Genomic DNA, 115,343 nt, shown 5'->3' with positions numbered 1-115,343 from the left:
GGTATTATTGCTACTTTACCACAGGCATTTTTACAAAATGCAGCTACAAGATTAGAAGGTGGTGGAAACGGTGGTTTAATGATGGTATTAATTGAATTTGTTATATGGTTTGTTATTATTTTGGCGTCTATTCTTTTAGTAATGGGGGTTAGAAAGATAGCAGTGCAATACGCAAGAAGAACCGCTACTGGTGGTTATGAAAAAAGCGCTATGGCAGGTTCAAGACAATACATTCCTTTGAAGCTTAATGCTTCAGGTGTAATGCCAATTATTTTCGCGCAAGCTATAATGTTTGTACCTAGTTTAATTGGAGGATCATCGTTCTTAAAGGAAACTACAGCAGGAGCTTGGATGCAAACAAACTATTCGGATATGTTTGGTTTTTGGTATAACCTTACCTTTGCTTTATTAATTATAGTATTTACTTATTTTTATACTGCAATTACGGTTCCAACTAACAAAATGGCAGACGACCTAAAACGTAGTGGTGGTTTTATTCCTGGTATTCGTCCAGGATCTGAAACTTCTGAATATTTAGATAAAATAATGTCTCAAATTACCTTACCAGGTTCTATATTTTTAGCACTTATAGCTGTGTTCCCAGCGTTTATTGTTAAACTTATGGGGGTTCAACAAGGATGGGCTTTATTTTTTGGAGGTACATCATTATTAATTATGGTTGGAGTTGCAATTGACACTATGCAACAAATAAATTCTTATTTGTTAAATAGACACTATGATGGTTTGATGAAAACTGGTAAAAATAGAAAAGCAGTAGCTTAATTTTATACTATGGCAAAACAAGCAGCAATAGAACAGGACGGAACAATTATAGAAGCATTATCTAATGCTATGTTTCGTGTTGAATTAGAAAATGGTCACATTGTGACGGCACATATCTCAGGTAAAATGCGTATGCATTATATTAAATTATTACCGGGAGATAAAGTAAAATTAGAAATGAGTCCTTATGATTTAACAAAGGCTCGAATAACTTATAGATACTAATACGATGAAAGTAAGAGCATCAGTTAAAAAAAGAAGCGCAGATTGTAAAATCGTGCGTAGAAAAGGAAGACTTTACGTAATTAACAAAAAGAATCCTAGATTTAAACAAAGACAAGGGTAATTATGGCAAGAATTGCAGGTGTAGACATACCAAAAAACAAAAGAGGAGTTATCTCTTTAACTTATATCTATGGAATAGGTAGAAGTAGAGCAAAAGAAATTTTAGCAGAAGCTAAAGTTGATGAAAGTACAAAAGTTCAAGATTGGACCGACGACCAAATTTCTGGTATTCGTGATGCTGTTGGTACTTTTACTATCGAAGGTGAATTGCGTTCTGAAACTCAATTAAACATTAAGCGATTAATGGATATTGGATGTTACAGAGGTATTCGTCATAGATCTGGTCTTCCTTTAAGAGGGCAACGTACTAAGAACAACTCGAGAACCAGAAAAGGTAGAAGAAAAACTGTTGCTAACAAGAAGAAAGCAACTAAATAATAATTAGTCTTTAGTATTTAGACGTTGGAAGGAATCTGTTTGAAATTATAATAGTTTAGGATTCTAGCGACTATCACTAAAACTAAAAGCTAAAAATAAAATGGCAAAAACAAGCACAAAAAAACGTAAAGTTATTGTTGATGCGGTTGGTGAAGCTCACGTAACAGCTTCATTCAATAACATCATTATTTCACTTACCAACAAAAAAGGAGACGTTATTTCATGGTCTTCTGCTGGTAAAATGGGATTTAGAGGTTCTAAGAAAAACACACCTTATGCTGCTCAATTAGCTGCTGAAGATGCTGCAGGCGTAGCAACAGAAGCAGGATTGAAAAAGGTAAAGGTTTATGTTAAAGGACCGGGAAATGGTAGAGAATCTGCTATTCGTTCTATTCATAATGCAGGAATTGAAGTAACAGAAATCATTGATGTTACACCATTACCTCATAATGGATGTCGTCCTCCTAAAAGAAGAAGAGTTTAATCTAGTTTTAATTAACTAAGATTAAATCAAGCAAATAGAAAAATTAATATCATCTGTATTTCAGATGGTATTAATTTTTTGTGTAAATTTGCAAACTGAAAAAAATAATTAACAAGTATTAACGAGAGATCAACGATTTTCGAAGGATAAGATTAAGACCTTAATTCATAATCACTCTCAAAACAAATTTTAAAATGGCAAGATATACTGGTCCTAAAACTAAAATAGCTCGTAAATTTGGCGAAGCTATATTCGGAGATGATAAATCATTCGAAAAAAGAAATTACCCTCCAGGTCAACATGGGAACAACAGAAGACGTGGAAAAAAATCTGAATATGCTATTCAACTTCAAGAAAAGCAAAAAGCAAAATATACTTATGGTATATTAGAGCGTCAATTTAGAGGTTTATTCAAAAAGGCTAGAGCTGCTCAAGGTATTACTGGTGAGGTTCTTTTGCAACTTTGTGAATCTAGATTAGACAACGTGGTATTCAGAATGGGTGTTGCTCCAACAAGAAGTGGTGCTAGACAATTAGTTTCTCACAGACATATTACAGTTAATGGCGAGTTGGTAAATATTCCTTCTTACCAATTAAAAGCTGGTGATGTTGTTGCAGTAAGAGAAAAATCAAAATCACTTGAAACTATTGAAAGATCTCTTTCAAATTCAAGTAACGTTTATGAATGGATAACTTGGAATTCTGATACAAAACAAGGAACTTATGTTTCTGTTCCTGCAAGAATTCAAATTCCTGAGAACATAAACGAGCAATTCATAGTAGAATTATACTCTAAATAATAAATTAACAATATTGGTATTTGGCCAAAGGGTTTGTAAGTACTTCTTCAAACTTTTAAACCGCGCAACTAAATAACAATTAAAACGAAGAAAAAAATGGCAGTATTTAATTTTCAAAAACCAGATAAGGTAATCATGATTGATTCTACTGATTTCGAAGGTAAATTCGAATTCAGACCTTTAGAACCTGGGTATGGTTTAACAGTAGGTAATGCATTAAGAAGAGTATTATTATCTTCTTTAGAAGGTTTTGCTATCACATCGGTAAGAATAGAAGGTGTTGATCACGAATTTTCTGCAATTGCTGGGGTAGTAGAAGATGTAACAGAAATCATCTTAAACTTAAAGCAAGTTCGTTTTAAAAGACAAATTGAAGATATTGATAATGAATCAATTTCTATTTCAATTTCTGGACAAGACAGAATTATAGCTGGTGATTTTCAAAAGTTTATTTCAGGATTTCAAGTGTTAAATACAGAATTAGTAATCTGTAACCTGGACCCAAAGGTGAACTTTAATATGGAAATTACAATTGAAAAAGGTAGAGGTTATGTGCCTGCAGAAGAAAACAAAAAAGCTTCGGCACCAATAGGTACCATCTTTACAGATTCAATTTATACGCCAATTAAAAATGTAAAGTATAGTATTGAAAACTATCGTGTAGAGCAAAAAACTGATTATGAAAAATTAGTTTTTGAAATTATTACAGATGGTTCTATTACACCACAAGATGCTTTAACAGAAGGAGCTAAAACTTTAATTCACCACTTTATGTTATTCTCAGATGAGCGTATCACTTTAGAGGCTGATGAAATTGCTCAAACTGAAACTTATGATGAAGAATCACTTCACATGCGTCAGTTACTTAAAACTAAGTTAATCGATATGGATTTATCTGTACGTGCACTTAACTGTTTAAAAGCAGCAGAAGTAGATACTTTAGGAGATTTAGTATCATTCAATAAAAATGATTTAATGAAATTCAGAAACTTTGGTAAGAAGTCTTTAACCGAGCTTGAAGAGCTTGTAAATGTTAAAGGATTAAATTTCGGAATGGATTTAAGTAAATATAAATTAGATAAAGATTAATTAATCATATTTTGCTCCTCGAATGACGAGTTTGGTAGCAAGATGATAACACAAAGGTCATGAGACACGGAAAAAAAGTAAACCACTTAGGAAGACAAACTGCACATAGAAAAGCTATGTTAGCTAATATGGCTTGTTCTTTAATTGAGCATAAACGTATTAACACTACTGTAGCTAAAGCAAAAGCATTAAAGCAATTTGTTGAGCCAATGATTACTAAATCAAAGGTTGATACAACACATAACAGACGTATTGTTATGGCTAATCTTAGACAAAAAGAGGCGGTAGCTGAATTGTTTAGAGATGTTGCTGCTAAAATAGGTGATAGACCAGGAGGTTATACTAGAATTATTAAACTAGGAAATCGTTTAGGTGATAATGCTGATATGGCAATGATAGAGCTTGTTGATTACAACGAAATCTATAATGCTGGAAAAGAGAAAAAGAAAACAACTAGAAGAAGTAGAAGAGGTGGTTCTAAACCAGCTGCTGCTCCAGTTGATACTAAAGCATCTAACGAAGAAGAATAGATTAAATGCTATTTCAAGTTAAATATCAGAAAAAGGATAAACTATTAGAGTTTATCCTTTTTTTTTGTTTTTTTTGTAATAAGTATTAGATTACAAATCAAAAAAAAACAGGAATGAAAGGATTATTTTTTATAGTGAGTATATTGTTGTCCATAAGCGCTTTTTCTCAAAGTAGCGAAATTGTATCAGGTGGCACATCAGCCAGCAATATGTATGGAGGTACGCAAGTTAATGCTGGAGCAAATAGTGGGTTTTGGATCAAGTCTGGTTCTGGAAATACCAAGTTAGAAGGGTCTTATTATTTATTTAATACTTGGGCAAATAATGCAGCTTTTTATTTATTAGCTAATGAAGGCTATAAAGTACCAAAGGTTAATTTTAATGTTAGGTTTAACAGGTTTGAAGCTAACATGAGCAATAATGGTTCTAATGATTCTATTTTTGCGTTTGATTCTAAAACTATTAAACAGGTAACTTTAGGCAGCAAACTATTTGTTAAGAAACAAGTGGCGGGAAAAGGAAATAATTATTTCTTAGAAATGATTGAAGAAGGAGAGGGGTTAACCTTGCTAAAATCTTACAATACTTCTATTATTCCTGGTACAGTAAATCCCATGACTCAGCAAAAATTAAAGGCCGATAAAATTGAAATTAACTCTAGTTATTATGTTGAAAGAGATGGTAATCTAGAAGAGGTTAAATTAAAAAAATCGACTGTTCTAAAGTTGATGGCCAATAAAAAAGAGGAAATAAAGGAATTTTTAAAAGATAGTAGTATATCCTTTAAAAAAGATTCTGATATAAAGAAAATATTTAATTATTATAATTCAATAATATAAATGTTAATAATCATTTAAAATATTAAGGATAAACTATTTTAGTTTATCCTTTTTTTTGTGCAATTTTGCAAAACTTTTCAAAAGAATTATGAAATATCAAAAAAGACAAAAAGCCATCGTTCTTCTAGCAGATGGAACTATTTTTTACGGTAAGGCAGTTGGTAATAAACAAGGGACTTCATTTGGAGAAGTATGTTTTAACACAGGTATGACCGGTTATCAAGAAATTTTTACAGACCCTTCTTATTTTGGTCAATTAATGGTGGCTACCAATGCTCATATTGGTAACTATGGTGTTAATGATGAAGAAGTGGAATCTGATTCAATTAAAATTGCGGGACTTATTGTTAAAAATTTCAGTTATGATTACTCTCGTGATGCGGCAGATGGATCATTGGAAGCATTCTTGGAGAAAAACAACTTATTAGCAATCTCGGATGTTGATACTCGTGCTCTGGTTAGCTATATTAGAGATCATGGTGCTATGAATGCTGTAATTTCAACCGAGGTAGATAATATTGAAGGTTTAAAAAAGCAATTAGCGGAAGTACCTAACATGGAAGGCTTAGAGTTAGCCTCTAAGGTGTCTACTAAAGAGCCATATTATTTTGGTGATGAAAATGCAACTTATAAAGTAGCGGCTTTAGATATAGGTATTAAAAAGAACATATTAAGAAATATTGCGAGTAGAGATGCTTACATAAAAGTATTTCCTTATAATGCTAAGTTTGAAGATTTAGAAGCTTTTAATCCAGATGGATATTTTTTATCTAATGGACCAGGTGATCCTGAGCCATTAGTAGAAGCACAACAAGTAGCTAAAGAAATTATTAAGAGAGATTTACCATTATTTGGAATTTGCTTGGGGCACCAAGTAATAGCTCGAGCTAATGGTATTTCAACATATAAAATGCATAATGGACATAGAGGTATTAACCATCCTGTAAAAAACTTAATTTCGGGAAAAGGAGAAATTACTTCCCAAAATCATGGTTTTGCTGTAAATAGGGAGGATGCTGAAGCGAATTCAGATTTAGAGATTACCCACGTACATTTAAATGATGATACTGTGGCAGGTTTAGCCATGAAAAACAAGAAAGTGTTTTCGGTACAGTACCATCCAGAAGCTAGTCCTGGACCGCATGATTCGTCTTATCTTTTCGATCAATTTATCGAGAATTTAAAGAAATAATAAAATTTAAATAACCTCAAAAATGGATTTCTGTTTTTGAGGTTTGTTTTTACTAAAACGTTGTAGATGTTATTTTATTAAATTATTTAAAAACATGTTAAAATAAACAGGATTATAACGTAAATTTGAAGTAATTAAAAGATTTTAAATAAAGCAATTATGAGTATAATAATTAATGTCCACGCAAGACAAATACTAGATTCAAGAGGTAATCCAACTGTTGAAGTAGATGTAGTAACTGAAAATCATATATTAGGAAGAGCTGCTGTACCGTCGGGTGCATCAACTGGAGAACATGAAGCTGTTGAGTTACGTGACGGCGGAAATACGTATATGGGTAAAGGTGTTTTAAAAGCAGTTGATAACGTAAACTCAATTATTGCAGAAGAGTTATTAGGTGTTTCAGTTTTTGAACAAAACCTTATCGATAAAATAATGATTGATTTAGATGGTACGCCAAATAAATCTAAATTAGGAGCTAACGCTATTTTAGGGGTGTCTTTAGCAGTAGCAAAAGCTGCAGCTAATGAGTTAAATATGCCATTATACCGCTACGTAGGTGGTGTTTCAGCTAATACACTTCCTTTACCAATGATGAACATCATTAATGGAGGGTCGCATAGTGATGCGCCAATTGCATTTCAAGAGTTTATGATTATGCCTGTTAAGGCTAAAAATTTCACGCATGCCATGCAAATGGGAACGGAAATTTTCCATAATCTTAAAAAAGTATTGCACGACAGAAACTTAAGTACAGCTGTTGGTGATGAAGGTGGTTTTGCTCCAAATTTAGAAGGAGGAACTGAAGATGCATTAGATACTATTGCAAAAGCGGTTGCTAATGCTGGTTACAAATTTGGTGATGAAGTTAAAATTGCTTTAGATTGTGCTTCTGCTGAATTTTTTGTTGATGGTAAATATGATTACAAGAAGTTTGAAGGCGATTCAGGTGTTGTAAGAACAAGTAAAGAACAAGCTGAATATTTGGCTGAATTGGCATCTAAATATCCTATTGTATCTATTGAAGATGGAATGGATGAAAACGATTGGGAAGGTTGGAAATATTTAACTGAGTTAATTGGTGATAAAGTACAATTAGTTGGTGATGATTTATTTGTAACTAACGTAGAGCGTTTATCAAGAGGTATTAAAGAAGGTATTGCAAATTCTATATTAATTAAAGTAAACCAAATAGGAACTTTAACCGAAACTATTGCGGCTGTAAATATGGCACATAATGCTGGGTATACATCTGTAATGTCTCACCGTTCTGGTGAAACTGAAGATAATACTATTGCAGATTTAGCAGTAGCATTAAATACAGGTCAAATTAAGACAGGTTCTGCATCTCGTAGTGATAGAATGGCTAAGTATAACCAATTACTTCGTATTGAAGAAGAGTTAGGTGAAGTTGCTTATTTTCCACAAGAAAATGCATTTAAAATAAAATAAAAAGAATTTATTTTTTTTAGTAGAAAAGCGATTATTTTTTAATAATCGCTTTTTTTATTCCATCAATTTTAAATATTCTTAAAATGGCGAAATCGTTTTAGATTAATTAAAAAAATAAATAGATATTTCGTAGATTAGCGTTCCGCATAACTAAACATAAAATTATTTAGAAAAAAGATGTCAGATAAAGCTATTCTAGAAATAAAAGGTGAAAAACATGAATTTCCATTAATCACAGGAACAGAAAACGAAGTTGCCATAGATATTACAAAACTTAGAGCGAGCTCTGGAGGAGTAATAACAATTGATCCAGGATATAAAAATACCGGATCTTGCGAAAGTGCAATAACTTTTTTAAATGGTGAAAAAGGAGTTTTAAGATATTGCGGATATTCTATTGAAGAATTAGCAGAAAAGGCTGATTTTTTAGAAGTTGCTTACCTTTTAATTTTTGGTGAACTTCCAACTAAAGAACAAAACGAAAAATTTCATGACGACATAAAAGCTGAAGCTGTTGTGGATGAAGACGTGAAAAAAATTATCGATGCTTTTCCTAAAGCTGCACATCCTATGGGTGTTATCTCTTCTTTAACAAGTGCGTTAACGGCATTTAACCCTTCAACTGTTGATGTGGATTCTGAGGAAGATATGTATAACTCTGTAGTTCGTTTATTAGGTAAATTCCCTGTTTTAGTTGCATGGACATTCAGAAAAAAATCAGGATTACCACTTAACTATGGAGATAATACTATTGGCTATGTTGAAAACATCTTAAAAATGATGTTTAAAAAACCAAATGGTGAGTATGAGCAAAATAAAATTTTAGTTGATGCCTTAGATAAATTGTTAATCCTTCATGCAGATCACGAACAAAACTGTTCTACATCTACAGTAAGAATTGCTGGTTCTTCTCATGTAGGCTTATTTGCTTCTATTTCTGCTGGTATTTCAGCACTTTGGGGACCACTTCACGGTGGTGCTAATCAAGCTGTATTAGAAATGCTTGAAGCGATTAAAGCGGATGATGGAGATACTAAAAAGTACATGGCAAAAGCTAAAGATAAAGCCGATCCGTTCCGTTTAATGGGCTTTGGACACCGTGTTTATAAAAACTTCGATCCTCGTGCAAAAATCATTAAAGTTGCTGCTGATGATGTTTTAGCAGATTTAGGTGTTAAAGATCCTATTCTTGATATTGCAAAAGGTTTAGAAAAAGAAGCTTTAGAAGATCCTTACTTTGTAGATCGTAAATTGTACCCTAATGTCGATTTTTATTCTGGTATTATTTACAGAGCTATGGGTATTCCTACAGATATGTTTACCGTTATGTTTGCCCTAGGTCGTTTACCAGGTTGGATTGCACAATGGAGAGAAATGCGTTTACGTAAAGAGCCTATTGGAAGACCAAGACAGATTTATATTGGAGAAACAGAACGAAAATTTGTTCCTATTGATGAACGATAGGATTTAAAATATTTTATATTATTATTAGGCTTCATGATTTTTTCATGAAGCTTTTTTCTTTTTAAAGGCTTTATTTTAAGAATAATTTAATTTGTCTTTTATTATTCTTAGGTTTAGTATAAATTTGATAATATAAAATTATTGTAAGGCATGATTAAATTAAATATTCAAAATGAGACTTCAAGATTGCGTGCCGTTGTTTTAGGGGTAGCAAATAGTAATGGCCCAATACCTAAAGTAGAGGATTGTTACGACCCAAAAAGTATTGAACATATATTAGCAGGAACCTATCCTACCGAAGCAACTATGATTAAGGAGCTTGATGCCGTGGCCAAAGTATTTGAAAAATATAATGTTAAGGTTTATAGACCTGAAGTAATTAAGGATTGTAATCAAATTTTTGCTAGAGATATTGCTTTTGTTATTGATGATATTTTAATAGAAGCTAATATCCTTCCTCATAGAGAAAAAGAAGTACAAGCAATAGATTATATTTGGAATAAAGTTGCCAACGATAAACGTATTATTTTACCGGAAGAATGCCATGTAGAAGGTGGTGATGTTATGCCTTGGAATGATTATATTTTTATTGGTACTTATTCTGGTGAAGATTATCCCGAGTTAATTACGGCTCGTACCAACACAGATGCTGTTATTGCTATCCAAGAATTATTTCCTGATAAAACTGTTAAATCCTTCGAACTTAGAAAATCTAACACCAATGCCAAAGAAAATGCCTTGCATTTAGATTGCTGTTTTAATCCCTTAGGAAAAGGAAAAGCTATCATTCATAAAAATGGCTTTTTAATTGAAAGGGAGTACGAATGGTTGGTCGATTTTTTTGGTAAAGAAAATGTTTTCGAGATTACTAAAGATGAAATGTACCAAATGTGCAGTAATGTGTTTTCCATTTCTGAAAATGTTATTATATCAGAACAAAACTTCACCAGACTAAACAATTGGTTGAAAGAACAGGGTTTTACTGTTGAGGAGGTTCCCTATGCCGAAATTGGTAAACAAGAAGGGTTATTAAGATGTACAACTATGCCTTTAATTAGGGATTAAACTTATAGAAATGGAACAAACTACAAATACTATTTTAATGATTCGGCCCGTAAATTTTAGAATGAACGAGCAAACTGCGGTTAATAATTATTACCAAGAATCTATTGATGGTGTATTGCCGGAAACGATTAATACTAAAGCTACTAAGGAATTTGATGCTTATGTAGAGAAGTTGAGAGCCATAGGCGTTAATGTTATTGTGGTTAGCGATAATTTAGAGAACGATACCCCAGATTCTATTTTTCCAAATAATTGGGTGTCTTTTCATGAAAATGGCGATGTGGGTTTGTATCCTATGTTTGCCAAAAATAGACGCTTAGAACGTCGTGAAGATATTCTTGAAGCATTAGAAGGCGAAGGATTTGTCATTAATAATGTTGTAGATTATACCAGTGCTGAAGAAGAACAGGTATATTTAGAAGGAACTGGTAGTCTTATATTAGATCGTGTTAACAGAAAGGCATATTGCGCTTTATCTCCGAGAGCCGATGAGGATTTGTTTATTGAGTTTTGTGAAGATTTTGAGTTTTCTCCAGTAGTTTTTACGGCATTCCAAACGGTTAACGGACAACGTAAACCTATCTATCATACCAATGTAATGATGTGTATTGGTGAAACTTTTGCTGTAATTTGTCTAGGTAGTATTGATGATAAAAAAGAACGTAAACAGGTGGTTAAACACCTTAAAGAAGATGGAAAAACTATAATTGATATTTCTGAAAAACAGGTTAGCCAATTTGCTGGAAATATGCTTCAAGTAAAGGCTGCTAATAATGAGTCATATTTAATTATGAGTCAATCGGCTTTTGAGAGTCTTAAGGAAGCTCAAATTAAAACCTTAAAGGAACACACAAAAATATTATTTAGTTCGTTAGAGACTATTGAAACTTGCGGTGGGGGTAGTGCACGATGTATGATGGCCGAAGTATTTTTACCTAAGCACTAGTTTTTTTGAAGGTTTACGAGAAGTGCTTAGCTTTAGGCAATTGCACATAGAACGTACTACCTTCTCCAATAGCGCTTTCAACCCATATTTTGCCATGGTTCAATTCAACAAGTTCTTTACAAATGGAAAGACCTAAACCAGTACCCTTTTCGTTTGCTGTGCCGTTGGTTGTAAAGGTATTGCTCTTAAATAATTTAGTTTGATCTTCTTTTGAAATCCCTATTCCTGTATCGGCAACACTAATTATACAACTTCCGCTACTTATATGATTAGATACGGTTATTGTATCTCCTGCTTTACAAAACTTAATAGCATTCGCTAATAAGTTTTGAATAATAATTTCGAACATACTTCTGTCGGCATAAGCAAAATCTCGTAAAGAAAGATTTATTAATTCTATGCCTTTACCTTCAACACGTTGTTCAACTAATTTTAATTTAGCCTCAAATACCTCTTGAATATCAAACAAAATAGGTTTTGGTTCTAATGATTGCATTTGAGATTTCGACCAGTTTAATAAATTAAACAATAATAAAGATGCATTATTAGCGTTTTCACTTAGTTCTGGAATTAAACTATCAAATTCGTTTTTTGATAGTGTACCTTCTTGTAATAAGTTTATAAAACCATTTATGGAAGAAAGTGAATCTTTTAAATCATGAGAAACAATCGAGAAGAGGCGATCTTTAACGTTATTAATGCTTTCTAGATGTTTTGTTTTCTCAAAAAACTCATCATTTTTAAGATCTAGCTTAATATTTCTTTCTTCTAAATCTTGTATGTATTTAACATGGTTGTTTTGTTTTAAATAAACTAAAACTAACAATACAGAAACAACTAAAATAGCAGCTATTAAACCATAAACGATTAGTTTGTATTTCTTTAAAGTTTTTTCAGTATTTAATATGGTAGTTGTTGCTGCTTGATTATAAACAAAGGTGTCTGCTTCAGGTTCAAACTCGCTTGCGTCTTCCGCTTCGGAAGAATCTTGAGTTCGCGTAAGGATATTGGTGTTAAATTGCTTTTTTAGTAACTTATTGTTTAACTTATAATATTCACTCTGCCATTTAAAAGCTGTATTAAAACGTTTTCTTGTAGAATCTAAAGCGGTCATTAACCTATAATAGTTTAATAGTCCCTCCTTGTTATTTAGGCTTTTTGCAATGGTACCTGCTTGGCTAAGTTGTTTTTCTGCAGTTTTTAAATTTCCTTCTTTTAAATTTAAATCTCCTAAATTATTAAAGGCACATAATAACCCGCTATTATTATTTGTATGGCTATTAATTTCAAGACTTTTTGTTAAATGCATTCTTGCACTATCCAATTCATTTAGCTTAAGATACTCTCGACCAAGTTTAGGAAGTATTTTTCCCAAAACCGAATCATTTGCCGAATTCTCATGATTAAGTATGTCTTTATAATATTTAATAGCTTTATTATGTCTGTTTTTAATAGCGTATAAATCGGCTAATTCGTTTTGGGTACTTATAATATCTTTGTTTTCTTTTAATTTTAGTTGAATTTCTAATGCTTTTTCATAATATTCTATGGCTTTATCGGCTAATTCAATACCCTTATAGGCTTGTGCTAAACTTGTATAAGTTAGGTTTAAATCACTTTCAAGGTGTCTTCTTTCAAGCTCCTTTATTGCGGTTAATGAAAGCTGTAGGCCTTTTTTAAAGTGGCCTCTTTTAATTTCTAACAATCCAATGCTATTGTTTACTTTGGCAACGCTTAGCGTGTCTTGTAAATAACTGAATAGATTTTTAGACTTATTATAACCGCTTATGGCGTTTAAATAATCGTTTTTTTGTGCATAAATCAAAGATTTATAATATATAATTACGGCAATAGCTTTTTGGTAATTTATTTTGTTAGAAAGTTTTTCGCTTTTTAAAATGTATTCGATAGCACGATTATAGTCTTTTTTGTCGTAAAGGGCTTTAATAAGTTTTAATGAAGTTTCAATTTTTAAGGAGTCTTTACTTTGAAAAGCTAAATCCAAAGTAAGACTATCTATATCATTAGTTTGTGAAAAACTAGTGGATACAGATAACATAATAAAAAATGTAATTATTCTCCTCATTTTAACATTGATTACAACGCATATTAAAGCAGTGAAAAATATTCTTAAATTGAGGGAGATAAGAGTGCTTTAACTTGTTGTAATTAGTTGTTTTATTAATAATAATATCCAAATAAATTTGGATTAATAGCATTACTCAACAAAAATTGAAAAAAGGAGATTTAAAATCTAATTTCTGCGTTTTAATACCAATAAATTAGACGAAATGAGGCATGAAAAACAGTGGAAATATCGACGAATAGATGAACGGTATATATTGCGGATAATATTTTAATTTGTCAACTAAATACTATAAAAACAGGGGTGTTTTGATTAGTTTTTTGTAAATAAATCTTGCTTTGTTATTTGTAGTTTAATAAGCAAAAAGCTCTTGTTTTTGCAAAATGAATAAGTAGCGTTTTTCTAAAGGAAATTCTAAATTAAATTAGCTATTAAACTTGATTAAAAATTCTATCTTTGCAGCCTTAAAAACGAGCAGTATGAGCCTTCAGGATACCTTATCAAATTATGTAAAACAAGCTGTTAAAGCAGATTTTAACATCAATTTAGAAACCGTTGAATTTCAAGCTACAAGAAAAGAGTTTGCGGGAGATATTACCGTAGTTATTTTTCCTATGTTACGTTTTATTAAAGGGAACCCGGTGCAAATAGGGGAAACTATAGGTAATTATTTAGTTAATAATGTTACCGAGGTTAAAGGTTTCAATGTGGTAAAAGGGTTTTTAAATGTTGAAATTAGCGATGCTTATTACCTTAATTTTTTCAATGGCATTAAAAACGATAGTGCATTTGGTTTTGTTGCACCTAAGGCTAATGAAAAAGCTGTTATGGTGGAGTACTCGTCGCCAAACACCAACAAACCATTACATTTAGGTCATGTTCGTAATAATTTGTTAGGTTATAGTGTCGCCGAAATTTTAAAAGCTTCGGGTAAAAAAGTATACAAAACTCAAATTATAAACGATAGAGGTATTCATATTTGTAAAAGTATGTTGGCTTGGGAAAAATTTGGAAACGCTGAAACCCCAGAATCAACAGGATTAAAGGGCGATAAATTGGTAGGTAACTATTATGTTAAATTCGATCAGGAATACAAAAAGGAAATTCAAGGTTTAATAGCTAGTGGTAGTACAGAGGAAGAAGCCAAGAAAAATGCTCCTTTATTATTAGAAGCTCAAAACATGCTTTTAAAATGGGAAGCAGGCGATAAGGATACCGTTGCGCTTTGGACAAAAATGAATGGTTGGGTGTACAATGGTTTTGCCGAAAGCTACAAGAATTTAGGAGTAGATTTTGATACACTATATTACGAAAGTAATACCTATTTGTTAGGAAAAGAGTTTGTTGCCGAAGGTTTAAAATCTGGTGTTTTTGTAAAAGAAGAAGACGGATCTGTTTGGTGCGATTTAACCGAAGACGGATTGGATAAAAAAATAGTGCTTCGTGCGGATGGCACAGCGGTTTATATGACCCAAGATATTGGTACAGCCATACAACGTATAAAAGATTTTCCAGATGTTGGTGGTATGGTTTATACGGTTGGTAACGAACAGGATTATCACTTTCAGGTTCTGTTTTTAATTTTGAAAAAACTAGGTTTCGAATGGGCCAAAAATTTATACCATTTAAGTTATGGTATGGTCGATTTACCTAGCGGGAAAATGAAAAGTAGAGAGGGTACTGTTGTTGATGCTGATGATTTAATTGATGATATGGCTTCAACTGCCGAGGAGATTTCAGAAGAACTGGGTAAACTTGATGGCTATTCAAATGAAGAGAAAAAGGACCTTTACAAAACCATTGGTTTAGGTGCTTTAAAATACTACATCTTAAAAGTAGACCCTAAAAAGCGAATTCTGTTTGATCCTAAAGAATCTATCGATTTTCAAGGAAATACAGGGCCTTTTATACAATACACTTACGCACGTATTCAATCTATATTACGAAAAGGTAATCTGGATTCAGGCGTAACCATTAGTGCCACAGATATAGAGCTTCATCCAAAAGAAAAGGAGTTAATTAAGCAAATCCAGTTATTTCCTGAGGTTATTCAAAATGCGGCAAACAATCACAGTCCTGCATTAATTGCCAATTATACTTACGATTTGGTTAAAGAATTTAATTCTTTTTATCAAAACGTATCAATTTTAGGTGCAGATAACGATACTGAAAAAACGCTAAGAGTGCAACTTTCTCAAGTAGTTGCCAACACTATTAAAAACAGTTTTAGCCTATTGGGAGTTCAAGTTCCAGAGCGTATGTAACCTAATTAAAACTGAACTCTAAAACTTACATTAGGGGTAATGCCTAGTGATATGTTTTTAATAGTGTCAATATTTTTATTTTTGTTTAAAGTGTAATACGTGTTTATTATGTTTTTTTTATTAAAAAGATTCCAAACGGAAGCTCCTAGTATAGCATTTGCAGAATCAGAAATATTAAAGGCATAAGTTGCAGAGCAATCTACTCTTAAATAATCATCTAGTCTACTACTATTGGGAGGTTCATACGTGATTCTATTATCCTCTGAATTATCAGTATGAGAAGGTCTTGTGTCCGGCAATCCGGAATGCCAATTTAATCCTGCGGCAAATTTTAAAGTGCTGTTTGTATAAGTGCCCGCAAAAGTAACTGCATGTTTTATGTCTGCATTATTTGGGAATTTTTTACCATCATTTAAATCATCAAAAGTGCAATTGTTACTGCTATATGAATAAGAAATCCAACCGCTTAGTACATTACTAAATTGCTTGTTTAAAAGGACATCAATACCTTTAATTTCATAACTACCAATGCTATTTACAAATTGAAATTGGTTTTGAAACCCTTGGCTTCTAGTTGTAATACCATTAACTTTTTTTATGTAGGTTTCAGCACTTATCAATAATTTATTTTTATTGTAATGTAAGCCTGAGGAAAGCTGTTTGCTTTTTAAAATAGGAATAGGGTAGATAGTTTGATTATCATGAATAACAATATTTTTATTATTGTTTGAAAGTACCCAACGGCGTTTTTCTATCCCTAAAAAATCGTTTTGTAAATCGATGATTTGTGAGGTGGTTTGGCTTTTAAATTCGCCTAAAACTTCAAAACGAAAATGGTTTAAAAAGCGTTGCGAAAAACTTAATCTCGGTTCAGCAAAAACCAAATCAAATTTTTCAATATAATTTAATCGTCCGCCAAAAGATATTTTGGTTTTAACATCATTGGAGAGGAATCTAGTTTCGGCATAAACAGAATGACTTCGTATAACTTCTTTAATAAAGCTTCTAAAGTTGGGGTTATTAACGTCTTCTAAATTACTAATGCCAACCTCTGTAAATTGATAGCCACTATTAACTTTTAATTGGCTATTTGCCTTGTAATTTATGTCTAGTTTAGCTGAACTATCAAACACTTCATTTTTTTGAATTAAACGTTGATTATTAATAACATCAAAATTGGTAGCATCCAAATCATAATTAGATATATAAACTTGGGCGGATGTTTCAAGTTTATCATTCCAATCTCTTGTGTAGGTAATTCCTAAAGCTAAGTGTTGTTGAGATAATTTACTTTTTAAAGCTTCATTTTTAGTTTTGTTAGTAGATTGTTCATCATAATTTAAGTTGTTATTTATATTTAAAAAGTGAAATCTTACTTTATCTTTTTTAGTAAAATCATAAAGAAATTTAGCTGAGATATCATAAAAATAAAAAGATTCATTTTGTGATATAGAATTGCTGTTGTTTTTAGATTTTTCAAAATCTGAATCTTGGAAAATACGCTTGAAATATTGGTTGTAAGTTGCTGTGTTTATTAGGTCTGTTACAGAACGTCGTGTGGATAATTGTAACTCCGTTTTTTTAGATAAAGGTACTTTTATATATCCGTCTGTATTTATCAAATTGAAACCCAAGCCTGCTTCAAATTTGTTATCAATAACATCTGGTAAATGCATGTCGATGATACTTGAAATTCCATCACCGTATTTAGCGCCTGTTCCATTTTTATATATGTTAATGCGCTTTGTTGTATGAGGGTTAAAGGCAGAAATTAACCCGAAAAAGTGACCAGATTGATACATTTTTATGCCATCCCAAAGGAGTAAGTTTTGGTCGTGAGTGCCACCTCGAACGTTTATATTTGATACTGTTTCATCAGTGCTTAGTACACCAGGAATTGCCTGTATGGTTTGTAAAACATCAGGTTCTATTAGTCCTGGTAGAATGCCGAAAGTTTTTGGCTTAATAGTTAATGAGCCATCATTCAGTTGTGTAATACCTGTTGTTAAATAGTTGGTTACAACAACTTCTTCAAGGCTTTGCATCCTAAAACTGCTTCTTTTCTTTAGTTTAATTACCACAATAAGATTATCTAATAATTCAAAATCTAATTCTGTTTCAGATTGGAGAAACTCTATAGTGTCTTCTAGTGATAGGTATTTGCTTGGAGGTGTAATCTCTATGTTTTTAACCGAATTATCAGCATAAGAAAAACTAATGTTATGTGTTGCAGATATAGCTTTTAAAACCGGAATAAGCGGTTGCTTTTCTTTTTGAATAGTTTGGGCTTTTACCACCGCAACATTCAAAAAAAATACAGATAACACAATAGAAAATAGAGTTCTATTCACCTTTTATTGTAATCGTATTATTCAATTTGTTATACGTTGCACGCAAAGGAAGGGTAATTGACTTTAAAGCCAAATCCATATTGTCGTGAGCAAAACTACCTGTAAATAGCTGTTCGGTATCAATACCAATTAAGGTAATTTCAACATTATATTGTCTTTCAAATTCGGCAATAACAGTTTTGTAAGGCAAGCTTCTAAACATGCTAGTGTTATTTAACCACGAAGGCATGTTGCGGTTTTCTTTTTCTTTAGCAATTGTTATCCCATCAATAATTAAAAAACGGTCTCCAGGTTTTAATTTTGTTTCGATAGTGTTGTGGGTAACTCCAACAAGTCCTTCGTAGCAAATAACTTCAAAATAATTATCTCGTTGTTTTATATTAAATTGTGTTCCATAAACCGTAACGGTTCCAGATGTTGTTTTTACTTTAAATGAAGAGCCTTTGGCCACCTTAAAAAAGGCTTCTCCAATTAGTTTTACTTCGCGTTGCTGTTTCCAATCCTTTTTATTGAAAGCTATAAAAGACTTGGCGTTGAGGGAAACGCTAGAAGCATCCGGTAATTCTATAGTTGTTTTTTGTGCATATTCCGTAGAAATTTTAGTGTCTAAAGTGGTTGTGTAATAGTATAAACCAAAACAAATAGCAAGTATAGCTGCAACACGCATAAATGGTTTTATCCATTGCGTTTTAGGTTGAGCTTTTTTATTTTTAATTGTTGTTAATACGTTTTCTAGTTGTTTGGACGTATTGTAGTCTTCAGCTTTAAAAGCCTGCAAGCTGTCATTTAACTTTACTAAATCATTATAGTCTTCAAGGTTTTTAAAAGCCTTAAGTTCTTGGTTATTTAGATTGTTATCCAACCATTTTGATATGAGTTCTTCTCGTTTCATTTGTTCACATTATTGTTTTTTAACTGTCAAATGCGATATGTATATTATGTTTAGAAATTCATATTAAAAATTTTAGAAATACTCATTTCATAATCTTAGACACCTATATAACAGCTAACTTTACTTTTTTCCTACCCTTCCTTAAAAAAACTTGTTTTTAATAGCTAATCTAAAGTTCCTTAATATCCTTCCGTAATTTTGTTAAAGCGCCATAAATTCGTTTTTCAACTGCTTTGGTCGAAATATCTAAAATCTCAGCAATTTCTTTAAAACGTTTTCCTTCAACCCGATTCATCATAAAAGCTTCACGTTGTGCTTCGGTTAAATTAGAAAGTGCTTTTTGTAGTTTAACCTTATACTCGGCTTCCTGCATTAAAAACTGAGGGGTCTCATTGGTGTGCGTTTTAGGTTTTGTCTGATGATGTTTTAAAACTACTTTTTGGTGAGCCACCTCATTCAGCATTAAATTATTGGCAGTAGTAAACACAAAACTCTTTGCTTTCTCTGGCGAAACCTTTGCGCAGTTTTCCCATAATTTAATAAAAGCTTCTTGTACTTTATCTTTTGGGTTCAATAAATCTCCAAACTTATAATATAGAAAGTTGTGTAAATCTTTAGCATGTTTATTAAAAATGGAAGAAAATAAGTGTTCTTCACAAATATTATTATGTAGCTGTTTCCCCATTTATAGTATTAGTTAATAGCTCTAAAATAAGGCTTTTTGATAATTTTGGATTTTTATTTTTTATTTTTTTTTAAAGTGGGGTAGGAATTTTTAAAGTTAACTTGTTTTATAATCAAAATGCTATGTTTAACCCAAAATCATTTATTATGAAAACAACTATAAAGACATTGTTACTGCTTTCTTTTTTTGCCCTTCTTATGTTCACCTCTTGTCAAGATGAAGTCACAGAGATTTCTCAACCAGAAGATACAGAAGCTCTAACTGCCGAATCTGAGCTCACTGCATTAATGTTTTCCACATCTATTATGGACGGATCTGCCGATAATATTATTGATAATGCCAGTTGCACATCTGTCAAGTTGCCCATAACGGTTGAGGTTAAAGGGCTGCAAATTATTATTGATTCCAAAGATAATTTCAAAATTATCGAAGCACTTTTTAATGAGTTTGATGATGATGAAGATGAGCTTGATATTATATTTCCAATTACTATTATACTTTCAAACCATGAAGAAATAGTCATTGAAAACCATGATGCACTAGAAGATATTATTGAGGATTGCCAAGGCGAAAATGAAGATGATGAGGATATTGAGTGTATCGATTTTAATTATCCCATATCATTTTCAGTATTCAATACAGACTTTCAAATTATTAATGTTGTAAGAATTGAAAACGACAGGGAGTTGTATTATTTTTTAAAGCGAGTAAAAAATGCTGAAGTTATTGCGAGTCTTAATTTCCCAATAACACTTGAGTATGCCGATGGCACTACCGTTGATGTTAATAACAACCTACAATTAGCAACAACAATTAAAGATGCAAAAGATGCATGTGATGAAGATGATGATAACGATTATGGTGATGACGATTTTACTAAAGAACGCTTAGATGAGTACTTAAAAATTTGCCCATGGGTGGTTTATGAGTTCGAACGGAATAATCTAAATAGCACTTCAGAATATAAAGAGTACGCTTTAAACTTTAAAGAAGATGGGGTTGTTATAATGCGGGCTAGAAATGGTGATTTATTAACAGGAACCTGGAGTACACGTGTTACAGATAGAGGAGCGCTTTTAAAATTAGAATTTGAAACTTTAGCAGATTTCACCTTAGAATGGATTGTTTATGATGTTGAATACGGTAAAATAAAACTATTCGAAACCGGTGGAAACAGAATTATCATGAAGAAAAACTGCGATGTAGTTATAGATATTACTAAAGAGCGTATAGAAAACTTTTTGCAAGCTTGCCTATGGAGAGTTGCTCGTTTACAAGTAGATGGTACCAATAATGAAAATGACTATATAGGAACACCACTAAAATTCTACGAAGACAATGTTGTAAAACTTAGAGTTAACGGAGAGTTAGTACAAGGAACTTACCAAGTTGGATTTAGAAATACAGGTTTCACGTTACAAATCACTTTAGAGGGCAGACCAAATTTAAAACTAGAATGGTTAATTACATTTTTGGAAGAAGATTTAATTAAGCTTGAAAACATAAACAATCAAATGATTTTAATGAGGCATTGTCCTGATGAAGATGACGATTTAAACTATATTGAGGCTGTAATGATTAATGGCGAATGGGAAGTAGCTTCATATATAGATGGCGATGTAGACAAGACAGAAAATTATTATTTGTACACTATCGATTTCTTAGAAACTGGAAGAGTAAAAATAACAGATCCAAATAACGGCCTAACTGCAGGATCTTGGTTGGCATACAGAAATGATGGCTTAAACCTTGGAATGTATTTTGGAAACAACCAGCCATTTGGCGCATTAAATCACAGATGGAAAATCAAAGAAATTACACCTAACAAAATAGAGTTAGTAGATTTAAGTGCTAATGGAGGTATAGAGCGTATTCTAGTTCTAGAAAAGAAATAAATTAACTTGTTTGCTTAAAAGAGAAACTTACATTTTCAGTTGGTTTGGTAAATTAACAAAGTTTCCTTTTCAAAGGCTGTCATCCCCAAATGACAGCCTTTTTTTATTTATTTGTTTTTGGGGCGTTACCACAAGGGTCGGGCTTTACGTTATAAGTCCTCGCTCGTGCCTCGCTGTGGGCTTTCCACTGCAATCCCTAACGCGGGGCAGTTTGCAGTGGGTAGTTTTCAGTCAGCCATCAACTAGGGTATTTGTAATGCATTAAAAAAAATCCTTTTAGGACAAACTTGTTTAAGTAAAACCGTAATTCAAGTCAATAAAAACGAAATATTTCGTTATTTTTGCAACTTAAATTTTAATTATGGCCTAGTCTGCTTATTGGAGACTACCAACTGAAGACCTAAAAACTATGTTTAATAATTTAAGCGATAAATTAGATAAAGCCTTACACGTATTAAAAGGGCACGGAAGTATCACAGAAGTTAATGTAGCCGAAACTTTAAAAGAAGTTAGACGCGCATTATTAGATGCCGATGTTAACTTTAAAATAGCTAAACAGTTTACTCAAACCGTTAAGGAAAAGGCATTAGGGCAAAACGTATTAACAACGTTGCAGCCAGGGCAATTAATGGTTAAAATTGTTAAGGATGAGTTAACCCAACTTATGGGTGGCGATGCCGAAGGGATAAACCTATCAGGGAAACCAAGCATTATCTTAATGTCGGGTTTACAAGGTTCTGGTAAAACCACGTTTTCTGGTAAGTTAGCTAATTACTTAAAAACTAAAAAAACTAAAAAACCTTTATTAGTAGCTTGTGATGTGTATCGTCCAGCGGCAATCGACCAATTGCATGTGGTAGGAGAGCAAATAGGCGTAGAGGTTTTTAGTGATAAAGGAAATAACGATCCTGTTGCTATTTCGCAAGCGGCAATTGCCCATGCAAAGGCAAACGGACATAATGTGGTTATTATAGATACCGCAGGTCGTTTAGCTGTCGATGAAGCGATGATGACCGAAATATCTAACATTCATAAAGCCATAGAGCCTCAAGAAACTTTGTTTGTTGTAGATTCTATGACGGGGCAAGATGCGGTAAATACAGCAAAAGCCTTCAACGATGTTTTAAATTTCGATGGGGTTATCCTTACCAAATTAGATGGTGATACTCGAGGTGGTGCAGCTATTTCAATTAAATCTGTAGTTAATAAACCCATTAAATTTATTGGTACAGGTGAGAAAATGGAGGCTATCGATGTGTTCTATCCATCGCGTATGGCAGATCGTATCTTGGGCATGGGTGATGTGGTATCTTTAGTAGAAAGAGCACAAGAACAATTTGACGAAGAAGAAGCTAGAAAACTTCAAAAGAAAATAGCAAAAAACCAATTCGGGTTTGATGATTTCTTAAAACAAATTCAGCAAATTAAGAAAATGGGAAACATGAAAGACCTTATGGGTATGATTCCTGGTGCTGGTAAAATGTTAAAAGATGTTGATATTGACGATGATGCTTTTAAAGGTATCGAAGCCATTATTCACTCTATGACACCAAAAGAACGAACAAACCCTTCTGTGCTAAATGCGAGTAGAAAAAAACGTGTAGCAAAAGGTTCTGGTACGTCGGTACAAGAAGTTAATCAACTTTTAAAGCAGTTTAACCAAATGAGCAAAATGATGAAGATGATGCAAGGTGGCGGCGGTAAAAAGATGATGCAGATGATGAAGAATATGAGGTAATTGAATAAAAAATTAAAAAATAAAAGTTTGTTGCCAACGGCTAATAGCCAATAGCTAATTCCATTGAATATGACAATTTTAGACGGTAAAAAAGTAAGTAACGACATTAAAGACGAAATCGCTGAACATGTTCAGTCCATGATTTCTAAAGGAGAAAAAGTGCCACACCTTGCTGCAATTCTTGTAGGATCGGATGGCGCAAGTATGACCTATGTAAATGCTAAGGTTAAAGCGTGCGAGCGTATTGGTTTTAATTCAACGCTTATTGAGTTGCCAGATTACACCTCGGAAGCCGAGTTACTTGAAAAAATTAGCGACTTAAATACCAATAAAGATATTGATGGGTTTATTGTGCAACTGCCTTTACCAGATCAAATCGATGAGCAAAAAGTACTAATGGCTATCGACCCGGATAAGGATGTCGATGGATTTCATCCCACAAACGTAGGGAGAATGGCTTTAGATTTGCCAACCTTTTTACCTGCAACACCGTATGGTATTATGGAGTTGCTTGAGCGTTATCAAATTGAAACTTCTGGAAAAAATGTAGTGGTGTTAGGGAGAAGTCATATAGTTGGCCGACCTATGAGTATACTAATGAGCCAAAAACGTAAGGCGGGTGATGCTACAGTGACCGTGGTTCATAGTCGTTCAAAAAATTTAGAAGAAATTACTAAAGAAGCTGATATTATTGTTGCTGCTATCGGGATTTCGGAGTTTTTAACAGGCGATATGGTTAAGGAAGATGTTGTTATTATCGATGTAGGAATAACACGTGTTCCAGATGCTACCAAAAAGAATGGTTACCGACTTGCAGGCGATGTACACTTTGAAAGTGTAAGTCAAAAAGCAAGTTTTATAACCCCTGTTCCTGGTGGTGTAGGCCCAATGACGATTGCTATGTTATTAAAAAACACCTTATTGGCTAGAGAAAGACATATTAAATAAAATAATTAATATTTAATTAAATTGCATTATGAGTTTTATAATTTATAATGCAATTTTTTTGTTTAAAAGGGTTGCTATTGGTAGCTTTCAGCATATTGTCCCGATAGTTTTAGCCATTTTATTTGCCATTGTTTTTATACGTTTTGCAAAGCATAGATTATGTGAAACGCAACAAAAAAAAGCACTACATATATTGGCATGTTTTATAAGCTTTATAGTTATTTTATTTCATGTACATAAAATGAGTTTGGGGAACTATAATTTTTCAACCGATTTGCCTTTATATTTATGTAGTTTAATGGGGCTTCTAATTCCTGTGTTTTCCTATTACCGAAGATTTTTAATGTACGAAATTTTGTTGTTTTGGATTATTGGCGGCACATTACAGGCCGTTTTTACTCCCGATATAGCCATAGGGTTTCCTAGTTTTGATTATTTTAGGTATTGGGTTGTACACCTAGGCCTTTTAGTTGTTATTTTTTATGCCACTTTCGTATTTAATATGCGCCCAAAATTTAAAAGTATATTTAAATCGGTAGGCGGTCTATTGGTCTATGTGTTAATTATGGTAATTATAAATAAACTTTTAGATGCCAACTATTTTTATCTGAATAAAAAGCCACAATCGGCTTCCTTGCTAGATTATTTTGGCGAGTGGCCTTGGTACATTATTGTGGTGCAATTAATAGTAATACCTCTCTTTTTATTAATTTATTTGCCTTTTTATTTAGAAGAAAAGAGGAAGGTAAATAAGTAATTAAAAATAGAATTAAAAGGTTGCAAAGTATTAATCGGACTTATCGTTTAAAGTTTCTTTTCGCTTTAGTACTATTATTTTGTTTAAAGGTTTTTGTGCTTTCTTCTAAAAGTAAATTTAAGTTTTTAAACTCCTCTTTGGTTAATTCACGATATTCTCCAAGGGGTGTGTCTAACTTAATATTCATAATTCTAACACGTTTTAATGTTTGTACCTCATAGTTTAAATAATCGCACATACGTCGAATTTGCCTATTTAATCCTTGTGTTAAAATAATTCTGAATTTATAAGTACTAAGTTTTTCAACTTTACATTTATTGGTTGTTTTATTTAATTCTGCTAAAGGAATGCCTCCAGACATGCGTTCAATAAATGTTTGCGAAATAGGTTTATCAACCGTAACAATATATTCCTTTTCATGGTTGTTACTGGCGCGCAGAATTTTGTTTACTATATCCCCATCATCAGTTAATAGAATTAAACCTTCACTTGGCTTATCTAAACGGCCTATAGGAAAAATCCGTTTTGGGTAGTTTAAATAATCAATGATGTTATCTTTTTCCACGCTGGTATCTGTTGTACACACAATGCCCACGGGTTTATTAAAAGCTAAATAAACAAAAGACTTTTTGGTGTTAATAATTTCTTTGCCATCAACAGCAACCACATCTTCTGTAGCAATTTTAGTACCCATTTCTGGAACAACGCCATTTATGGTTACACGACCAGCGTCAATGAGTTTGTCGGCTTCTCTTCTAGAACAGTAACCAACTTCACTTAAAAATTTATTTATACGTTTTAATGTAACTTCTGCCATGGTTCAAAAATACAACAAACTTAGTCGTTTAAAAAGTCTAAAATGTTTTGATATACCGGTTTAGATTTTAAACCATGTCCAAAACCTGTTGTAGCTAGAAAATTAGCGTTAACATAGTTTTCTTTAAATTTTAATCCATCGTTAAATGGAATAATTCTATCCTTTTCATCGTGAATGATAAGGCCTTTAACCGAAATCTCTTTAGAGAAAACGGAAGGAGCAAAATATTCAGGGAGATTGTTATAGTGTTTTAAAATATAATCGTCTAATGCTTTTATGACACGGTTGCTATATCCCATCATGTCTGCGTAACGATTTAAAACACCAGTGAAGTTAGCAGGAGCGCCCAATAAAACAAGTTTTTCTATCGATTTTATTTGGTACTTGTACTGAAAAAATACCGTTGCCATTCCACCAACAGAATGTCCAATAATGGTTTGAATATTAAATTTTTTTACTACAACATTTATGCAATCGGCATACATAATGGCGTTAAATGTTTTTCCTGTTGAAGCCCCGTGTCCTGGTGCATCCATAGCTATAATGTTATAGTTTAAAACTTTTAATTCCTCAATTAAATCTTTCCACCTAAAGGTATTACTTTCCCAACCATGTGCGAGTAAGATGGTGTCTTTATCGCCTTTCCAATGGTAGGTGTTTATTGAAATGTTTTGGAAGAAAATTTGTTCCTGGTTTGCAGCCTTTAGGTATGCTGATTCCTTAGGGGTTATTTTTCCTTTTTTAGGGGTAGAAAACAATAATATAGCTAATTTAGCGGCAATCTTAGGGGTAAAAACACCAATAAGATTTATAAAAAAACCTATTATTTTAGGAATGAAGTTTTTCATTTAAGTGTCTTCTCGGTTTACTAAATCAATAGAAAAAGCAGGGGTGCAAATAGCAATGTATTCACAAACTTCAGTAAAAGGGTTTGAATATTGTACTCGTGTGTTTCTTTCAATTTTAATGGATTGCCCCGCTTCTAAAATTATTTGTTCGTCTTCTATTATGAATTGTTTCTTTCCGCGAATTATAATTGTGAATTCATCAAATTCAGGTGTTTGAAAAGGTTCAGACCAACCTGCTGGAGCGATCATATGTGCAATACTGATTTCAGAATTTCCGTCGGTAGTTTTTCCAAAATGTTCTTTTATAATTTTACCATCTGTTGTAGGAACAACAAATGGACTCGTTTGAATGGTATAGCGTTTTTTAGACATGTTGCTTATTTTTGACGTTTTTAATTGAAAAATAATAATAGAAAGCTTTAGTAAATTAAGCTTAATGTTGCTTCTGTAAAGGCTTTTTCTTTATCATTCCGCCTTTTAAATCTTTTACAACACCCATAATAACAAATGCGTTTTTATCAATTTTTTCGATTTCGGTTTGAAGTCTTGCAAGTTCTAAACGGGTTACAACGGTATAAATAATATCCTTATCAAAACTTTCTCCTTTTTTACCATAACCACCTTTTCCGGCGTAAATAGTGCAAGCTCTTCGTAGGTTTTGGGTTAGCATAATTCTTAATTTTTCGTGATCATCAGATATTATGGTAACACCAACATATTCTTCAACACCATCAACAACAAAATCTACTGTTTTGGCAGCCGATAAATAGGTTAAAATAGCATAAAGCGCTATTTCCATAGATAATATATAGGCTCCTACCGAAAAAATAACAATATTAATAAGTAATAATACATCGCCTATTGTAAGTGATAATTTTCTTCCTAAATATATGGCTAAAACTTCGGTGCCGTCTATAACGCTGCCACCTCTCATGGATAAACCTATGCCTAAGCCCAAAAAGAAACCACCAAAGACTGCAATAAGCAATTTGTCTTCAGTAATTGTTGGGTAATCAACAAAATGAACAACAATAGCCAGTAAGGCAATGGCAGCAATACTTTTTATAGCAAATTTGTTACCTATAGTTTTTGAAGCCAAAAAGATAAAAGGTAGGTTTACTATAATTAATAAAATGCCCAATTGCAGTGAGGTAACATTTTTAAGCAATAGGGAGATACCTGTAGCACCGCCATCAATAAAATTGTTAGGAAGTAAAAAACCTTTTAAACCAAAACCAGCTGAAAAAACACCGACAATAATAAAAATGAATTCTTTAACGGCATGTGAGATTTCTACCTCGAAAGTTTTTACTAAAGGGTCAATTTGCTTTTTAGTTACTGCTACGCCAGCGTTCTTTTTTTCAAGTCGTTTACGGGCAACATCAACTAGGATTTTTGATATAAGTGGATTCATTTATTTTAATGGTTCCAGTTTATAAAAAAGTATTTTACTTTGGCATTATCTGGAATATGGGTTGGTTCGAATTTTAAATTCATATCAAATCTAAGATTGGAAGGTAGTTCTTTTTTATCGATAGTAAAACTAGCGTTAATTTGGTCTACACCCACGACAATAGAATTAATTAAATTACTGATTCTTGAAATTTTATAATTGTCTTTTATTGCTTTAAAAGTACTTAAGCTGGTAATGTTTTTATCTGTTTTAAAGCGCTCATCTAAAATACGAATGCTACCAATTGTAGATGTAGAATCTAAGGCTTGTTTTGGAGTAAGGGTTAATAGCTTTTTCCCGCCTTTTTCAAAAATCTCAATGTTATTTATGTTTCCTGTGAATTCGTCACCACTTATAAACTTAACAATGGAGTCGTTGGTGTAAATAGTTTTTAAATCTTTAACTTGAGTAGAGTCGGTTAGTAAGCCAACATGTTGTTTGCTAATTTCAAAAGGGTTTTGTGTTTTTTTACAACTTGATAAAAGAGCAGTGATACATAATACTGTTAAAAACGATTTGTACATAAAATAAATAGGGTTTTGTTTTAAGGAAAAGGTTGTGTTTTTGCTAGGTTTAATTTCTAAATTTAAAAGACAGTTTGCTATCTTATTTTTTCATTACTTTGGTTAAAATACCAAATACGCTTCTTATAAAAGTAGCACTAGTTAATACTTTAACAATAGGATTCATAGCGGTGCTTTTGCGGCGCGAGCTTGTGGTTTTCTTTTTAGATTCCGCTTTTTTAAGCGCTTCTTTTTCTTCCCTAGCCTTTTCTTTGATTTCTTCGGCTTCCGCTTTTTCTATTTTTTTATTCAGCATTTCATAAGCACTTTCCCTATCTATGGTTTCATTGTATTTTTTAACCATTTTAGATTTTGATAGTAGGCTGCTTAATTCTATATCGGTTAACACATCCATTCTGCTCATTGGTGCGCGCATCATGGTAGCTGCTAGTGGTGTAGGGCGTCCTTTTTCGTCTAGAGCAGATACTAAAGCTTCTCCAATTCCTAAAGATGTTAAAACCTCTGTGGTATCATAATATTCAGAATCTGGATAGTTTTGTGCAGTAAGTTTTATCGCCTTCCTATCCTTAGCCGTAAAGGCTCTTAAGGCATGTTGAATTTTTAAACCCAATTGTCCTAGTACAGCTTCTGGAACATCGGTAGGGTTTTGAGTTACAAAATATAAACCAACGCCTTTACTTCGTATTAATTTTACGATACTTTCAATTTGATTTAAAAGCGCTTTTGAAGCTTCGTTGAATATTAAATGTGCCTCGTCAATAAACAAAATAAGTTCTGGCCTGTCGCTATCCCCTTGTTCTGGGAAGGTAGAATAAATTTCGGCTAATAAACTTAACATAAAGGTTGAGAATAATTTGGGCCTATCTTGTATGTCTGTTAGTCTTAAAATATTAATATAACCACGACCATTTTCATCAACACGTAATAAATCTTCAACTTCAAAAGAGGTTTCGCCAAAAAACTTGTCTGCTCCCTGTTGTTCTAACTCAATAATTTTTCTTAAAATGGCACCGGTTGATGATGTTGAAATCCGACCATAAGATTCTGTGAATTCTTCTTTACCTTCTTGTGTAGCGTATTGTAATATTTTTTTAAAATCTTTTAAATCTAAAAGGGGTAATTTATTGTTATCACAGTATTGAAAAATTACTGCAACAATACCTGATTGTGTTTCAGATAAATCTAAAATTCTTGATAGTAAAACGGGTCCAAATTCGCTAACCGTAGCTCTTAATCGTACACCATCTTGTTCCGAAAGAGTTAATATTTCAACAGGAAATGCTTTGGCTTCAAATGGTAATCCTATTTTTTCATGGCGTTCATCAATTTTTGGATGTCCGGGACTAGGTTGTGCCAAACCACTTAAATCACCTTTAATATCCATTAGTAAAACAGGAATACCTTTATCACTTAAATTTTCTGCTAATACTTGTAAAGATTTCGTTTTTCCAGTTCCGGTAGCCCCAGCAATTAAGCCATGGCGATTCATGGTTTTTAAAGGTATTTTTACATGGGCTCCGGTTACAGTTTCACCATCTAACATAGCAGCGCCAACAGGTATAAAGTCACCTTTAGTGGTATTGCCTTCAGTAATATATTTGAAAAATGCTTCCTTTTTACCCATGCCGTTTATTTTTGATAAAAATACAGGAAATATAAGGAAGAAAAAAATAGGTTTTTTAGCGTTTTTTTTTGCTAAAGGGAAATTGAATTGAGGCGTGTTACTCCAATTATTTATGAATACAGTATTTAGAGCGCTCCTTCATTATTCTTTTCTTTAAATATATGTACATTTGCACACTAAATTTATTGGGATGAATGAAGTTGTAAAGCAATTGGTGGAGAAAGGGGAGATGCTTCCTTTAATGGAAGAGTTTTATACCATACAAGGCGAAGGGTTTCATAAAGGAACAGCAGCGTATTTTGTTCGTATTGGTGGTTGCGATGTTGGTTGCCATTGGTGCGATGTTAAAGAAAGTTGGAATGCTAATTTACATCCACCTACCGAAACAACTAAAATAGTGGCAGCTGCTAAATCGTATAGTAACACTATTGTCGTTACAGGAGGAGAGCCCTTAACTTGGGATATGACCGCTTTAACTACTCAATTAAAGGCAGAAGGTTTACAAACGCATATCGAAACCTCTGGAGCTTATAAACTAACTGGTATTTGGGATTGGATTTGTTTATCGCCTAAAAAAATGAAACTTCCTACCCAGGAAGTCTATGAGCATGCCCACGAGTTAAAAATGATTATTTATAATAAAGACGATTTTCGTTTTGCTGAAGAACAAGCGGCAAAAGTGAATGATGATTGTATTTTATATTTGCAACCCGAATGGAGTAAACGCGATAAAGTGGTTCCGGAAATTGTTGATTATGTTATGAAACATCCAAAATGGAAAGTGTCTTTACAAACGCATAAATATTTAAATATTCCTTAAGAAAGAGAGTCTTTAAATAAAAAAGTTCCGATAACTACATGTAGTTATCGGAACTTTTTTTTAGAATAAGATTTATTTAATTTGAAAAAGGCACTGCTACTCTAGTGGTTCCCCAACCTAGGTACATATCTGCACCAGCATCATTGTTTTTAAATGAAATAGAAAAGTTTTCTAAAGCCGTGTCATCTTTACTAACAGGAGCTTGAACTCTTAACACATCATTAGCTTCTTTATACGAGTAAGAACCCCAAACATTAACATCTTTATTTAAAATAATGGTCCATTCTTTTTCTCCAGGAATAGTAAATAACGAGTATGTTCCGGCAGCAATACTTTTACCACCAATTTTCATGTTGTTATATATGGTAATATCTGCAGCTTCATTAGCACCAGTTCTCCATACCTCACCGTTAGGCGCTAATTTGCTTAATTCACGGCCTTTTAAAAAAGGTCTGCTATAAACTACTTTTACAAAAGCAGGCGCGTTTCTGTCCGTTCTGTAAAATGTTACATCAAGCGGACTTTTGTCCAATTTTGAAAATTTTTGTGCATTAACACTTGTAGTTAATAACATTACAAATGCAAAAGCAATAGTTGATAATAAAGTTGTTTTTTTCATAATCTATTATTTTTTTAATTAAAAGTTTAAAATTAAACCAAAAAGGTCTTAATGTTTTTATAAAAGTCGTTAGCTAATGTTAAAGTTTACAATTAGAGGGTATTCATTTTAAAATGATTAAGTAGGGATATGCATGTTGCTTTAAAAAAATGTATTTTTATAAGGAATTGAAATTTATAAAAAATGAAACTTTTAAAATTTGGACGCGATTTTAAACCAGACGAAAAAGTAATTTTAAGAGATTATTTAGCCATAGAGCGCACCCGATTAGCAAATGAACGGACCTTACTATCCTACATAAGGTCATCGCTCTATTTACTATTAGGAAGTATTGGTTTCTTTCAATTAAAAGGTTTCCCTAATTTTAAATATTTAGCCTTTTTATCTTTAGCCTTTAGCGCCATCTTCTTTGTAATAGGTGTGTTTAGGTTTAGGTTGCTTAAAAAGAGCTTAAAACAATTGTATTACATGTCTGAAACCAATGAAGATAAATAACTAGGTTTTTTTCTATACTTTTAATTGGGGTGCTACTACTAAATCGGGTTTGGAGCCTGTCTTGAGCGCAGTAGAAAGGTTACAAGTTCGCGCACGTCCTTCGTCAGGCTGTGGGCTATCCGTTACTATCCCTAGCGCGCTTACTGTTGTGCTATAGTACTTCTACTTAATTATTTTATCAGCACCAAATTCAGTATCTGAATTATTTTGTTGATTTATCATTTTTTTTATTTCAATTCTCCCGTCGATGTAGTTCAATATATTAAGTATTCTTTCCTGCATATTTTCCGCATTGAATTCTGTCAGTCGTCTTTCATAATGCGAAAAATCATTACCAATTTGAAAAGTGTTATTGATAATATTTGCTAAAGCTTTTAAAGCTTCTAATTCTTGTTGAATTATAGAAAATTTTTCTTTATTTCTAACAATTAACTCTGTGTTTTTTATGTCGTAAAAATGAAAAATTATGCTTCCAATAGTTTTACTATTTATAACATCTTCAAATGTTTTCGGAAAATAATCCTTAAGAAAGTCCTTAACTAAAATTTCAAGTGATTTTCGAAAAATCATTCCAGAACTTTCTTCAAATCCAAGTGCGTTAATGATAGTAGCTTCTCTAAAAATTTTATAAAATTTAGGACTTAAATCACTAATGTTCTTTTTTTGGATTGGCTCAAATGGATTATCTCTCTTTAATGCAGAAATCCATTTACCAACATAATATTTAAAACTTTTCCATTCTTTGGTTTCGTAATATTTTCCATCTCCATTCGATGTTGTGTAATCAAATCGATAGCCTTCGTTATGTTTTACCAAAACTGATTGAATACATACTGTTCCGTTGAAGTCCAAATCTATTGCATTCGATTCTGTATCAACCACGAAAGATATAGGTATGTTCAGACTGGAAATCATCTGTTTCAACTCTAACTGTTCCCTTTGATTAAATATTCTTCCTCTTTGTCGCAATTTTTTCTTTTATTAAGCACAACTCGTTATATAATTACATCTATGTTTCATATCCCGTAAATTAGTCAGGATAAAGTAAGTTTTTTGTCGTTGTTATCTCGTAAATATAAATAAATTTTCTTACAAAAATAAAAGAGCCTAGTCGTTTAAAACTAGGCTCTTTGTATTAGGAGTTAAACCAACAGCGATTAAAAATAAACTGCTTACAGTTTAATAAACTTTTTAGCGGTACGACCTGTATTACTATGAAAATCTAAAATGTAATATCCAGAAGCTAAATCGTTCACGCTAAACGAATAGGTTTTAGTGCTTTTTTGCTTTACCGAGTCTCTTGTTAATTGCTTTATAAAGGCGCCTGTACTACTATATAATTCAATAAGTATATTATCGACAACATTATAATTTATGGTAAATTCCAACTGCTTATCTACAGGGTTTTGAGATAAGGTAATATCAAGGTCTTTCCTGTAAATTTCTGAATTGTTAGTATTTAATGATTGGGTTGTGTATTTGTAAACCGAAGCTCCTGCGGCATAGGCCAAGGTGCTATTTATTACAAAAATACGGTTTAAGTTACCGCCAATACTTAAGTCTGTCCAAGTTACTCCACCATCATTAGTTTCATGAAACCCTGTGGTATGGCCTCCCATCCAACCTTTAGTTTCAGAAATAAAACCTACCGCTTCAACACCGCTTTCTGGCGCATCATGACTTGTCCAGGTAATACCACCGTCTAATGATTTTATAAGTTTCCCTGGGTTTGCTTGGCTGGTGTAAATGGCTCCAAACATTACATTAGGGTTACCATCTAGAATTTGAAGTTTCCATACGTATTCTCCCGAAATAGTGGCTTGGTAGATATTAGACCATGTAACACCACCATCGGTTGTTTTTAATACGATAGCGCCTGTATTGTTTCTTCCTGCTGCAAAACCGTTTAATTCATCTAAAAATTTAACTTCTACTAAGGCGTTTGCATAGGCAGACATATCGGTGTACGTCCAAGTGTCACCACTATCGGTCGATTTTATAAGATGTGCCGGTTGAAAATAAGCACCACAGCCATAAACTGTCGATGTACCTACAGCATTAATTCCGCAAATAGCGTTGGGATTAGGGCTTATGGTAACCTCTGTCCAGTTATCGCCACCATCAACTGTTTTGTAAAAGGCACCGTTTAAAGTCCCTACAAAGCCAATGTTTTCGTTTAGGAATTCAACATTTCTAAAGTAATAGTTATTGCCTGGTAACTCCGAGTGGTTTAGTTGCTCGGTCCAGTTTAAACCACCATCGGTAGTTTTGAAAATGGCCCCATGTTGCCCGTTGGCTGCCCAACCTAAATTGTCATTTAAAAAAAACACATCGTCAAAACGAGTTCCATCAGTGTTGGTAACAATGTTGGGAGTGACTTGCCATGTTTGTGCAAATGCGCTAAAGCCTATAAGTACTAAAAGGAATGTGAATTTCATATGCACAAATTACAGTTTATTTTTTTAGAATTCTTACATTCATTTCTTCTACCTTTTTATCAGATAATTGAGAAGGCGCTCCAAATAGTAAATCTTCGCTAGTTCCTGTTTTAGGGAAAGCCATAACTTCTCTAATGGATGCTTTTTTCTCTAAAATCATCATCAATCTATCAACGCCCCAAGCAATACCGCCGTGTGGTGGTGCGCCATAATGGAATGCTTTATACATAGTGCCTACACTCTTCATCATTTCGGCTTTATTATAGCCCATGTTTTTATAGGTAGCTTCTAATATTTCAGGTTTATGAGCACGCACAGAACCGCCACCAATTTCATAACCATTTAAGATTAAGTCGTATTGCTGTGCAATTATGCTCCCAATTTCTTCTTCCTTGCCGTTCATGTGTTTTTCAATATCATAAATAGCAGGCATTGAGAATGGGTTGTGTGTAAATGTCCAACGGCCTTCGTCTGTTTTTTCAAACATCGGGAAATCAATAACCCAAGCCGGTCTTAATTCCTTAGGGTTTATTAAACGTAGCATTTTACCTAATTCTTGACGTACAGCATCTAAAGCCTTGTTGGCTGTTGCATAGTCTGCAGCCGAAAAGAATACAATGTCTCCAACTTGTGCCTTGGTTGTTTTAATGATTCCTGCAGCAATATCTTCGCCTAAAAACTTAATAATTGGCGATTGTAAATCATTTTCATTTACAATAATGTATGCTAAACCACCAAGACCATGACTTTGTGCCAAAGTGGTTAGTTTTTCAATCTGCCCTTTCGATAAGCGTTTGTTTCCTTGCTCTTCAGCCGAAACTTTAATACATTTTACAATACCGCCTTCTTCAATAGGTTTGCTAAATACTTGGAAGGTAGTATCTTTTACAAACTCCGTAATGTCCTGTAGTTTTAAACCGAAACGTAAATCTGGTCTATCGCAACCATAACTGTCCATGGCTTCTTTATAGGTAATGACTTCAAACGGACGTAATATCCATTTTTTACCATATATTTTTTCAACAATAGCATTAAACATATTCGTGTTTAAATCGATAATTTGTTGCATGCTAGCGTAAGCCATTTCAATATCTAACTGTGTAAATTCTGGTTGGCGATCGCCACGAGAATCTTCATCTCTAAAACAACGTGCTATCTGGAAATATTTTTCATAACCACTTACCATTAGCATTTGTTTAAATTGCTGAGGTGCTTGTGGAAGTGTGTAAAACGAACCGGCTTGCTTACGTGTTGGAACAATAAATTCACGCGCACCTTCATCGGTCCCTGCACTTAAAATTGGCGTTTCAATTTCAAGGAATTCTTGGTCGTCCAAAATATCACGCATCATTTTAATCACCTTATGGCGATTTACAATAGCTCTGCGAACATCGTCATTTCTGTGATCTAGATATTTATATTGAAAACGAACTGTTTCGTTAGTTTTAGTCGCTCTTTTTATTTCAAAAGGCAAGGTTTTAGAAAGGTTTAATATTTCTAAATCTTTGGCTTCTAATTCAATCTTACCGGTTCTTAAAGCGGCGTTATAATCGTCCTCTTTACGTTGCATGATGGTTCCTGAAACAGTTATAACCGATTCTGGTTTCAGTTTTACTAACTCATCTAAATTAGCAAACGATTCTCTACTTAATCGTACTTGAAATACTTGTGTGCTTGAATCGCGTAAATCGATAAACATTAATTCGCCATGGTCACGTACACTAGAAACCCAACCGGAAAGGGTTACGTTTTCAGAAATACTGGCATCCGAAATATCCGAAATTACATGTGTTCTGTATTCATCCTTTATAACAATAGGAATTTCCGGAAGAACTTCTTCTTGTTTTGTGGTTATTTGTTGTTGGTTGTTGGTTGTTGGTTGCTGTTTGCTTGCGCCTTCGGTTTTCTGCGCTCCAGATTCATTTCCAGCAAGTGCACTTAAAATGCCCTCGCGAATGACTTTTCCTGAGGCACCTTTACCAATAATACCAATTACTTTTCCAACAAGAATACCTGATTTTCCTTGGTTTCCTGCTTTAATATCGTTTGCTACGGCTTGGTTTTCTGAAATCACTTTTGCTATAGCATCTTCAATTTTAGATTCTGAAATGGTATTATTTTCAAAATATGTTTTGTAGTCGAAACTAGGGTTTTCTAATAACGATTTAATAGCGTTTTGCGCTAAAACAGAAGTGACTTTATCATTTTTAAACAAGCTGAATATGTCGATAAAATCTGAAACATTTTCTATTTTAATATAGTCTTCTGCTTTTATATTGTTGGTTAACGTCTTTGCTACAAAGGACGGTTCTTTTAACTCATTGTTTATAGCCACAAAGGTTTCAGAACGCAATGAATCTGCGGTGAAAAACTTAGCATCTTGAGGTAATACACCGCCTTTTATTAAAATAGACTCCACCGCAAACGGTAAGGTGCTTAAATCGACATCAATAGATTCAACCACTTCTTTTATGCTTACAAAAGGTAAATCGGGCTCCGAAATAAAACGGTAATCGGCCTCGAATTCCTTTTTACGCATGGTTTTGGTTTGCTTTAATTCAGCATCCCATAACACGGTAGTTTGGTCTGGTCTAAATTCTTTATGCTCTAAGAAATAGTTGAGTTGTTTTTCAACTTCTTCTTTTAAAGCATCCACCATAAACTTAAACGAGTTTAGGTTTTTTATTTCGGTACGTGGGTTTAAATTGTAATCGTGTTTTTTACGAAGAGAAACAGATACATCCGATTTAAACTCTCCTTTTTCAAGGTTAGCTTCAGAAATGCCTAGGTTTTGAACAATACGTTGAATGTATTGTGCGTAGGTTGAAGCATCTTCAATATGACGAACACAAGGTTCTGTTACAATTTCAATTAATGGTACACCTGCTTTATTAAAATCAACTAACGATATTTTTTTCTCGTGCATTAATTTAGCAGCATCTTCCTCGATATGAACTTGCGTTAGGTTAACTGTAAATTGCGAACCATCATTACGGAAACACGATACTTGTCCGTCAGGAATCACCGGGTTATGAAACTGTGTAATTTGTATGTTTTTTGGGTTGTCTGGATACTCGTAATGTTTCCTGTCCCAAGAAATAACATCGTTATTGAAAGTCGATTTTACAGCCTTTCCAAAATAAATAGCCTTTGTTATAGCTTCTTTATTAATAGCAGGTAAAACTCCCATTTGCCCAGTACAAACCGAACAAATATTCTGATTAGGTTGTTCTATTTCCTGATTGGCACAAGAACAAAATAATTTGGTTTTAGTATTTAATCGAACGTGGGTTTCCAGACCGATAACTAACTCTAGTTCGTGCTTTTTAAGTGTGTCGTTTAATTGCTCTAAATCCATTATATCGTGTCTTTTAAGAAGTTAGCAAACTTCAAAACAAGTTCGTCATTATTTTTTGCCGCTGTAATTTGTAAGCCAGTTGCTGTACCTTGTGGTACCGTTAATGTTGGTAATTGTCCAAGGCTAAACCCAACCGTGTATGCATCGCTTAAATACATAGCGTGTGGGTCTTTTAAACTATCGCCAATTTTAGGAGGCGTGTTTGGGGTTACCGGAGAAATAATAATATCTACCGCAGCAAAATCATTTTGGAAGTTTTCAGCAATACCATCTCTTAAAGCTAATCCTTTTAAATAAATAGCATCTGAAAAACCTTGAGATAATACTTGGTTTCCACCAACAATTCTGCGTTTTGTTTCTTCCGAAAAATTTTCAGAACGTGTTATCGCATACGTGTCTTTTAAGTTATCGCCTTCAATACGGTTACCATAGTTTGTACCGTCTAATCTTGATAAGTTTGAAGCGGTTTCGGCCATAGCCAAAGTATAGTAGGTTGATACTAAAGTTTCAGAATCAAAGAAGTCTAAAGCTTTAACGGCAATACCTTTTGCTTTTATTTTTTCTATGGTTGCTAAAAAGTCAGCTTTTATAGTAGCATCAATAGAATCGTTTTCAATAAAATTCTTGAAATAGCCTACTGTTTTTATGGTTTCGGAATTTGAAATGCTATCTGGCGTAATTTCCGTGGAAGCGTAAGTTGTTTGATCTTTAGTGTCTTTCCCGCTCATTACGTTTAGCACAATGCGAATATCTTCAATAGATTTTGCAATAGGTCCAACACAATCTGTAGACGATGCATAAGCCATTAAACCGTATCGGGAAATACGCCCGTAAGTAGGTTTTAAACCATACACGTGATTATAACCAGCAGGCTGGCGTACAGAACCACCAGTGTCTCCACCAATAGAAAATACCGTGTAATCTTTAGCAACGTTTACTGCAGAACCTCCACTAGAACCACCACCCACTAAATCGGGATTTATAGCGTTTTTTACAGCACCAAAAATGGTGTTTTCGGATGATGAACCATGACCAAAGCTATCGCAGTTTTCTTTTACCAACGGAATAGCCCCAGCATCCAATAATTTTTGAATGGCTGTAGCGGTATATGCCGATTTGTAATTTTTAAGTAAATCTGAACTTGCTGTTGTGTAGGTGCCTTGTACCATGTACACATCTTTAATGCCAAAAGGAATACCTTCCAGTAAACCAATGGTTTCGCCGTTTGCAATTTTAGCATCTACTTTTGCGGCTAAATCTAAAGCTAAAGTATCTAGCAATGCATTTACCGTATTATTTGTATTTTGTTTTAAAAGATCTAATTTTTCTTGAACCAGAGCGGTACAAGTTATTTCTTTTTTCACCAATTGCTGATGAATACTTTGTATTTGAGAACTCATAATTATTCTTCTATAACTTTAGAAACTACTAAATAGCCGTTTTTTTCTTTTGGAAAGTTTTCAATGATAATTTGCTTTTCGATAGCCGAACTATGCATAACTTCATCATCTCTTAAATCGTTTAAAGACACTGCGTTATTATGATTATTGGTAGCATTATTATTTGATGTATTAGCGTTTTTAATTACTTCAAATAATTTGTTAACCGCTTCCGATGGTTGCGCTCCTTTAATACTCGACAATACGTCGACTGTCATAATTTTACTCATGTCTTTTAATTTTAAGTTGAGATACACGATAATTGGTACCTATAAAAAAAGCCTCCCAAAATCAGGAAGGCTTTATATATTTTTAAACAATAACCTTCCGGACCCTATAAATTAGGATTATTGAAATTATTATTATTGTTGTTATTTGTCATTGTTATTTTAATGCGCCCAAATATATGCAGAATAAATAGACTACGCACTATTTTTAGTGTTATCCTAAATTATATTGTGAAATTATTAAAAAAGGTAAATTTAATTTGTAGGGTTTATAACGTAAATCGAGATTGCTTATTTATAATCAATTCCAGTTTTTGGTTTTCCTACGTCGATTTTAAAATTAATTAGGTTTTTTTAATAAAATTGATGTTTTTCGTTATTAAAGTAGTATCCGAATAAGCTATAAAAATGAGTTTTAAGACGTTTTATTGTTTCGTTGATTTGAAATCTTGATTTAAAATAACGAAATCGATTTTAAGGTGCTTTTTAAGCGATTTAAGACGTTTTTTAAATAGTTAACAATTGTTGATAATTATCGTATTGAGTCGATGAATTGCTTTTGAAAAGGCTTTTAATTGCGTATATTTGTTTGTATTCAAAAGGATGCTATTTAGCGTCTTTTTTTATGATATAGAACGAAATTAAAATTCAAGATAAATTAAAGAATATGAGCGAAGAGAAAGAAGCTTTTAACGAGCATAATTATTCGGCCGATAGTATTCAGGCATTAGAAGGTATGGAGCACGTTCGTATGCGTCCTTCCATGTATATTGGAGACGTTGGAGTTCGTGGTTTGCACCATTTAGTTTACGAGGTTGTAGATAACTCGATTGATGAAGCTTTAGCAGGTCATTGTAATAATATTACAGTAATAATAAATGAAGATAACTCGATTACTACCGAAGATGATGGTCGTGGTATTCCTGTAGATTTACATAAAAAAGAAGGCGTTTCTGCACTTGAGGTTGTAATGACTAAAATTGGAGCAGGTGGTAAGTTTGATAAAGATTCTTATAAAGTTTCTGGTGGACTGCACGGGGTTGGTGTAAGTTGTGTAAATGCATTATCTGTAAGTTTAAAAGCAACGGTTTACAGAAAAGGTGAAATTTGGGAGCAAGAATATGAGCGTGGTAAAGCCTTATATCCTGTAAAACAAATTGGAGAGACCGAAAAAAGAGGAACAACGGTTACGTTTAAGCCAGATCCAACCATTTTTACGCAAACTTTAGAGTATAGTTATGATACACTTGCTAGTCGTTTACGTGAATTAGCATTTTTAAATAAAGGGATTACAGTTCATTTAATTGATAAAAGGTCCAAAAAGGAAGATGGTGAGTTTGAAGGTGAAACATTTCATTCCGATGAAGGTTTAAAAGAATTTATCAAGTATTTAGATGCTACTCGTGAGCCTTTAATGAAAGATGTTATTGCTTTTGAAGGTGAGAAAAATGGTGTTCCAGTTGAGGTCGCTATGATTTACAACACATCTTACGCTGAAAATTTACACTCTTACGTAAATAATATTAACACCCATGAAGGGGGTACACACCTTTCTGGTTTTCGTCGTGGATTAACACATACTTTAAAAAAGTACGCTGAAGATTCTGGTTTACTTGATAAATTAAAATTTGATATTGCCGGCGATGATTTTCGTGAAGGATTAACAGCTATTGTGTCTGTAAAAGTTCAAGAACCACAGTTTGAAGGACAAACAAAAACCAAATTAGGTAACCGTGAGGTCTCTGCTTCTGTTAGTCAGGCGGTTTCAGAAATGTTAACCGATTATTTGGAGGAGCACCCAGACGATGCTAAAATTATTGTTCAAAAAGTAATATTAGCAGCTCAAGCTCGTCATGCAGCACAAAAAGCGCGTGATATGGTACAGCGTAAAACGGTTATGAGTATCGGTGGTTTACCTGGTAAATTATCTGATTGTTCAGAGCAAGACCCTACAAAATGTGAAGTATTCCTTGTAGAGGGAGATTCGGCGGGTGGAACTGCAAAACAAGGTCGTGATAGAGCGTTTCAAGCTATTTTGCCATTACGTGGTAAGATTTTGAATGTTGAGAAAGCGATGACTCATAAGGTTTTTGAAAATGAAGAGATTAAAAATATCTTTACAGCTCTTGGTGTTACTATAGGTACTGAAGAAGATAGTAAAGCCTTAAATCTTTCTAAATTAAGATATCATAAAGTAGTGATTATGTGTGATGCCGATATTGATGGTAGTCACATTGCAACGTTAATTTTAACGTTCTTCTTTAGGTATATGAAGGAATTAATAGAAAACGGTCATATCTATATTGCAACGCCACCATTATACTTAGTAAAGCGTGGTGCTAAAAAGCAATATGCTTGGTCTGATGCTGAACGCGATGAAATTGTAGCTGAATTTGGAGATGGATCTAAAATACAACGTTATAAAGGTCTAGGAGAAATGAACGCAGAGCAACTTTGGGATACAACCATGAATCCTGAGTTTAGAACCATGCGTTTAGTACAAATAGACAATGGTACTGAAGCTGATAGAATTTTCTCTATGTTAATGGGTGATGAGGTGCCACCTCGTAGAGAGTTTATTGAAAAGAACGCTATTTATGCAAATATTGATGCGTAAGTAATAAATGTATTTAATTAAAAATGCCGCTTATTTTAAGCGGCATTTTTTTTGGTAGATATTGGGTTGTTTTTGACTAATTTTATAATCCTAAGCCTAGACTAACTCTTGGTGTGCTAACACTAACCCGAGTGTTTACAGAACTTCTTCTTTGTGGATACCTGTCATAATAATACCCATCATATCTGTAGTAATAAAATGATGCATGCGTGTAATAATGATCACTATGGTGACAATGGTTATCACAATGTGCATAATGTTCAGCATAGGCATCTTTTTTTCCTTTTATGTAAGCTTTATAGGCTTTTTTATCTTCCTTTTTTAGGTTTTTCTCATAAGCTTTTTGATCTTCCCAAAACGCTTCCTCTTGCTCCTTATTTTTTGCAATAAATTGCTGTTCGTATTCAGCGTCTTCTGCTGCTCTTTTTTCGTAATACGATTTTTTATCCAACGTTTTATTAATAGCAGTGTCAGATTCTTGTGCTAGCATTGGGAAAGCTAAGCTAAAGGATAAAATGAATATAACTGTTTTAAATAATTTCATAACGTTTAATTTTTAATGTTATTAATAGACTCATTGAGAGCTTTCATTAATAAGACAATTGAAACGTGTTTTACCCTACTTTTAAATTAATTTTTTTAAAAATCGAATCCTAAAGAGAATTGCCATACTCTATTTTGTGGAGAACCTTCATCGTAAACATCGCCTAAACCTAAATGGTATCTAACACCAAGGCTTACACCAGAGTCTGTTTTAAAACCACCTCCAAAATTTACACCCCAATCAAAATTTTGAGGGTCGAAATCGCTTGAAGTATCAAATAAGTTGAAATTACTATCAAATTCTTCTTTGTGGTTAATGGCAAAACCAACTTGCGGTCCAGCTTCTAAAAAGAAGGTTTCACTTGGGTATATTTTTAGCATTACCGGTAAGTTGATATAGTCTAACTTTTGCGTAAATGTTCCGCTATCATCTTTTATTTCGTAACCTTGTTGTGAGTACATAAATTCAATTTGAATTGCTGCCGCTTCAGCAAAAAAAGATTCTCCATAAAATCCTGCATGAAACGCATGTCTTTGTCCTGTTTCTGTATCGCCATCAAAACTTACAGCTGCTAGATTATAGCCTAGTTTTATACCAGCATTAGAGGTTTTGCCATCTTGAGCATTCATATTATAAATGCTACTAAATACAATTACAAGTGTTAAAAATGTAGTTTTCATTTTAGTGTTATTTTGGGTTATAAATTAAAATTTTTATTTTCCGCCATTGGCTTTTAAATCGGCAATACATTGCGCATCTAGTTGGGGTGCAGAGCTCATATTTACCATATTTGAGATGTTTGCGCCAGATTCTGCAGCCCAATACATTAAGCAGCTTTCATCGTTACAGTGTTTAGGGTGTTCTTCATCTTCATGTTCATTTTGCATAGAGCTTCCTAAATTGGTGAGCCCTAATATATGACCAAATTCATGGTTAATTACTGTTGTTTCTAATAAACTTTGGTCTGGTTCAAAAGGGCTATTGGTTAGGTTTTTAATAGTTTCTTCGTAGATAACAAAGGAGGTGTTCCAGTAAGCAGAGCCTAAGGTTACACTGCTTCCATTGTCATTTTCAGATTTACCATCAATAAATAATGCCCAAACAGCAATTTTATTATTAAGATTGTAAATTGTACGTTCTTCTCGTTCTATATCTGCAATGTCTTCGATGGAAAAAGTGTCTTGTCCAGGTGATGGGATGGCGCGTTTTTCAACAGTTATTCCGTTAGGTTTAAATGTTCTACTTTCTAAAAATGATACAAAATTATCGACAGCTGCTTGTGTGGGTTCAAATCCTTCAACATAAACGAGTTCTATGACCATGCTGGTAAAAGTGTTGTCTGAAAGTAAATCGTTAGCAGAACTACCAGTGGTTTGTCTATTAAGTATTTTGTTTATAGCAGTACTTTGTTCTTCTTCTTCCTGAATAAGGGTTCCATCTTCATTACATCCATAAATGAATGCTACTAGTGTAAGCGAGATTAAAATTTGTTTTATGTGTTTCATTTTAGTACTTTTTTTTAATAATCAATTGCCTGAGAAAGGCAACTGATTTATCATAACATACGTGACTAATACTATTGTGGTTTTAAATTTGACTTAAAACTAAAGCTATTGCTGTATTTGTTGTGCTTTGTAGAGCTATTGAACTATCTGAATAACTGGTAACTTCCCATTTATGATTTAATAATTGGAACATTGCATTTTCAGAAAATGTTAAAGATAGGAATACGTCAAGCTCGGATGCTATGGTATATGTGCCTTGAACATCTTCGCTTAAGGGGTTTACACTATTTTCAGCAGTACAAGTTAAATCGTTTGCAAAATCTATGGTATAGTTGGCATATAGGTTTGCTGTATCTGTTCCAGAAGTTGTAAATGATTCTATTTTAAAAAGTCCTTCAACTAAAATGCCTTCTAATGTTTTGGCGTCTTCCTTAGCATCGTTAATATTCGCTTCAACACCTAAACACTCATTTATTTGTGTGCTTAAATCGGTATCGTTTGTAATTTCGACATTGGTGTCATTATTTAATGTTGCCGTAATTGGGTAGTTAATAGAAAATAGGTCATCATTACTTAAGTTATTTATATAGGTATATAACTGCTGTTCGTTATCAATTATTACACGTCCAGTTTGCTCAAGATTTAAGCTGTAAGTTAAAATGGTGATTGGGAAATTAATATCCAAACAACTAATAGGATCTTCATTATTTTGTTCAGCAAGGGTGCAAGCATCAATTAAGGCATCGTACTCCGTTTGGTTTGCTATTTGAACTTCAGTATAATTACTTAACATTACTGAAATTGGGAATTGAAATTCAATTGAATCTTCATCATTAATTATGGATCCTAGAATATCTAAAACTAAGTTGTATTGAGACTCGTTTAGAATAGTAATTTCTGTATTATTAATTGTAGCGGTAACAGGAAGTAATATAGATGAACACGAGATTCCATCTAGAAAGTCGTCAAAACTACCGTCGTACATGGATGTACGTTCTAAATTACTAGCGGTAGGAGAACTTGCGTTATTGGTGTTTGTTCGGTCTCCATTTTCTATATCAATTTCGTCTTGACAAGACGTAAAACTAAAAATTGATGTTAATAATATTAGGGTTAATAATTTTATGTTTTTCATGAGTTTAAGTTTATGAGGGTTAAAGTTTTTCTTTTTCACAGGATTTTTTTCCCTTGTATAAATAAGACAACTCTATTTTAATTTACCCTACCATAAATTAATATTTTTTTATTTTCAAAACTACCTTGATATTTTAAACATAATTGTAGTTTAAAAAGTAACTATCATGATGCAAGTATACAGTTTGTTTTTTAAAATAAAAACAGCTGCCAAAAATTTGGCAGCTGTTTAACCTTAACATATGATCAAATGCTAATTTAGTTTATATTTGGGATAGAACTAAAGTTACTGCAGCATTTGTGGTGCTCTGTAATGAAATAGAGCTTTGAGAGAAACTGGTAACTTTCCATGAATTATTTAATAACTCGAAAGTTGCATTACCAGAAAAGGTTAAGTTAATATATACTTCTGTCTGAGAGGTTACCTCATAGGTTCCTTGTACACTTTCAATAGTAGTGTTTGTGGTATGTTCTGCAGTACATGATAAGTCGTTTGCAAAATCAATAGTATAATCTGCATAGTCATTAGCTTTTTCAATACTTGCATCAATAAATGATTGTACTTTAAATGCGCCTTCTACTAAAATAGTTTCCATAGTTTCTGCATTTTCTTCAGCTTCTTCTTGCTCATCGTCTGTAGCCACACATTCGGTAATTTGAGTTTGTAGGTCTAAATCGCTTGTAATGGTAACAACAGTTTCGTTATTTAATGTTGCCGTTATTGGGTAGTTAACAGCGAAATATTCATCGTTTCCAAAGTCGTTCATATATGTATATAATGCTTCTTCAGATTCTAATACAACACTTCCTGTTTGATCCAAATTTAAACTATAAGTAAAAATGGTAATTGGGAAATTAATATCCAAACAACTTATAGCTTCTTCGGCTGCGTTTTGTGCTTGGCTACAAGTTGAAAGTAATAAGTTGTATTCAATTTGATTTGATATTTGAACCTCAGTATAATTACTTAATTTTACTGATAATGGGAAATGTAAAGTAACACTATCATCATCATTGTTGTATTCAGATAGAATATCGATAACGGTTGAGTAATCGGATTCATTAATAATGTTTACTTCTGTTCCGTTTACAGTTGCAGTAACTGGTAGTAATATAGATGAACATGAAGCATCATCTAAAAAGTCATCATAACTACCATCATGCATAGACGATCGTTCTAAGTTTTTTGCAGTTTGAGAGTTCGCCGTATTTGTGTTTTCTTCCTCTCCATTAATTTTATCGTCCTCATCTGTGCACGATGTAAATCCTATAAAGGATAGTAATAAGATTGCTGTAATAAATTTTAAATTGTTCATAATTGTAAATTTTAGGTTATAAATTTTTCTTTTTAATAGCGCCTTTTGCGCTTTCTATTAGTAAGACAACTCAAAATTAGTTTACCCTACTTTTTTTTAATATTTTTTTTGTGTGGTTTGTTTTTTGCTTTCACACAACCTTTAGACAACTCAAAATAAATTTACCCTACTTTAATAATTAATTCTTAATTTGCTTTTTTTTAAAAGACCTACTTGAAAATGAGCGAAAACAATTCTCAACTTTGCGAAGAAACTTACTTTAATACATTTTATTTAGAGCAAATTCAGCATGCTAGTAATTTTGCTTATTATAAATGTGGCGATAAGGATAATGCTTTGGATTTGGTTCAGGATGCGTTTTCTAAAATTTGGGAGAATTGTTCTAAAATTGATTTTGCGAAAGCAAAAACATATTTATTTACAACAGTAAATAATTTGTTTTTAAATAAGGTTAAACACAAAAAGGTGGTTATGGAATATGCCAAAGCAGCTCCATATATAGATAAGACAAATGAGAGTCCTGAATATTTATTAGAAGAAGAAGAGTTTAAAAAGAAACTTCAGCATACCTTATCGTTATTATCAGATGCTCAAAGGGAGGTTTTTTTATTAAATAGAATAGACGGTAAAAAGTACAGAGAAATAGCCGAAATGCTTGGTGTATCTCAAAAAGCCGTTGAAAAAAGAATGTCGGCGGCCTTAAAAGTTTTAAGAGCGCACATTGAAAATATATAAATAAAGTAGGGTAAATTTAAATATAAGTGTCTTATTTACAGAAGCACAAAAAAGATGAATAAAGAAAACGACATATTAAAATGGTTTGAAGGCGAGATTTCTTTGGAAGACATTAAAAAAAGCTATCCTAATGAAGATTTTTCGAGCTTAGAAAAACTTGGTTTTTATTCAAAACAATTAGAAGCCCCAAAAGTAGATGCCCAAAAAGCCCTAGCCGAATTTAAATCAAGAAAGCTAAGAAAGCAAGAGCCGAAAGTTATTCCTTTAAACTTTCAAACATTCTTAAAAATAGCAGCTGTTTTAGTCGTTATGCTAACATCTTCATATTTCTTGTTTTTTAATAATACAAAATCTTTTGAAACGCAAATAGCCCAAACAGAAACATTTAATTTGCCTGATAATTCTGAAGTTATTTTAAATGCACAGTCAAAACTATCATTCAATAAAAAAGAATGGAAAGAGAATAGAACTCTTGAGTTGGATGGCGAAGCATTTTTTAAAGTAACTAAGGGCGAAAAATTTACGGTGCATACCGACGCTGGTTCCATTCAAGTATTAGGTACTCAGTTTAATGTAAAAGAACGTGAAAATTATTTTGAAGTTAAGTGTTATGAGGGCTCTGTAAGTGTATCAAGTAATCAAGGAAAAGTAGTTTTAAAGCCCGGTAAAACCTTTAGGGTTGTTAATGGGGAAATTATACCTCTTAAGGATTTTAATGCTAAAAACCCTTCGTGGTTGGCAAAAGAATCTAGTTTTGATAATGTACCACTTTGGCAAGTTATTAATGAGTTGGAAGCTCAGTACGATATACTTATTAATGCCGAAAATGTTAATACATCAGAGTTGTTTTCTGGTAGTTTTACACATACGGATAAAAATATTGCCTTACAATCTGTAACTATTCCTTTAAAATTAAGTTATAAGATAAACGGTAAAAAAGTGGAGTTCTATAACTATGAATCAAATTAAATCTTTATTTGCTTTACTTTTAATATTGTTTTGTTTTTCTGCGCAGGCTCAAGAAAAAATAAAACTAACAAATCTTATTTCAAACCTAGAAATCAAATTCGATGTCAAGTTTTCTTATTCGGTTAATGAAATTAGTTCTATTTTGGTTGACAAACCTCTAGAAACGCATACCCTTGAAAACACCATTGAAAACCTCAATAAAACAACAATCCTAAATTTTAAATTTTTAACACAACGTTATATAACTATTTCGACTATTGAGAAAAAGGTGTCGGTTTGCGGAATTTTAATTTCTGAATCGAATAAAGAACCACTTTTTGGTGCTTCAGTTTTAATAAGTAACTCATCTAAAGGTGTTATTGCAAATGATGACGGTACCTTTCTACTTGAAGATGTTGGAGTTAATGAACAAGTCATTGTATCTTTTTTAGGCTATAAAACCCAAGTAATAGAAGTAAAAGAGTTACTGTATTTAAATCAAGACTGCAAAACAATAGTCATGATTGAAAAAAGTGAAGCTTTAAATCAAATTTTAATAGAAAAGTATTTAACCACAGGATTACAAAAGTATAGTGATGGAAGTACGGTTTTAAATACCGAAAAGTTTGGAGTTCTTCCAGGGCTCACAGAACCTGATATTTTGCAGTCTATTCAAGCTTTGCCAGGAGTTGAAAGCGCTAATGAAAGTATTGCTAATATTAATGTTCGTGGCGGAACAAACGACCAGAATTTAATACTTTGGGATGGTATTAAAATGTATCATTCTGGGCATTTTTTCGGACTCATTTCTGCTTACAATCCCTATTTAACAGACAAGGTTATTGTTACAAAAAACGGAACATCAAGTGAATTTAGTGATGGTGTTTCAAGCACCATTAATATGTCTACAAAAAATAAGGTAGGTGACGAAGTGTCCGGCGGATTTGGAGCGAATTTAATTCATGCCGATGCTTTTCTTGAAATTCCAATTAGTAAAAAATTAGCTCTACATGTTTCGGGTAGACGATCGTTTACAGATGTATTTAATACACCAACTTATAATAATTATTTTGAGCGAAGTTTTCAAGATAGCGAACTTACCATGAATAGTGATAATATAAGCGAGAGTAATAGATCCTCAAATTTTTTGTTTTATGATTATTCGGCAAAACTACTTTTCGATGTTAATGAAAACCATAAATTTAGGGCCAATGTAATAGGCATTTTTAATAACTTAGATTATATAGAAAGTTTCACTAATAATGCAAATGAGTCAGAATCTAAAACCAGTAATTTAAAACAAGAAAATTTAGGTTTTGGGGCAAGTTGGAACGGGAAGTGGTCTTCACGGTTTTCTACAGATTTCACAGCTTTTTATTCCAAATATAATGTTGATGCGATTGACTATAGATTAGAGACAGACCAAAAATTAACACAAGCTAACGAGGTATTAGAAACAGGAATTAAATTAAAAACTAATTTTAAAATTAACGATGATTTTAATTTATTAAACGGTTATCAATTTAGTGAAATTGGCGTTTTAAATAGCACGGAAGTTAGCGCACCATCTTATGATAAGATAAAAAAAGATGTATTGTTAAATCATGCGTTTTTTAGCGAATTGGAATTTAAAAATAACAACACTTATTTTAGACTAGGTGTGCGAGGTAATTATTTTCAAAAATTCAATAAACTTCTTATTGAGCCTCGTTTAAATGTTAGGCAAAAATTTTCCAATTATTTTGCCTTTAAATTACAAGGGGAATTTAAAAATCAATCGGTAACTCAAATTATCGATTTTCAAGACGACTTTTTAGGAGTAGAAAATAGACGATGGATTTTAGCCAACCAACAAACTGTTCCTATTTCTGAAAGTAAGCAGGTTTCTTTTGGGTTTGAATTCAATAAAAATAATTTGGTGTTCGATGTTGAAAGCTTTTATAAAATAGTTGACGGGATTACGGTTTCTAATCAGGGTTTTTATAATAATTTTCAATATTTAAATGCTACAGGAAGTTATAATGCTAAAGGTGTTGAATTTCTTGTAAATAAAACAACTAAGAAATATAGTTCGTGGTTAAGTTATACGTATAGTTTAAATGATTATGAGTTTAATAGGCTTACGCCGTCTGTATTTCCTAATAATGTAGATGTTAGGCATTCCGTTTCTTTAGCTTTTAATTATGATATTATTAAAAATTTTAAAGTATCCATTGGTGGTATTTGGAGGTCTGGATTACCCTATACAAAACCAATTGAAGGCAATGAAACAACACAAAATGGTAACACCATTTTTGTTAATTACGATGCGCCTAATAGTGAGAATTTAGATGACTTTACCCGGTTGGATGCCTCAGTCAATTATTCCTTTAAGGTCTTAGAATCTGTGAAATCTTCTTTAAGAATAGGCGTTATTAATATATTAAATAGAAAAAACATCATAAATACATATTACGAAGTTGATCCAAACGATTCAGAATCTACTATTAAAATAGAAAATAAATCACTAGGGTTTACACCAAATATTAGTTTTAGATGTGATTTTTAATATTAAATAGTCGTTAAAAAGCTAATTAATTCGATAAAATGTTTATTAGTGTCATTTTTTTTCTATTTTTGTAAAACCAAATTAATACTAAAACATGAAAAAATTCCCCTTATTTATGTTACTATGCTTAGTAACAATGACTTCAAAAGCACAAGATATTGATGCTTTACTAGCTGCTGGTGTTGATAATGCTGAACGATTTGCGCAAGATTATCTTGAACCTGGAACTAACGGTTTAATGCATAGTATGAATGGCAATTGGTTTAATTCAGCTGTAGCAAAACCTTTAGGTGGTTTTGAAATTTCTATAATTGCAAATGCAGCACAATCCAATGATTCCCACCAATCATTTTTAATGAATATAGCAGATTACAACAGTAATCCAGATCAAGATTTTACTGTTGAATTTGAAGATTTAGCAAATTCAAAGCTTGTGGCGACAGCATTGGGCGAAAATGAATCAGACATTAATATTATTGTTACTTACGATGATCCTATTTTAGGAGAGCAACAAGAAACTATAACCTTACCTAGTGGTATAGGTGAGTCAACTGCTAACTTGTTACCAACAGCCTATTTGCAAGGTGCATTAGGTCTAGGTAGTGGCATTGAATTAAAAGGGCGATTTGTACCAAAAATTAATACAGAAGATGTTGATTTAAGTATGTATGGTGCTGGTTTACAAGTAGAATTTACACAAATAATACCAGCGGCTAAAGTATTGCCAGTAGCGATTTCAGGCTTGGTGGCTTATACTCATTTAGATGGTTCTTACGATTTAACCGAGTCTTCCAATATTGATGGAGAAAACCAACGTTTAGAAAATAATACCAATACTTGGTTGTTCCAATTAATCGCTTCCACAAAAATGCCTATAATTAATTTTTATGGTGGTTTAGGAATGATAAAAGGAACATCAGAATCAGATATGCTTGGTAGTTATGAGGTACAGAGTGGGCCATTTTTTTCAGAAACTGTTGTAGATCCCTTTTCAATATCAAGCGAGGTTGCTGCAGTGCGAGGAACTATAGGAACAAAATTGAAGTTAGGTTTTTTCAGACTTAATGCAGAATATCATGTTTCAGAATTCGATTCGTTTTCAGTAGGTGTTAATTTTGGTTTCCGTTAAGTCGTTAAATCAAAAGAAAGTTAATTTTTAGTTAGTTATATTTAATTTTTGTTTAAAAAAAGCACAAGATAAAATCTTGTGCTTTTTTCGTTTACAGTGTTTTAATTTGTAATTTAGCGGGAGTTAATTTTCAGGTCAAATAAATTTAATTTTTTATAAGCTTTTGCTTGCTTTTATTTTGAAAATTAATAAGGTTTATGACGATAGTCATATTATTGATGTTTTTATATTTCGAACTTTGAACAACGATTAAAACAAATAAAACACTAATTAAAATTAATATTATGAAAGTTACCGTAGTTGGAGCAGGAGCAGTAGGAGCAAGTTGTGCTGAATATATTGCTATTAAAGATTTTGCATCAGAAGTTGTATTGTTAGACATTAAAGAAGGTTATGCTGAAGGTAAAGCCATGGATTTAATGCAATGTGCTTCTTTAAATGGTTTTGATACAAAAATAACAGGTGTAACAAACGATTACAGCAAAACTGCAAATAGTGATATTTGTGTTATTACTTCTGGAATTCCTCGTAAGCCAGGAATGACTCGTGAAGAATTAATTGGTATTAACGCTGGTATTGTTAAAGCGGTATCAACTAGCTTACTTGAGTATTCTCCAAACATGGTTCTTATTGTGGTAAGTAATCCAATGGATACTATGACGTATTTAGCGCATAAATCTTTAGATATGCCTAAAAACAGAATTATTGGTATGGGTGGCGCTTTAGATTCTGCTCGTTTTAAATACAGATTAGCCGAAGCTATGGAAGCACCAATTAGCGATATCGATGGTATGGTTATAGGTGGTCATAGTGATAAAGGAATGGTGCCGTTAACAAGTCATGCTACAAGAAACAGTATTAGGGTTTCTGAGTATTTAAGCGAAGAACGTTTAGAGCAAGTTGCTGCAGATACTAAAGTTGGTGGAGCAACATTAACAGGTTTATTAGGAACTTCTGCTTGGTATGCGCCAGGAGCTGCTGTAAGTGGTTTAGTTCAGGCTATTGCTTGCGACCAAAAGAAAATGTTCCCTTGTTCTACATTTTTAGAAGGTGAATATGGATTAAACGATATTTGTATTGGTGTTCCTGTAATTTTAGGGAAAAACGGTATAGAAAGTATTGTTGATATTCCTTTATCTGATGCTGAAAAAGCACATATGCAAGCTAGTGCAGAAGGTGTTAAAAAGACTAATGGTTTATTAGAGTTATAAGAATAGCTTTTTAAATTTTATACAAAAAAGGAGATTGTCTAAAAAAGACAATCTCCTTTTTTTTGTGTTTAATTTTATTACCCTAAGGAAATATATTTTCTTTATATTTGGCGCATGATTGCAAGATGGTGCATTAGTATATTAATTTTTAGTCTTACCTTATTTGGTGCTGTTTCCCAGCAACAAATGGTTGTGGCTAATCAAGAAATTGTACTTCAATTTCAGGATACCGATTTAACATCTTATCAAACCGAAAATACGGTAGCCGCTTTAACGCTTCAATTACAAGATTTAGGCGCACAAAAAATACAAGTTCTTTCTAAAGCTAACGGTACATTAAAAATCACCTATTACAGTGATGCCGATATTACTAGCATTAAGCAAACTCTAGTTAAAGAAAGCCAATTATCAGTTAAGCTTACAACTCAAAATCAAGATTCATCTCAATTCCCTTTTAACGATTCAGATGTTAGTTATAATCTTGATGTTTACGAAATACATAAAGGACAGGATTCTGGTTGGGATTTCGATGGTGCTATTAGCTTAGAAGTTAAAGTTAAAACCGATCGTTTTTTAGATCCTAATTTATTAACTTCTGGACATTTAGCCTTTTTAAACGAAGAAAATCTTTTACGGGTTGCTTATAAAATTCGTAGAGAGGTTACCATTCAATTAAGCAATCCACTACATACCATTCCGGAAGTTAGAGCAGGCCCCCCAATGCTAATACGTTAAAAACTTGTTTCTTATAAAGGTTCTTTGATGTCTTTAAAAAAGGAATATAGTCAATTTAACAAGTGCTACTCAGTTCAGAATTCAAGTTGAAATTAAGGTTAAGACTAATGAATTCGCTAAAATCATATTCAAAAAAAATAAAATTGTCAAATCATAGCGTAAATTCTATATTTGCTCGCCCTGAAATATTCAGGCTTAAAAATTTGACGTAAAAAGTATAACAATGCAAAACAAAGGATTAGTAAAACTATTTGCTATTTTGTTTGGTTTGGTAAGTCTTTACCAATTATCATTCACATTCACAGCAAATTCAGTTGAAAAAGAAGCACAAGAAGCTGCGATTACCAAAATATCTGAGTCAGAACCAGATTTTCGCGCTCTTCGTAGTCAAGAGGAAGCTAACTATCTTCAAGAAAAAGGAACAGATACCGTTTATAATATAGGTATTGCAAAATTCACTTATAATGAAGTGAAGCAAAAAGCCATGAATCTTGGTTTAGATTTAAAAGGTGGTATTAACGTTATTCTTCAGGTATCAGTAAAAGATATCTTAAAAGGATTGGCAAACAATACTACAGATCCTGTTTTCAATAAAGCTTTAGAAGATGCTTCAGAGCTTCAAAAAAATAGTCAAAATACATATTTAGAAGATTTCTTTACTGCTTTTGATGCTATTAAAGGCGATACTAAATTAGCATCTCCAGATATATTTTATACTAGAGAGTTAGATGGTGAGATTGATGGAAGTATGTCGGATGCCGATGTAAAAAACATTATCGAAACTAAAATAGATGAGTCTATTGTTTCAGCTTTCGAAGTATTACGTAAACGTATTGATGAGTTTGGTGTAACATCTCCAAACATTCAACGTTTAGGAAACTCTGGTCGTATTTTAGTAGAGTTACCAGGTGTTAAAGATGTAGAGCGTGCTACAGGATTATTACAAAGTACTGCACAATTAGAGTTTTGGGATGCTTATAAAGGTGAGCAATTTTACCAATTTATAGACCAAGCTAATGTGGTTTTAAAGGATCTTGTTGAAACGGATAATGTTGCTGAGGTTGAGCCACAAGATGAAGAAAATGCACAAAACGATCAAATTGATGATTTATTAGGAGATGCAGAAACTGATTCTACAGCAGTAGATAATAACAATCCACTAGGTAAATTAATTAGAGGTCTTGGTTACCAAGGCGGACCAATCATTGCTAAGTTCGAAATTAAAGATAAAGAAACAGTATTAGATTACTTAAGCAAGCCACAAGTAAGAGCATTACTTCCTGCTGAACAACGTTATACCAAGTTTGTTTTTGGTAAACCAGAAAAAGGTAGTGAGCTTGTAGATCTATACGCATTAAAAGGAAACAGAGAAAATGTACCACAATTAAGTGGGGCGGTTGTTACCGATGCGAGAAACCAATTTGGTGCTACAGGAAAATCTGAAGTTTCTATGCAAATGAATGCTAAAGGTGCTAAAATCTGGGAAGAAATGACTGGAAAGGCATACGCACAAGGTAGCCAAATTGCTATTGTTTTAGATGATGTTGTGTATTCGGCACCGGGAGTAACTACAGGGCCAATTGCTGGAGGTAGTTCTTCTATTTCAGGAGATTTCTCGTTAAACGAAGCTATCGATTTAGCAAACGTACTACGTGCCGGTAAATTACCAGCATCTGCAGATATTATTCAAAGTGAGGTTGTAGGACCATCATTAGGTAAAGAAGCTATCGAGAGTGGTACTATGTCCTTCTTAATTGCATTAGCTTTAGTATTGTTATGGATGATATTCTATTACGGAAAAGCAGGAGCATTTGCAGATATCGCTATGTTATTAAACCTTTTATTAATATTCGGTATTTTATCGGGGTTAGGCGCGGTATTAACCTTACCTGGTATTGCCGGTATTGTATTAACCATTGGTATGTCGGTGGATGCTAACGTACTTATCTTCGAGCGTATTCGTGAGGAATTAGGTAAAGGCAAAGGACAAGCAGAAGCTATTAGCGATGGGTTTAGTAATGCATTATCTTCAATTTTAGATGCTAACATTACAACTGGTTTAACAGCATTAATCTTATTTGTTTTTGGAACGGGGCCAATTAAAGGTTTCGCAACAACCCTATTAATTGGTATTGCAACGTCTTTATTTACGGCAATTTTTATCACTAGATTATTAATCGACTGGTATTCTAACCGCGGAGGGAAATTAGAATTCTCAACAGGACTTACTAAAAACCTTTTCAGAAACATCAATATCGAGTTTTTATCAAAACGCAAAGTGGCATTCATCATTTCTGGTGCATTAATTATTGTAAGTTTAGCGTCGTTAGCTATTAACGGGTTAAACCAAGGTGTCGATTTTGTTGGAGGTAGAACCTATCAAGTACGTTTTGCACAAGATATTAGTGCTTCAGAAGTTACAGATCTTTTATCTCAACCAGATGTATTTGGTAGTGCAGATGCAAAAACTTTTGGAGATGCTAACCAGTTAAAAATAACAACTAAGTACAAAGTAAACGAATCTGGTTCTCAAGTCGATGAGGAAATTAGAAAAGCACTTTACACAGCTTTAGTGCCACATTTAGAAGGTACAAGCTACGAGCAATTTATCGATTTAAACGATGAGAACAAGCAAGTAGGTTTATTAGAATCTTACAAAGTAACACCAACCATTGCCGATGATATTAAACAAGCATCATTCTGGGCAATTTTAGGGTCGTTAATTGTAGTGTTCCTATATATCTTATTCCGTTTCAAGAAATGGCAATATTCATTAGGAGCTGTTGCAGCAGTATTCCACGATGTCATACTTGTATTAGGGGTATTCTCTTTAACATACAAGTTTATGCCGTTTAATATGGAAATAAACCAAGCGTTTATAGCAGCCATTCTAACTGTAATTGGATACTCATTAAATGATACCGTGGTTGTTTTCGATAGAATTCGTGAATTCTTTAACGAGCACACCAACTGGAAATTCGATAAAGTAGTAAATGCCTCATTAAGCAGTACATTAAGTAGAACATTAAATACCTCGTTGACAACATTAGTAGTGTTGTTAGCCATCTTCATTTTTGGAGGCGATTCGATAAGAGGATTTATGTATGCCTTAATAGTAGGTGTGGTAGTAGGTACCTATTCATCATTATTTATTGCAACGCCAATAATGTATGATTCTGTAAATAAACTAAATGACAAGAATAACGACTAACTCAAATTTTTCTTGTAAAGAGAAGGGCCTATTAACTTAATGTTGATAGGCTTTTTTTATGGAATAATAATTATTTGGGCGTTACCCGAAAAGGGTCGGGCTTTTCAATACAAGTCCTCGCATCTCCTTCGTCGGGCTGTGGGCTTTTCTTTGCAATCCCTAACGCGCTTATATGCTAAGTTGAAGGCTATGGTAGTTAAACTGAAATACTAGTAATGGTAACGTTTAAAAATAAGAGTGGAATGTTTTTTAAGTTTCGTTTTAATGAACTTTATCGGTTGCTAAGCGCAGTTAGTTAATTTTTGAGACAAAGTTAGTAGTGCTTCAATAAAAACTAAAGGTTTAGAGTAATTAATCCATAAGGAAAATAAAAGAGGCTATATTTAATATTTAATAATATCTCCAACAGCAATACCCCAAAAATCAACCAAACCGGCATTTATTTCTAATACATATTTAGCAGGCGCATTTGATGGTAGTGAAGATTCATCGAATGGTTTTGCGTTTTTTTGAAAACTAACAATGGTTTTGTTAGCATCAATATAAATAAGGTCTAATGGGATTTTAGTGTTTTTCATATAAAAGAAACGCTCGTCTTCATCCTTAAAAACAAAAAGCATCCCTTGATTGTTTTCCATGGAGTCTCTGTACATTAATCCTGTTTGAATATCAAAATCGGTATCTGCAATTTCAATATCTAAGGTTATTGCCTTAGAATCGGATGCTTTAATAATATTTAATTCGCCTTCTTTTGTAAAGTGAACCTCGGTTTGTTTAATTACTTTTTTGTCTTCATTACAAGACGAAATCCCCATAAGGATAACGGATATAAATAATAAAGAAAAGCGTTTTAAAAACATGTTATTTTACTACTGTTTTGGGTTTGTAAACAAACATAAAATACAATCCTATTAATACAAAAGGTATACTTAACCATTGGCCTGTATTTAAACCAAACCAATTAATATATTCTTCACCTTGAGGCTCTTTTGTAAATTCTATAAAGAAACGAATGGTCCAAAGTAAAACTAAAAACAAACCAAATAAAAATCCTGGTTGGTCTTTTTTGGTGGTTTTAGTATAGAAGTACAATAAAATTAAAAATACAAAAATGTAGCAAAACGACTCATATAGTTGAGATGGGTGCCTATAAGGAACAGCATCTAATAAATTCTGAAACTGAGCATTATCTGTTACCGCGTTATAGGCTTTCTGCACATCATTAATTCCTGTGCGTTGTACAATCTCCCTTTTGTAATATTGATCTTGTATAAAACGCACTCCAAAATTAGAATCGGTTACCTTTCCAATAATTTCAGAATTAATAAAGTTTCCAATTCTAATAAAAACAGCACCAGAAGCTACGGTAATTACAATCCGATCTAAAATCCAAAGTAAAGATTTATAAGTATATTTTTTTCTGTATAAATACATACCAACAATAATACCAATAGCGGCGCCATGGCTAGCTAGCCCTTGAAACCCTGTAAACTCGAAACCACCTTTAAATTTAAAAGGAAGAAATATGCTGAAAAAATCTTCAGAAATTAATTCCGATTGATAAAATAAAACATGCCCAAGTCGCGCCCCAAGCATAGTTGCTAAAACGGTATATATAAAAAGAGGGTCTAGATAATCTAAAGATACCTTCTCTTTAGTGAAAATACGTTTCATAATATACCAACCTATAACAAATGCAATAACCCACATAAGGCTATAAAAGTGGAGTTTGAAATTTCCAATAATATCAATCCCAGTTATTGGGTTCCAATCAAATTTTAATACGTGCATAGGTTTTGTTTTACTCTGTAAATATAACGGTTTATAGAGGTGTTTATGTTAAAATTTATTTAAGAAGTTCTAAGATTTCAACTTCAAAAATTATATTAGATTTTGGAGGAATACCTCTGGAACCTGCTTCGCCGTAAGCTAAATGATAAGGGATAAATAATGTGGCCTTATCGCCAACGTTTAATTGTTGTAAGCCTTCTTTAAAGCCAGCTATCATTTGGGCATCCGGACCAATATCGGCTGTTATAGGTTTGTATCTATTTGCTGCCTTTCGTTTTTCGTTAACCGCATCTAGCTTTTCTGCAATTTCTAATTTACTAGTTTCTAATAGCTTGCCGTTTTCAAAATAAACAGCATAATGTGTTAAAACCGGAGTGTTTTCAGTTAAATTTTCGCCGTTTCCTTTTTCTGAGATATAATATTTTAAGCCAGATTCTAACGTGGTAGCATTGGCTTTTTGCATTTCGAATTTCTCTAATGTGGCTTTTAATATTGCTTCTGCTTTAGCTTTTTTTTCTTTTTCAATACGTTCAGCTTCAGCAAAATGATTTTCAAATACCGAAGGGGCATCAAATTGTTTGGCCGCTTTTCCTTTTCTAATAATATTTAATTCTTCAATGGTTACGTCTTCTAAAGGTTTGTCTCTATTGTCGGTTTTAACATTAGAAATAGAATCTTGAATATTTAATCCAATAACCAACTTACCAAATACATTGTATTTATTATCAAGATGCGGTTTTGGGACTTCGGTTATAAAAAACTGACTCCCATTGGTGTTAGGTCCAGAATTGGCCATGGAAAGAATTCCGGGTTGGTCGTGTTTTAATTCGGCATTAAATTCGCCATTAAATTTATAACCGGGGCCACCTTGCCCTGTACCGTTGGGATCGCCACTTTGAATCATAAACTTATCGATAACGCGATGGAAAATAAGTCCATTATAAAACTTTTTCTTTTTATATTTTTCATTTACCATCGTGTTGTTTCCTTCGGCTAAGGATACAAAGTTTGCTACAGAAATAGGCGCTAAATCTTGCTCTAGTTTAGCAACCATAACACCTTTATTAGTTATAAATTCGGCATACATACCGTCTTCTAAATCTGGGTATTGTGCTTTACAAGAGGTTAGGTGTATTGCAAAAACAAGCAATAAAACTTTAATAAAACTTTTAAATAACATGTTAATTGGATTGATTTAGGGTAATAGAATTTACCGTTACTTCGCAGATTAGCGGTGTGTTTCTGTGTATTTTATTTTCGTCGCCATAATAGCCGTAAGCTTTTTGTGAAGGGAATAAGAAGGTTACTGTTTCGCCAGATTTCATTAGCTTTAAACCTTCACGTAGTCCAGTGAATAACTCTTCCTTATCCATAGTATAGGTTTGTGTTTTTAGTTCGTCTGTCGAATAAATAACACTACCATTAAGGGCTTTAATATTGTAGTTGTAGTTAATTACATCTCCAAAATTGGGTGTTTTTAAAGAGTCCGTTTCAACTTTATGGTTGTAGTAATACCAAAAACCACTCTCTGAAGCAATATACTCCTTTTTCTCAAGGCTCATAATTTTTTCAATAGATGCTTTTTCTTTAGCATTTAATTTTTTATTGCGCTCCACAGAAGCATCAATAAAAGAACCCGATGTTACCGAAATTGGTCGTCGTGCTTCTGGGGTTTTGCAGCTAAATACTAGTAAAACTATGGTTATGGTGATTAATTTATTCATTATTTAGTGCTTTGTTATAACTAGGCAATATACTAATAAATTTTTCAACCGTTTCTTCTAGAGATAATTCGCTTTTACCACCTGCCGCGTTGGTATGCCCACCGCCTTCAAAATGTGCTCTAGACATTTCGTTTACCGAGAAATTTCCTTTGGAGCGTAAAGAAATTTTTATGATACCTTCGTTTTTGTCTTCAATAAAAATAGCAGCTAGCACCACGCCATCTAAGGATAAACCATAGTTAACCACACCTTCGGTATCTCCTTTTTTGTAGTTGTATTTGTGAAGTTCGTCTTGCGAAAGCGTTATATATGCAGCTCTAGATTCTGGAATAACCTTTAAATTAGTTAACGCACAACCTAATAACTGCAAGCGCTCATAGCTATTGGTATCGTAAACCCTATTGTGGATTTCATTATTTTTAGCGCCTTTGTCAATTAACTTTGAAATAATAGCATGTGTTTTACTAGTGGTAGAGCGAAATCTAAAAGAACCCGTATCTGTCATAATACCAACATATAGGCAGGTTGCAATAGTGCTATCTACTAAGTTTTCATCACCTAAAAGATCTATAAAGTTATAAACCATTTCGCAAGTGGAACTCATGCTAACATCGCTATAGGTGTAGGTCGCAAAGTCGTCTGGTGCTTGGTGGTGGTCTATCATTATTTTTAACGCTTTGCTGTTTGTTAAAACAGTTTCCATTTGTCCGGTTCTATGAAAAGCATTAAAATCTAAGGTGAAAATAATGTCGGCATTAGTAATTAAACCTTCACAGGCTTCCTTTTGTGTATCGTGTTTTAAAATGCTTTCGTTTCCTGGAATCCATTTTAAAAAATGAGGATAATCATTAGGGGTTAAAACGTTTACTTCATGATTGCCTTTAACTAAATAGTGATAAAGCCCTAAAGTAGACCCAATAGCATCACCATCGGGGTTTTTATGTGGTACAATGACTATTTTTTTGGCTGTTGATAATAGCTGTTTTATGCTTGTAATGTCTTGTTTTTTCATAGGTGGCGAAGATACAATATTTTTAAAATTAGAATTATTGAAATTTCATAGAAATAGATTACTTTTGCACAAAATTAAAACAATATAATGGCAACAAATAGAACATTTACAATGCTTAAGCCAGATGCTGTTGAGAAAGGACACATCGGTGCGATATTAGAAAAAATTTCAGCTTCAGGGTTTAGAATTGTAGCAATGAAATTAACACAAATGACAACTGCAGATGCGAAAGAATTTTACGCGATACATAGTGAGCGTCCGTTTTTTCCAGAATTAGTTGAGTACATGACACGCGGACCAATTGTTGCCGCTATTTTAGAAAAAGAAAATGCTGTAGAAGATTTTAGAGCATTAATTGGTGCTACAAATCCTGCTGATGCTGCCGAAGGTACTATCAGAAAAATGTTTGCAGATTCTATTAGTGAAAATGCAGTACATGGTAGTGATAGTGATGAAAATGCAGCTATAGAAGGTGCTTTTCATTTTTCAGGTAGAGACCAGTTCTAAGAATTACACAGCAATAAAATATAAAAAATCTCGCAACTTGGTTGCGAGATTTTTTGTTTAAAAAAAGTACTGTATATTATACTAAATTACTTTTACGTTTACGGCATTTAAGCCTTTACGGCCTTCCTGTAAATCAAATTCAACTAGATCGCCTTCGCGAATTTCATCGATTAATCCAGAAATGTGAACAAAATGTTCGGTGTTTGAACCTTCTTCAGTTATAAATCCGAATCCTTTAGAATCGTTGAAGAATTTTACTGTTCCTTTACTCATTGTATAAAATTTAATTATTATTAGTACATAGAAAGCAAAGTTCATGCCATAAATAAAAGAACTCCAATGGCTATTAATACTATACAATACTTAAACGCTAGTAGAAATTCAGGTAAATAAGGCTATACTCATTCTAAGTTAAATAATAACCTTCACGATTAAATACCTACTTATGTGCGTAGGCTAGGAGGGAGTTTGTTTCATAAAAAAAAGTCTATCAAATAAATGATAGACTTTTAAGTTGTAATTGTTAAAGTATATAATTAGATTACTTTTACGTTTACGGCGTTTAATCCTTTTCTACCATCTTGTAGATCGAATTCTACTGAATCACCTTCACGAATTTCATCAACTAATCCAGAAATGTGTACAAAATGTTCTTTGTTGTTGTCTTCTTCAGTTATGAAACCAAATCCTTTAGAATCATTGAAAAATTTTACGGTACCTTTATTCATTATTAAAATATTAAATTAATATGTGGCAAAGGTACAGCCTATTAAGTTATAAAACACTATAAACAAAAAAAGCCTATCAAAATAATTGATAGGCTCTTACTTGTAATTGTGAAATAGTATATTGTTAGACTACTTTTACGTTTACGGCGTTTAATCCTTTTCTACCTTCTTGTAGATCGAATTCTACAACATCACCTTCACGAATTTCATCGATAAGTCCTGAAATGTGTACGAAATGTTCTTTGTTGTTGTCTTCTTCAACGATGAAACCAAATCCTTTAGAATCGTTGAAAAATTTTACTGTACCTTTACTCATTGTATTTGTATTATAATAAATTAAGTCCCAAAGGTAATATAAATTATAATACGGCGATAGTTTTTATTAAAAAAAATTATCTGGGCCTAATTATCTAATTATCTTAAAACCAGTTTTTTAATAATATCTTTACCTAGTTCTTCATTTAGCATGGAAATTATTTTGGCCTTACCATAACTTAATTCTTCTCTTAAGACACTGGAGCTCAGCTGTATATAAAGTGTTTCGCGTTCTAGGTTTACCGAGGTTGTATAGTTGTTAACGCCATTACCCATAAGGTTAGCCCAAGCATCTGCAACATTTACTTTGTTTAATCCTTTTTCTAGTCTATTAGTTTCAACAAACTCTTTTAAAGCGTCACTAATACTTAGGTTTTCGTTGTTTCGTTTTGCCATGGTTTGTTTAACTTATTTATGTGATTTTAATTTTGTTTAAAAGTATAAAATTATGTCCAATTTATGCCATATTTTTTTTGGCTTTACCCGAAAAGGGTCGGGCTATCCGCTATATCTTTTTAAAGTGGTCATCGCGAGAAGTAATCGACGTGGCAACCTGTTAACTTAGAGTCTAACTCAAGTGCTAATTTTAGCTCCTTTAAAAAGGATGCCGCTTTTATCCCTAACGCGGGCAAGCTTACTAGCCTAATTTTTTTATTGGAAAGTTTGTTTTGTTTTTGGAGGTGTTAACTGTTTCGCGGAAATGAAATCATATTCCTGTTTAAAAGCTATGTTAAACGAAGATAGCGGAAATTTTTTATAAAGCCAAGTGGAGGGCTAATTCAGTATTACAAAGTTGTAACAGAATAACGCTTGTTTATTCAGGCTGTTTGAATGGTTATGGGGATCTGAGTTTCCTCCTTTTACAGGTTCATAATCTAAAAATCTCAAACGATTGATGTACCTGTTTTACCGCATTTTCAGTACGTTCAGCATGGGTGTCGCTAATAAAGAGTTGACCAAAATTTTCATCGTCCACCAATTTAATAATTTGAGCCACACGTTGTTCATCCAACTTATCAAAAATATCATCCAGTAATAAAATAGGGTTAACTCCACTTTGATTTTTTATAAAATCGAATTGGGCTAATTTTAAGGCTATTAAAAACGATTTTTGCTGACCTTGACTTCCAAATTTCTTAATAGGGTGCTCTTCAATATTAAAATGTAAATCGTCCTTATGTATACCAACACTTGTGTATTGTAAAGCTCTGTCTTTATTTATAGCAGCCGTTAAAAGCGTGTTTAAATTATCTTCAAATAAATGGCTGTCGTATATTAAATCTACAGTTTCGTTGCCATTGCTAATAGCCTCGTAACGCGATTTAAAAATGGGTATAAATGCTTTTAAAAAGGCATCTCTTTTTTCGAAAATTACGGTTCCGTATTCGTTAAGCTGGGTATTGTAAACGTCTAAAGTATCCTTATTAAACGTGTGGTTTAGGGCAAAATATTTTAGTAACGCATTACGTTGTGCAAGTATTTTATTGTAGTTAATTAAATGATTTAAATAACTTTTATCGCTTTGCGAAATTACCGAATCAATAAACTTTCGCCTAGTAGTGCTGCCTTCAATAATTAAATCTCTATCAGCTGGAGATATTATTACTAAGGGCAAAAAGCCTATATGTTCACTAAATTTATCGTAAGCCTTTCCGTTTCGTTTAATAACTTTTTTCTGTCCGCGTTTTAAACTTATGGCTACTTTTTCGGTTTTTCCTTCCTTAATATAATCGCCATTTATAACGAAAAACTCTTCGTCATGCTTAATGTTTTGGGTGGCGACAGGATTAAAATAACTTTTTCCGAAGGATAAATGATAAATAGCATCCAACACATTCGTTTTACCTATACCGTTATTGCCAACAATACAATTTATCTTGTCGTTGAAAATGAACGATTTACTATCGAAGTTTTTGTAATTAAGTAAAGAAAGCGATTTTAAAATCATATAAAAAGCAACTTTGAAGGCCTTTAGAGGTTAAACTCTAGAAAAGAAGTGCAAATTATTGAAAAATATCAAATAAATAGGCTTTTAGTTATGAAGAAAAATTATATTTTTGCGCCACATTAATAAAATGTGTCCTATATATTTTGTTAGGACCTTAACATACAGACTAAATACATGGCAACTTATAAGAAAAGAGGTTACAAACCAAAAACAGAAGTAGAAAAACAAACTAATATTGAAGAGGAGTCTACAACTGCGGAGGTTTTTAATACACTTGATGAAACAGCTTCTAAAACGGAAGACTTTGTAGCGAAAAACCAAAAGTATATTTTTATTATTATTGGTCTTGTTGCTGTTATTGTTTTAGGGTCTTTAGCATATAAAGAATATGTAGCAAAGCCAAAACAACAAGCAGCTATGAACGATATGTTTCAAGCTCAAAAATACTTTGATGAGGCTGTAACTGGAGCGTCAAAAGATTCATTATACAATCTAGCTTTAAATGGAGGTGAAGGTAAATTTGGTATGCTAGATATTATAGAAGAGTACAGTGGCACACCTTCTGCTAATTTAGCAACTTACTATGCTGGTACAGCGTATTTAAGATTAAAAGATTATAAAAATGCCGTTAAGTATTTAAGTGATTTTACAAGTAACGACGAGATTTTAGCACCTTTAGCAAAAGGAAATATTGGTGATGCTTTTGTACAACTTAACCAAAACGAAGATGCTTTAGGATATTATGAGCAAGCTGCCGAAATGCGCGACAATGAGTTTACTACACCTATGTATTTATTTAAAGCAGGTACAATTGCTTTAGAATTAGGTAAAGCAGATAAAGCATTGGCTTACTTTGAAAGAATTAAAAATGATTACGCAAACTCTACCGAAGCTACACAAGTAGATGTGTTTATTGGTAAAGCAACAGTATTAGCAAATAAATAATAGCTACAACATATATGGCTACGGCAAATAAAAATTTATCGGATTACGATAAAGCATCAATCCCAAACGCGAGTAATTATCGGTTTGGGATTGTTGTTTCAGAATGGAATGACACAATAACTGAAGGCTTATACGAAGGCGCTTATAATGCCTTAATTGATAATGGCGTATTACCAGCGAATATTATCCGTTGGAACGTACCAGGAAGTTTTGAGTTGATTTACGGTTGCAAAAAAATGCAGGAACAAATGGTTAATGCGGTAATTGCAATTGGTAGTGTAATACAAGGCGAAACCAAACATTTCGATTTTGTTTGCGAAGGTGTAACTCAAGGCATTAAAGATCTTAATGTTATGCGTGAAACACCAGTAATATTCTGTGTGCTTACCGATAATAATATACAGCAAAGTATTGATCGTTCTGGTGGTAAACACGGTAATAAAGGAACAGAAGCTGCTATTGCTGCTATTAAAATGGCAGAACTTAGGGAAAACAATTAAGTTGTTTTTAGAATTTTTCAATATTCAAAATAAAACTAAATTCCAAAAATATGCTCAGAAGGGGCTTCTTAGTATTTGGGGTTTAGTTTTCTTTTTTTAGAAATGTTCCAATAAGGGCTTGTTAACATTTTTTGGCTTTTAAAGCTTCTGTTTCTGCCTACTTTTAAGTATTTTTGAAAAGAGGAGCAATGCCAATGTGTTTTACATATTTATTGGCAAAAAACTAGATTTTGTTTAAACAACGTAAGCATAAAACTTTTAATTATCAACCTAGATTTTCTAAAGAAAATCAAACGGATTCTAGTTTAGATAACAATTCTGATACCAAAGAATTTGTTTCCAAATGGAAACGTGAAAAAAGCACTAAGATAAAAACTCGAGGTGCTATGTCCATGAAGGTGTTAATATTGGTTTTGGTATTATTATTGATTTGTATGTATTTATTAGAAAAGAAATACATGTAAAACCAAATTTAAAACTGAGAAACCATGGGAATTTTAAAACTTCGTAAAAACAAAAAGTTTAGTTATAAACCTCGTACTTATGATGATAAAGGTGAAGGTAATCCTTTCGAGATTAAACATAAGTTTGACCAATACAGGAAAACAGTAGGGGCAAATAAAGGTATAAAAGGCAAATTTACTGATGCCTTTGACGACTTTAAAAATAACCCAGATCATCAAGCGAGTAAACGTGTTTTAATTATTGTTGGAATTCTTGTTTTAATATTTTTATTTATCATCGATTTCGATTTATCTATATTTTTACCTAAATAATTTATGGCAGACATTATACAGCTTTTACCCGACCATGTAGCAAATCAAATTGCAGCAGGAGAAGTTGTACAGCGCCCAGCGTCAGTAGTTAAAGAGCTTTTAGAAAATGCTATTGATGCCGGAGCAGATACGATAAAACTTATTATTAAAGACGCCGGAAAAACCCTTGTGCAAGTTATCGACAATGGTAAAGGCATGAGTACTACAGATGCTAGATTGAGTTTTGAGCGTCACGCTACTTCAAAAATTAGAAGTGCTGAAGACTTGTTTCAACTGCACACTAAAGGCTTTCGTGGCGAGGCTCTGGCCAGTATTGCCGCTATTGCGCATGTGGAGTTAAAAACTAAACAGGACACGGATGATGTTGGAAATGTTTTGGTAATCGAAGGTAGTATTGTGACCTCGCAAGACATTGTGGTAACACCTACCGGAACGTCTGTTTCTGTAAAAAATCTATTTTTTAATATTCCTGCACGACGTAATTTTTTAAAATCTGATACTGTGGAGTTACGCCATATTATCGATGAGTTTCATCGTGTGGCATTAGCGCATCCAGGTATTAGTTTTGCGTTGTATAATAACGGAAGCGAAAGTTTTAATTTACCAATTAGTAACTACAGACAACGTATTGTAAATATTTTTGGAGCAAAAACTAATGAAAAGCTAGTACCTGTTGAAGAGGATACTGAAGTTCTTAATATTTCTGGGTTTGTCGGTAAACCAGAATTTGCCAAAAAAACGAGAGGTGAACAGTACTTTTTTGTTAATAATCGATTCATTAAAAGCGCTTATTTAAATCATGCCATTGCGTCAGCGTTTGAAGGTTTGTTAAAAAGCGGAACGCATGCCAGTTACTTTTTAAACCTAACCGTCGATCCGCAAACTATAGATATTAATATTCATCCTACTAAAACAGAAATTAAGTTTGATGATGAGCATACGCTTTATGCCTTGCTACGATCTGCAGTTAAACATAGTTTAGGACAGTTTAATATAGCACCGGTATTGGATTTTGAGCGAGACCCTAATTTAGACACACCGTACAGCTATAAAAAAAATGAAACTAGTATTCCTAAAGTAGAGGTTGATAGAAGTTTTAATCCGTTTCAAGAAGAAAGGAGTTCTAAGCCAAGAGTTGCTAGCTTTAAAAAAGAACCTACGGAAAGTTGGGAAAGTTTATATGTTGGTTTAGAGTCTAAAGGAAATGAATCTAAACAAGATTTTAGCGCCATTAGCTTTGAAAGTGAAGAACGAACAGCATCTATTTTTGACGAGGATAAACAGGTTGAGAAAACGCATACCACCTATCAACTGCATAATAAGTATATTGTAAGTACTATTAAATCTGGTATGATGGTTATCGATCAGCATCGGGCGCATCAACGTGTTTTGTATGAAGATTTTTTAAAGAATTTAACCGTCAAAGAGGCTGCAAGTCAGCAATTGTTATTTCCGCTTCAACTTCATTTTTCGCCACAGGATATCGTAATTATCAATCAATTAAAAGTAGATTTAGAACATACCGGTTTTGTGTTTTCTAGCGTTATGGAAGAGTTGGTCGAAATTACTGGAGTACCAGTAGGTGTGCCAGAAAGCGAAGTATCCATTATTTTAGAACAGTTAGTAAGTGATGTTGAAAATGAAGTGCCAGAAAGGCATTTTAGTGCTTCCGATTTGTTAGCAAAATCAATGGCTAAAAGTTTAGCAATTAAAACAGGGCAGTCGTTACAAAAAGATGAGCAAGAGCATTTGGTTAATAAACTGTTTGCTTGTAAAGAACCGAATGTATCGCCCACTAATAGAACAACATTTATTACCATGAGTGTTGATGAGTTAGACAAAAAATTTATATAATATGATGAGAATTTCAGATACCGTTAAGCATTTACTAATCATTAACGCGATTATGTTTATTGGTACGTTAACCATCGGAAATGGAAATGCGTTTTACGAATGGTTCGCCATGTATTTTCCACAAAATGATGCTTTTAAACCTTGGCAAATTATAACCCACATGTTTATGCATGGTGGCGCAATGCATATTTTATTTAACATGTTTGCCTTATGGATGTTTGGTACTCCTGTTGAGCAAGTATTAGGTTCTAAACGCTTTTTATTTCTGTATATTTCAGCCGGTTTAGGTGCCGTTTTATTGCAAGTAGGGTTTTATTATTTTCAATATATGCCTAATTATAATGCTTTAATAGATTCGGGTTTAACTTCTGAAAGTATAAAGCAAATGCTTACTACCAATCAGGTTAATTCAGGAGTTTCTCAAGCTCAGGTCGCTATGTTGAAAGATATTTTTCCTGCTTATAATGCAAGTATGGTTGGAGCTTCAGGTTGTATTATGGGAGTCATGGCTGCTTTTGGTATGATGAATCCTAATGCCGAATTAATGATGATATTTTTACCAATTCCTATAAAAGCAAAATATTTTATTCCTGGAATAATTATTCTAGATTTAATTTCTGGTGTTACTGGTCAATCTTTCTTTAGTCCAAGTAATACGGCTTATATGGCACACGTAGGTGGTGCTGTTACAGGTTTTTTAATTATGTGGTATTGGAAGAAAAATCAGTTTAACATCAACCGTTGGAATTAATGACAACACTTACACAAGACATAAAAAACAAACTTTCAAACCTAAATGTGCTAGAAAAAATTATAGCTATTAATGTGGTGGTTTTTCTATTGGCGCTTATTTTAAGAACAGACTTAATTTGGTTTGAGTTGCCAAGTGATTTTTCTAGTTTTATTATGAAACCTTGGAGCATTATTACCTATGCGTTTTTGCATTATGATGTTTGGCATATCCTATTCAATATGCTTTGGTTGTACTTTTTAGGACGTATGTTTTTAAACTTATTTAGTGCTAAAATGGCCATAAATATTTATTTTCTAGGTGCTATTTCTGGAGGTTTATTGTTTATGTTCTGTTATAGCGTATTTCCTAGTGCATTTGGTGGGAATTCAAGACTATTGGGAGCATCTGCTGCAGTGCGAGCATTACTGATTTTTCTTTGTGCCTATATGCCAAATCAAGAGATGCGTTTTTTTACATTTAATTTAAAACTATGGTATGTTGGTGCAGCTATTGTATTTCTGGATGTCTTGGGTGTTTTTTCTGGAATTAAAGATCCCGTATACGGAAATGCTGGGGGGAACTTAGCACATTTAGGTGGTGCGTTATTAGGTTATTTTTACGCCAAGCAATTACTTAGTGGTAAGGATATAGGTAAAGGGTTCGAACGAATGGTGGATAGCCTTGTAGGTATGTTTAAATCTTCAAAAAAGAGACCATTAAAAACGGTTCATAAAAATAAAGGTAAAGTCGGAGGCTATTCTAAAGCCGATTTTAACGCCTTTAACAACCAGAAAAAAATTGATATCATTCTAGATAAAATCAGTAAAAGTGGTTACGATAGTTTAACGGCAGAAGAAAAGGAATTTTTGTTCAGAGCAGGTAAATAAAAATTGACCGAATATAGAAACTGGAGGACGGAAGACTAAATGCCTTATGTGCTAAATATTAATTTATGAGTAAATTTAAGTTCGAGAAAGTGCTTATTTGGCAGAAAGCAATGGATTTGGGAAAGGAAATTAATTTGTTGATTGATAATTTTCCGAAAAAAGAATATTATAATTTATCCTCGCCATTAATTAGAGCAGTAGATTCTGTTCCTTTAAAAATTTCAGAGGGAGCCATTGTGCAGTCAAACCCTGAACAAAACAAATTTTTAGGGTATTCAATTCAGTCTTTGGCAAAAGTTGTAACCTGTGTGTATAAGGCAATTAGAAGAAAGTATATTTCTGAAGAACAATTTAATACATATTATGAAGAATCCTTTTATTTGATGAATATGATGATAGCATTCAAAAGAAACTTAAAGTAATCAACCGTCAACGGTCAACAGTCTACTAGCAGTTAATTCCATGAAAAAACTAAGCTTCATTAATAAAATCATTTACTTGTTAAATGTTGTTGTAGCTGTATTGCTTTTTCTGTCTTTTGTTTTGCCTTTTTTACCGCCTAAAACGTTTTCAATATTAGCCGTTGTAAATTTGGGCGTTTCCTTTCTAATTATTATTAATGTCGTTTTCTTTTTGTATTGGGTATTCCGCTTAAGAAGGCAATTTATGTTATCGCTTGTAGCCTTATTAATTGGTTATTTTTCTTTTGGATCTTTATATAAATTTTCATCTTCTATTAAAATTGAAAGCCCAAAGAATATAAAGGTGATGAACTACAATGTGAGATTATTTAATTTATATCAATGGATTCCAGAAAAGGGTATAGAAACTAAAATTGTAGACTTTATAAAAACAGAAGATCCTGATGTCCTAAGTTTTCAGGAATACCATCCACATAAAAATATCGATTTATCGTTTTTTAAATATAAGTTTGAAAAGCTTTCGGGTAAAAGGATGAAATATGGACAAGCTATTTTTTCAAAATTTCCCATCATAAATTCGGGTTCCATCGAGTTTCCTAATACAGCGAATAATGCCATTTTTGCCGATGTTGTTAAAGGAAAAGATACTATAAGGTTTTATAATATTCATTTAGAGTCGTTACGCATTGATACAAAGGTTGAGAGCCTTAAAAAAGAAGATTCCGAACGTTTATTAAAACGAATAGGTTCCACCTTTAAAATGCAACAGTTTCAAACCGAGTTGTTTTTAAAGCACAAAAAACAGTGCAAATTCAAGATGGTTATTTGTGGCGATTTTAACAACACTGCTTTCTCCTATGTATACAGACAAATTAAAGGCGATTTAAATGACACCTTTAAGGAAGCAGGAAATGGATTTGGTAGAACTTACGATTTTAAATTTTTTCCCGTTCGTATCGATTTTATTTTTGCCGATGAAGCCTTTAGTGTCAATGGGTTTAAGGCTTTTAACCAGCATTATTCAGATCATTACCCTATCACCACAACCTTGAGTTTGGAAGATTAGTATTCAGTCTCATTTTTCAGTAGTTCTAGCTTTATTTCAAAAGTGTATTTTCTCTGTAGACTTTAAGTTTTACTTATGGCAAGATAACATTTTTAGAAGCTGAAAATAATAATGCTACTATAAATCTCTCTGTGTATCTCTGCGAATTTCTGGCTGACTCCTCCTAACCATTCACATTAAAGAACAATCAACAGTATCAGCAATAATGTGAATCACTAATCCTAATCCTACCAATCTAGATTTTTTTGGCACGCATAAAAAAATATAAAACAAAATAGCAAAACTAGAGTGTAAAGGATGGAACCCAATACTACATCGGTTTGGGTCGAAAATAGGTGTTGCAAAAAGATGGTCTAAATCGATTAACATGCCTGCAATCATTACTAAATAAGCGTGTTTCCATTCGGGTTTAAAAAAGAGTAATGCTACCGCAAATGGTAAAACAAAATGACAACCATAATGAGCAAAAGTTTGTAGCATTATATCATGGTTGTGTTTTGAGCTTCCAAATAGTTTAGAGTATTTGGGCCCTCGTTAAAAAGCAAGTCTAAAATGCTTAAATTAGGGATGTAACCGTGTTTACTATTAAACACCTGAGTATAGCTTTCAAAAGGATAAAGAGGTTCTTTTTTGGCATGCACTAGCGGTCTGAAATCTGTTTTATCTGTGTAGGATTTTTGGTAGTTTTTTGTTTTTCCTATTTCCAAATCTAATTGCAAGCAATCGGTAATAGCTTCAAAACATTTTAAATTGAAATCTAATAAAAACTCCGCTTTTTCTGTGAATAAATGTTGAAGTTCGTCTTCATAATATTCAAAAAATGGCGATGTTCTGTAGGCGGATAGTAAGGATTTCCAATGTAAACTTTGCCAATTGTCTTCATTAAAAATTTTAACATCTCTGTATTTCTGCCTGTTTTTTTGAGAATGAATTACGGGTATGTTTAGTCCTAATTTACCATTGGCACCATAAATATAAGTACGATTCCTGTAGGTTTGTTTTAGGAAATTGTCTTCCATTTCAAACGCAATCGTTTCCGCGTTTGCTATAGCAACAAAGTGTGCAATATTAGGGAAGTATGTAGGATGTATAACAATATTCATTTAATCCTTTTTAAATGCTGCTTTCGCCTTTGTGGATATACCATTTACATATAAAGTAATGATGTTTAATTCTTTGCCAAGGTTAGCCCCTTTAAAACCTGTAATATCCAAATATGTTATTTGGTTGTTATAAAACTCTAAATAGGTTTTAGCTAATGGCATGAACGACCAGTGCCAACGCTCTAAATTATACCCCGTTCTACCATTAGTTTTATCGGTATAAACTTGGTAAAAACCATAAGTATTCGCGTTTTTTAAAAGCCATTGGTATTCTAGTTTACCTGTGCCATGTTCAAAATAGGAATTGGTAAAACTATTTAGATCCATATCTGTGCCCCAATGGTGTCTCGATGTTGTGGGCATTGAACTATACTCCAGTATTTTATTAGCTCTGTCAATAGGGGTAAGACTGTTATATGTTGCCCATTTGCGTTCCCAAATGGCTTTCTGTTCTTTAAAATTTCTAGTCCCAGATAGTATTTTTAAATGAACACCATCTGCCTTGGCGTGTTTATTCATTTTAAGAAATGCCAAGTAGACTTCTTTATTAAGATAGATGGTTTTCGAGGCATGAACCCTATCCACTTTTATAAATTGGTCATGCGTTTTGTAATCAAACTTTCCTAAAACAAAATTTTTAGTAATGGCAGGTATTTGAGTAGCATCATGGTTTTGACCGAAAGCAATCGATCCTATAAAAAAGGCTATAATACCTGCTTTAAAAGACATACATATGGTTTGTGACGTTAATAGTCATCCGTAAAATATACTTTAATTTACTCGGTTTCTGTTTTACGCTTTCTCCATTTGTTAAAACCTATCCAGCCAAATAATAAAACTAAAAACGGAATTAAAAATGATGTTGCTTTCCCCGATCCGCTAACGGTTGTAAAGAAACGTTCCCAACGCGGTTTAAAGAGACTCATATCTTTAAGGCTCATCCAAATAAATACAGGTTTACCAATAACATGATTAAAAGGCACAAAGCCCCAACGTCTCGCATCAATAGAGTTATGGCGGTTATCACCCATCATCCAATAATAGTCTTGTTTAAAGGTGTAATTATCGGTTACTTCACCATTAATTAGAATTTGATTGCCTTTAACTTGTAAGGTGTTGCCTTCGTACTCTGTAATAACACGTTTGTAAAGCGGTAAGGTTTCTAAATTTAGTGTTATCGATTTGCCTTCTTCTGGGATATATAATGGTCCAAATTGATCGACATTCCAATTGTAGTTCGGGTCATGCGGAAAGATATCTGCATCACGAACCCCTTTTTCTTGAATGTTAGAAGAAATGCTCGCTACATTAGGATGATTTTTAAATGATGCTAAAGCTTCATCTGAAATGGCTGAAAAATAGTATGTGTTTTGAGCATTCATAATACCAAACCCATCAGTTATATCATAACGCTCTTTAAGGTAGTTAGGGTTAAACTGGTTTGTTTTAGGCTGCACCAAATAACTAAATTGTAAATGTGCTCGGTCTGGTAACTCGTTTTTCTTTCCGTTAATATAAACATAACCATCTCTAATCTCTAAAGAATCGCCAGCAACTCCTACACAACGCTTAACTAAGTTGGTTTTTTTGTCAATAGGCTTGTAGTAGTTTCTATCTGGTGTGAAATCGTTCATGTCCAGTAAGGTATCTGCCGGTTGATTGAAAACAACAATATCATTACGTTTTATTTTTTGAAATCCAGGTATTCTTAAATACGGGAGTTGTAGTTTATTTTTCCACGATGAGTTGCGGTCTTCAAAATGATCATTAAATAAATATGATTTTTTGTTTATACCAGGAATAGTATCGTGTACCATAGGAGCGCCCACAGTTGTCATAGGTACTCTTGCGCCATAATGAAACTTACTAACAAACAGAAAATCGCCTACTAATAACGATTTTTCTAAAGATGATGACGGAATCGTAAACGGCTGCATAAAATACGTATGTACAATAGTTGCAGCTACAATGGCGAATAATATAGAGCTTGTCCAATCGCCAGAACTAGATTTTGGTTGTAGACTTCTATTTTCAATATAACTTACATCGGCCAGATAGTTTAAGTAGAAATTGTAAAACCCTAAAGTAACAACAGCCAAAATAGTATCTACTATGGTGTTTTTACCAAAGCTTCTTGCGGTTTCCACCCAAATAACGGGTAACATGATAAGATTTACAATAGGCAGAAATAAAAGGATAATCCACCACCAGGGACGGTTTATAATTTTCATTAATACAACACCATTGTAAACAGGAATAAAGGCTTCCCAAGCTTGTCTTCCAGCTTTAATGTATAGTTTCCAGGTGCCTAGGCCATGAATTATTTGTATTATTAATATGAATATAAACCAGTGTGTCCAAGTCATAATCTCAAAATTTTAATTTGTTGTTAGTTGTAACAAGGTGAAAATTGTTACGGCCTTATTAAGTATTAACCAATATTTAACACATCGTTCATTGTGAAAACACCTGTTTTACCTGCAATCCATTCTGCAGCAACAACAGCGCCTAAAGCAAAACCTTGTCTGGTATGTGCAATATGCTCAATGTTTATGGTATCTACTTCACTTTCGTAAGTAACGGTATGTGTACCAGGTACGTCTTCAATACGTTTTGCTGCAATAGGAATAGTTTGCTCTCCTTTTTCTTCTAGTTTCCAATTGCTATAACCATCGTGATTTTCAATAACACCATCTGCTAATGAAATAGCTGTACCACTAGGAGCATCAAGCTTTTGGGTATGATGAATTTCTTCCATAGAAACGTTATATTGTTTCAGAGCACTCATCATCTTAGCTAGTGTTTTGTTTAGTTCAAAAAAGATATTTACACCTAAACTAAAGTTGGAGGCATAAATAAAAGCACCTTTTTTCTCTTGGCATAAAGCAACGGCATCGTCGTATTTATCTAACCATCCTGTAGTTCCAGATATAACAGGTACGTTGTTGTTTATACAATTTGAAATATTATTGTAAGCTACAGTTGGAATACTAAAATCGATTGCCACATCGGCTTTTGTAATGTCGTAATCTGTATCGCCTTTATCAATAGTCAAAACTACGTTATGTCCGCGTTTAATGGCAATTTGCTCAATAGTTTTTCCCATTTTTCCGTATCCGAGTAATGCTATATTCATATTATTTGTGTTATTTATAAAATCCCAATAAGGGTTAAAAATTAAAATTTAAAGTTAATCCAAGATTGCTTTTTGCATCAAATTCATTGAATTTATAATGCGGAGCTAAAGATAGGTTTTCATCTATATTATATTGCAATAAATGGGCATCTACATTGGCGTCTATAATATTTAAAGCATAAAATCCTAATGTTACTAAAAGTGAAATTTCTTTGTTACGTCGATAAAATTCTTGAGCGTCTTCAAGCTTTTCAGTAGAAAGCCTAGGAGTTGTTAGTTGATTGCCATCAGAGTCAATATAAAACTCATCATTTGTAAAGCCAGCTAATCTACTTTTATAGGCATCTCTAAACCTGTTGTATTCTTTATTGTTATTTATATAGAAGTAAACACCTGTGCCTATAGCGCCATAAACGATTGGTATTTTCCAATATTTTTTATTGTAAGCTTGCCCTAAACCTGGTAAAATAGCAGAATAGAATGCAGCTTTTGCAGGCGAAAGCGGATTAATAGGATTGCTAACTTTAACAATGGAGTCTGTAACGAATTCTTTTGGAAGGACCTTTTCTTCTTTCTCCTTTTTCTCGTCTTGAGCAAAGGCAGAAAAACAAAGTAAGCATGTTAATATTCCTGTTATTAGGATTTTACTTGGAATCACCTTGAACTAATTTTTTTATTCGGTTAAAATCTTCTTCAGAATGAAAAGGAATTGTTATTTTTCCTTTCCCATTCTTAGAAACTTTAACGTCAATTTTATGTCCAAAGTATTCCGAAAATGCCGTCATGCCTTTTTTAACAAACTTTGGCATATCGTCTTCTTCTGTGTTTTTTGAAGTATTTTTTGTAGGACTTTCAGAATTAAAATCACGAATAAAGTTTTCGGTTTCTCTAACTGAAAGTTTATTAGATAGTATATTTTCATAAATATCTAATTGATCGCCTTGGTCTTCAATAGCAATTAATGCACGACCATGACCCATGGAAATAAAACCATCTCGCATTCCTGTTTGAATAATGGGATCTAGTTTTAATAAACGTAAATAATTGGCTATGGTTGAACGTTTTTTACCCACACGCTCGCTCATTTGTTCCTGTGTTAAATTGATTTCGTCAATTAAACGTTGGTATGATAAAGCAATTTCAATAGGATCTAAATCTTGACGCTGAATGTTTTCAACAAGAGCCATTTCCAACGATTCTTGATCGTTAGCAATCCTAACATAAGCAGGAATAGTTTCTAAACTTAGTAATTTTGAAGCTCTAAAACGACGTTCTCCAGAAACTAATTGATATTTGTTTAACCCTAACTTTCTAACAGTAATAGGTTGAATAATGCCTAATTCTTTAATAGACGAGGCAAGTTCGCGAAGCGATTCTTCACTAAAGTTAGTACGTGGTTGAAACGGGTTAACTTCAATAAAATCTAAATCTAACTCTACAATGTTGCCAATAACTTTATCGGCATTGGTGTCTTGAGCAGATTGAATATCGTTACTAGGGTCTTTTAATAGGGCAGATAAACCTCTACCTAAAGCCTGTTTTTTAATTGCCTTAGCCATAATTAAGCGTTTTTATTAATGACTTCTTTTGCCAAACTTAAGTAATTGTTGGCACCTTTACTACTGGCATCGTAATTAATTATACTTTCGCCATAACTTGGTGCTTCACTCAATCTAACGTTTCTTTGGATGATGGTTTGAAATACCATATCGTTAAAGTGTTTTTGTACTTCTTCAACCACTTGGTTCGATAATCTTAAGCGCGAATCGTACATGGTTAGTAATAAGCCTTCAATATCTAAGTTTGCGTTATGAATTTTTTGAACACTTTTTATGGTGTTTAATAACTTTCCTAAACCTTCTAATGCAAAATATTCACATTGAATAGGGATAATTACAGCATCGGCTGATGTTAACGCATTTAAGGTTAATAGACCTAATGATGGCGCACAATCAATGATGATATAATCATAATCATTCTTTATCTTTTGTAGTGCCTTTTTTAGCATATATTCGCGTTCGTCCTTGTCAACTAGTTCAATTTCAATAGCAACTAGGTCAATATGCGCAGGAATAATATCTAAATTTGGCGTTTCTGTTTTTACTATAGCTTCTTTTGCAGAATGAGAATGTTCTAAAAGTTGATAGGTTCCAATGTCTACAGTTTCAACATCAATTCCAATTCCAGAAGTTGCATTTGCTTGAGGGTCAGCATCTATAAGTAATACTTTCTTCTCTAGAACACCTAGTGAAGCTGCTAAATTTATCGAGGTTGTTGTTTTTCCAACACCGCCTTTTTGATTAGCAATTGCTATGATTTTACCCATTAAATGATTTGGTTTTATTAAATGTAAAAATACAATTATTTACGAGGAATAAAAGGGGAATTTGTTAACAATTGATTTAGGCTAATTCAATTACGTAATTGGTGTTTAATTATTAATCAATCAAAATTTCTAAAACCTGAATTGCAGTTTCACTAATTTTGGTTCCAGGTCCAAAAATAGCTACGGTTCCAGCATCAAATAAAAATTGATAATCTTGTTTAGGGACAACGCCACCTACAATCACCATAATATCTTCGCGGCCGTAGTTTTTAAGTTCTTGAATAACTTGAGGAACAAGTGTTTTATGTCCTGCTGCTAACGACGAAATTCCTAAAATATGCACATCGTTTTCAACGGCTTGTTTGGCGACTTCTTTTGGTGTTTGGAATAATGGACTAATATCGACATCAAAACCCACATCGGCATAACCTGTAGCTACAACTTTAGCGCCACGGTCATGGCCATCTTGTCCCATTTTTGCTATCATAATACGCGGACGTCTGCCATCTTGCTCAGCAAAAATATCGGCTAGTTTTTGAGCTTTTTGAAAGGATTTATCGTCTTTTATTTCTTTACTATACACGCCAGAAAATGATTTTATTTGAGCTTTATGTCGCCCGAATTCTACCTCCAAGGCATCGCTAATCTCTCCTAAGGTAGCACGCTCGCGAGCTGCAATAATAGCAAGTGCTAATAAGTTGTTGTCCTCATTTTGGTTGAGGTTTTTCGATGCTGATTGTTGGGTGTTATTAGGGGTTCTATGTTCCGAATTTAGGGAAAATTTCGCAGCTTCGGTTAATTTTGATAATGCAGCCTTAACTTTTTCTGGATTTCTTTTGGCCTTAACCTTGTTTAATCGTTCTATTTGGGTGTTTCTAACAGTTTGGTTATCGACTTCAAGCGTGGTAATTGGAGCTTCTTCTTCAAGTATATATTTGTTTACTCCAACAATAATATCTTGATTAGAGTCTATTCTAGCTTGTTTCCTGGCGGCAGCTTCTTCAATTCTAATTTTCGGAATTCCTGCTTCAATAGCTTTAGTCATACCACCAAGGGCTTCAATTTCTTCAATTAAAGACCATGCTTTTTGTGCGATATCATGGGTTAGCTTTTCAACATAATAGCTACCTGCCCAGGGATCTACTGTTTTTGTAATATTGGTTTCTTCAAGTAAAAAAAGTTGTGTGTTTCTAGCAATTCTTGCCGAAAAATCGGTGGGTAAAGCAATAGCTTCATCTAAAGCATTAGTGTGTAACGATTGTGTTCCGCCAAATACTGCTGCCGCAGCTTCAATAGTGGTTCGAGCCACATTATTAAAGGGATCTTGTTCCGTTAAACTCCATCCAGAAGTTTGGCAATGTGTGCGTAATTTTAAAGATTTTTCGTTTTTAGGTTTAAATTGTTTTAGCAATTTAGCCCAAAGCATTCTTGCGGCACGCATTTTAGCAATTTCCATAAAATGGTTCATGCCAATGGCCCAAAAAAACGAGAGTCTTGGGGCAAAGCTATCAATATCCATTCCGGCGGCTAATCCTTTTCGAATGTACTCCAAACCATCTGCTAGGGTGTAAGCTAACTCAATATCGCAAGTGGCACCAGCTTCTTGCATATGATAGCCAGAAATACTAATGCTATTAAATTTTGGCATGTATTTGCTTGAATACTTAAAGATATCCGAAATAATTTCCATGGATGCCGTAGGCGGGTAAATGTATGTGTTGCGCACCATAAACTCCTTAAGTATATCATTTTGAATGGTGCCCGTTAGTTGTTCTGGTTTTACACCTTGCTCTTCTGCAGCCACAATATAAAAGGCCATAATTGGTAATACGGCGCCATTCATGGTCATAGAAACCGACATTTTATCTAGTGGAATTTGATCGAAGAGAATTTTCATGTCTTCAACCGAATCTATAGCGACTCCTGCTTTACCAACGTCTCCAACAACACGTTCGTGGTCTGAATCGTAGCCTCGATGAGTTGCTAAATCGAAAGCAACCGATAACCCTTTTTGTCCTGCTGCTAAATTTCTTCTGTAAAAGGCATTACTTTCTTCTGCTGTTGAAAACCCAGCATATTGGCGTATCGTCCAGGGTCTTTTTACATACATGGTGCTATAAGGACCTCGAAGATATGGTATAATTCCTGCTACAAAATTTAAATGATCTAAACCTTCAATATCATCTTTTGTATAAGTTGATTTCACATCAATGTTTTCGGCCGTTTGAAAAGTAGAAGGTGTGTTCACCTGGTTTTCATCGTTCGAATTAATTTTGATATGTTGAAGATTTTTTCTGCTCATTACTGTTTAGTGATTATGGTCGGCGTGCGAGTCTGTTGTTGGTTTATTATTTGCAGGTAGTGCGTTAAAATCTACTTTTTGCTCGGGTTTGTCAAAATTTACTTTACTAAAATCGATATCAAACATTTTTGCATAAAATAAATCTAGGGTAATGTACATGGCTAAACTTTTGTCGCTTAATGCGTTTCTCGATTTGCTAACTAAAGCAGGTCCAAATAATTTTGGAGCCATACTGTTGGTGGAAATAAGTGCGTTTAATGTCGTTTTTAAACTAGAATCTTTAATAGAACTAGAAATACAATTTAGCACTTTACTATTATAATTTAAATGGCTTTTTGGGTTGGTAGCATCCCAAAGGTCTTCTTCCTTTTTTAGGGCTTCAAAAACAGCAACAGTATGTTTTGATGCTATATCTTCTATTTTTAGCCTACCATAAATAGAGTTTCTTATTATTTGAGAATATGCTTGGTCTAACCTAGGTGCCCTATTTCCTTTATTGTAATGTTTTGCAATATCATCTTCAAAGCTGTAAAGGGCTTCGTTTAATAATTTTAAATTAACGCCTTCGCAAGTAATTGTTGCAGGTTTATCGGCGTATTTATAGTCTGTGAATTGACTACCTTGATTACAGCTGAATAAAGTTATAACTAATAAAAATGTAAAGGTTGTAATTTTTGATTTCATTTTAATTCTCATTTTTTAATCGTTTTTTTTCTATTTGTTCTGATAATCTGTTTTCTATAATGGGTTCTATAAGTGTTTTTCTAGGTTTAATTTTAACAAATGGATAAAGCTCTAATTTAGTTTTCATTTTATCCATTTCATTAGGATGCTTATTAGTGCCTGATAATATTATTTCTCCATTGTCAAATTGCTTTTGTTCCCTTAAAGCACTTTCTTTAATTTTTCGTTGAATTGTGCCTAATTTTAGCTGTTTTAAAAAACCACCACTAGATTCAATATTTTTGAATAAACCCAATGCATTTTCAGCAAGTTGATGGGTTAAACTTTCAATGTAATACGAGCCGTCTGAAGGATTATTAACCTTATCAAAATAACTTTCGTTTTTTAATATTAATAGCTGGTTTCTTGCTATACGGTCGGCAAATTCGTTGCTTTTATTGTAAATGTAATCATATGGTAAATTACAAATAGAATTGGCACCTCCTAATACAGCACTCATGCACTCGGTAGTGGTACGTAACATATTTGTATTATAGTCGTAAACGGTTTTATTGCGTTTTGTAGGTGTAACTTCAATAATGCAATCTGATTGGATGTGGTATTCTGAAGCCAAGGTTTTCCATAGCATCCTAAGGGCTCTTAGTTTTGCGATTTCAAAAAAATAATTTGTTCCAACTGCCAAATGGAGTGTTGCTCTTAGGGCGGATAAATCGCTTTTTGATTCATCTAAAATATTTAAATATTCGTTGGTGTGCGCAAGTGTGTAAGCCAGTTGCTGAACCATAGTGGCACCTGCATTTTGATATAGCGAACCATTTATGTGTAGTTCATTTGTTCTTTTAATTAGGCTTTCCGATAATTTTAAATCTTCTTTTAAGCCTTTAAACCAATTTCCTGTTTTAGCTAATTGACCAATGCTATCTGCTTTTATTTTAGCTTTAGGGACTAGGTTTTGTATTTGTTTAGTGTAGGCTTCAGGTTGAAATAGTAATTCAAATTGAAGAGTTACGGCTTCTACATTAATATGCTGTATTAAATTATTAATTGAAATAGCATCTGAAGGTATAATGAAATTTATTTGTTCTGCACCACCTTCAATACTTCGGATAGCGTTTAAATTGGATTTTTCAACATCAGCAACAAAAATACTTTGGCAAATTTTCCATTGTGTTGCTTTGGTACTAGATGTGTTTGGTACTTTTTCAAAATCGTCGGCATGATAAAAAGGTTTTACATCGATGTCTTCATTTGTTTTCCAAATAAGCATATCGTTGTAGTCGGCCCCTTTTAAATCGAACTGAATTTTTTGTTTCCATTGTTTAGCGGAAACCGGATTGAAACTATCAAACAGGTTTTTAGTCATTAATCTGTAGTTTTTAAGCTGTCTTCATACTCAATAATATAAATTTCTTCATTATCACGCTTCATATAATACTCTTCTCTAGCAAATTTTTCTAATCCTTCTTCGGTACTTATTTTTTTTAAATCTTTTTTATCTTTCTCTATTTCCTTTTTATAATAGCTTTTTTCGTTTTCTAAATCCTCAATTTCAGTGTTTAATTCATGGTGAATTAACCATGAATTGGCATCAAAAAACAACATCCAAATTACAAATACAACTAGTATAAGTATGAATATGTTTTTAAAAGGTTTTAGATATTTGCTTTTTGGAAATGCCATATTATAGTTTATCGTTTATTATGGTTTTAACTATATCTATTGCTACGGTATTGTATTTGTTGGTAGGGATAATAATATCTGCGTATTCTTTTGTAGGCTCAATAAACTGATTGTGCATGGGCTTTAAGGTGGTTTGGTAACGGTTTAATACTTCGTTTAAATCTCTTCCTCTTTCTGATATGTCACGTTTTAATCGTCTTATTAAACGTTCATCACTATCGGCGTGAACAAATATTTTTATATCGAACATATCTCTTAATTCAGGATTTGTAAGTATTAAAATACCTTCCACTATCATTACTTTTCGAGGATGCGTTAATATGGTGTCGCCGGTTCTGTTATGTTTTACAAACGAATATACAGGTTGCTGTATGGGTTTATTATTTTTTAAGTCCTTTAAATGCTCTACAATCAAATCAAAATCAATAGATCTTGGGTGGTCAAAATTAATATTTACACGCTCATCTAAGGATAAATGTGAGGTGTCTTTATAGTATGAATCTTGCGATAGTATGCCAACTTCGCCTTCCGGAAGTTCGTTTAATATTTGATTTACTACGGTTGTTTTTCCGCAGCCAGTACCACCTGCAATTCCTATAATTAGCATAAAGGTTGTTTTACTTTTTTAATGAAACAAATTTAAGATTAATTCTTTGGAAACAATTTATCCAGAAAAATATTTTTAAAATGGAAAAAAAAATAAAAAAAGATTTTATATATAAAAGAAAACTATATATTTGCAGTCCTTAAAAACAGGATAACTAATTCGGGGTGTAGCGTAGCCCGGTTATCGCGCCGCGTTTGGGACGCGGAGGTCGCAGGTTCGAATCCTGCCACCCCGACTAACCTAGAGATAGGAAAAATTAAAACACCGTTAATCATTGATTAACGGTGTTTTTTGTTTTAATTGAAATTTATTAATAATTCAGTAGTTTAAAGGTTGTAATTATATTCTTTTGTCATTTACCATAATGGGTTTTCTACTCATTTTTGGGAATTGAAGATTTCTAATTTCTTTTCTATCGGAGAACTCAATTTTTGGAAGTACTCGTAGTTTTGCTCTAAAATGATTTTTTATTTTTTCTAATAAATCTTCCGAAGGTTTCTTTGTTGCTATTTTAATGAGAATTTCGTCTGTACCTATTTCATTGAATGATAATTCTATTATATACGATTCTACCTCGTTAAAATCATTCATAATGTTTTGCATTGCAGGTGGGTATAAGGTTGTTCCTTTGTATTTTATCATTTGTTTTTTTCTTCCAATAACAGGTCCTAAACGGGTGGTGTTCCTGCCGCAATCACAGGGTGCATGGTGAGCTTTTACAATATCGCCGGTTTTAAAACGAAGTAAAGGCATACCTTCAAGGCCAAGTGTGGTAATTGTTAATTCACCAGCTTTACCTTCAGCTACAGGCAGGTTGTTGTCGTCTAAAATTTCGGTAATAATTAATTCTGGATGTTGGTGGCCGCCTTGTTGCTGTGTACATTCGGTAAAAGCCGTATTCATTTCAGTAGAGGCGTAAGTAGAAAACAGCTCAATATCCCAATGTTGTTTTATTTTTTGTGATAAGGTATTTAACGAAAAATCTTGATGTCTAAGGGGTTCTCCAATACAAATAGCACCTTTAATACCGGAAGTATTCGGGTCAATATTGTGTTGTTTGGCATATTCAATAAGTTTCAGTAAAAATGACGGTACCGCAATAATATACGTGGGTTTAAATTTTAAAATTGAATCCCATTGCAATTCCGGAATCCCATTACCAACCCGAATAATGCCCGCTCCCAGTTTTCGAGCACCTAAAAAATAAGCCAATCCAGCCATAAAACGGCGATCCATGGTGGTCATCAGTTGAATTACATCGCCTTTACCAATGCCAGCACAAGCAAAAGAAATAGCTTCGTTATAAGCTAAACGCTCTAAATCGTTATCGGTTAAGCCAAAAATCACAGGTTCGCCTAAGGTGCCCGAAGTAGTTACATAATCTATAATTTTGTTTTTCGGTACACACATAAAATCGTCATTATACAACTGTAAATCATCTTTTGTGGAGGTAGGAATAGTTGCTAAATCTTCAAGCGTATTGATGTTTTTAATATCAATTTGATGTGTTTCGAACAAACGCTTGTAAAAAACAGAATGCGTATTTAAATACTCTAAAAGAGATTTTAACTTATCGACCTGAAAGGCCTTGATTTCGGTTTGTGATGCGTGTTCTATATCTGGAATCATAGGGCTAACTTTCGTTTTAACTTTTTAATGTATTTGTCGACGTCTTGTTGGTCGGGAACTGTGGTGATTTCTTTGGTTTTGGCTTTTTTAAAAGCGTTTAGTGATGCTGTAAAATAGCCTTTTTCGTAGTAATATTTTCCAACTAAATAATACGCTTCCCAGTATTCTGGGTTTTTGTTTTTTAACTCTGAAAGCACTTCAGTTGTTAGTGTTCCATTGTTTTTTATTGCTGAAAGTGCTTGAGTTCGTAACGTTCTGTATGTTTGGTAATTACGATAGGCTTGAGTAAACTGGAACGGATCTTTTTCAATGTTTAAAGCCGTGTTGGCAAGCGATAGTTTATTTGGATTTTTAAAAATGGCATTGAGGTCGTATGCTACAAATTCGCCTAATTGATAGGGGTTAGACGATACCCAAACCAAACGTTGTTCGGGTTTAAAAACGATAGCGTGATGTGCTAATAATTGATTTAGCGCTTTTTGGTTACCATAACCAATAGATTTATTGTTTAAACCGTCTTTGTTTCTTAGAATATCAACCGCAATTTGAGGTGTTATTTTTGGTTGCTGATTTAGTAATTCTTCCATGCGTTGATAGCGGTATTGCGAATGACTTTCAACTATATGCTTTCGGTTTTTTTTGTCTTCCGCGTAAGCGTCACTTTGAAAATGATTGGAACATATTAATTGGTTTTCGTTTGAAACTTTATAAACTCCAAAATTGGTTGGAGACACTTCAATAATCGCCGCTTTTTTATCTTTTGCACTACCAATAAAAATAGATTCGGATACAAATACTTGACGCTTTTTTGCAATAGCGATAGCCTCGTCTATGGTGGTGGCGTACTGTAATATTTCTCGATTTAAAATAGAAATCGGTGTTTTGGCAATTAAGGGGATTTTTGATTTTCCGGCATTTATACTCACTGTAAGTCCGTGTTCGTTCATGCCCGAAACCACACCAATCATACCAGCCCAAGTGACCGACATAAATTTATAACCTTCCGTTGGGTTTACAAACGAGATTATTTTTTCCTTAGCAAATTCGTCTCCAGCGTAAAAGTCGAGATTTCGACCAATAATTAAACTACTATCTTCAGTTTTGTCTCCCCAAGCCGCAAAAGAGGTGCAACCTACCAGGGCTAAATCTTGCAAGGCATGACCAATATCGTGAGCCCCATGCAAATATAAAATACGTAAATACGGATCGGCTATATGGTTGTATTTTGGAGATGCGTATTTTGAAAGTCCGTAAATTTCGGTTTTGTATTCTACCGGAACATTTAAGTATAATTTGCGGTTAAACCAAGCTAAAAATCGTCGTAAAATCGCTTGTTTTGATTTTGATGGTACGAGTTCGTCTACCTTAGATAAAAAGGCGTGTTCTTGGAAATGGAAGAGTTCTTCGGTGAGACTTCCTGTAATTAAACCACGTTCAAAAGGGTTTCCTTCAACATAAAGCTCCCATAAACCTTGTTTGTTTTTACTGAGGTTATTGGGACCTAAAGTATAGGCGGAATCGGAAATTTTAATGCGTTCCGGAATACCGGAATTATAAGAGCTAACATCGGGAATATCATGTAAAGATTTAGAAATGCCGCAAGATGTTAGTTCTAAAAACAAAAAAAGCCACCCTAAATTAAATATCCTAAAGCTCATTTTTATGTGTTATTTTGGTTTGTTGGCTTCTAATATGTTATTCAATAGAGGCTCCATTCCAAGAATTTCAGAACAGGTTAAAACCGCTCCAATAGTAACACCTAAAATACCGTGCATATTTAAACTTTGTCCGGTTAGGAGGAGGTTTTTTACTTTGGTACGTGGCGATACAAAGGAGGCTAGTGGTTTATTCGCATCTTTAACGTAGCCATAAATAGACCCTCGGTTAGAACCAATATAATCACGATAAGATAAAGGGGTGGATGTGTATGTTTCTTGAATGCAATCGCGAATATTAGGAAATTTTTTCTCTAATTCTAGAATAAGTATTTCGGCCTTTTCTGCTTTAAATTCCTCATAAGTTTGTCCTCTCTCGTTTTTGTTGGCAACGGTGTTATATGTATTTTCCCAAGGTGCCATTTCCTCATAGCGCATGTAAGTCATCACGGTTAAACTTTCGCCCCAAACATCGGTTCTTTTGTTAATACCCATGGATGCCATATAGCCTTCTGGCCAACTTTTTGGAGTGTAATCTTGACCATCCCAAATTTTATCGGCATCTTTTATATGATAGAAATTTTTATTCTGATATTTAAATGTATTCGGTTTAAGGACAATATACAGGCTAAAACCAGCAATAATGCTTTCAATATTATTGATTCTTTTGGTGTAGATTTTCCTGAATTTATCTTCACCAACCAGTTTAATAGTGAGCTTTGGTTCTATGTTTGAAATGAATAAATCGCCTTTAATTTCTTTACCATTTTTTGTAATTACCGATGAAATATCTTTGTCTTCAAAATTGAATTTAACCACCTCATGATGTTTAAAAGCGTCGCCACCATGTTCTTTTAAACGACGAATTAAAATTTTAGAAATCTGGCTGCCTCCATTAATACAGCGGTAGGCGCTTTCAATATAAGAGTTTATAGTTAGGGCATGCACGTAAAAAGGTGTGCGGTCGGCATCGCCAGCATACAAATAGTTGGTGCCCGCAAGTACGGCGCGTAATTTTGTGTTATCGGTTATAGAATCGATATATTCTTTTGCTTTTAAACTGAAAATATTACTGTTTTCGTAATAAGGTTTTCCGTGTTTTAAACCATATAAAGGAAATTTATTGCAAACAGCTTTCACCTTATCGCAATATGTAATAATGGCTTTTTCTTCTTCAGGAAATTGAATAACTAGTTGTTTTATGAAATTATCATAACCTTGAGCATGCTTGTATTCATTAGGGTCGCCTTCAAAAGTCACAATGTCAAAACCATCTTCATCTAGTTTTTTCAAACTTAAATCGTCTATAATATCGAGGTATTTAAAATACTGATATAGGTTTTGTCCTTCGTTTAAACCACCAATATAATGCACACCGGTATCAAAAATAGTTTTGTCGCGTACAAAGGTTTGTAAATTCCCACCGTATTGGTTGTTTTTCTCCAAAACACAAACGCTATAGCCTGCTTTAGCTAAAATATTGGCGGACACTAAGCCGCCCAAACCGCTTCCTATAACTACGACATCGTAATGTGATTTCATGCTTTATTTACCTGTTTTGTTAAAATAGTAATATTTTTATTTTGAAGTGTGCATTCGAAACCTAAATCTAATTTCTTTAGGATTGAAACCAAAACATCTCCATGTAGTACAATGATGTTTCTTAATTCGGAATGCATCAAAGTGTTTAGTTCATTTTCTGCAATATTCACTTGATTGATAATTAATGTGTCTGCTTTAAATACAACCAAATCTTCCACGGCATCGATACAACGAATGTTGTGTTTATTAGTGATTAAACTGTTTTTGAATATGATGCGGTTACTTGGGCTTTCAATATAAGAAACTAGTTTTCGGTCTACCGCATGTAAGGCGAGTAAAAAGTCGAGTTGCCCATTGGTGTTCGATAAATGGACAACGGTATCTTTTTCTCCAACCGTATTTAATACCGTTTGGTAATGGTCTTGGTTGATTTTAATGTCGGTTTTAACATGTTTGAAAAGCGCATCACCTTTATATCTAAAATCGTCTAAAAGCATGGCGTGAAAGTAACTCGGACTTTCTTTTTCTTTTCTGAAAGCACTAAATTCTGCTCTAAAATATGCCCCAATTTGTTTGGCTCGTTTTGAATAATTTGGACTAAAGCGGGTATCGTTTGGGGTAATACGATGTAATATTTTTAAAGTAATGTAACCGTCTCTAATCATAGATTCACCCTTCGGAATCACTTCGGAATTACCATGAATAAGCACCGGGATAATATCGAGTTTAAACTGTTCCGCTAGGTAAAAAGCACCTTTATGAAAACGTTTTATCTTGTTGTTTTTAGAGCGTGTGCCTTCCGGGAAAGCCATTAACGTATAACCTTGTTCTACTTTCTTTTTTAAATGGTCTAAGCCGTTTTCAATGCCGCTCGAAACGGGATAAAAACCAGCTAATTGTACGGCTTTACCAAAAACAGGGGAGTTGTAAACCCAATCGTTTACCAAGAAAATAATTTTTGGGTGTAGCATGCCAATTGCTAAAATATCTAAAAAAGAAGTGTGATTTGCGATAATTATCGCCTGCTTTTTAAAATCTTCTTGATGTGGGTTAATGACCTTTTTTACAAGAAAAAGATGTGTGTAAAGTACCGATTTCATAAATTTTGAAATGGTGATATGAAACCATTTCATCTTGGTTTTCTTCGGAAGGGGGATAATTTTCAATATCGTAACACTAAACAATGAGAGCAAAATACCACCCAAACCAAAATAAGTAAATGATACAATGGAATGTAGTAATAATCGAAATGAAATAGGACGTTTTTGATTATTTCCTATAAATAGTTTAAATAATAAAGGTTGAATAGTAAAAGCGATTAAAACAGCTGATAAAATACCAATTAAACAAACTACTGATATGGAATATAATGCAGGATGTTTTGCAAAAATCAAAACGCCAACACCTAAAATAGTGGTGATTACAGATAATAAAATAGAGGTTTTATGCGTGGCCAACGATTTTTCGCCCGTGCGGTACTCGTGTAATAAACCATTGGTGATGAAAATGCTGTAATCTATACCTAAACCAAAAATAAAGGTGGAAATAATAATGTTAAAAATATTAAATTCTAAATGAAATAAACCCATAATCCCGATGGTTAGCAACCAGGTTAAACAAATGGGGATGCCTGTAACTAAAGTGAGCGAAAAGCTTTTGTAAAAGATTAGTAAAATTAGGATAACCACAATTAAGGAATAGCCAATTAAGCTATTGAAATCATTTTTTAGATTGCCTAAAAATGTCTCGTTCATTTGTTTTCGGTCAATTAATAGAGTTTGCGAATCGCCTTTAAAAGCTTCAGTTATGGCATCGCTATTTTCAACTTTCACCAAAGTGGTAATGGTGGTGTAATTATCTTTTGTAGCAATATAATCGCTTACCGAAAACGTGTTTATGGCTTTATAAGCGTCAAGTTCTATAGGTTTAAATGTGGTGTTTAAAAGCGTGTAGAATTTATGGTAGGTTTCAGGTTTAAAACCTAAAGGCTTGCCGCTTTCAATAAGATTTTCTGTAGTGGTTTCAATCGTATTTTTGTCCCAAAAGGTATTCCAGCGTTCAATTTGTGCGTTTTGTTGTGCTTTGGAATGTACAAAAGTACCAATAGAACTATAGTTGATAATTTGGTTATCGGTTTTTAGGCGTTGTAGTTTTTTTAGGATGCTATCATTAACCATTAACGTGTTTTCTTCAGAAGTGCCATAAGCGGCAATATAAATAGATTTTGATGTGCTATTAATAAGTTTATCGAGGTTTAACTCGGCGGTTTTTACATCTGCTGGCATGTAATTCATTTCACTCAAGTCGTTATTGAAAACAACCGTGTTATAAGTAAATAAACTACCAAAACAAAGTAGCAGCAAACCAATAATGGCCCAATTATTTTTGTGAATATTATAAGAGGCTAATTTATCTAAAACCGTGCTTTTTTTACGTTTTTTAGATTGTTCATGATATACCTGCGGAATAAATAGTAGCGCAAAACATGACGACCCTATAACGCTAATAGCTGCAAAAACACCCAAATCTTGCAAGGCTTGGGAGTTGATGAATAGTAAGCACAAAAATGCTAAAGCCGTGGTAAGGCTACTCATTAAAATAGGTTTGGAAATCTCCTGATATAAATGTTTAATATTATTATTACTTCGGATATGTGTGAGGATGTGTAAAGAATAATCTAAAGTAACACCCAGTAAAATAGACCCAATACCTAAAGAGATAGCCGATATTTTTTCACGAAATAAAAACAGAAAAGCAATAGCTAAAAGTCCGCCAAAGATCGTTGGAATAAATAAAATTATAGGTACGGTTAGCTTTTTGTAAAACAAAACAAAAATGAGTAAAAGGATGCTTAAAGCAACACTAATGGTTAGTGTAATATCACTTTTTATCTGGTTGGCGTTGGCCACAGCAATTAAGGTACCGCCAAAATATTCGCTTTTGGCTTTACCTTTAAAAATTTCATTTAATTTGGTTCCTGTATCGTATAAGTTTCCTACAAATTTGGTGTTTTCAGAAGTTTCATTCGCATCTAAAGCGGGTGTTATAAAGAGTAAAATATGCTGTTTGTTTTTACTAACCAAAAAACCGTTTTGAAGTATAAAGTCTTCACCAAAACTTAACTCTTGTAGTTTTTTTATTGCGATGTATGAAATGCCTAGCGGATCTTTCAAAATAAAATCTTTAGCGACAATTCCGGAAGGCGAAATAAGAGTTTTGTAATTCTTTAAGGTAATAGCATCAATACTATCTTTTTTAATTTTATTAGCTAGGGTTTCATAATCTGTTTCATTTAAAAATAATGGTAAATTTTGATAGATGAAATCTGCTGTATTTTTTATTTCAGCATCTTCTACACGACCTTGAATTTGTTTGATGTAATTGCCAGATGACGCTTTTATACTATCGATAAACTGAGCAGCGTATGCCGTTAAATCATCCACTAAACCTGTTTCGCTACGACTGATATTAACAATAATTTTATCGGTAAAGTTGACGTTTTTTAAAACCTTTTGAAATTCAGAGTTTTCGGAGTTGGTGGGGATAAGTTTAGTAATATCTTCTTCAAATTCAATTTTTGAAGCCACAAAACCAAGTATTACGAACAAGAGGGTTAAAACTCCAAAACCAATGGCTTTTTTTGAATTAAAATGCAGGTATATTTTGTAAAAGAAGTTATCCATGGGCTTCGGTTCCTTTTTTCTTCGTAAAAAGTAAAAATATAAAATAACATAATAATCCTAAAACGACAGATGAAATTACGGCAAGACTTAAGCTGCCAACAATATAAATTTTCAAATGGTTTAGAATGTCGCTACTTGTTGCGTTATCTGTAAAGTTAAAGGTTACATTTTCTCCTAAAACAAAGTTTCCAATTTTAAAACTGCCATAAATCACAAATGGAATGAGTGGAGGCATGCTCACATTAGATGAAATAAAAGCGATGGTTTTATTCAGTTTAAAAGTTAAGGCCAAGAAAATAACAATAACGGTGTGAAATCCCCAAAGTGGCGTAAGTCCAATAAAAACACCTAAAGCAACAGATAATGCCTTTTTTTCTGCGGAATCGTTTATGCCTAGAAAATTTTCAACTATAAAACGTTTAAATCCTTTTTTTTTTAATGCTCTAAAAACGTTTCGTGGTTTAATATATAAAAGGGTAAGAATGACCAGCCAAGTATTTAAAATACTGATACGGGTGAAATCTTTAAATGGTCTAAAATGCGATACACGTTCGGTTTCATCATATAAAACCTGAATCGGGATATTTCTAACGTTAATATCTTGCCAGGCAGCCTTTACTATAACTTCTATTTCAAACTCGAATTTTGAAGTGAAAAATTTTAGTTTTTTAAGTTGTTCAATTGGGTAAAGACGAAAACCAGATTGCGTGTCTTGGAGTTTGATGCCCGTTTCAGCCCAAAACCAAAAATTAGAAAACTTATTACCAAAACTACTCTTTTTCGGAACGCTGTCTTGGTCCATATTTCGAGCACCAATAAGCAAAAGATTCTTGTCTTCTGAAGCTTCAAGTGTATTGATGAATATGGGAATGTCTTCAGGGAAATGTTGCCCATCAGAATCTATAGTAAGCGCGTAATGGTAGCCTAAACTTTCGGCATGTTTAAACGCAGCGCGTAGCGCTTTACCTTTGCCTTTATTTTCTGTAAAATGAATTTGTTCGAGGCTTGTATATGTTTTTAGGATATGGGCGGTGCTATCAGTAGAACCGTCGTTAACAATAATGAGGTTTTCGGTGTGTTTAAGTACGCCGTTTAAAACCCGCTCTAATGTTTTTTCGTTGTTGTAGGTGGGTACAATAACACAACAATTCAGGCTGTTCAGTTTATGTTTTGTTACTGTTTCCTCCATTTTTAAAGTAGAATTCGGTCTAGGAATTTTAAACCAATTCGGTATTTGTTATAAATGTGCCATTGCATTTTAAGGCAATGGTACCATCGGTAAATTTAGTGATATTTTTCACCTTAACCGTATTGTTTTCTTCAATTATAGAAAGCTCTAAAACGAGTTCAGGATTTATCTGTGGGTTAATTAAAGCTGTAAATTTTACGTTAGAAATTCCTTGTAAAAACAAGTTGCGTTCAACATGATCTTGCGTGATTTCTTTTATGGTTTGAATCATACAAACTCCTGGTGTTATTGGGTTTCCTGGAAAATGACCATTAAAAACATCATGGTTTTTATTCAGAAGAATAGTGACATGAATAGTATTCGCGTCTACATTCCGAGTTGCTTGTATTTTATAGAAATCTTTAATTAACATCATCTTTTATAGATCGAATTGGTAAGCAGCACTAAATTGGATCACGTTATTTAAAACTAAATTGCTAACATCCGTGTCTTCATAACCGTAGCCCGTGTTTACATTTCTACCAAATAAATCAGTTAAACCTTGTTTGTAGCCAATAGAAAAGCTCACGCCACTAGGTAAATCGTAAGCAATAGCAGGTGCTACAGCAATATCGAAGCCTTGTGGTGATTCTACATTTTCATGACTTAACAATATGTCGATAATAGCCGCAATTTGAAGATTAATGCCACTAGCACCAATATAAAACTTGTTGTTTACAGGAATAGATAAGTAGTTTAGTTTTGTTGAAAACCGACTTGTAGAACCATCTAGTTTATAGTCACTGCCTTGTTCTGAGTATAATATTTCAGGTTGTAAGGTGTAAAAGTCTGCAAATTTGAACGATACCGTTGCTCCAATATGGAAGCTTTTTAAGCGTTCACTTTGCACAAATCCATCATTATCGAGGTTGGTTAATCCAGCAAGGTTTAGTCCGCCTTTCAAGCCTGGGTTTATTTCAACTTGAGCATTTAAAAAAGTAAAAGATAAGACTGTGATTAAAAATAAAAAAGATTTTTTCATGGTTGGTTAGTTGTTGTTAGAGGTGCAAAAATGCGGAATATTATACTGAATTGAAAGCAATAAGCTGATAATTAATTGCTGTTTAAATAGTCTAATGCAATTTTAATAGGTGCGTTTTGATGATCGATAATAATGTGGCGTGCTAAGTAATTTTCAGTTTTACTAAATATAATAATCACTTTTTCTTTAGAGTGTGAGGTGTGTGTGATTTTAGTGAGTGTCCCGCTTTTTTTATAAACTTCAAAATGATTAAATCGTTTTATAGACTTCGATTGATAGATGAGGTTTTCTCCGCTGTAGTAGGTTTTTAAAACCGGATGATGTTCTTGTATCAGAGTTTTAAAATCACGTTGTAGCGTGTTTATTATAATTTTTTTATCCAATTCTTTTAAAACAAAATGAGTTGTTACTTGATTGTTGTCTAGTTCGAAATCGAAAATTTTATTTCCAAAATTGGTTGTAAAGACTACTCTATGGTTGTTTTCTTTAATTTTTTTAATAATCAATATGCCACCAAAAACATTTTTAAAGGCGTTAATTTTGGCCTTATAAACATAATCGGTTGTTGGGTTTGAAAAATATGGGTTTGAAAAAGTTGTAATCTGAGTTTTGGTTTCAGGAAGTCCTTTAACCGTACTTACGGCACAACCAGATAATAGTAAAAGAAATAATAAACTAGTTGTTAAAAACCTCATCATTTACAGCCGTGTTTCTGGTTTTATTTTTGAATACAATTTTGGTGTAATCTTCCGAAGGCTCTATAATTTTCACTTCTAAAACATCATGTGTTTTAATATTAAAATGCAATTCGAATTTCGCAATAAATTGATGCATGCTTTCATCTTTCGGAATAAAAGTAATCAAGTAATAATCGGCTACTTTAAAATAAGAAATATCAAAAGTCTCATCGTCAAACATATTGCCTTTTACACTATTAGAAATTAGGCTGTTTAAGCTTTTAAACATTTTGTTAGCGCCTATGTCTATATTGGTTTTGTCGCCTTCATCGTCAATAAGTAATTTGTCGTCCTTAAAAATAACACTGTATTTATAAGGAGAAGTATATTCCCATTTTACGGCATTCGGAACTTTAAAAACTAGTTTTCCGTCGGTTTTAATATCGTTATTTAAAAAACTTAAATGTTTATATTGCGTAAAATCGCTAATAATGGTTTTTGTGTTACGATCTAATTCGGCGACACCCAGTTTAAAAGCGTTGATTTCTTCGGAAGTTAAGGGTTTTTGGGCTGTTGAAATCTGACTTCCGAAATAAGCTAAAAGGATTATAAATATGTTACGCATAAGCTTCAATATTAAATAGGGCATCGACAGTAATGGCTTGATAGCCGTTCTCCTGCAAAAATAGCAACAATTGTTCCAAAACACGCACCGTAATTTCTTTTGAATCGTGTAATAAAATCACCGAGCCTGGTGCTATATTTTTTGTAATTCGATCAAGAATGGCTTTTTCATCGGTTTTCACGGTATCCAATGAGCGAATATTCCAGCCAATAACGTGGTGTTTGGTTTGTTTTATCACTTTAGTAATAGCTCTATTGGTAACCCCGTAAGGCGGTCGAAACAGATTCATTTTTTTATTTATGATGGAAGAAATAAGGACGTCGGTTTTGTTTATTTCATCAATCACTTTTTGTTTCCCATAGAAATCGAATATTTGAGTATGAGAATACGTGTGATTGCCAATGCTATGCCCGGCTGCTGAAATTTGCTTTATAATTTCTGAATGAGCTTCAATATGTTTTCCAATGCAGAAAAAAGTGGCTTTGGCATCATATTTTTTCAGAAGATCTAAAATTTTTGGTGTAAAATCACTGTTTGGTCCATCGTCAAAAGTGATGGCGACTTGTTTTTCTTTATGGTATTTTTTGGAATTGAAAGCTTCTAAGTGATAATTCCAGGTGATGTTGAAACTCCCAATACTAGTAATAATAAACCAACATAAAAAGAGCGCGATAAATACATAGATAGGCACTATTACAAAGGCATTACAAAGCAGCAAAGTAAGACCTAAAATAATAAATAAACCGTTTATGCTTTTAAATTTTAGCATGAAGTGAGCAAGATGAAACTATGTTGTTTACCTTTAAATTGGTTGTAAAGTAAAATGTTTTTATAACTTGATTTTTCTTCGGAATTCAACTTTAAAACCTTCGGAATAGATTGCTGTTTTATGATATTTGTCGCAACCCAAAATCCAAAAGCAGATGCTGTAAAAAATTCACCACAAAGGTGTTTGTAATGTAGTTGAGGTATGTTTTTAAAAGTCGAATTTTGTAAAGTTTGATAAAAAACATCAAAGGCATCACCGTTTTTTCCAAGGATGATGGCATCGATATCTTTGGGTGTTAAATTGTTTTCTTTTAAGAAGCTTTCGGCTTTGACTTTAATAGTTTCGGTAGTTGCTTTATTGAAAATTTTGAGGCCTTTAAGACTACAAAAACTTGTGTCCTCTTTTGAAGATGATAAAGTGAAAAAATGTGCGCCTTCACCGAAAGGTGTTGTAATAGGCTCGTTTTCTTCAGCTTCCGCAAGTACGATATCATTTATAAAATTTTTTCCTAATTCGTCTGTACCGCCTACTAAAATCGTGTTTGCAGCATTTTCATGTAGCATGAGTTGGGCATCCAGCAAAGCCGACTCAAACGAAACCGCGCCATGTACATAAGTAACATTATAGCCTTTACATTTTAGCGTAAGCGCAATTTGGGCACCTACGGTGTTATGTGTAGATTGTATAAACGATGTTGGCGTAAGAAATTGTTCATCGTTATCAATAATGGCGTTTAAAAATTTTTCAGAATCATCAATACAGCCCATTCCTGTACCGGTGATAATGGCATCAGGCTTGTCTAAATGTGCAGCTTCAAGTGCAGTTTTTGCTGTAGCAATTCCCATTTTTACACCGGTAGCCATGCGTCTGCTTGCAATGGGGCTTATGAATGTTTTATAGTTTGGGTGAATGGCTTTGGCTAATTTTTCTTCAACAGAAATAATGTCTTCTAAAAAAAGAGAAGTTTCTAAAGTATCTTGTGCCGAAATGGAAGTCGAACTATTGATGTAACAGGGTTTCATGGCGTTTTAGAAAATATGAGTGATGAGCAATTTCCTCCAAAACCAAAGGAGTTGGAAAGCACGTAATCTATTGGTTTTGCGGTGACTTTGGTAACGGGCACGAGGTTGAGTTCTGGAATGGCTGTTTTAAAATTCAAATTTGGAAACATCACATTATTCTGAAGCGCTAAAACTGAATATACCGCTTCAATGGCTCCAGCAGCAGCCAAAGTATGGCCTGTAAAGGCTTTTGTTGAGCTAAAATCAGGGATAGTAGACTCAAAAATACGTTTTATAGCATGACCTTCCGATAAATCGTTATTTTGTGTTGCTGTACCGTGGGCATTAATATAGCTGATGTGTTCTGGAGCAAGTTGCGCAACATCCAATGCTTTTGACATGGCTAAAAAAGCGCCTTCACCATTTTCCGATGATGCGGTTTGATGGAAGGCATCGTTGGCATTACCATAACCAGCTAAATAGCCTAAAACGGCTTTGTTGTCATGTTTTACTACGGCGTCAGATTCTAAAACTAAATAGGCGGCAGCTTCACCTAAATTTAATCCTTTTCTGTTGGCATCAAAAGGCGTGCAGTCGGAATCCGATAAAATCATTAAAGATTTAAAACCGTTAATTGTAAATTTCGCCAAACCATCGGTTCCTCCCACAATTACGCGGTCTAATTGTCCAGATTTTATAAGTCTTGCGCCCAACATTATGGCATTTGCTGCCGACGAACATGCAGTACTAATGGTTGTAGAGAATTCGGTGATGCCTAAATATTCTGCAATTTTTTCGGTACTATCTACGGCATGATGACTGCTGATAAATTTTCTACTTTCTGTATGAGATTGATACTTCTGAAAATGTTTTTCAGTCATATCCATACCTCCAACACTTGTGGATGATATTAAACCCGTTCTAAAGGCATCAATATCGTTAATGTTGGCCTGTTTTACGGCTTGTTTCGCAGCAATGCAGCCTAATAAAGCAGTTCGAGAATAGCTGTTATTTGCGGGTAGATTTAAACGTTCGGCTAATTGTGCGTTTGTTTGTAAAACCTCACCAACTTTAATATCGTTTTTGTGTCGTGTTTCAATATTTATAATAGGAGCAATGCCTTTTTGTTTATTTAAAAGTGCATGCAAATTAGCTTCTACAGTGTTTCCTATAGAAGAAATAATACCCATTCCGGTTATGGCAACACGATTCTGAATCATCTTATTTTGTGCGGTGTTCAGTGATGTAAGTAGCTAAAACAGCAATAGATTCAAAAACGGCTTTACCTTCGTTTGGATCGGTAAGTTTAATGCCGTAATCTTTATCGAGCATCACAATAAGTTCTAAGGCGTCGATAGAATCTAGTCCTAATCCGTCGCCAAATAATGCATCATCATCAGCAATGTCTTCTACGCTAAAATCTTCTAAGTTTAATTGCTCAATGATGCTTTCTTTAAGTTCTGTTTTTAATGCGTCCATTAATTTTCGTTATATATGTTTTTAATAAATTCTTTTGAATGAGGAAATGCACCTTCTTTTGCCACAAGGTACATAAATGCATGGTAATTTTGGCCGTCAAAATCAACCCAACCACATAGAATATGACTGCTTTTTTTGTTGGAAATTAAGCTTGTGGCATACTGTTCTAATAGGGTTTCGTTGAAATTTTCTGAAACAAAAAAGACATTTTCTCCTTTTATTTGATGTCTGATACTAATTTCTCCAATCGCGATATTTGGTAGGGTGTAAACAAATACAGCCGGACTTGGAAAGTAATTTTCTTTGTCGTTTATAGTATCTTGATATTTCCGGTCGGTATCTAAGCTTGCCGAGGTGTTAGATAGCACAATACCTATGTTTTTTTTGGTAATCGCATCTGTTTCGGTATGATGAAGTAGAAATTCCGAAGTCAAAAAAGCGAGTTTACAAAGGTTATCCATTTTGAAAAACTTCGGATAAGCCAGCTGTTTTTCTTTATAGATTTGTTTTGAAAAATCAGTAAACGAAAGTCCAGAATCTTTGGATATAACCGATTGCCCATTAACTGAAATCGTATGGTTTTTTATGTGGCAATAGCCGACGATGTTTAAAGGCTGTTTCACGATTTTATTTTTTTAAATAAAACCGCTGTGTTGCAGCCACCAAAACCTGAAGCGGTTTTTAAAAAGGTGTTTATCTCGGTTTTTGTTTGCTTTTTAATAATATTAATTGGTTTGGAAACGCCTAATTCGTCGATACCTAAAGAGGTATATAGCGTGTTGTTTTTCATGGAATGAAACCCCACGATGGCTTCTAGTAAACCCGATGCGCCCAAGGTATGTCCGTAATAGCCTTTTAAACTATTTAAGGGTGTTTTTTCTAGTTTTGCACGATTGAAGGCAATGGCTTCCATCTCGTCGTTAAATAAGGTAGCTGTGCCGTGAGCTGAAATATAATCGACAGAATTAGGTGTTGTTTTGGCTTCTTTTAATGCTGAAAGTATGCTTAAATAGAGTCCTTCCCCGGTTCGTGAAGGTCCTGAAATATGGTTGGCATCGTTACAGGAGCCATCTCCAATAACTTGAATATTATTGGTTTTTGTTTTTTCTTTTGAAATGGCAAGGGAAGCTGCTGCGTCTCCAATAGTGATACCTGTTCGGTTTTTAGAAAAGGGTTTGCAAGGTTGTTCGCTAATGGCTTGAAACGACTGAAACCCGGATAAGGTAAATTCTGAAACAATATCTCCGCCAACAACAAAAGCGTTATCGTAAAAATTATTTTGGATAAATCGTTTAGCTATGGCAATGGCTAAAATACCCGAAACACAGGCGTTAGAAATAATAATGGGTTCGGTTTTAAATCCGAAGAACGTTTTTATTTTTTCTGCCAAAGGAGCTAAATAGGCCTGTTCTGGTTCAGAATTATTATTTAAGGCATCGATATTTCCTTTGGTTGTGGCTATAATTAAAGCGGTCCTATCAGAAATTGAAAAATTGGCTCTAGAAATAGTGTCTTTCAAAGACAAAATCATCATTTTTTCTAATTTTGTAAATGCCGTACTGTCTCCAATTTTAGAGAAAGCGTTGTTTAATTTTTCAGCATTTATTATAGATGCATAACATGGCACTGTGCCGATATTGTCATGCAAGGCAATGCCTGAATGTTCCTGAGTAATTTCCGAAATATTAGCTTCGGAAGTAAAACCAAGCGGGGAAATAATATTATCTGCTGTTATAAAAACGTCTGTCATAGTGTTTTATAGTAGATCATTTTTAACTTTCCAAGCTTCAATAAAAGGAGGAAGAGCGAGTGATAAATTGTTATTATCGTCAACAAATACCTGAATGGTTTCTCCGGTGCAAACCAATTGTTTTTCAGTATTGAAAATTTTATATCTGAAAATCAGTTTTGCTGCTGGCGAATTAATATATGTGGTTTCTATGGTTGCCACATCGCCATAACTTAAAGGTAGTTTGTGTTCGCAGGTCGATTTTACAATAGGTGTAACGTAACCTTGAGCTTTAGTGTCGAGATAAGAAATACCATGTTTTCTACCAAAAGCTTCGCGTCCATCTTCGAAATAATGAATATAATAACCATGCCAAACAATACCTAAAGCATCCGTTTCATTAAAGCGTACTCTAATGTCGTGGTTTACTTTTAGTGATGTTTCTCGCGTATTATCTTTTTTTCTAGATGTCATTTTAGGCTTCTTTTTTTAAAACCGTTTTCATTTGGGCTGTCATAATAATATCGCCATTTAAGGTGGTTGTGCCTTTTACTAAGGTCACGCCCATAACTTCTTGTAAAATTTCAACTTCGGTTTGAACTTGCATATTCACCTTCGGAAGTTTTTCAATATGAACGCCTTTTATGGCTCCAATATATCCTTCGGGTGCTGGTATGTTTTGAATATAAAAATGATAGCCTGTATAAAGTGCCACAGTTTGCGCCATATGTTCAATAAGGCCTGGCTCGGTAAGATAACCGTTTTGTACAAACATATTGTCGCTAGTAATAGTTAGGCTAGAAAGGACTTTGGTATCGTTAAAAGACAATAAAGTATCCACCATAATAATAGGTGCGCGCTGCGGAATTAACTTGAGAATTATATTTTGATCTGTAATTGGTTCTTTAAGTACGTTCATGCTTTTGTTAGTCTTTTAAGTCGTTCCAGAAATCGAAATAATTAAACCACTGTAAAGGATATTTTTTTAAGATCCATTCTAAACTTTCGGTATACGATTGTAATAAAGCGTAGTGGTCACGATGTTTTACTTCGGCTTCTCGGGCGTATAGATGATAGTGTTTTGTAGTTTCTTTCATCACATAAACAAAAATTACCGGTACTTTTAACCGCGATCCTAGTAAAAATGGACCTGCAGGAAAATGTGCTTCTTGCGCCAATAAATTATGCTCTAACGATTTTGATTGTTTTACGTAACGATCTCCCGTTATGCAAATAATTTCATTTCGAGACAAGGCGGCATTTATTTCGAAAATATGCGATAAATCATCTTTTATAATGATGAATTTAATGTTCGATTTTGAGGTTACACTTTCTAGATACGCCTTAATATCACTATGTTCGGTATCGGTTGTTAGTAAACTGATTGTGATATTTTCTTCGAGCTCGTTTAAAAAGTATTCGGCAATTTCGAAATTGCCAACATGAGCACTAATAAAAATGCCTCCTTTTTTAGCTCTTAGAATATTATTTAACAATTCTACACCATCAAAATGATAGGTGAATTTGTTTCGTAAGCCCGATGAAATCGCTATTTTATCAATAATCGTTTGTCCGAAAACAAAATAACTTTTGTAAATCCTCAAAATACTTTTTAGTCTTGAGTTTTTACGTCGTTTTCGAAAGTAATAATAAATAGATTTGTTGCTTTTATTTGCAAAAAAACAAAAGTAAAAGGCAACAAATATGAGTACAAAATAAGCAGTGCGTAAACCGAGCTTTTTGATACAAAACACAAATATTTTATATCCCAAAACCGAACCTCTAGACTTGCCTTCCCATTTCGTAGCCATTCAGCTTAAGTAAAAATTTAGCTTAATTTATTTTCAATAAGGTCGTAAAAGTTTTGAAGTGTTGCCACATTTACAAAATCTTCCCCAACGAGCTTTACTCCAAAATTAGCTTCGATAGCTACCACTAAATCTACAAAATCTAAGCTGTCTAGCTCTAAGGTTTCTTTTAAATTGGCATCAGGTAAAATATCTTCTGATTCAACTTCAAACTCGTCTATAAGAAAGTCGTTTATTTTTTCAATAATAACGTCTTTTTCCATATCGGTACTATATTTTTTTAATTATTAACGCTGAATTTGTTCCTCCAAATCCAAAAGAATTCGACAAAAATACATCAATTTTTTTATCTAGGGTTTTACTGACTAAATTTAATTTAGCAGCGTCTTCATCTGGGTTTTCTAAATTGATGTTTGGTGCAATAAAAGAATGCTGCATCATAAGCATAGAATAAATGACTTCGCTCGCTCCTGCCATCCAACATTCGTGGCCTGTCATCGATTTAGTGGAGCTTACAAATGGACCATTTTCGCCAAACACATTAAAAATAGCTTTAGCTTCGTTGGTATCTCCCACTAGTGTTGAAGTAGCGTGAGCGTTAACATAATCTATGCTGCTAATAGGTATATTAGCTTGTTTAATAGCTTTCTTCATGGCACGAGACGGTCCATCTACATTAGGTGTTGAAATATGTTCGCCGTTCGACGAAAAACCGTAGCCGATAATTTCTGCTAAAATGGGAGCGCCTCTTTTTACTGCCGACTCGTAACTTTCTACTACTAGAGTTGCTCCACCACCACTAGGGATTAAGCCATCTCGGTTTTTGTCGAATGGTCGTGAGGCTTTCGATGGGTCTGCTGTATTGGCTGAGAATACTCCTAAACCATCAAAACTTCCCATAGCCAGTTCATTAATTTCTTGTGCGCCTCCACAAATAATACAATCTTGCAAACCGCTTTTTATAAGTTGATAAGCCATACCAATAGCATGTGAGCCACTAGCGCAAGCTGCACTTATAGTGAAATTGATGCCTGTAAGTTTGAAAATGGTTGATAAATTCATAGTTATTGTTGAATTCATACCTTTAAAAATAGAGCCCGAACCTACTAAAGTAGTGTCTTTTTTTTCTCTGATTTTATCAACAGATTCTATAACCGATTTAGCGGTGCTATCATTTCCGTAAAGGATACCAACTTCATTATTATCAAGGTAATCTTGCGTTATTTTTGCATTCTCTAAAGCTTCAATAGTTGCCATATAGGCATAAATGCCTTCTTCTCCTAGACTAATACGTTGCCTTCTTGTTAGATGGCTTTTTAAATTTGGCTCATCAACCATACCTGTTAAGCAAGAGCGATATCCAAAAGATTCGCGTTTATCGTCGAAAATAATGCCTGATGTACCGTTATATAACGATTTTTTCACGGCGTCTAAATTTTGGCCAATACAGGAATAAATTCCCATGCCTGTTATAACAACTCTACTCATGGTTATTTTTTTATTAAGAGTAAATACCCCCGTTAATGTTTATCACTTCTCCTGTAATATAAGATGCTTTTTTAGAAGCTAAAAAGGACACCAAGTGCGCTACTTCTTCGGGGTCGCCGAAACGATTTGCAGGCACTAATTTCTTTAAGTCTTTTTCGTTTAAATCACTGGTCATATCCGATTTTATAAAACCTGGTGCCACTGCGTTTACAGTAATGTTACGTTTGGCTATTTCTTGAGCAAGGGCTTTTGTTGCAGCAATAACAGCGCCTTTTGCTGCGGAATAATTGGTTTGACCAGGAGTTCCTTTTAAACCAGATAGCGAAACGATATTAATAACGCGTCCGTATTTTTGAACGAGCATTTTTTGAATTAAATGATTGGTAACATTGAAAAAACCATTCAAACTTGTGTTTATCACCGAGTTCCAGTCGTCTGGTTTCATCCACATAAATAAGCCGTCTTTTGTAATTCCAGCATTATTTACAATCACTTCAATTACAGCGTTTTTATTGTTGTCGTGCCAAGTATCTAATTGGCTTTGTACTTCTGTAATTTTAGAGACGTTAAATTGTAATAACTCTCCTGTAGATCCAGTATCTTCAACCGCTTTTAGGGTTTCTAAAGCAGCATCTTTATTACTATTATAATTGATTAAAATATGATAATCAGAGTCTTTTGCTAGTTGAATGCAAATCGCTTTTCCAATACCTCTAGAGCCTCCTGTTACTAAAGCACATTTTGTGATCACTTCTTTTTTCTCTTTCATTTAAAAATGAAGTTTTATTTGACTGTATTTATAAATAATTTAAAGTTTTGAAACTATCGTTTCGTAATAGCTTACAATTTTAGTCTAGAATTCCACGCTCTTCAACTTCTTACCCTGCTATAAATTCTGTTGAAAAACTTGAGTCTTTTATAAATTGTGATTTTATTGCATAATCGCTAGATTAATATATATAGTTAAATAAATAATTGTTTCTAACTAATGCTAATTCCTGAGTATTATAGAAATGTAGTCCAAAAACAATTAGAAATTTAGTATTCATTATACAATGTTGTTTTCGTGGTTCATGATAAACGCTTTAACCTCATTTACATAAGGATACATAACGATGTCTTCACTAAAAACAGGAACTAAATTTCTAATGGCATCATACATTTTTTTGGTGTTTGAAGACACCTTATCTTGTACCTTTAGGTACTCAATGGCTTGTATTATGGTAATCATTTCTATTGCGATAACTTCATATGCATTTTCAATAACTTTTTTGGTTATAAGTGCAGCATTGGTTCCCATACTAACAATATCCTGGTTGTCGTTATTATTAGGAATACTATGCACATACATTGGGTTTGAAAGCATTTGATTTTCTGCAGTTGTGGAAGTTGCTGTAAATTGAACACCTTGCATCCCGAAGTTTAAACCTAAGGTCCCAAGGTTTACAAATGCAGGAAGAATATTATTAAGGTTAGGGTTTAATAAATAGTTTAATTGGCGCTCAGCAAGCATGCTCATTTTAGTAACGACCATTTTTAGCTTATCCATTTCTAACGATACATAATCCCCATGAAAATTCCCTCCATGGTAGACATGTTGCTTTTCCACATCAACTATAGGGTTATCGTTTGCAGAATTTACTTCTTCAATTAAAATTCGTTCTATATTATTTAATGTGTCTAAAATAGGTCCCAATATTTGAGGAACGCAACGTAATGAGTAATATTCTTGAACTTTTTCTTCAAAAACTTCTACTTGAGGGTTTTTGTTGTAAAGGAATTCTTCGCGTTTTCTTGTGAGTTTGCTATCACTTAAATGGGTTCTCATTTGCTTAGCAATTTCACGTTGTCCATTGTGTTTTTTAGTCTGGTTTAACTCAAATGACAAATGGTCGTCGTAAGCCTGAACAATTTCGTTAATTGCAGAAGAACATAATATACTCCAGTTTAACAAACGTCTTGTGTTTATTGTATTTACTATCCCTATTCCTGTCATTACGGAGGTGCCATTCATAAGTGCGAGTCCTTCTCGTAAAACCACAGTTATTGGCTTTAAATTTTCAATTTCAAAAACATTTTTTGTTAGTTTTATTTCACCTTTGTAGAAAACCTCGCCTTCGCCAATTAAAACTAATGCTAAATGTGCTAGTTGTACTAAATCTCCACTTGCACCAACACCACCATGTTCATAAATTAAGGGGGTAATATTACGATTAATTAATTCCCTCATAAGTCCTATAACAGACCTATGAACACCAGAATTACCTAACGACAATGTGTTTAATCGTGCTAACATTGCTGCTTTTACATACTGTGGTTGAATGTAGTTTCCTGTGCCAGACGCATGACTTCTAATAAGATTGTATTGTAGTTTTATTCGATCTGTATCAGCAATTTTGTATTGCGCCATGGGACCAAAACCCGTGTTAACACCATAAATGGTTTTGTTTTCAGAAAAGTTTTTTAAAAAATTAAAGCTGTTTTCAATGGTTTGAAAAACGGTATTGTCGATTTCAATAGGATTGCTTTCAAAAATTACCTTGTAAAATTCTGAAATTCCTAAAGTTCCGTTTAATTTTAACATTTATATTTTGTTAATTTTTAGAGTAAAATAATAGTTTAATAGCCAAAAATGAATTTATTTTGGAATGCAAATTTAGAATAATAAATGATTTTATACTACTAAGTGTATGACTGATGAAAAAGTTGATGTTTTGATAATAGGAGCAGGTCCTTCCGGTTGCGTTGCTGCTGCTTATTTAAATCGAAATGGATGTGATGTGAAAGTTGTTGAAAAAAACAAATTTCCAAGGTTTGTAATAGGAGAAAGCTTGTTGCCAAGATGTATGGATCACTTTGAAGAAGCTGGTTTGTTAAGTTGTTTAAAAGCAGAAGGATACGAGGTTAAGGAGGGGGCAAGGTTTTTGAAGGGGGATGTTGTTTGTAACTTCGATTTTAGTAAAAAGCATACTAAAGGTTGGGATTGGACTTGGCAAGTCCCAAGGGCAGATTTTGATAAAGTTCTTGCTGATGAATTAGTAAAACAAGGAGTGGATGTTTGTTTTGAACAGGAAGTGGTTGATGTTGTTTTTAATGAAGATGGAAGTTCTAAAACAACTACAAAAAGCAAAGATGGAAAATTTAATACTATAAAGGCGAAATATATTGTTGATTCTAGTGGTTATGGAAGAGTTTTACCTAGGTTGCTTAATTTAGAAAAACCATCAGAATTAGTTAAACAATCGGCGATATTTGCTCATATTAAAGATTTAAAACGTCCAGAAGGCTGGGAAGGTAGTCGAATTACTTTCGATGTTTTAGATACTAGAACATGGCTGTGGGTTATTCCGTTTTCTAACGGTGTTACTAGTATTGGTTATGTTGGATCGACTGATTTTATAGAAACTTTTAAAGGAACAACTTCAGAACGATTAACAGAAATGTTAAAGCTTTCTAATTATTTTAAAGAACGATTTAAAGGCGTCGATTTTTTATTTGAACCTATTGCCATTTCCAACTATTCAAAATCGGTTAAACAACTTTATGGAAAAGGCTATGTGTTAACTGGTAATAGTGCTGAGTTTTTAGATCCTGTATTTTCGTCTGGCGTAACTTTTGCTACAGAATCTGCATTATTATCTGCAAAATTAATAACCAAAGCACTGCAAAAGCATGCCGTAGATTGGGAGGTGGAATATTCCGATTATATTAAGAAGGGCGTTAATGTTTTTGCAACTTATGTAAAAGAATGGTATACAGGTAACCTTCAAAAATTGTTTTTTCATCGACCTGAAAACCCGGAAATAAAAAAACAAATATGCTCGGTTTTAGCTGGCTATGTGTGGGATGATACTAATCCTTTTGTGAAAAATCATCACCGCCTTATAAAAACTGTTGCTCATGTAATTGATATGGAAAACAAAAAAAAGGGAATAATTAAATAAATTATTCCCTTTTGATTATTAAGAATTTAAAATCTAATTTAGAAGGCTTTTTTCATTATTAGTTTAGATAAGGTTTTGCCTGTTTTTGCAAAGCCCTCACCAATACGATCTTCATTACTAAACGTGCCTCCAAATCTATTACCAGGTGCGTTTTGGCTTGTTATTTCTAATGCTACATTATCTCTGTTAGCAGTTTCAACAAATTTTAATACTGTAGATAGTTTTGCTGGTTGTCTCATAACTGCCGCATTCCATCCCGGATATATCCAAACAACATCAACTGTAAGTGTGTATTTTGCTTCTGTTAAACCTTCTTCAAATGTGATACCTTGCTTTTCGTACAGGTCTCTGTTCATAAGTTCTATAAATTTTGGAGCATAAATAATTTCTCTGCTCGCTTCCCAGGTTTTTTTCCAAGCTTTTCCTTTTCCTTTACCTTTTTCTTCTAAATCAGCAGATCGTTGTTCAACGTATTCCTTATTTGTTAAGTTGTCTTTAAAGAGTTTTAAATTGTCGTAATTAAACTCAACATTGATTTCTTTTTGACCTTTAATAAAATCAAAATTTCCATCTATAATTTTCATTTTTTGAGCAAAAATTAAAGAAGTAAATAAAAGCGTAATGGTTAAAGTAATTTGTTTTTTCATAATAGAATTGTAGTTATATAGCTTCAAATATACAATTATTTAGAGTTGTTGTAATTCAATTTTTTGATTAGTATTTTTTTTATATTTACTGGGATTTTATTATCAATCGGTCTCCATAAAAAACTAGAGATAGGAAAAATTAAAACACCGTTAATCATTGATTAACGGTGTTTTTTGTTTTAATTGTTTTATAGCTAGGTGTTTTAATTCTTCTACATTCATTTTACCAAATAATTCCGTTACTAATTGTCGTTTTTTAGGATTCCTAAGTTTTTATCATAGATTTTATTTAGTTATATAGATTAATGTGGTTTTATCTTATGTTTTATTACGAATTTGATATTTAATATCGATTTTGTTTTGATAATAAATAAATAGCTTTATATTTGGTACACCAATTTGGTTTACCAGTTAGCGATTTAAAGAAATTGTTTCAAAATTGAATCAAAGTTTTTTGTGTTAGGATCAACACCTTCAAAAGTTTAATTGGAAGCTATAGTATTATGTGTTCTGATTAAGAAGTAATTAAACTAAAACTCTAAAATAAGATGACCAACAAAATTGTTAAATTGTTTACACAAACGCTTTTATTAGTTTGTATAGTAACCGTAAGTAGCTGTAATAAAAATTCTAAAAAGGTTGCTGTTGCAGATGAGGTAGCTACTATTTTTCCAAGTGATGTTCTGCCTTTTATGGACGAATGGAAAATTCTTTGTGGTGATGGCAAAAGTATAAATGACTTAGTTGGTGTTGCGCATAAGGATTTTTTTTATGTAGCTAACGATGGGGATTCTAATTGGGTTGTTTATAAAACACCAAATTCTGGTATTACTTCTAGAACATCTAGCAATACAAGGACAGAGTTAGGACAGAAAAAACATTGGATACCTGAAACCGGCGGAAAGTTAACCGGTACATTAAAGGTGCAACACGTTTCCAATTCTGGTGATGCTAGAGTTGCTGCTTCATATTCTGTAGTAGTTGGTCAAATTCATAGTGATGAAGGTCATGAAAACGAACCTATAAAAATCTTTTATAAAAAATTCCCGGGCCATATAAAAGGTTCTGTGTTTTGGAACTACGAAATTAATACTGCTGGCGATAACTCCAAAAGATGGGATTATTCAACGCCTGTTTGGGGGTACGATATGTCTGTAGTAGGGACTAGTCCCGAAACATATCCTGAAGAGCCCAAGGATGGTATTGCTTTAGGCGAAGAGTTTAGCTATGAAATTAATGTATATAAGGGGATCATGTATCTTACTTTTAAGAGTAAAGGTCATGACACTGTAAAGTTTACTAAAAACTTATTGAAATCCGATTTTTCTACAAAAGAAGATATTCCAGAACAAATAAAAACTTTATACGCTGCCATAGGTAGGGATGGTGTAGAGCGTGATAGTGCTTACGCCGGAGAAATCCAATATTTTAAACAAGGGGCTTATAACCAAACTAATGGAAAGAGTCCGGAAGACAATATTGTATGGAGTACAGGATCTGAAACTTACAACGGTGATATTGCTAAACAATACGCTAACGGTTGTTATGCTGAAGTATGGTTTAAAGAGGCAACCGTTGGGGAAGGAACAATGCCAGTTCTAGAATAATTAATCTTATTTAAATAGTAAATGAATTCTAATAAGGTGATTTTTTTAATGGGAGTTTCAGGTTGCGGAAAGAGTACTATTGGTCAGTGGCTTTCTAAACGTTTACATATTCCTTTTTTTGATGGTGATGATTTTCATCCACAATCAAATATAGATAAAATGAGTAGCGGTTATCCTTTAAATGATAAGGATCGTTTGGGGTGGTTAATTACGCTTAATGAGTTGGCTAAAACCGAACTTCAGAAAAACAGTTGTGTTATTGTTTGTTCGGCTCTAAAACAATCTTACAGAACATTATTAAGTAAAGGAGTTGAGGACCAAGCGACTTGGGTGCATTTAGCAGGAAGTTTTAAGCAGATTTTGGACCGACTTAATAAAAGAGAAAATCATTTTATGGATTCAGGCTTATTGCAATCGCAGTTTGATACACTAGAAAATCCATCTAATGCCTTAGAAATAAATATTGGTTTAAAACCAGAAGAAATAGTTGATAAAATAATAAAGGAAATAAAAATGAAATCAGAATTTGGGTTATTTGGATTAGGTGTAATGGGAAAAAGCTTAAGTAGAAACTTGGCTCAAAAAGGATTTAATATTTCCATTTTTAATCGCGAAGTTAAAGGAACAGAAGAAGACGTTGCGATTAATTTTAAGAATAGTCATAAAGAACTTGCTTCTGCAAAAGCATTTTCGGATATGCAAGCCTTTGTGAATTCGTTACAAACACCACGCAGAATCATGCTCATGGTTAATGCAGGTAAAATTACAGATTATGTAATTGAAGATTTAATTCCTTTTTTATCAGATGGAGATGTTTTAATTGATGGTGGTAATTCAAATTACTTAAAAACGAAGGAGCGTTACGATTATTTAAAATCTAAAAACATTCACTTTATAGGGGTAGGTGTTTCAGGAGGCGAGCAAGGCGCTCTTAAAGGCCCTTCTATAATGCCTGGAGGTAATAAAGAAACATACAATTTAGTAAAGCCGTATCTAGAAAGTATTGCGGCTAAAGATGAAAACAATTTACCATGCTGCACTTATATAGGTGAAGAGGGTAGTGGGCATTTCGTGAAAATGGTGCATAACGGTATCGAGTATGTAGAAATGCAGTTATTGGCCGAAGTGTATACCATTCTAAAAACAATGGGAAAGAACCCTGATGAGGTATCTGATATTTTAGAATCATGGAAACCTAAAGCAGATAGCTATTTATTAGGAATAACGGTAGATATTTTAAGGAAAAAAGACGGCAATGATTGGCTAGTAAATAAAATAGTTGATAAAGCAGGTAATAAAGGAACCGGAAATTGGACAACTATTGCTACCGCTCAACTGGGGTCTCCTAGTACTTTAATAGCCTCGGCGTTGTTTGCTCGCTATACTTCGTTTTATAAAGAAGATAGAATTCAGGCTAGTAAAAACTTAAACATTAATCCATCTGCATTGAATTTAGGAATTGAAGAGGTTTGTAATGCCTATCAATTTGCTAGAATAATTAATCATTATCAAGGTATAAAATTAATTTCTGAAGCAGGAAAAGCCTATGGTTGGCATTTAAATTTAAGCGAAATAGCTAGAATTTGGACTAATGGCTGTATTATTAAATCGGACTTCATGGCGGAGTTAATTCCAGTTTTAAAGGAAGATGATAATATATTAAGGCATCCATTAATTATTGATCGTCTAAAAGTTTTAAAACCATCAATTAATAAAGTGGTATCGCAATGTGTGTTAAATGAGTTAACAGCGTCGTGTTTAAGTGAGTCTGTTAATTTTTTAAATGCTTATGCTACGGCAAATTCATCGGCAAACATTATACAGGCCCAACGCGATTATTTTGGTGCACATACCTATCAACGTGTCGACGATAATTCAGGTAAATTTCATCATACCAATTGGAATTAACCACTCCAATTTAAAAATAAACGGCAATTAAACTAAACTATATATAATGTCAGAATCAAAAAAAAATAAATCTTTATTAAAAAAAATTATAGCCATAGTGTTAGGGTTTGGTCCTGGGATATTCGCAATTGGCTATACTATAGGGACAGGAAGTGTAACTTCAATGATTGTTGCTGGTAGCCAATTTAATATGCAACTATTATGGGTGTTATTGTTAAGTTGTGCCTTTTCAGGCATACTTATGTTTGTATATGGAAACTATGCTTTAATATCGGGTGAAACGGCTCTTTTTGGGTTTAAAAAGCATTTAAAATACGGTAAGCTCTTAGCTATTTTAATAATTGTTGGGATTACCTTTGGACAATGGAATTCGTTAATGGGGATTTTGGGAATATCTTCCAATATAATTTATGAAATATTAGCTGTTAATTTTAATGGTTTAGGTGATTTAAAATATGAAATTGTACTCATTACTGCTATTGTTATAATTGTTGTCTTTTATTTATTACTGCTAGTTGGTAAGTATACATTTTTCGAAAAAGTATTAGTCATTTTTGTGACTCTTATGGGGCTTTCCTTTGTATTGTCGTTATGCCTCGTGCAACCATTACCTATGGATGTAGTTACAGGTTTATTACCTTCTATTCCAGATGTTCCAGATGGTAAAATGTTAGTCGCTGCTTTTGTAGGAACTACTATGGCCGCAGCTACATTTCTTTCTCGCCCATTATTTGTTAAAGGTAAAGGTTGGACTATTAAAAATTTAGATCAACAGAAAAAAGATTCTATTACTGCTGCAGTTTTAATATTTGTAATTAGCGGAACAATTATGGCAGTAGCTGCAGGTGCTTTATTTTATGATGGCAAGGTGGTTACACAAGTTTTAGACATGGCAAATACTTTAGAGCCTGTTGCAGGTAAATGGGCTGTTACTATATTCTTTTTTGGTGCTTTAAGTGCTGGTTTGTCTTCTATTTTTCCTTGTTTATTAATAGCACCTTTGTTGGTTGCCGATTACCAATCTGGAGAGTTAGATACAAGTTCGAAACAATTTAAAATTATTACGGCAGTGGCTTGTTTGGTTGCTTTAATAGGACCAGCTTTTGGAGGTAACCCGATTGAAATTCAAATTCTATCTCAAGTTTTTAATGTCTTTATTTTGCCTCTTGTGGTGTTAGGAATCATCTTATTAGCAAATAATAAAAAAATTATGAAAGGTTATAAAACCGGAATATGGGTGAATATTGGCTTGTTTGCCGCTTTGTTTTTCTCTTGCGTTGTGTCGTATACAGGTGTAATAGGAATAATGACAAAGTACTTTTAATAAATCTATTTTAAAGCAAATTTGATAAATCGATTATAATATGAAAAATCAATTAAAATTTTTAGTTCTAACAATGCTCTTCTTAACATTTGCGTTTTCCTGTAAAAATGAAGAATCTAGCACGGAATTAGTTAAAGACATGTTCGAATTTAATGACGCTGTAAAAAACGCAAGTCCAGGTGATGTTATTACTTTAGCTAATGGTATCTGGAACAATGCCGAATTAGTTTTTGAAGGAAAAGGAACGGCTGAAGATCCTATTACCTTAACTGTTGAAGAGAAAGGTAAAGTAACTTTAGAAGGTAACTCAAACCTTCAATTAGCAGGAGAACATTTAAATGTTGAAGGGCTAGTGTTTAAAAACGGCTTTACACCAACAAACGCTGTGATTTCTTTTAGAAAAAACAGAGAAGAAATGGCTAATAATTGCCGTTTAACCGAATGTGTTATCGATAATTACAATAACCCAGAGCGTCAGGTTCAGGATTATTGGATTACTATCTACGGAAAAAATAACCGCATTGATCATAACCATATTGTAGGTAAAAAGAATTTAGGTGTAACTATGATTGTTGGCTTAGACACTAAAGAAAGTCGCGCTAATAATCATCAAATCGATCATAATTATTTTGGTCCACGTCCAACATACGGAAATAATGGAGGTGAAACGTTACGTATAGGTACTAGTCACCATGCCTTAGAGAACTCAAATACATTAGTTGAATCTAATTATTTTGATAGAACTAATGGCGAACATGAAATCATTTCAAACAAAGCGTGTCAAAACACCTTTAAATATAACACTTTTTTTGAGTGTACTGGAACTTTAACCATGCGTCATGGCAATGAAACTTTAGTGGATGGAAATGTGTTTATAGGAAACAATAAACCAAGTACAGGTGGTGTTCGTATTATTAATGAAACGCAAACCGTAATTAACAACTACCATATAGGTTTAACAGGTTATCGTTTTAGAGGCGCTTTTGTTATGATGAATGGTGTGCCAAATTCGCCACCAAATCGTTATGTTCCAGTAATCGATTCTAAATTAAACAATAATACATTTATTAATTGCGAGCATATTCAATTATGTGCCGGTAGCGATGAGGAAAGAAGTCAGGCCCCTAGGACTTCAGAAATTTCAGGAAACATTTTTTACAACGAAAACAAGAAAGATATTTTTACTGTTTATGATGATATTAGTGGTATAACTTTTAAAGATAATCTTCTAGGTTCAAACGGAGAAACTTCAATTAAAGAAGGTTTTGAAAATGTAGATATTACACTTGTTAAG

At 33.3% G+C, this 115,343-nt stretch carries 111 protein-coding genes and 1 tRNA gene (2 of these 112 running past the window's edge); 45 read left to right on the top strand and 67 right to left on the bottom strand.

The window, feature by feature from the left end; genetic code table 11:
* The 14 genes from secY to ABJM36_RS09825 form a co-directional block, all read left to right on the top strand.
* Positions 1–783, top strand: partial view of a preprotein translocase subunit SecY gene (secY, locus tag ABJM36_RS09890; protein WP_348451298.1) — the 3' portion only. The gene continues 573 nt to the left of window position 1, outside the view; the window shows 783 of its 1,356 coding nt (coding positions 574–1,356); the start codon falls outside the window, past its left edge; its stop codon occupies positions 781–783.
* 9 nt (positions 784–792) lie between these two features.
* Positions 793–1,008 carry a translation initiation factor IF-1 gene (gene infA, locus ABJM36_RS09885; protein ID WP_007094967.1) on the top strand — a complete coding sequence of 72 codons (216 nt, stop codon included), beginning with the start codon at positions 793–795 and terminating at the stop codon, positions 1,006–1,008.
* A gap of 4 nt (positions 1,009–1,012) precedes the next feature.
* Positions 1,013–1,129 (top strand): type B 50S ribosomal protein L36, encoded by a 117-nt coding sequence (gene ykgO / locus ABJM36_RS09880; protein ID WP_013305171.1) that lies wholly within the window; start codon positions 1,013–1,015, stop codon positions 1,127–1,129.
* Between the two features lie 2 nt (positions 1,130–1,131).
* Complete coding sequence (rpsM, locus tag ABJM36_RS09875; RefSeq protein ID WP_092847720.1) at positions 1,132–1,506, top strand: 30S ribosomal protein S13; 375 nt, start codon at positions 1,132–1,134, stop codon at positions 1,504–1,506.
* Positions 1,507–1,606: 100 nt separating this feature from the next.
* The gene (gene rpsK, locus ABJM36_RS09870; RefSeq protein ID WP_042499157.1) at positions 1,607–1,990 is read left to right on the top strand and encodes a 30S ribosomal protein S11; all 384 of its coding nucleotides are present in this window, start codon (positions 1,607–1,609) and stop codon (positions 1,988–1,990) included.
* A 194-nt stretch (positions 1,991–2,184) separates the two neighbouring features.
* Positions 2,185–2,790 (top strand): 30S ribosomal protein S4, encoded by a 606-nt coding sequence (gene rpsD, locus ABJM36_RS09865; RefSeq protein ID WP_348451297.1) that lies wholly within the window; start codon positions 2,185–2,187, stop codon positions 2,788–2,790.
* Between the two features lie 96 nt (positions 2,791–2,886).
* Positions 2,887–3,879, top strand: a complete 993-nt coding sequence (locus ABJM36_RS09860; RefSeq protein WP_348451296.1) for a DNA-directed RNA polymerase subunit alpha — start codon at positions 2,887–2,889, stop codon at positions 3,877–3,879.
* A 59-nt stretch (positions 3,880–3,938) separates the two neighbouring features.
* On the top strand, positions 3,939–4,409 hold the full coding sequence (rplQ, locus tag ABJM36_RS09855; protein ID WP_348451295.1) for a 50S ribosomal protein L17: 471 nt from the start codon (positions 3,939–3,941) through the stop codon (positions 4,407–4,409).
* Positions 4,410–4,522: 113 nt separating this feature from the next.
* A complete protein-coding gene (locus ABJM36_RS09850) occupies positions 4,523–5,248 on the top strand; it encodes a hypothetical protein (RefSeq protein ID WP_348451294.1) in 726 nt (241 codons plus the stop codon).
* Between the two features lie 88 nt (positions 5,249–5,336).
* The gene (gene carA / locus ABJM36_RS09845; RefSeq protein ID WP_348451293.1) at positions 5,337–6,440 is read left to right on the top strand and encodes a glutamine-hydrolyzing carbamoyl-phosphate synthase small subunit; all 1,104 of its coding nucleotides are present in this window, start codon (positions 5,337–5,339) and stop codon (positions 6,438–6,440) included.
* A gap of 159 nt (positions 6,441–6,599) precedes the next feature.
* Positions 6,600–7,892: a phosphopyruvate hydratase gene (eno, locus tag ABJM36_RS09840; RefSeq protein ID WP_348451292.1), complete on the top strand. Its 1,293-nt coding sequence runs from the start codon at positions 6,600–6,602 to the stop codon at positions 7,890–7,892.
* 177 nt (positions 7,893–8,069) lie between these two features.
* A complete protein-coding gene (locus ABJM36_RS09835) occupies positions 8,070–9,356 on the top strand; it encodes a citrate synthase (protein WP_348451291.1) in 1,287 nt (428 codons plus the stop codon).
* A 150-nt stretch (positions 9,357–9,506) separates the two neighbouring features.
* Positions 9,507–10,421 carry an arginine deiminase family protein gene (locus tag ABJM36_RS09830; protein WP_348451290.1) on the top strand — a complete coding sequence of 305 codons (915 nt, stop codon included), beginning with the start codon at positions 9,507–9,509 and terminating at the stop codon, positions 10,419–10,421.
* 10 nt (positions 10,422–10,431) lie between these two features.
* Positions 10,432–11,367 (top strand): arginine deiminase-related protein, encoded by a 936-nt coding sequence (locus ABJM36_RS09825; protein ID WP_348451289.1) that lies wholly within the window; start codon positions 10,432–10,434, stop codon positions 11,365–11,367.
* Positions 11,368–11,380: 13 nt separating this feature from the next.
* Here ABJM36_RS09825 and ABJM36_RS09820 read toward each other — a convergent pair whose 3' ends face one another.
* Positions 11,381–13,453: an ATP-binding protein gene (locus tag ABJM36_RS09820; RefSeq protein WP_348451288.1), complete on the bottom strand. Its 2,073-nt coding sequence runs from the start codon at positions 13,451–13,453 to the stop codon at positions 11,381–11,383.
* Positions 13,454–13,932: 479 nt separating this feature from the next.
* Between ABJM36_RS09820 and argS the strand changes: the two genes are divergently transcribed.
* Positions 13,933–15,717, top strand: coding sequence for an arginine--tRNA ligase (gene argS, locus ABJM36_RS09815; RefSeq protein ID WP_348451287.1), 1,785 nt, complete (start codon positions 13,933–13,935; stop codon positions 15,715–15,717).
* Positions 15,718–15,722: 5 nt separating this feature from the next.
* Here the strand turns inward: argS and ABJM36_RS09810 are convergent, their stop codons facing one another.
* The 3 genes from ABJM36_RS09810 to ABJM36_RS09800 all read right to left on the bottom strand — a co-directional run bounded on the left by ABJM36_RS09810 (position 15,723) and on the right by ABJM36_RS09800 (position 19,645).
* Positions 15,723–18,068, bottom strand: coding sequence for a TonB-dependent receptor plug domain-containing protein (locus ABJM36_RS09810; protein ID WP_348451286.1), 2,346 nt, complete (start codon positions 18,066–18,068; stop codon positions 15,723–15,725).
* Positions 18,061–18,960: a FecR family protein gene (locus tag ABJM36_RS09805; protein ID WP_348451285.1), complete on the bottom strand. Its 900-nt coding sequence runs from the start codon at positions 18,958–18,960 to the stop codon at positions 18,061–18,063. Before ABJM36_RS09805 ends, ABJM36_RS09810 begins: the two co-directional genes overlap by 8 nt.
* Before the next feature lie 169 nt (positions 18,961–19,129).
* Complete coding sequence (locus ABJM36_RS09800) at positions 19,130–19,645, bottom strand: RNA polymerase sigma factor (protein WP_348451284.1); 516 nt, start codon at positions 19,643–19,645, stop codon at positions 19,130–19,132.
* Between the two features lie 146 nt (positions 19,646–19,791).
* On the opposite strand from ABJM36_RS09800, the gene ABJM36_RS09795 reads away from it, so the two are divergent.
* From ABJM36_RS09795 to ABJM36_RS09780, 4 genes are all read left to right on the top strand, one after another.
* Positions 19,792–21,540, top strand: a complete 1,749-nt coding sequence (locus tag ABJM36_RS09795) for a hypothetical protein (protein WP_348451283.1) — start codon at positions 19,792–19,794, stop codon at positions 21,538–21,540.
* A gap of 409 nt (positions 21,541–21,949) precedes the next feature.
* The gene (ffh, locus tag ABJM36_RS09790; RefSeq protein WP_348451282.1) at positions 21,950–23,278 is read left to right on the top strand and encodes a signal recognition particle protein; all 1,329 of its coding nucleotides are present in this window, start codon (positions 21,950–21,952) and stop codon (positions 23,276–23,278) included.
* A gap of 69 nt (positions 23,279–23,347) precedes the next feature.
* Positions 23,348–24,226 (top strand): bifunctional methylenetetrahydrofolate dehydrogenase/methenyltetrahydrofolate cyclohydrolase FolD, encoded by an 879-nt coding sequence (gene folD, locus ABJM36_RS09785; RefSeq protein ID WP_348451281.1) that lies wholly within the window; start codon positions 23,348–23,350, stop codon positions 24,224–24,226.
* Between the two features lie 28 nt (positions 24,227–24,254).
* Positions 24,255–24,983 carry a TIGR02206 family membrane protein gene (locus ABJM36_RS09780; protein WP_348451280.1) on the top strand — a complete coding sequence of 243 codons (729 nt, stop codon included), beginning with the start codon at positions 24,255–24,257 and terminating at the stop codon, positions 24,981–24,983.
* Positions 24,984–25,023: 40 nt separating this feature from the next.
* On the opposite strand, the gene ABJM36_RS09775 is transcribed toward ABJM36_RS09780, so the two are convergent.
* The 6 genes from ABJM36_RS09775 to ABJM36_RS09750 form a co-directional block, all read right to left on the bottom strand.
* Positions 25,024–25,800: a pseudouridine synthase gene (locus ABJM36_RS09775; protein WP_348451279.1), complete on the bottom strand. Its 777-nt coding sequence runs from the start codon at positions 25,798–25,800 to the stop codon at positions 25,024–25,026.
* Between the two features lie 20 nt (positions 25,801–25,820).
* Positions 25,821–26,648, bottom strand: a complete 828-nt coding sequence (locus tag ABJM36_RS09770; protein WP_348451278.1) for an alpha/beta hydrolase — start codon at positions 26,646–26,648, stop codon at positions 25,821–25,823.
* Positions 26,649–27,020, bottom strand: coding sequence for a cupin domain-containing protein (locus tag ABJM36_RS09765; protein WP_348451277.1), 372 nt, complete (start codon positions 27,018–27,020; stop codon positions 26,649–26,651).
* 61 nt (positions 27,021–27,081) lie between these two features.
* Positions 27,082–28,062 carry a YitT family protein gene (locus tag ABJM36_RS09760; protein ID WP_348451276.1) on the bottom strand — a complete coding sequence of 327 codons (981 nt, stop codon included), beginning with the start codon at positions 28,060–28,062 and terminating at the stop codon, positions 27,082–27,084.
* Positions 28,063–28,067: 5 nt separating this feature from the next.
* Positions 28,068–28,625, bottom strand: a complete 558-nt coding sequence (locus ABJM36_RS09755) for a hypothetical protein (protein ID WP_348451275.1) — start codon at positions 28,623–28,625, stop codon at positions 28,068–28,070.
* Positions 28,626–28,707: 82 nt separating this feature from the next.
* Positions 28,708–30,249 (bottom strand): helicase HerA-like domain-containing protein, encoded by a 1,542-nt coding sequence (locus ABJM36_RS09750; protein WP_348451274.1) that lies wholly within the window; start codon positions 30,247–30,249, stop codon positions 28,708–28,710.
* A gap of 190 nt (positions 30,250–30,439) precedes the next feature.
* Here ABJM36_RS09750 and ABJM36_RS09745 point away from each other — a divergent pair, with 190 nt between their 5' ends.
* The gene (locus tag ABJM36_RS09745) at positions 30,440–31,069 is read left to right on the top strand and encodes a 7-carboxy-7-deazaguanine synthase QueE (RefSeq protein ID WP_348451273.1); all 630 of its coding nucleotides are present in this window, start codon (positions 30,440–30,442) and stop codon (positions 31,067–31,069) included.
* 76 nt (positions 31,070–31,145) lie between these two features.
* Here the strand turns inward: ABJM36_RS09745 and ABJM36_RS09740 are convergent, their stop codons facing one another.
* A complete protein-coding gene (locus ABJM36_RS09740; protein ID WP_348451272.1) occupies positions 31,146–31,688 on the bottom strand; it encodes a DUF2911 domain-containing protein in 543 nt (180 codons plus the stop codon).
* A 183-nt stretch (positions 31,689–31,871) separates the two neighbouring features.
* On the opposite strand from ABJM36_RS09740, the gene ABJM36_RS09735 reads away from it, so the two are divergent.
* The gene (locus tag ABJM36_RS09735; RefSeq protein ID WP_348451271.1) at positions 31,872–32,183 is read left to right on the top strand and encodes a DUF202 domain-containing protein; all 312 of its coding nucleotides are present in this window, start codon (positions 31,872–31,874) and stop codon (positions 32,181–32,183) included.
* Positions 32,184–32,345: 162 nt separating this feature from the next.
* On the opposite strand, the gene ABJM36_RS09730 is transcribed toward ABJM36_RS09735, so the two are convergent.
* The 5 genes from ABJM36_RS09730 to ABJM36_RS09710 form a co-directional block, all read right to left on the bottom strand.
* The gene (locus ABJM36_RS09730) at positions 32,346–33,098 is read right to left on the bottom strand and encodes a hypothetical protein (protein WP_348451270.1); all 753 of its coding nucleotides are present in this window, start codon (positions 33,096–33,098) and stop codon (positions 32,346–32,348) included.
* 257 nt (positions 33,099–33,355) lie between these two features.
* Positions 33,356–34,621 carry a YCF48-related protein gene (locus ABJM36_RS09725; RefSeq protein WP_348451269.1) on the bottom strand — a complete coding sequence of 422 codons (1,266 nt, stop codon included), beginning with the start codon at positions 34,619–34,621 and terminating at the stop codon, positions 33,356–33,358.
* 16 nt (positions 34,622–34,637) lie between these two features.
* Positions 34,638–37,979 (bottom strand): bifunctional amidotransferase subunit GatB/aspartate--tRNA ligase AspS, encoded by a 3,342-nt coding sequence (gene gatB/aspS / locus ABJM36_RS09720; RefSeq protein WP_348451268.1) that lies wholly within the window; start codon positions 37,977–37,979, stop codon positions 34,638–34,640.
* Positions 37,979–39,379: an amidase family protein gene (locus ABJM36_RS09715; RefSeq protein WP_348451267.1), complete on the bottom strand. Its 1,401-nt coding sequence runs from the start codon at positions 39,377–39,379 to the stop codon at positions 37,979–37,981. The genes gatB/aspS and ABJM36_RS09715 overlap by 1 nt, the downstream gene beginning before the upstream one ends.
* Positions 39,380–39,381: 2 nt before the next feature.
* Complete coding sequence (locus ABJM36_RS09710) at positions 39,382–39,648, bottom strand: hypothetical protein (RefSeq protein ID WP_348451266.1); 267 nt, start codon at positions 39,646–39,648, stop codon at positions 39,382–39,384.
* A gap of 664 nt (positions 39,649–40,312) precedes the next feature.
* On the opposite strand from ABJM36_RS09710, the gene gyrB reads away from it, so the two are divergent.
* On the top strand, positions 40,313–42,262 hold the full coding sequence (gyrB, locus tag ABJM36_RS09705) for a DNA topoisomerase (ATP-hydrolyzing) subunit B (RefSeq protein ID WP_348451265.1): 1,950 nt from the start codon (positions 40,313–40,315) through the stop codon (positions 42,260–42,262).
* Positions 42,263–42,344: 82 nt separating this feature from the next.
* On the opposite strand, the gene ABJM36_RS09700 is transcribed toward gyrB, so the two are convergent.
* The 5 genes from ABJM36_RS09700 to ABJM36_RS09680 form a co-directional block, all read right to left on the bottom strand.
* Positions 42,345–42,806 (bottom strand): hypothetical protein, encoded by a 462-nt coding sequence (locus ABJM36_RS09700; RefSeq protein ID WP_348451264.1) that lies wholly within the window; start codon positions 42,804–42,806, stop codon positions 42,345–42,347.
* 95 nt (positions 42,807–42,901) lie between these two features.
* A complete protein-coding gene (locus ABJM36_RS09695; RefSeq protein ID WP_348451263.1) occupies positions 42,902–43,486 on the bottom strand; it encodes a porin family protein in 585 nt (194 codons plus the stop codon).
* A gap of 33 nt (positions 43,487–43,519) precedes the next feature.
* Positions 43,520–44,311, bottom strand: coding sequence for a membrane metalloprotease (locus ABJM36_RS09690; RefSeq protein ID WP_348451262.1), 792 nt, complete (start codon positions 44,309–44,311; stop codon positions 43,520–43,522).
* Positions 44,312–44,393: 82 nt separating this feature from the next.
* The gene (locus ABJM36_RS09685) at positions 44,394–45,446 is read right to left on the bottom strand and encodes a hypothetical protein (protein WP_348451261.1); all 1,053 of its coding nucleotides are present in this window, start codon (positions 45,444–45,446) and stop codon (positions 44,394–44,396) included.
* Between the two features lie 262 nt (positions 45,447–45,708).
* A complete protein-coding gene (locus tag ABJM36_RS09680; RefSeq protein WP_348451260.1) occupies positions 45,709–46,761 on the bottom strand; it encodes a hypothetical protein in 1,053 nt (350 codons plus the stop codon).
* 219 nt (positions 46,762–46,980) lie between these two features.
* On the opposite strand from ABJM36_RS09680, the gene ABJM36_RS09675 reads away from it, so the two are divergent.
* From ABJM36_RS09675 to secDF, 7 genes are all read left to right on the top strand, one after another.
* Positions 46,981–47,496 carry an RNA polymerase sigma factor gene (locus tag ABJM36_RS09675; RefSeq protein ID WP_348451259.1) on the top strand — a complete coding sequence of 172 codons (516 nt, stop codon included), beginning with the start codon at positions 46,981–46,983 and terminating at the stop codon, positions 47,494–47,496.
* A gap of 54 nt (positions 47,497–47,550) precedes the next feature.
* Positions 47,551–48,465 carry a FecR family protein gene (locus tag ABJM36_RS09670; protein ID WP_348451258.1) on the top strand — a complete coding sequence of 305 codons (915 nt, stop codon included), beginning with the start codon at positions 47,551–47,553 and terminating at the stop codon, positions 48,463–48,465.
* Positions 48,452–50,992, top strand: a complete 2,541-nt coding sequence (locus tag ABJM36_RS09665; protein WP_348451257.1) for a carboxypeptidase-like regulatory domain-containing protein — start codon at positions 48,452–48,454, stop codon at positions 50,990–50,992. The genes ABJM36_RS09670 and ABJM36_RS09665 overlap by 14 nt, the downstream gene beginning before the upstream one ends.
* Before the next feature lie 94 nt (positions 50,993–51,086).
* Positions 51,087–52,121 (top strand): DUF6588 family protein, encoded by a 1,035-nt coding sequence (locus tag ABJM36_RS09660; protein WP_348451256.1) that lies wholly within the window; start codon positions 51,087–51,089, stop codon positions 52,119–52,121.
* A gap of 284 nt (positions 52,122–52,405) precedes the next feature.
* Complete coding sequence (locus tag ABJM36_RS09655) at positions 52,406–53,332, top strand: malate dehydrogenase (protein ID WP_348451255.1); 927 nt, start codon at positions 52,406–52,408, stop codon at positions 53,330–53,332.
* 114 nt (positions 53,333–53,446) lie between these two features.
* Positions 53,447–54,067 carry a hypothetical protein gene (locus ABJM36_RS09650; RefSeq protein ID WP_348451254.1) on the top strand — a complete coding sequence of 207 codons (621 nt, stop codon included), beginning with the start codon at positions 53,447–53,449 and terminating at the stop codon, positions 54,065–54,067.
* 223 nt (positions 54,068–54,290) lie between these two features.
* On the top strand, positions 54,291–57,278 hold the full coding sequence (gene secDF, locus ABJM36_RS09645; protein WP_348451253.1) for a protein translocase subunit SecDF: 2,988 nt from the start codon (positions 54,291–54,293) through the stop codon (positions 57,276–57,278).
* Between the two features lie 383 nt (positions 57,279–57,661).
* Here secDF and ABJM36_RS09640 read toward each other — a convergent pair whose 3' ends face one another.
* The 5 genes from ABJM36_RS09640 to ABJM36_RS09620 are packed head-to-tail and all read right to left on the bottom strand — an operon-like array spanning position 57,662 to position 61,805.
* The gene (locus ABJM36_RS09640) at positions 57,662–58,138 is read right to left on the bottom strand and encodes a DUF192 domain-containing protein (protein ID WP_348451252.1); all 477 of its coding nucleotides are present in this window, start codon (positions 58,136–58,138) and stop codon (positions 57,662–57,664) included.
* 1 nt (position 58,139) lies between these two features.
* Positions 58,140–59,069, bottom strand: a complete 930-nt coding sequence (lgt, locus tag ABJM36_RS09635; protein ID WP_348451251.1) for a prolipoprotein diacylglyceryl transferase — start codon at positions 59,067–59,069, stop codon at positions 58,140–58,142.
* Between the two features lie 55 nt (positions 59,070–59,124).
* On the bottom strand, positions 59,125–60,249 hold the full coding sequence (locus tag ABJM36_RS09630) for a peptidylprolyl isomerase (protein WP_348451250.1): 1,125 nt from the start codon (positions 60,247–60,249) through the stop codon (positions 59,125–59,127).
* A 1-nt stretch (position 60,250) separates the two neighbouring features.
* Positions 60,251–60,793, bottom strand: coding sequence for a gliding motility-associated peptidyl-prolyl isomerase GldI (gene gldI, locus ABJM36_RS09625; RefSeq protein ID WP_348451249.1), 543 nt, complete (start codon positions 60,791–60,793; stop codon positions 60,251–60,253).
* Entirely contained in the window at positions 60,786–61,805 is a 1,020-nt protein-coding gene (locus tag ABJM36_RS09620; protein ID WP_348451248.1) for a bifunctional oligoribonuclease/PAP phosphatase NrnA, read from the bottom strand. The genes gldI and ABJM36_RS09620 overlap by 8 nt, the downstream gene beginning before the upstream one ends.
* 87 nt (positions 61,806–61,892) lie before the next feature.
* Here ABJM36_RS09620 and ABJM36_RS09615 point away from each other — a divergent pair, with 87 nt between their 5' ends.
* Positions 61,893–62,312 (top strand): nucleoside-diphosphate kinase, encoded by a 420-nt coding sequence (locus tag ABJM36_RS09615; protein WP_348451247.1) that lies wholly within the window; start codon positions 61,893–61,895, stop codon positions 62,310–62,312.
* 81 nt (positions 62,313–62,393) lie between these two features.
* Here ABJM36_RS09615 and ABJM36_RS09610 read toward each other — a convergent pair whose 3' ends face one another.
* From ABJM36_RS09610 to ABJM36_RS09590, 5 genes are all read right to left on the bottom strand, one after another.
* Positions 62,394–62,585, bottom strand: a complete 192-nt coding sequence (locus tag ABJM36_RS09610) for a cold shock domain-containing protein (RefSeq protein ID WP_348451246.1) — start codon at positions 62,583–62,585, stop codon at positions 62,394–62,396.
* A 263-nt stretch (positions 62,586–62,848) separates the two neighbouring features.
* Positions 62,849–63,040 (bottom strand): cold-shock protein, encoded by a 192-nt coding sequence (locus ABJM36_RS09605; RefSeq protein ID WP_348451245.1) that lies wholly within the window; start codon positions 63,038–63,040, stop codon positions 62,849–62,851.
* A 124-nt stretch (positions 63,041–63,164) separates the two neighbouring features.
* Positions 63,165–63,356 (bottom strand): cold shock domain-containing protein, encoded by a 192-nt coding sequence (locus ABJM36_RS09600; RefSeq protein WP_067150460.1) that lies wholly within the window; start codon positions 63,354–63,356, stop codon positions 63,165–63,167.
* A 98-nt stretch (positions 63,357–63,454) separates the two neighbouring features.
* Complete coding sequence (locus ABJM36_RS09595) at positions 63,455–63,751, bottom strand: DUF721 domain-containing protein (protein ID WP_348451244.1); 297 nt, start codon at positions 63,749–63,751, stop codon at positions 63,455–63,457.
* A 472-nt stretch (positions 63,752–64,223) separates the two neighbouring features.
* Positions 64,224–65,303: a DNA replication/repair protein RecF gene (locus ABJM36_RS09590; RefSeq protein WP_348451243.1), complete on the bottom strand. Its 1,080-nt coding sequence runs from the start codon at positions 65,301–65,303 to the stop codon at positions 64,224–64,226.
* 174 nt (positions 65,304–65,477) lie between these two features.
* Here ABJM36_RS09590 and ABJM36_RS09585 point away from each other — a divergent pair, with 174 nt between their 5' ends.
* The 9 genes from ABJM36_RS09585 (at position 65,478) to ABJM36_RS09545 (ending at position 72,486) form a co-directional block, all read left to right on the top strand.
* Positions 65,478–66,248, top strand: coding sequence for a tetratricopeptide repeat protein (locus tag ABJM36_RS09585; RefSeq protein WP_348451242.1), 771 nt, complete (start codon positions 65,478–65,480; stop codon positions 66,246–66,248).
* A gap of 14 nt (positions 66,249–66,262) precedes the next feature.
* Complete coding sequence (gene ribH / locus ABJM36_RS09580) at positions 66,263–66,748, top strand: 6,7-dimethyl-8-ribityllumazine synthase (RefSeq protein ID WP_348451241.1); 486 nt, start codon at positions 66,263–66,265, stop codon at positions 66,746–66,748.
* Positions 66,749–66,978: 230 nt separating this feature from the next.
* Positions 66,979–67,212: a hypothetical protein gene (locus ABJM36_RS09575; protein WP_348451240.1), complete on the top strand. Its 234-nt coding sequence runs from the start codon at positions 66,979–66,981 to the stop codon at positions 67,210–67,212.
* A gap of 24 nt (positions 67,213–67,236) precedes the next feature.
* The gene (locus tag ABJM36_RS09570; protein ID WP_348451239.1) at positions 67,237–67,524 is read left to right on the top strand and encodes a riboflavin synthase subunit beta; all 288 of its coding nucleotides are present in this window, start codon (positions 67,237–67,239) and stop codon (positions 67,522–67,524) included.
* 3 nt (positions 67,525–67,527) lie between these two features.
* Entirely contained in the window at positions 67,528–69,378 is a 1,851-nt protein-coding gene (mutL, locus tag ABJM36_RS09565) for a DNA mismatch repair endonuclease MutL (protein WP_348451238.1), read from the top strand.
* 1 nt (position 69,379) lies between these two features.
* Positions 69,380–70,129, top strand: a complete 750-nt coding sequence (locus tag ABJM36_RS09560) for a rhomboid family intramembrane serine protease (protein ID WP_348451237.1) — start codon at positions 69,380–69,382, stop codon at positions 70,127–70,129.
* Entirely contained in the window at positions 70,129–70,998 is an 870-nt protein-coding gene (locus tag ABJM36_RS09555; RefSeq protein ID WP_348451236.1) for a rhomboid family intramembrane serine protease, read from the top strand. Before ABJM36_RS09560 ends, ABJM36_RS09555 begins: the two co-directional genes overlap by 1 nt.
* Positions 70,999–71,063: 65 nt before the next feature.
* Positions 71,064–71,420: a four helix bundle protein gene (locus ABJM36_RS09550; RefSeq protein WP_348451235.1), complete on the top strand. Its 357-nt coding sequence runs from the start codon at positions 71,064–71,066 to the stop codon at positions 71,418–71,420.
* A gap of 40 nt (positions 71,421–71,460) precedes the next feature.
* A complete protein-coding gene (locus tag ABJM36_RS09545; RefSeq protein ID WP_348451234.1) occupies positions 71,461–72,486 on the top strand; it encodes an endonuclease/exonuclease/phosphatase family protein in 1,026 nt (341 codons plus the stop codon).
* A 171-nt stretch (positions 72,487–72,657) separates the two neighbouring features.
* Here ABJM36_RS09545 and ABJM36_RS09540 read toward each other — a convergent pair whose 3' ends face one another.
* The 13 genes from ABJM36_RS09540 to udk all read right to left on the bottom strand — a co-directional run bounded on the left by ABJM36_RS09540 (position 72,658) and on the right by udk (position 84,324).
* Positions 72,658–72,966: a DUF6122 family protein gene (locus ABJM36_RS09540; protein WP_348451233.1), complete on the bottom strand. Its 309-nt coding sequence runs from the start codon at positions 72,964–72,966 to the stop codon at positions 72,658–72,660.
* Positions 72,966–73,589, bottom strand: a complete 624-nt coding sequence (locus ABJM36_RS09535) for a WbqC family protein (protein WP_348451232.1) — start codon at positions 73,587–73,589, stop codon at positions 72,966–72,968. The genes ABJM36_RS09540 and ABJM36_RS09535 overlap by 1 nt, the downstream gene beginning before the upstream one ends.
* Positions 73,590–74,318 (bottom strand): M15 family metallopeptidase, encoded by a 729-nt coding sequence (locus ABJM36_RS09530; protein WP_348451231.1) that lies wholly within the window; start codon positions 74,316–74,318, stop codon positions 73,590–73,592.
* A gap of 47 nt (positions 74,319–74,365) precedes the next feature.
* Entirely contained in the window at positions 74,366–75,955 is a 1,590-nt protein-coding gene (lepB, locus tag ABJM36_RS09525) for a signal peptidase I (RefSeq protein WP_348451230.1), read from the bottom strand.
* Positions 75,956–76,020: 65 nt separating this feature from the next.
* The gene (gene dapB / locus ABJM36_RS09520; RefSeq protein WP_348451229.1) at positions 76,021–76,725 is read right to left on the bottom strand and encodes a 4-hydroxy-tetrahydrodipicolinate reductase; all 705 of its coding nucleotides are present in this window, start codon (positions 76,723–76,725) and stop codon (positions 76,021–76,023) included.
* 34 nt (positions 76,726–76,759) lie between these two features.
* Complete coding sequence (locus tag ABJM36_RS09515) at positions 76,760–77,380, bottom strand: DUF5683 domain-containing protein (protein WP_348451740.1); 621 nt, start codon at positions 77,378–77,380, stop codon at positions 76,760–76,762.
* A complete protein-coding gene (locus ABJM36_RS09510) occupies positions 77,370–78,284 on the bottom strand; it encodes a ParB/RepB/Spo0J family partition protein (protein WP_348451228.1) in 915 nt (304 codons plus the stop codon). The genes ABJM36_RS09515 and ABJM36_RS09510 overlap by 11 nt, the downstream gene beginning before the upstream one ends.
* A gap of 2 nt (positions 78,285–78,286) precedes the next feature.
* Positions 78,287–79,051 (bottom strand): AAA family ATPase, encoded by a 765-nt coding sequence (locus ABJM36_RS09505; protein WP_348451227.1) that lies wholly within the window; start codon positions 79,049–79,051, stop codon positions 78,287–78,289.
* 112 nt (positions 79,052–79,163) lie between these two features.
* On the bottom strand, positions 79,164–81,353 hold the full coding sequence (scpA, locus tag ABJM36_RS09500; protein ID WP_348451226.1) for a methylmalonyl-CoA mutase: 2,190 nt from the start codon (positions 81,351–81,353) through the stop codon (positions 79,164–79,166).
* A 6-nt stretch (positions 81,354–81,359) separates the two neighbouring features.
* A complete protein-coding gene (locus ABJM36_RS09495; RefSeq protein ID WP_348451225.1) occupies positions 81,360–82,037 on the bottom strand; it encodes a hypothetical protein in 678 nt (225 codons plus the stop codon).
* Between the two features lies 1 nt (position 82,038).
* The gene (locus ABJM36_RS09490) at positions 82,039–83,400 is read right to left on the bottom strand and encodes a methylmalonyl-CoA mutase subunit beta (RefSeq protein ID WP_348451224.1); all 1,362 of its coding nucleotides are present in this window, start codon (positions 83,398–83,400) and stop codon (positions 82,039–82,041) included.
* Positions 83,400–83,717: a septum formation initiator family protein gene (locus tag ABJM36_RS09485; protein ID WP_348451223.1), complete on the bottom strand. Its 318-nt coding sequence runs from the start codon at positions 83,715–83,717 to the stop codon at positions 83,400–83,402. The genes ABJM36_RS09490 and ABJM36_RS09485 overlap by 1 nt, the downstream gene beginning before the upstream one ends.
* A 1-nt stretch (position 83,718) precedes the next feature.
* Complete coding sequence (udk, locus tag ABJM36_RS09480) at positions 83,719–84,324, bottom strand: uridine kinase (protein ID WP_348451222.1); 606 nt, start codon at positions 84,322–84,324, stop codon at positions 83,719–83,721.
* Positions 84,325–84,484: 160 nt separating this feature from the next.
* Here udk and ABJM36_RS09475 point away from each other — a divergent pair.
* Positions 84,485–84,559, top strand: a tRNA-Pro gene (locus ABJM36_RS09475).
* 104 nt (positions 84,560–84,663) lie between these two features.
* On the opposite strand, the gene ABJM36_RS09470 is transcribed toward ABJM36_RS09475, so the two are convergent.
* The 22 genes from ABJM36_RS09470 to ABJM36_RS09365 all read right to left on the bottom strand — a co-directional run bounded on the left by ABJM36_RS09470 (position 84,664) and on the right by ABJM36_RS09365 (position 107,203).
* Entirely contained in the window at positions 84,664–85,953 is a 1,290-nt protein-coding gene (locus ABJM36_RS09470) for an AMP-binding protein (protein WP_348451221.1), read from the bottom strand.
* Positions 85,950–87,611, bottom strand: coding sequence for a C45 family peptidase (locus ABJM36_RS09465; RefSeq protein ID WP_348451220.1), 1,662 nt, complete (start codon positions 87,609–87,611; stop codon positions 85,950–85,952). The genes ABJM36_RS09470 and ABJM36_RS09465 overlap by 4 nt, the downstream gene beginning before the upstream one ends.
* 9 nt (positions 87,612–87,620) lie before the next feature.
* Positions 87,621–89,150, bottom strand: a complete 1,530-nt coding sequence (locus tag ABJM36_RS09460) for an NAD(P)/FAD-dependent oxidoreductase (RefSeq protein ID WP_348451219.1) — start codon at positions 89,148–89,150, stop codon at positions 87,621–87,623.
* Positions 89,147–92,833, bottom strand: coding sequence for an MMPL family transporter (locus tag ABJM36_RS09455; protein ID WP_348451218.1), 3,687 nt, complete (start codon positions 92,831–92,833; stop codon positions 89,147–89,149). The genes ABJM36_RS09460 and ABJM36_RS09455 overlap by 4 nt, the downstream gene beginning before the upstream one ends.
* Entirely contained in the window at positions 92,826–94,022 is a 1,197-nt protein-coding gene (locus ABJM36_RS09450) for a DUF2062 domain-containing protein (protein ID WP_348451217.1), read from the bottom strand. The genes ABJM36_RS09455 and ABJM36_RS09450 overlap by 8 nt, the downstream gene beginning before the upstream one ends.
* A gap of 28 nt (positions 94,023–94,050) precedes the next feature.
* Positions 94,051–94,437 (bottom strand): 3-hydroxyacyl-ACP dehydratase, encoded by a 387-nt coding sequence (locus tag ABJM36_RS09445; RefSeq protein WP_348451216.1) that lies wholly within the window; start codon positions 94,435–94,437, stop codon positions 94,051–94,053.
* 3 nt (positions 94,438–94,440) lie between these two features.
* Positions 94,441–95,043 carry an outer membrane beta-barrel protein gene (locus ABJM36_RS09440; RefSeq protein WP_348451215.1) on the bottom strand — a complete coding sequence of 201 codons (603 nt, stop codon included), beginning with the start codon at positions 95,041–95,043 and terminating at the stop codon, positions 94,441–94,443.
* Positions 95,044–95,114: 71 nt separating this feature from the next.
* Complete coding sequence (locus ABJM36_RS09435; protein WP_348451214.1) at positions 95,115–95,741, bottom strand: hypothetical protein; 627 nt, start codon at positions 95,739–95,741, stop codon at positions 95,115–95,117.
* Positions 95,719–96,345, bottom strand: a complete 627-nt coding sequence (locus ABJM36_RS09430) for an outer membrane lipoprotein carrier protein LolA (RefSeq protein WP_348451213.1) — start codon at positions 96,343–96,345, stop codon at positions 95,719–95,721. The genes ABJM36_RS09435 and ABJM36_RS09430 overlap by 23 nt, the downstream gene beginning before the upstream one ends.
* The gene (locus ABJM36_RS09425; RefSeq protein ID WP_348451212.1) at positions 96,338–97,114 is read right to left on the bottom strand and encodes a polysaccharide deacetylase family protein; all 777 of its coding nucleotides are present in this window, start codon (positions 97,112–97,114) and stop codon (positions 96,338–96,340) included. Before ABJM36_RS09425 ends, ABJM36_RS09430 begins: the two co-directional genes overlap by 8 nt.
* Positions 97,108–98,136, bottom strand: coding sequence for a beta-ketoacyl synthase chain length factor (locus ABJM36_RS09420; protein WP_348451211.1), 1,029 nt, complete (start codon positions 98,134–98,136; stop codon positions 97,108–97,110). The genes ABJM36_RS09425 and ABJM36_RS09420 overlap by 7 nt, the downstream gene beginning before the upstream one ends.
* Positions 98,133–99,332, bottom strand: coding sequence for a beta-ketoacyl-[acyl-carrier-protein] synthase family protein (locus tag ABJM36_RS09415; protein WP_348451739.1), 1,200 nt, complete (start codon positions 99,330–99,332; stop codon positions 98,133–98,135). The genes ABJM36_RS09420 and ABJM36_RS09415 overlap by 4 nt, the downstream gene beginning before the upstream one ends.
* A gap of 4 nt (positions 99,333–99,336) precedes the next feature.
* Positions 99,337–99,594, bottom strand: a complete 258-nt coding sequence (locus ABJM36_RS09410; protein WP_290269136.1) for a phosphopantetheine-binding protein — start codon at positions 99,592–99,594, stop codon at positions 99,337–99,339.
* Complete coding sequence (locus tag ABJM36_RS09405; RefSeq protein ID WP_348451210.1) at positions 99,594–100,217, bottom strand: 3-oxoacyl-ACP synthase; 624 nt, start codon at positions 100,215–100,217, stop codon at positions 99,594–99,596. Before ABJM36_RS09405 ends, ABJM36_RS09410 begins: the two co-directional genes overlap by 1 nt.
* Entirely contained in the window at positions 100,214–101,344 is a 1,131-nt protein-coding gene (locus tag ABJM36_RS09400; RefSeq protein ID WP_348451209.1) for a beta-ketoacyl synthase N-terminal-like domain-containing protein, read from the bottom strand. Before ABJM36_RS09400 ends, ABJM36_RS09405 begins: the two co-directional genes overlap by 4 nt.
* 6 nt (positions 101,345–101,350) lie before the next feature.
* Complete coding sequence (locus ABJM36_RS09395; RefSeq protein ID WP_348451208.1) at positions 101,351–101,797, bottom strand: thioesterase family protein; 447 nt, start codon at positions 101,795–101,797, stop codon at positions 101,351–101,353.
* Position 101,798: 1 nt separating this feature from the next.
* Positions 101,799–102,242 carry a hypothetical protein gene (locus ABJM36_RS09390; RefSeq protein ID WP_348451207.1) on the bottom strand — a complete coding sequence of 148 codons (444 nt, stop codon included), beginning with the start codon at positions 102,240–102,242 and terminating at the stop codon, positions 101,799–101,801.
* Positions 102,243–102,249: 7 nt separating this feature from the next.
* Complete coding sequence (locus ABJM36_RS09385) at positions 102,250–103,134, bottom strand: lipid A biosynthesis acyltransferase (RefSeq protein WP_348451206.1); 885 nt, start codon at positions 103,132–103,134, stop codon at positions 102,250–102,252.
* 17 nt (positions 103,135–103,151) lie between these two features.
* Complete coding sequence (locus ABJM36_RS09380; RefSeq protein WP_348451205.1) at positions 103,152–103,394, bottom strand: phosphopantetheine-binding protein; 243 nt, start codon at positions 103,392–103,394, stop codon at positions 103,152–103,154.
* Between the two features lie 7 nt (positions 103,395–103,401).
* Complete coding sequence (locus tag ABJM36_RS09375; RefSeq protein WP_348451204.1) at positions 103,402–104,619, bottom strand: beta-ketoacyl-[acyl-carrier-protein] synthase family protein; 1,218 nt, start codon at positions 104,617–104,619, stop codon at positions 103,402–103,404.
* Between the two features lie 13 nt (positions 104,620–104,632).
* Positions 104,633–105,388, bottom strand: a complete 756-nt coding sequence (fabG, locus tag ABJM36_RS09370) for a 3-oxoacyl-ACP reductase FabG (RefSeq protein ID WP_348451203.1) — start codon at positions 105,386–105,388, stop codon at positions 104,633–104,635.
* Between the two features lie 279 nt (positions 105,389–105,667).
* Positions 105,668–107,203, bottom strand: a complete 1,536-nt coding sequence (locus tag ABJM36_RS09365; protein ID WP_348451202.1) for an aromatic amino acid ammonia-lyase — start codon at positions 107,201–107,203, stop codon at positions 105,668–105,670.
* Positions 107,204–107,309: 106 nt separating this feature from the next.
* Here ABJM36_RS09365 and ABJM36_RS09360 point away from each other — a divergent pair, with 106 nt between their 5' ends.
* Positions 107,310–108,563 carry an NAD(P)/FAD-dependent oxidoreductase gene (locus ABJM36_RS09360; RefSeq protein ID WP_348451201.1) on the top strand — a complete coding sequence of 418 codons (1,254 nt, stop codon included), beginning with the start codon at positions 107,310–107,312 and terminating at the stop codon, positions 108,561–108,563.
* 38 nt (positions 108,564–108,601) lie between these two features.
* Here the strand turns inward: ABJM36_RS09360 and ABJM36_RS09355 are convergent, their stop codons facing one another.
* Complete coding sequence (locus tag ABJM36_RS09355; RefSeq protein ID WP_348451200.1) at positions 108,602–109,210, bottom strand: hypothetical protein; 609 nt, start codon at positions 109,208–109,210, stop codon at positions 108,602–108,604.
* Positions 109,211–109,758: 548 nt separating this feature from the next.
* On the opposite strand from ABJM36_RS09355, the gene ABJM36_RS09350 reads away from it, so the two are divergent.
* The 4 genes in view from ABJM36_RS09350 to ABJM36_RS09335 are tightly spaced (at most 46 nt apart) and all read left to right on the top strand, a layout consistent with a single transcriptional unit that may run on beyond the window.
* A complete protein-coding gene (locus tag ABJM36_RS09350; protein ID WP_348451199.1) occupies positions 109,759–110,817 on the top strand; it encodes a polysaccharide lyase family 7 protein in 1,059 nt (352 codons plus the stop codon).
* A 21-nt stretch (positions 110,818–110,838) separates the two neighbouring features.
* Entirely contained in the window at positions 110,839–112,725 is a 1,887-nt protein-coding gene (gndA, locus tag ABJM36_RS09345) for an NADP-dependent phosphogluconate dehydrogenase (protein WP_348451198.1), read from the top strand.
* A 46-nt stretch (positions 112,726–112,771) separates the two neighbouring features.
* Positions 112,772–114,049: an Nramp family divalent metal transporter gene (locus tag ABJM36_RS09340; protein ID WP_348451197.1), complete on the top strand. Its 1,278-nt coding sequence runs from the start codon at positions 112,772–112,774 to the stop codon at positions 114,047–114,049.
* A 40-nt stretch (positions 114,050–114,089) separates the two neighbouring features.
* A protein-coding gene (locus tag ABJM36_RS09335; RefSeq protein ID WP_348451196.1) for a chondroitinase-B domain-containing protein crosses the window boundary here: on the top strand, positions 114,090–115,343 show its 5' portion. Its footprint extends 1,083 nt past the window's final position; 1,254 of the gene's 2,337 nt are visible here — the first part of the coding sequence; it begins with the start codon at positions 114,090–114,092; the stop codon falls past the right edge of the window.

The organism is Algibacter sp. (assembly GCF_039977455.1).
Lineage (GTDB): Bacteria > Bacteroidota > Bacteroidia > Flavobacteriales > Flavobacteriaceae > Algibacter_B.
The sequence above is the reverse complement of the archived record's forward strand: the minus strand, read 5'-3'. Positions and strand labels throughout refer to the sequence as shown.

Excerpts from the sequence above, each read along its gene's own strand:
- ABJM36_RS09775 (WP_348451279.1), bottom strand. The coding sequence starts at position 25,800 with ATGGCAGAAGTTACATTAAAACGTATAAATAAATTTTTAAGTGAAGTT.
- ABJM36_RS09465 (WP_348451220.1), bottom strand. The coding sequence starts at position 87,611 with ATGAGCTTTAGGATATTTAATTTAGGGTGGCTTTTTTTGTTTTTAGAA.
- ABJM36_RS09700 (WP_348451264.1), bottom strand. The coding sequence starts at position 42,806 with ATGAAATTATTTAAAACAGTTATATTCATTTTATCCTTTAGCTTAGCT.
- ABJM36_RS09620 (WP_348451248.1), bottom strand. The coding sequence starts at position 61,805 with ATGAAAAAACAAGACATTACAAGCATAAAACAGCTATTATCAACAGCC.
- ABJM36_RS09685 (WP_348451261.1), bottom strand. The coding sequence starts at position 45,446 with ATGAAAAACATAAAATTATTAACCCTAATATTATTAACATCAATTTTT.
- ABJM36_RS09495 (WP_348451225.1), bottom strand. The coding sequence starts at position 82,037 with ATGAAATCAAAAATTACAACCTTTACATTTTTATTAGTTATAACTTTA.
- ABJM36_RS09795 (WP_348451283.1), top strand. The coding sequence starts at position 19,792 with ATGAAAACAACTATAAAGACATTGTTACTGCTTTCTTTTTTTGCCCTT.
- argS (WP_348451287.1), top strand. The coding sequence starts at position 13,933 with ATGAGCCTTCAGGATACCTTATCAAATTATGTAAAACAAGCTGTTAAA.
- ABJM36_RS09460 (WP_348451219.1), bottom strand. The coding sequence starts at position 89,150 with ATGAAATCACATTACGATGTCGTAGTTATAGGAAGCGGTTTGGGCGGC.
- ABJM36_RS09340 (WP_348451197.1), top strand. The coding sequence starts at position 112,772 with ATGTCAGAATCAAAAAAAAATAAATCTTTATTAAAAAAAATTATAGCC.
- ykgO (WP_013305171.1), top strand. The coding sequence starts at position 1,013 with ATGAAAGTAAGAGCATCAGTTAAAAAAAGAAGCGCAGATTGTAAAATC.
- ABJM36_RS09510 (WP_348451228.1), bottom strand. The coding sequence starts at position 78,284 with ATGGCTAAGGCAATTAAAAAACAGGCTTTAGGTAGAGGTTTATCTGCC.
- ABJM36_RS09835 (WP_348451291.1), top strand. The coding sequence starts at position 8,070 with ATGTCAGATAAAGCTATTCTAGAAATAAAAGGTGAAAAACATGAATTT.
- ABJM36_RS09695 (WP_348451263.1), bottom strand. The coding sequence starts at position 43,486 with ATGAAAACTACATTTTTAACACTTGTAATTGTATTTAGTAGCATTTAT.
- ABJM36_RS09750 (WP_348451274.1), bottom strand. The coding sequence starts at position 30,249 with ATGGGTAAAAAGGAAGCATTTTTCAAATATATTACTGAAGGCAATACC.
- ABJM36_RS09800 (WP_348451284.1), bottom strand. The coding sequence starts at position 19,645 with ATGGGGAAACAGCTACATAATAATATTTGTGAAGAACACTTATTTTCT.
- ABJM36_RS09530 (WP_348451231.1), bottom strand. The coding sequence starts at position 74,318 with ATGTCTTTTAAAGCAGGTATTATAGCCTTTTTTATAGGATCGATTGCT.
- ABJM36_RS09585 (WP_348451242.1), top strand. The coding sequence starts at position 65,478 with ATGGCAACTTATAAGAAAAGAGGTTACAAACCAAAAACAGAAGTAGAA.
- ABJM36_RS09670 (WP_348451258.1), top strand. The coding sequence starts at position 47,551 with ATGAATAAAGAAAACGACATATTAAAATGGTTTGAAGGCGAGATTTCT.
- ABJM36_RS09600 (WP_067150460.1), bottom strand. The coding sequence starts at position 63,356 with ATGAGTAAAGGTACAGTAAAATTTTTCAACGATTCTAAAGGATTTGGT.
- ABJM36_RS09590 (WP_348451243.1), bottom strand. The coding sequence starts at position 65,303 with ATGATTTTAAAATCGCTTTCTTTACTTAATTACAAAAACTTCGATAGT.
- ABJM36_RS09690 (WP_348451262.1), bottom strand. The coding sequence starts at position 44,311 with ATGAAACACATAAAACAAATTTTAATCTCGCTTACACTAGTAGCATTC.
- ABJM36_RS09550 (WP_348451235.1), top strand. The coding sequence starts at position 71,064 with ATGAGTAAATTTAAGTTCGAGAAAGTGCTTATTTGGCAGAAAGCAATG.
- lepB (WP_348451230.1), bottom strand. The coding sequence starts at position 75,955 with ATGACTTGGACACACTGGTTTATATTCATATTAATAATACAAATAATT.
- ABJM36_RS09770 (WP_348451278.1), bottom strand. The coding sequence starts at position 26,648 with ATGAAAAACTTCATTCCTAAAATAATAGGTTTTTTTATAAATCTTATT.
- gndA (WP_348451198.1), top strand. The coding sequence starts at position 110,839 with ATGAATTCTAATAAGGTGATTTTTTTAATGGGAGTTTCAGGTTGCGGA.
- gyrB (WP_348451265.1), top strand. The coding sequence starts at position 40,313 with ATGAGCGAAGAGAAAGAAGCTTTTAACGAGCATAATTATTCGGCCGAT.
- ribH (WP_348451241.1), top strand. The coding sequence starts at position 66,263 with ATGGCTACGGCAAATAAAAATTTATCGGATTACGATAAAGCATCAATC.
- udk (WP_348451222.1), bottom strand. The coding sequence starts at position 84,324 with ATGCTAATTATAGGAATTGCAGGTGGTACTGGCTGCGGAAAAACAACC.
- ABJM36_RS09680 (WP_348451260.1), bottom strand. The coding sequence starts at position 46,761 with ATGAACAATTTAAAATTTATTACAGCAATCTTATTACTATCCTTTATA.
- ABJM36_RS09400 (WP_348451209.1), bottom strand. The coding sequence starts at position 101,344 with ATGACAGACGTTTTTATAACAGCAGATAATATTATTTCCCCGCTTGGT.
- ABJM36_RS09820 (WP_348451288.1), bottom strand. The coding sequence starts at position 13,453 with ATGAGGAGAATAATTACATTTTTTATTATGTTATCTGTATCCACTAGT.
- ABJM36_RS09655 (WP_348451255.1), top strand. The coding sequence starts at position 52,406 with ATGAAAGTTACCGTAGTTGGAGCAGGAGCAGTAGGAGCAAGTTGTGCT.
- ABJM36_RS09780 (WP_348451280.1), top strand. The coding sequence starts at position 24,255 with ATGAGTTTTATAATTTATAATGCAATTTTTTTGTTTAAAAGGGTTGCT.
- dapB (WP_348451229.1), bottom strand. The coding sequence starts at position 76,725 with ATGAATATAGCATTACTCGGATACGGAAAAATGGGAAAAACTATTGAG.
- ABJM36_RS09765 (WP_348451277.1), bottom strand. The coding sequence starts at position 27,020 with ATGTCTAAAAAACGCTATACCATTCAAACGAGTCCATTTGTTGTTCCT.
- ABJM36_RS09605 (WP_348451245.1), bottom strand. The coding sequence starts at position 63,040 with ATGAATAAAGGTACCGTAAAATTTTTCAATGATTCTAAAGGATTTGGT.
- ABJM36_RS09535 (WP_348451232.1), bottom strand. The coding sequence starts at position 73,589 with ATGAATATTGTTATACATCCTACATACTTCCCTAATATTGCACACTTT.
- ABJM36_RS09455 (WP_348451218.1), bottom strand. The coding sequence starts at position 92,833 with ATGGATAACTTCTTTTACAAAATATACCTGCATTTTAATTCAAAAAAA.
- ABJM36_RS09450 (WP_348451217.1), bottom strand. The coding sequence starts at position 94,022 with ATGGAGGAAACAGTAACAAAACATAAACTGAACAGCCTGAATTGTTGT.
- rpsK (WP_042499157.1), top strand. The coding sequence starts at position 1,607 with ATGGCAAAAACAAGCACAAAAAAACGTAAAGTTATTGTTGATGCGGTT.
- ABJM36_RS09435 (WP_348451214.1), bottom strand. The coding sequence starts at position 95,741 with ATGATGAGGTTTTTAACAACTAGTTTATTATTTCTTTTACTATTATCT.
- ABJM36_RS09740 (WP_348451272.1), bottom strand. The coding sequence starts at position 31,688 with ATGAAAAAAACAACTTTATTATCAACTATTGCTTTTGCATTTGTAATG.
- ABJM36_RS09410 (WP_290269136.1), bottom strand. The coding sequence starts at position 99,594 with ATGGACGCATTAAAAACAGAACTTAAAGAAAGCATCATTGAGCAATTA.
- ABJM36_RS09380 (WP_348451205.1), bottom strand. The coding sequence starts at position 103,394 with ATGGAAAAAGACGTTATTATTGAAAAAATAAACGACTTTCTTATAGAC.
- rplQ (WP_348451295.1), top strand. The coding sequence starts at position 3,939 with ATGAGACACGGAAAAAAAGTAAACCACTTAGGAAGACAAACTGCACAT.
- ABJM36_RS09675 (WP_348451259.1), top strand. The coding sequence starts at position 46,981 with ATGAGCGAAAACAATTCTCAACTTTGCGAAGAAACTTACTTTAATACA.
- secDF (WP_348451253.1), top strand. The coding sequence starts at position 54,291 with ATGCAAAACAAAGGATTAGTAAAACTATTTGCTATTTTGTTTGGTTTG.
- ABJM36_RS09665 (WP_348451257.1), top strand. The coding sequence starts at position 48,452 with ATGAATCAAATTAAATCTTTATTTGCTTTACTTTTAATATTGTTTTGT.
- ABJM36_RS09630 (WP_348451250.1), bottom strand. The coding sequence starts at position 60,249 with ATGTTATTTAAAAGTTTTATTAAAGTTTTATTGCTTGTTTTTGCAATA.
- ABJM36_RS09445 (WP_348451216.1), bottom strand. The coding sequence starts at position 94,437 with ATGATGTTAATTAAAGATTTCTATAAAATACAAGCAACTCGGAATGTA.
- ABJM36_RS09650 (WP_348451254.1), top strand. The coding sequence starts at position 53,447 with ATGATTGCAAGATGGTGCATTAGTATATTAATTTTTAGTCTTACCTTA.
- ABJM36_RS09640 (WP_348451252.1), bottom strand. The coding sequence starts at position 58,138 with ATGTTTTTAAAACGCTTTTCTTTATTATTTATATCCGTTATCCTTATG.
- ABJM36_RS09745 (WP_348451273.1), top strand. The coding sequence starts at position 30,440 with ATGAATGAAGTTGTAAAGCAATTGGTGGAGAAAGGGGAGATGCTTCCT.
- ABJM36_RS09830 (WP_348451290.1), top strand. The coding sequence starts at position 9,507 with ATGATTAAATTAAATATTCAAAATGAGACTTCAAGATTGCGTGCCGTT.
- ABJM36_RS09355 (WP_348451200.1), bottom strand. The coding sequence starts at position 109,210 with ATGAAAAAACAAATTACTTTAACCATTACGCTTTTATTTACTTCTTTA.
- ABJM36_RS09490 (WP_348451224.1), bottom strand. The coding sequence starts at position 83,400 with ATGACTAAAAACCTGTTTGATAGTTTCAATCCGGTTTCCGCTAAACAA.
- ffh (WP_348451282.1), top strand. The coding sequence starts at position 21,950 with ATGTTTAATAATTTAAGCGATAAATTAGATAAAGCCTTACACGTATTA.
- ABJM36_RS09430 (WP_348451213.1), bottom strand. The coding sequence starts at position 96,345 with ATGCGTAACATATTTATAATCCTTTTAGCTTATTTCGGAAGTCAGATT.
- ABJM36_RS09825 (WP_348451289.1), top strand. The coding sequence starts at position 10,432 with ATGGAACAAACTACAAATACTATTTTAATGATTCGGCCCGTAAATTTT.
- eno (WP_348451292.1), top strand. The coding sequence starts at position 6,600 with ATGAGTATAATAATTAATGTCCACGCAAGACAAATACTAGATTCAAGA.
- ABJM36_RS09440 (WP_348451215.1), bottom strand. The coding sequence starts at position 95,043 with ATGAAAAAATCTTTTTTATTTTTAATCACAGTCTTATCTTTTACTTTT.
- ABJM36_RS09560 (WP_348451237.1), top strand. The coding sequence starts at position 69,380 with ATGATGAGAATTTCAGATACCGTTAAGCATTTACTAATCATTAACGCG.
- infA (WP_007094967.1), top strand. The coding sequence starts at position 793 with ATGGCAAAACAAGCAGCAATAGAACAGGACGGAACAATTATAGAAGCA.
- ABJM36_RS09595 (WP_348451244.1), bottom strand. The coding sequence starts at position 63,751 with ATGGCAAAACGAAACAACGAAAACCTAAGTATTAGTGACGCTTTAAAA.
- ABJM36_RS09660 (WP_348451256.1), top strand. The coding sequence starts at position 51,087 with ATGAAAAAATTCCCCTTATTTATGTTACTATGCTTAGTAACAATGACT.
- ABJM36_RS09385 (WP_348451206.1), bottom strand. The coding sequence starts at position 103,134 with ATGGCTACGAAATGGGAAGGCAAGTCTAGAGGTTCGGTTTTGGGATAT.
- ABJM36_RS09485 (WP_348451223.1), bottom strand. The coding sequence starts at position 83,717 with ATGGCATTTCCAAAAAGCAAATATCTAAAACCTTTTAAAAACATATTC.
- ABJM36_RS09610 (WP_348451246.1), bottom strand. The coding sequence starts at position 62,585 with ATGAGTAAAGGAACAGTAAAATTCTTCAACGATTCTAAAGGATTCGGA.
- ABJM36_RS09710 (WP_348451266.1), bottom strand. The coding sequence starts at position 39,648 with ATGAGTAAAATTATGACAGTCGACGTATTGTCGAGTATTAAAGGAGCG.
- ABJM36_RS09375 (WP_348451204.1), bottom strand. The coding sequence starts at position 104,619 with ATGAGTAGAGTTGTTATAACAGGCATGGGAATTTATTCCTGTATTGGC.
- ABJM36_RS09390 (WP_348451207.1), bottom strand. The coding sequence starts at position 102,242 with ATGAACGTACTTAAAGAACCAATTACAGATCAAAATATAATTCTCAAG.
- ABJM36_RS09360 (WP_348451201.1), top strand. The coding sequence starts at position 107,310 with ATGACTGATGAAAAAGTTGATGTTTTGATAATAGGAGCAGGTCCTTCC.
- ABJM36_RS09420 (WP_348451211.1), bottom strand. The coding sequence starts at position 98,136 with ATGAAACCCTGTTACATCAATAGTTCGACTTCCATTTCGGCACAAGAT.
- folD (WP_348451281.1), top strand. The coding sequence starts at position 23,348 with ATGACAATTTTAGACGGTAAAAAAGTAAGTAACGACATTAAAGACGAA.
- ABJM36_RS09545 (WP_348451234.1), top strand. The coding sequence starts at position 71,461 with ATGAAAAAACTAAGCTTCATTAATAAAATCATTTACTTGTTAAATGTT.
- scpA (WP_348451226.1), bottom strand. The coding sequence starts at position 81,353 with ATGAGCAGAAAAAATCTTCAACATATCAAAATTAATTCGAACGATGAA.
- ABJM36_RS09555 (WP_348451236.1), top strand. The coding sequence starts at position 70,129 with ATGACAACACTTACACAAGACATAAAAAACAAACTTTCAAACCTAAAT.
- mutL (WP_348451238.1), top strand. The coding sequence starts at position 67,528 with ATGGCAGACATTATACAGCTTTTACCCGACCATGTAGCAAATCAAATT.
- ABJM36_RS09760 (WP_348451276.1), bottom strand. The coding sequence starts at position 28,062 with ATGAATCCACTTATATCAAAAATCCTAGTTGATGTTGCCCGTAAACGA.
- ABJM36_RS09735 (WP_348451271.1), top strand. The coding sequence starts at position 31,872 with ATGAAACTTTTAAAATTTGGACGCGATTTTAAACCAGACGAAAAAGTA.
- fabG (WP_348451203.1), bottom strand. The coding sequence starts at position 105,388 with ATGAAAGAGAAAAAAGAAGTGATCACAAAATGTGCTTTAGTAACAGGA.
- gldI (WP_348451249.1), bottom strand. The coding sequence starts at position 60,793 with ATGAATAAATTAATCACCATAACCATAGTTTTACTAGTATTTAGCTGC.
- ABJM36_RS09715 (WP_348451267.1), bottom strand. The coding sequence starts at position 39,379 with ATGAGTTCTCAAATACAAAGTATTCATCAGCAATTGGTGAAAAAAGAA.
- carA (WP_348451293.1), top strand. The coding sequence starts at position 5,337 with ATGAAATATCAAAAAAGACAAAAAGCCATCGTTCTTCTAGCAGATGGA.
- ABJM36_RS09615 (WP_348451247.1), top strand. The coding sequence starts at position 61,893 with ATGGCAACAAATAGAACATTTACAATGCTTAAGCCAGATGCTGTTGAG.
- ABJM36_RS09505 (WP_348451227.1), bottom strand. The coding sequence starts at position 79,051 with ATGGGTAAAATCATAGCAATTGCTAATCAAAAAGGCGGTGTTGGAAAA.
- ABJM36_RS09805 (WP_348451285.1), bottom strand. The coding sequence starts at position 18,960 with ATGAAACGAGAAGAACTCATATCAAAATGGTTGGATAACAATCTAAAT.
- ABJM36_RS09365 (WP_348451202.1), bottom strand. The coding sequence starts at position 107,203 with ATGTTAAAATTAAACGGAACTTTAGGAATTTCAGAATTTTACAAGGTA.
- ABJM36_RS09470 (WP_348451221.1), bottom strand. The coding sequence starts at position 85,953 with ATGATTCCAGATATAGAACACGCATCACAAACCGAAATCAAGGCCTTT.
- ABJM36_RS09755 (WP_348451275.1), bottom strand. The coding sequence starts at position 28,625 with ATGTACAAATCGTTTTTAACAGTATTATGTATCACTGCTCTTTTATCA.
- ABJM36_RS09570 (WP_348451239.1), top strand. The coding sequence starts at position 67,237 with ATGGGAATTTTAAAACTTCGTAAAAACAAAAAGTTTAGTTATAAACCT.
- ABJM36_RS09725 (WP_348451269.1), bottom strand. The coding sequence starts at position 34,621 with ATGAAATTCACATTCCTTTTAGTACTTATAGGCTTTAGCGCATTTGCA.
- lgt (WP_348451251.1), bottom strand. The coding sequence starts at position 59,069 with ATGCACGTATTAAAATTTGATTGGAACCCAATAACTGGGATTGATATT.
- ABJM36_RS09350 (WP_348451199.1), top strand. The coding sequence starts at position 109,759 with ATGACCAACAAAATTGTTAAATTGTTTACACAAACGCTTTTATTAGTT.
- rpsD (WP_348451297.1), top strand. The coding sequence starts at position 2,185 with ATGGCAAGATATACTGGTCCTAAAACTAAAATAGCTCGTAAATTTGGC.
- ABJM36_RS09860 (WP_348451296.1), top strand. The coding sequence starts at position 2,887 with ATGGCAGTATTTAATTTTCAAAAACCAGATAAGGTAATCATGATTGAT.
- ABJM36_RS09850 (WP_348451294.1), top strand. The coding sequence starts at position 4,523 with ATGAAAGGATTATTTTTTATAGTGAGTATATTGTTGTCCATAAGCGCT.
- rpsM (WP_092847720.1), top strand. The coding sequence starts at position 1,132 with ATGGCAAGAATTGCAGGTGTAGACATACCAAAAAACAAAAGAGGAGTT.
- ABJM36_RS09425 (WP_348451212.1), bottom strand. The coding sequence starts at position 97,114 with ATGCTAAAATTTAAAAGCATAAACGGTTTATTTATTATTTTAGGTCTT.
- gatB/aspS (WP_348451268.1), bottom strand. The coding sequence starts at position 37,979 with ATGGATTTAGAGCAATTAAACGACACACTTAAAAAGCACGAACTAGAG.
- ABJM36_RS09395 (WP_348451208.1), bottom strand. The coding sequence starts at position 101,797 with ATGACATCTAGAAAAAAAGATAATACGCGAGAAACATCACTAAAAGTA.
- ABJM36_RS09730 (WP_348451270.1), bottom strand. The coding sequence starts at position 33,098 with ATGATTTCCAGTCTGAACATACCTATATCTTTCGTGGTTGATACAGAA.
- ABJM36_RS09540 (WP_348451233.1), bottom strand. The coding sequence starts at position 72,966 with ATGCTACAAACTTTTGCTCATTATGGTTGTCATTTTGTTTTACCATTT.